Here is a 115,343-nt window from a genome sequence, read left to right as displayed (position 1 = left end):
TCGACATGACAGGTTGCTCCTAAATATAGTGTCTTACTGCTTCTTATCTTCCCCTTTACAAGGCGGTAGTCTTATTCTTGTCATCAAATTTTCTTTAAATGCAAAAAAAGGACCGAACATTTTAACAAAAGTGTTAAAACTGTTCGATCCCTTTCAGGATTTCAATTAAATATAAATGTCAACCAACATATCTTCATAATTGCCCAAACGTACCGTAATTCCTGACTTTGCGAGACTTTCTCGACATAAATCTTCGTCTACGTTAATGGACATTAAGTAAAGATATTTCTTATCAGGTTTCCTTACTTTTCTGCAATTGCAGCCTGTGCTGCAGCCAACCTAGCAACAGGAACTCTAAATGGTGAACATGATACATAATCAAGACCAATCTTGTGGCAGAACTCAACTGATGAAGGATCTCCACCGTGCTCACCACAGATACCGCAGTGAAGTGCTGAGTTAACTGGCTTACCAAGTTTGATAGCTGTATCCATAAGCTTACCAACACCTGCCTGGTCAAGCTTAGCAAATGGATCGTTCTCGAAGATCTTAGCATCATAGTAAGCGTCAAGGAACTTACCTGCGTCATCACGAGAGAATCCGAATGTCATCTGTGTAAGGTCGTTAGTACCGAAGCAGAAGAAGTCAGCTTCTTTTGCAATCTCATCAGCTGTAAGAGCAGCACGTGGGATCTCGATCATTGTACCAACTTCATACTTAAGATCTACGCCAGCAGCAGCGATCTCAGCATCAGCTGTCTCTACTACGAACTGCTTAACGTACTTAAGCTCTTTAACTTCACATGTAAGTGGAATCATGATCTCTGGCTTAACATTCCAATCAGGATGAGCTTTCTGAACCTCAATTGCAGCGCGGATAACCGCTTTAGTCTGCATCTTAGCGATTTCAGGGTATGTTACAGCAAGACGACATCCACGGTGACCCATCATAGGGTTGAACTCGTGAAGTGATGCGATAAGAGCCTTGATATCCTCTACGCTCTTGCCCTGTGAATCAGCAAGCTTCTTGATGTCAGCTTCCTCAGTAGGAACGAACTCATGAAGAGGTGGATCAAGGAATCTGATTGTAACTGGGTTACCCTCAAGTGCCTCATAGAGAGCCTTGAAGTCACTCTGCTGATAAGGAAGAATCTTATCAAGTGCAGCTTCTCTCTCCTCTACTGTATCAGAACAGATCATCTCACGGAAAGCAGCAATTCTGTCTTCCTCGAAGAACATATGCTCTGTACGGCAAAGTCCGATACCCTCTGCTCCAAGCTCGCGAGCTTTCTTAGCATCCGCTGGAGTATCTGCATTTGTACGAACCTTAAGAGTTCTGAACTCATCAGCCCAAGCCATGATACGTCCGAACTCACCAGCGATCTTAGCGTCAACTGTTGGGATAAGTCCCTGATAGATGTTACCTGTTGTACCATCGATAGAGATCTCTGATCCCTCTACAAACTCAACACCAGCGAGTGTGAACTTCTTGTTCTCCTCGTCCATGTTGATGTCTCCACAACCAGATACACAGCATGTTCCCATACCACGTGCAACTACGGCTGCGTGACTTGTCATACCACCACGAACTGTGAGGATACCCTGAGCACTCTTCATACCTGTGATATCTTCTGGAGATGTCTCAAGTCTTACAAGAACAACCTTCTCGCCTCTGTTAGCCCACTCTACAGCATCGTCAGCTGTAAATACGACTTTACCACAAGCAGCTCCTGGAGAAGCTCCAAGACCCTTACCAAGTGGTGATGCAGCCTTAAGTGCAGCAGCATCGAACTGTGGGTGAAGAAGTGTATCCAAGTTACGTGGATCGATCATTGCTACAGCCTCTTCTGGAGTCTTATGTCCCTCATCAACGAGGTCACAAGCGATCTTAAGAGCAGCAGGAGCTGTTCTCTTACCATTACGACACTGAAGCATGTAAAGCTTTTTATTCTCAACTGTAAATTCCATATCCTGCATATCATGATAGTGATTCTCAAGAGTATCACATACCTTGAGGAACTCTGCATATGCTTCTGGGAATTTCTCTTCCATCTGTGCAATTGGCATTGGTGTACGAACACCAGCAACTACGTCCTCTCCCTGTGCATTGATGAGGAACTCACCCATGAGCTTGTTCTCACCTGTAGCTGGGTCACGAGTAAATGCAACACCTGTACCTGACTCATTGTTAAGGTTACCAAATACCATAGGCATTACGTTTACAGCTGTACCCCATGAATAAGGGATATCATTGTCACGACGATATACATTAGCACGAGGGTTATCCCATGAACGGAATACTGCCTCGATAGCAAGCTTAAGCTGCTCTACAGGATCTGAAGGGAAGTCCTGTCCTAACTGATTCTTGTACTCAGCCTTGAACTGCTCAGCAAGAGTCTTAAGATCTTCTGCTGTAAGATCTACGTCAAACTCAACGCCCTTCTCTTCCTTCATCTTGTCGATCAACTGCTCAAAATACTTCTTACCAACTTCCATTACTACGTCTGAGAACATCTGAATGAAACGTCTGTAAGAGTCATATACGAAACGCTCGAAAGCTGGATCTGGATTTCCTTCAATCATAGCTTTAACAACCTCGTCATTAAGACCAAGGTTAAGAATTGTGTCCATCATACCAGGCATAGAAGCTCTAGCTCCTGAACGAACTGAAACGAGAAGTGGATTCTTAAGATCTCCAAATTTCTTACCGTTTACTTCCTCCATCCATTTTACGCCTTCCATGGTCTGAGCCATGATCTCATCGTTGATCTTGCGACCATCTTCATAATACTGCGTACAAGCCTCTGTACTAATAGTAAATCCCTGTGGTACTGGAAGACCGATCTCAGTCATCTCAGCAAGGTTAGCACCCTTACCACCGAGCAAGTTACGCATGGTCATGTTACCCTCTTGGAAGTTATAGACCCATTTGTTTGCCATCTTTAATATTCCTCCTAAAATTTGATTTTATTTGCCTGTCAACTCTCTGTCGACAAGTCGCTGTGAATATTATAACATAATAAGACTCAAAAATAAACGACTTTTTTTCCATATTTCAATATTTTTGTTCTTTTTGCAATATTTTTCTTGTTTTAATCTGTGGCTTGTATTAGAATTTACTTGTAAAATACTGCAGATAGGAGGATTTTATGACAAAGATTGATTTGATTACTGGTTTCCTGGGTTCCGGGAAAACTACATTTATAAAAAGATACGTCCACCATTTGCTTTCAAATGGCGAGAAAGTGGGCATAATCGAAAATGATTTTGGCGCCATCAGCGTAGATCTTCTGCTTCTCCACGAAGAATTTGGAGATGACATCGGCCTGGAGATGATAGTCGCCGCCGACAAAGATTGCTACCGCAGGCGCTTCAAGACAAAGCTGATTTCCATGGGAATGCTTGGCTATGACCGCATCATAGTGGAACCGTCGGGGATATATGATGTGGATGAATTCTTTGATATTCTATTCGAATCTCCCCTTGACCGATGGTACCAGCGTGGAAACGTGATCTCAGTTGTCGACAGTAACCTCGGTGATTTGTCGGAAACCAGCAAATACATCCTGGCAGCTCAGCTCTCGGCCTCGGGAATTGTAGTTTTAAGTAAGCTTGACGCCGCTGATTCGGACCTGGCAACCGCCACTAGAGAGCGCATGAACCAAGTCCTGGCCGACTACCACTGCAGGCGCAAGTTAGAAGACAAGGACATCCTGGCGAAGCCATGGAGCGAGCTTGATGACAATGATTATGCCAAGATTCAATCCGCGGGCTACTACTCCGAAAGCTATCAAAAAGAGGACATTTATGACAATAATCACTACGCTTCTCTCTTCTATTACAATGTCCATCTGACCGAAGAGGATATGAGAAAAATGCTCCTCGACCTATTCGCCGACACCGCCGTGGGAAACATCCACAGAATCAAGGGATTCGTTCCCAATGCCGATGGCAGCTGGCTCCAAGTGAACGCAACCTCCACCAATCTGGACATAGCAACAGTCAGCGCCGGTCAGGAAGTCCTGATGGTTATCGGCGAAAATCTGGATGAGACAGAAATCGGTAAAATAGTCGAAGGTCGGAGCACAACCAAGGATATTACAAAGGGAAAAACTGCTCATAGAGAGCATAAATTGTCTTACGACCGTAGGGAGTAAGACCAGCAATATGCGTTTCCAAAAATTGTCTTACGAACGACGTGAGTAAGACCAGCAATATGCGTTTCCAACTAAAAATGTCCGACAAGGGTAACCCTGTCGGACTATTTTACTATACTATAATAATATTAATCTATATGGAAAGATTCAACTGTCTTGCGAAGTGCTTCTACTCTGTTGAGAACGTCCTCCACCTCTTTGGCGGTTTTCTCGGAGTTTACTGAGAACTCCTTGATGTCCTTATTCACAGAGCGAACAGCTTTATCAAGTTCCAATTGGCTTCCCTTGAGAGTGTGAATGTGAGAATTGATATCCACAATCGAGCTGGTGAGCTCCTCAGAACTTGCACCAACTATGTTACTCTCCGTCGCATAGAATCCTGCATCATCCTTGTAGGACTGCGCAAGATTTGCGAGCGTCTCATAATCACGCATGACATCGCTTCCAAGGAAGTCGATAATTCGTGAACTCTCCTCTGCCAGCTTGTGAACACTCTTCATTACCTTGGCGGTGAGAGCATTTACCTTCTCAATCTCATCGCTTGTGGTTGAAGATAAGTTCTTAATCTGATCGGCAACAACGGCAAATCCTCGTCCAGCCTCGCCGGCACGCGCCGATTCGATAGAAGCATTGAGCGCCAGCAGATTGGTCTCATCGGCAATATTCATAATTGTCTCGGAAACCTCCACAATCTTCTCGATAACTCTTGTCTCCTCGATAATTGCCTCGAGTCTGTCTTTGCTCTTCTCTACAATTTCTACTGTCCTATCTCTATTTTCCATGATTTCAGGAAGTGTGCGTTCAATCTCATTGATGATACTCTCTGCCTTTTCCGCCATCTCATGAGTCTCGGCACTGAGGGAGTTCATCGCCTGCTCAATCTCACCGCTCATCTCTGAAATACTTGATATACTCTCTGACTGATTAACAGCATTTTCACTGGTAATCTCCATAGCATTGTTAATATTGCTGATGCTCTCTCCCATTTTGTTGACATTTTTCTGGGCAATCTCCATATTCTTATGAATTTGCTCAGATTCATCCTTGGTTTCTTTGATAGTTGAGAGAAGCCTGCCTTCGAGCTCGTCCAAGAGATAGCCAATTTCCTGACTTTCTGACTTCATCGGCTTGATATTTTCACTGCCGATAACTCTATCTCTTACAAATACTCTCAGCTGTCTAATCTTGCCAAGCTGATTCTTGATAACAAAGCTAATAATGATTGCAGCAATGATCATGATGATAATAGCTATAACAGCATTCTTAACACTTATAAGCAATACAATTTCTCTGATGACTTTCTTGCTCTTAACAACACCGAGTTTCCAGCCTGTCGTCTTAACCTCGCTGGCAGCAACAAACTTATCTTCTCCATCGTAATCCTTGATTGTCTGAACACCATCTTCTCCGAGGTTAATCTTTACTTTATCACTTAAAACTGTATTCGCGTCCTCCGTAGGCATGAACTTTTCGTTCTTATGAGTGATAACCTGTCCTTCTGAGTTGAGCAAGAATCCATATGAATCCTCAGTCTCACTGATTGCTTTCACTTTATTCAGAACCTCTTTGAGGGAGATGTCTGCGAGAATAGCCGCTTTACCATCTTTACACTTAAATGGTATTGCAACAGATATAACCATGCTGCCCGTAGTATAATCTTTATATGGATCTGTATATATCAAATCCCCATTTTCCTGAGCTAATTTCCACCAATCTCTCGACGTCGGATCAAGGTCAGTCGGCTCATGATCTGCTTTATATGCCCTAGTGTCCTTTTCATATGCTGCATAGTACATCATGGCACTCGGATTATCTTTCAGACACTTTTCCAAGTAGTCCTCTATCTCCTTTTTGTTGTTGATATCTTCTTTCTCGAGATAATTTCTCATAAATCTCAGTTGATTTCCCTGACCCTCTAACCATGAATTAATGATTTGGGCATTGTTAAAAGAATCAACCCTGACTTTATCAACAATATTATCAGTCATGTTGGTATTGCCTTCAACAACATTAATAACATCAAGAATGATCACCAATATTGCCATGAGAATCATCGTGAACATCAGCAGTCTATTCCTTATGTACCATAAAAAACCTACTTTTTTTACCTTTTTCATAACCCTGTCTCCTTTGACGTATATTACTCTAGTCTACAAAAACACCTCTACTATTATTTTATAATGATTGACGGCAAATTGCAAGTATATAAGAAAAATGGTCCGCCAATTTTTTTCTTTTTATTATGAAAAAGGGGCTGTCGCACTTACAATTAAAAAATTGTTAGTGCTCAGCTCCTTTTTGTGGCTAAATTAGGGAGATTTTATTAATATTTTTTGTAAGATTAGGTTTTTGGTCATACTTAATTTTACCACAAATCTCAGGTTTTTCGAAGCCTGAGATTTTATTGGAAACATCGGAATCGCATGGCGCTGGTCTTACTCACGTCGTTCGTAAGACAATAAGCGGAATCGCATGGCGCTGGTCTTACTCACGTCGTTCGTAAGACAATAAACGCATATTGCTTGTAAGACAATTATTTTTTGGGAGGAATGTCCGCACTAGATAAGTATAATAATTGTCTTACGAACGACGTGAGTAAGACCAGCAATATGCGATCCCGATAAAAAACAGGAAGAGGCCAACCAGAGAGAGACTTCAATGCGCATACACCTAGTCTCGAGTCGGTTGGACTCTTCCTGTTTTTAGACTGTCTTAGTGCGACAGCTCCTTATTACTCTACTAATCAATAAGATTACTTATAATTTACAACTTTACCGAAGTCAGCCTTGAGTGATGCACCACCGATAAGACCACCATCGATATTAGGCTTAGAAAGAAGTTCTGCAGCATTTCCAGCATTCATAGATCCGCCGTACTGAATTCTTACTGCCTCAGCAGTTGCATCATCATACATCTCTGCGATGCACTCGCGAATTCCCTTGCATACTTCCTCTGCCTGATCAGCTGTAGCTGTCTTTCCGGTTCCGATAGCCCAGATTGGCTCATAAGCGATTACAATTGTCTTAACCTGATCAGCTGTAACGCCCTCGAGATCTGACTTGATCTGAAGTCTAATCCAGTCCATTGTTACGCCGAGTTCTCTCTGCTCAAGAGACTCACCACAGCACAAGATTGGAGTAATACCAGCTTCCAACGCCTTCTTCACTTTCTTGTTTAGAAGTGCATCGTCCTCTTTGAAGTAATCACGTCTCTCTGAATGTCCGATGATTACATACTTAACACCGGCATCAACAAGCATTGCTGCTGAAATCTCACCAGTATAAGCTCCGCTCTCCTCAAAGTACATATTCTCAGCTCCAACTGCCACATTAGTTCCCTTTGTTGCCTCAACTACAGGAACAATATCAATAGCCGGAACACAATATACTACATCAACTTCGTCATTAACAACGAGGTCCTTTAATTCATTAACCAATGCAACTGCCTCACTAGGAGTTTTGTTCATCTTCCAGTTGCCAGCAATTATCTTTTTTCTTGCCATTGTAAAACTTTCCTTTCCAGATTATATAGTTTCAAATACCATTCAAAAATATTCCGACGAATAAAATCGCCTACAAGGCCATCTTACTTGTCATCAGCTGCAGCTACACCTGGCAACTCCTTACCTTCAAGGAACTCAAGTGAAGCTCCACCACCAGTTGAGATGTGAGTCATCTTGTCGCCAAATCCGAGCTGGTTACAAGCTGCTGCACTGTCTCCACCACCGATAATAGTAGTTGCATCTTTAAGATCAGCCATAGCCTTAGCTACTGCAATTGTACCATGTGCGAAGTTTGGCATCTCGAAGCATCCCATAGGTCCGTTCCAAACAACAGTCTTAGCACCTGCAACAGCATCTGCAAAGAGTTCTCTTGTCTTAGGTCCGATATCAAGACCTTCCATATCTGCAGGAATTCCGCCTCTTTCAACAACCTTGTAATTGCAGTCATTAGAAAAGTCATCACCTACTACTGTATCGATTGGGATAAGAAGCTTAACGCCCTTCTCCTCAGCCTTCTTCTCCATATCAAGAGCATACTGCTTGTAATCCTCTTCGAGAAGTGACTTTCCAACTTCCTCACCGTGTGCAGCCATGAATGTATAAGCCATACCACCACCGATGATAAGTGTATCAACTTTGTCAAGCAAGTTCTCGATTACCGGAATCTTAGAAGAAACCTTAGCACCACCAAGGATAGCTACAAATGGTCTCTCAGGATTATTTACTGCATTTCCAAGGAAATCGATTTCCTTCTGCATAAGATATCCAACTACGTTTGTATCTACAAACTCAGTAACACCAACATTAGAGCAGTGTGCTCTGTGTGCTGTACCGAATGCGTCATTTACGAAAACATCACAGAGAGAAGCAAGATCCTTAGAGAAAGCCTCTTCATTCTTAGTCTCCTCTGCACGGTAACGTGTATTCTCAAGGAGTACAACATCTCCGTCCTTCATAGCGGCTACTGCTGCCTTAGCATTCTCGCCAACTACATTAGCATCAGCTGCAAACTTAACTTCCTGTCCGAGAAGTTCAGCAAGTCTCACTGCAACAGGTGCAAGTGAAAGCTCTGGCTTTGGCTCTCCCTTAGGCTTACCAAGGTGTGAGCAAAGGATAACCTTTCCACCGTCAGCGATAAGCTTTTTGATTGTAGGAAGTGCAGCGATAAGACGATTCTCGTCAGTTATTTTTCCATCTATCAATGGAACATTAAAATCACAGCGAACAAGGACTTTCTGTCCTTTTACATTAATATCATCTACAGATTTCTTATTAAGCATTTGATATACCTCATTTCATTTTATTTGATTTTATTTAAAGGAAGGGTCCGGTCCTCTTAAGACCGGACCCTTCCTGGGTTATAGCAGTATCACCTACTACTGATTGATCATTAAATTATGCAAGCTCGCTGAAGTACTTGATTGTACGAACCATCTGGCTTGTGTATGAGTTCTCGTTGTCATACCATGAAACAACCTGAACTTCGTAAAGATCATCTGCTACCTTGTTAACCATTGTCTGAGTAGCATCGAAGAGTGAACCATATCTCATTCCTACGATATCTGAAGATACGATCTCATCCTCATTGTAACCGAATGACTCATTAGCTGCTGCCTTCATAGCTGCGTTAACACCCTCAACAGTTACATCACCCTTACATACAGCTGTAAGAATTGTTGTAGAACCTGTAGGAGTAGGAACACGCTGAGCAGATCCGATGAGCTTACCATTCAACTCAGGGATAACAAGTCCGATTGCCTTAGCAGCACCTGTTGAGTTAGGTACGATATTAACTGCTGCAGCACGTGATCTTCTGAGGTCACCCTTTCTCTGAGGACCATCAAGAGTCATCTGGTCTCCTGTGTAAGCATGAATTGTTACCATGATACCTGACTGAATTGCAGCATACTTGTTAAGAGCGTCTGCCATAGGTGCAAGACAGTTTGTTGTACATGAAGCAGCTGAAATGATGTTATCCTCTGGCTTCAATGTCTCATGGTTTGTATTGTAAACGATAGTTGGGAGATCATTACCAGCTGGAGCTGAGATAACAACCTTACGAGCACCTGCGTTGATGTGTGCCTGTGCTTTTTCTTTAGATGTGTAGAATCCTGAACACTCAAGAACTACATCTACTCCAAGATCACCCCATGGACAATTATTTGCATCTGGTTCTTTATAAATCTTGATAGTCTTACCATCAACTGTGATTGAATCTTCACCAGCTGAAACTGTATCAGCCTTCTCATACTTACCCTGTGAAGAATCATACTTAAGAAGGTGAGCTAGCATCTTAGGGCTTGTCAAGTCGTTGATTGCAACAACCTCATATCCCTCTGCACCAAACATCTGTCTGAATGCAAGTCTACCAATACGTCCAAAACCGTTAATCGCTACTTTTACTGACATTTTAAATATTCCTCCTAAAGAATTATTATTTGTTTGTTAAATCTTAAACAAACATTGCTAGTATCTATATTACATTGATTATCAAAAAAATTCAAGTGCTATACTTAAATTTTTTAATTTTTTATATTTTCATGCCTAGTTCGCCACAACATTTTATAGCAATTGGCACAAATGACCATTTTCGAAATGTTAAATTCTATTATACAACTCAACGTACTTTCTGGCCGAATTGTTCCATGAGAAATCCATGGCCATGCCTCGGTCTATGATCTTGTTCCAATCTCTCTTCTTCTCATAGTATACATACTTTGCATACCTGATTGTGTTGAGCATCTCATGAGCATTGTAATTGGCAAAGGAAAATCCCGTTCCCTTGTTCTCATATTCATTATATGGTTCAACTGTATCTTTGAGACCGCCTGTCTCTCTTACAATCGGAACAGTTCCATACCTCAAACTCATCAGCTGGCTCAGTCCACATGGCTCAAATAGAGATGGCATGAGAAAAGCGTCGCAAGCCGCATAAATCTTATGTGAACGCTCGTTAGAATAATATATGCTGGCCGAAACTCTCTCAGGGTACTTCCATGCAAAGTGCCTGAACAAATGCTCATACTTTTCTTCGCCGGTTCCAAGTACCACAAGCTGTGTATCTTCAGAACAAATCTCCTCAATCACATAGTCGATGAGATCAAAGCCCTTCTGGTCTGTTAGTCTTGATACAACTCCTATCATAAACTTCTTCTCATCTTGTGCAAGTCCCAATTCCTTCTGTAAAGCCTTCTTGTTCTTAACTTTTTCCTTGCGGAACGTCCTTGCATCGTAATTGAACTCTATGAGGGGATCTGTTGAAGGATTGTACTCGTCATAGTCTAAACCATTGACTATTCCCGTAAGGCAACCAGACCTGGCATTAATCAAACCATCTAACTTTTCTCCATAAAATGGAGTCTTGATTTCCTCTGCATAGGTCTCACTTACGGTAGTAATCTGGTCTGCATATACCAATCCACCCTTGAGATAGTTGGCATCTCCATATGCCTCTAACTTATCAGGTGTAAAGTAGTAAGCATCCAATCCCGCTGTATCCATCACTGTCTTCTTGTCCCATATTCCCTGGAACTTGAGATTGTGGATTGTCATAATAGTCTTGATTCCTCGGAAAAACTCATTCTGCTGAAAGGAATCCTTCAGATAAACCGGAACCAACCCGGTCTGCCAATCGTGACAGTGAATGATATCCGGTCTAAAATCAATTATAGGCAAACTGGACAAAGCTGCCTTGTCAAAAAAAGCAAACTTCTCTATATCCTGAAATATCTCCCCATATGGCTTATCACCTGAAAAATAATATTCATTATCTAAGAAATAGTAGGTGATTCCCTGGTATTCCATCTTAAAGATGCCCACATACTGCTTACGCCATGCTAATTCAAGATAGAAGTTTGTAACATACTCCATTTTCTCTTTATACTCTTCTGGAATCGATGTATACTTTGGAATCATAACTCTCACATCGAATTCCTTCTTGTCAAAGTACTTTGGCAGCGATCCCACTACATCTGCCAATCCGCCTGTCTTGATAAAAGGCACTGACTCTGATGCCACAAATAGCACTTTCTTCATTTACGCCTTACCTCCATTCTGTCGAAGGATAAACCTCCATGTTTCCTTGCCTGCTGCTCTCACACAGCACACCCAATTTCTTCTCCAAACATCTCCCTAATATTAACCCGATTCTTCGCACCTATCACCTTTAAGTATACACTATTTTTTCTATATATTAAAGTCTTTTTTCATAAGCCCATCCAAAAAGGATTTACTCTGAAATTCCTTACCTGTGACCCTGTGAAAATATTCCGACACTATACTTTCAAGCTCTTCTCTCACTTCCTCAGTCACAGTAAAGCTAAACAGCTTTTCTACTCTCGTAGTCGATATGTATTGAAGTGTATAAATTGCTGTTGGAGATATCACTCTACAGTCGTAGACTGGGTTCGAATTCTGTCCTCCATGCCCACTCTTCAATTTGTTAAAACATGATTTACATATGGCGCAGTTCCTCTGTCTACTCAAGTAGATAAGTTCTTTATTGTCCCCACAATTGCCACAGCGCATCACGTTCATACCCTCGCCATTTAGCACCACCATCTTATATTCAAAGATGATTTCAACTAAGGTTCTTTCTATCCCCGGGGCATGTAACGCTCGAAGACTTTGATACAAGAGTTTCAGCATATCTCTCGCCTCTAGGTTCTCCCTGGTAAAGAAATCCGCCACCTCGCAGAAGTACATACCGGTGTATATGTCCTCTATATTCTCTCTCAGCTCCGTAAAGTAGTTCTGTACTTCAACTGTAGAAAGAGTGTAGGAGTCCCGCCCGGTGTATAGCCTAAACACGCCAAAAGTAAAGGGTTCCGTGCAAGCCAGAAGTGGGCTCTTGGGGCGTCTGGCTCCTCTGGCAAATGCGGATATCTTACCCCGGTCGAGAGTCAGTATTACCACTCTCTTGTCATTTTCACCTACAGGTGTAGAAGACAGGACAAGTCCCGTAACAACCTCCTGCAAACCCATCACTCCTTGTTATATCCATAATTCTTGAGGAGAAAATCACTATCTCTCCAGTCCTTCTTGACTTTAACCCAGATATTCAAGTTGACCTTTTTGCCTAGGAAATCCTCTATTTCCTTTCTAGACATGGAGCCAATCTTTCGGAGCATTTTTCCTTCTTTTCCGATAATAATACCCTTGTGACTTGACTTTTCACAGATGATGGTGGCCTCAATGTCATACATTCTCTTATTATTGTGACGAAGCTTCATCTGGTCTATCGTAACGGCTATTCCATGTGGAATTTCATCGGACAAGAGACGTAGGGCCTTCTCGCGGATGAGTTCAGCTACAATCTGACGTTCCGGCTGATCGGTAATAGTATCATCATCATAGAATGCAGGTCCCTCCTGAAGGTATTCGAACATACTTGTAATCAAATCCTCCACTCCATCGCCCGTTCTGGCTGAAAGAGGGATAATCTCGGCATACTCGAGTTCGTCCTTGTAAGTATCTATGCATTCCAAAAGCTCATCCTTCTTGATATTGTCAATCTTATTCATAACCAAAATCACTGGAATATCGGCTTTCTTCAGCTGCTCGACGATATGCTTCTCGCCTTTTCCGATATATGTAGTCGCCTCTACTACCCAGAGAATCAAGTCAACTTCCTTGATTGTGCGTTCCGCCATGTCCACCATGTATTCCCCAAGTCTGTTCTTGGCCTTGTGAATTCCCGGTGTGTCAAGAAATATGATTTGTCCGCGCTCATCATGATATACGGTTTGAATCTGATTTCTCGTGGTCTGAGGCTTGTTACTGGTAATGGCAATCTTCTGGCCGATAATTCGATTCATAAGAGTGCTCTTTCCCACATTAGGTCTTCCCACTATAGATACAAATCCTGATTTAAACATCTCTCTCTCCATCAAATACTCCTCACACAGTCAAAAAACTCACTGTTATCATTGATTATTTGCTCTCCTCCAAAAACACACTTGCTCTGGTCTTTGAGCATAGCTTCCACTACATCGGCAGTCTTCCTGATATCTTCTATGGTCACATCTAGGAGCTCTGCTCTTCTCTGGTTTCTGCGCTCATCCGTTTCTCCTGAGATATACACTCGCATGGCCCTTTCTCCCATTTCTGAAGCTGGCTCAGGTGTGTCTATGCCGCTCATAGTTCCGATCACAAACTTTGTCAGCTCTCTCTCATCTACATCAAATGTTCTCAGATACTCCGGTACCGACTCATAAACTTCATCAGTTTCCGTGAGCTTTGGATCTCTATAAGAGCTAAATCTACCATATCCATCCTGGCTGAATCCACATGAAACTCCGTAAGCGCCACCCTTGACTCTAACCTCGTTCCACAGATATCCATATCGAAGAATAGTCTCAAGAACGAATAGATATCCCTTGCTCTCTAGCCCCTTATCGTAGAACTTGCCAACTCTCGCAACATATTGCACCTGGCTTGGGAACTTAATTCCCTCAGTGTAACCTTTTTCACATGGGACAAACGACTCCGAAGGTAGAATGGCATCTAAATCTTGCTCACTCGTCTCACCTGTTTGGGCCTCATAATCTGATACCATGTCAATGAACTTGTCAAAGTCCTTCTCAAAAGAATTATAATCCTCTTTGGAGCATGTAAGGTTCACAGACATATTCTCCACGCGAAATACCTTTTTGATAAATGCTTTAAAAAATGCAATCAAATCATCAATTTTCTCATCAAAATGGTCATTTAGGTCACATATAAAGTCATAATAAGCCACTCCGCGATAGCAATCCTTAATATTTGACAACTCATTAAACTGAGCCTCTGCTCTCAAAGTTGCATATATAGAGCTGGCCGAATTGAGGGCCATGTATACATATGACTTCTCTTCTGCGACTATTTCTCTTATGCGCTCTTTATCAAATACTGTTTTGGAAATCGCCTCCCAGATAAGCGCTAACACCTTCTCTGTATTTCGCGGAAATACCTTAGTTGAAAGCCTAAAGTATGCCACATAGTCCTCCGGCTCATTAATCTTCCTGTATGTCCAACTTGAAAAGTTTACAGAGCCGGCGTTTTTGTGAACTTCATTGAAGTACTCGAGTCTTGTCTTATCCTCTGTATCGAGACGTCCAAGCAACTCCGCAAAAAGTGATATTTGAGCAGGATACTTGGGCAATATATCCCTGATATCAAACATGATAGATATATACTGAATACCACTGGAGAAATAGTCGTGATATAATACCTTAGTATTTCTCACTTCTTTTTCAATATTTGAGAGTTTTATACACTCTCTCCTTATGTCCTCACGGGAAAGCATAGGGATTTTGGCCAAATCCTCCGGTGAAGATGGTTCATCCTGATATTTTTTGAGCTCCTTAGTCTCTTCAATTATCTTTTCAAGTGCCTCCCTTGACAAAGACTTCTTATAAGATGCCAATTTTTCTCTTTCCTTGGCATTCATAACTCCCACAAGCCCCGGCTCCGGAATTGCAAGAACCACAGATGAGTGAGTATTGTCTATAAAGTATTTCTGCAAGATTTCCTCAAAGTATCCCTTGTCCATCTTGCTTCTGATACTCTCAAATACAGCATTATATGCGATATAGATAAATGGTTTTGAATCATCATAAATCCAGCTGTCCATCATGTTCAGCCCGAACATAAGCCCCTTAGGATATGAGCCAAAATTCGCCTCTCTCTTGGAGAATTCCTTGGCATTTAACGTTGCTATAACTGAATCTAGATTTATACCATCTTTGATTATTTTCTTTATCTCTTCCTCGATTATACTTATGAATCTGCCCTTATCTTCCGGATTGGCATTCTTGGCAACTATAGAAAAATATGGTTGCTTCACTGACTCCTCATAAGAAGATAGTATCTCTGTACCTATTCCCGCCTTGATTAGTGCATCCTTTATAGGAGCGCCCTCGCTGTTAATAAGAACACTACTGAGCACGGTAAAGGCTAGCGAGAGCTCTGGATCTAGATCTCCCGGCATACTAAAGTTGAGGCTGAGGTATGTCTTATCTTCTGTTGACTCATCTTCTGCCACTGAATACTTGATTTCTTCCTCCACTCTCTTTTCAAATGCCTGCTGCACCTTAAGCTCTGAGTCCACCTCAAGATAGTCGTAGTTACTTAAATAATTTTCGTCGATAAACTTAAGTTTCTCCTCCATATCCATGTCGCCATATAGATAAATATAGCTGTTAGATGGATGATAGTACTTGCTGTGGAAGTCCAAAAACTCCTGATATGTAAGATCCGGGATGCACTCTGGATCTCCACCTGACTCTAGGGCATATGAAGTATCCGGATACAAGCTCGACATAATCTTTCTCTCCAGGATTTGCTCAGGTGATGAGAATACTCCCTTCATCTCATTGAAGACCACTCCGTTGTAGGTCAGCTCTCCATCCATGTCATCCAATTCATAGTGCCATCCCTCTTGTTGGAATATTTTCTCTTCTTTGTAAATGTTCGGATGAAATACAGCATCGAGATAGACGTGCATCAAGTTCTGGAAATCCTTATCATTACAACTGGCAACAGGATATACAGTCTTATCTGGGTATGTCATCGCATTGAGGAAAGTATTTAGGCTTCCCTTGACAAGTTCCACAAAGGGATCCTTCACCGGAAAAGCATCTGAACCGCAGAGAACAGTATGCTCTACAATATGGGCGATTCCCTTGGAATCCTGTGATGGTGTCCTAAATCCAATTGAAAACACCTTATTTTCATCCTCGCACTCCACTGCCACGATTCTAGCCCTGGTCTTTTCATGCTCTAGGATATAGCCGTCCGCATTTATCTCATCTAATCTTCTCTTCTTAATTATCTCATAACCTTTTACTTCGTTCATATATGAATTGGCTTCTCTAAAGCCTCCCCCTTTCTAGTTACTAAACTCAAATATCTGAATAGCCATAGGTGCCACAGTGATGTCTATTGACTGCTCCATTCCGTCAGCCTTATCTTCCTTGGAATTCTTCACTCTTGGATTCACATTTCCACGTCCTCCGAAGAATATCTCATCACTGTTCCAAATCTCCTTGTATTTTCCCTTATAAGGAACTCCCAACACAAAATTCTCATAACATACAGGCGTAAAGTTGCATACGACTAACAACTTCTCCTTATCGGCTTCTCTCATAAATGCAATTATGCTATGATCTGCATCGAGCATACTCACCCACTTGAATCCCTCCGGATCATAGTCGAGTTCGTGGAGTGCCGGGTGCTTTTTATAGAATCCCCAAAGCTCTTTGGTATAATCTAATAGCAATTTATGATTTGACTTAATCGCCGCAACCTCACCTGTTGTGAGCGTTGCAATTCCGTCCTCGAGAAGCGACCAGTCGAGTTCGCCCTCCTCGTTCCACTCTCTCTGCTGTCCAAAATCCTGTCCCATGAACAAAAGAATCTTTCCTGGGTGCGCTGCCATATATCCATAAGTCAATCTCAGCCCTGCCAGCTTTACATCCGCATTTCCTGGCATCTTGCTGTACATCGAACCCTTGCCGTGCACCACCTCATCATGTGAGAATACCAAAGAAAAATGTTCCGAGTAGTTGTATACCATACTAAATGTAAGCATGCCATGGCGTCCCTTCCTATACAGCGGATCCGTACAGATATACTCTGTATAGTCATTCATCCATCCCATGTTCCACTTCAAGTCAAATCCGAGACTTCCCTCGTTCACATCACCTGTAACCATAGGCCATGCTGTTGACTCCTCTGCAATCATCAAGATGCTCGGATCATTTTCCTTGACTACAGTATTACACTTCTTTAAAAATTCCACGGCTTCTAGGTTTTCCTTGCCACCGAACTCATTGGTAACCCACTCGCCATCTTTGCGTCCGTAGTCCAGGTAAAGCATGGATGCCACCGCGTCAAATCTAAATCCATCCACATGGAATTCCTTCATCCAATACAATAGGTTTGCATATAGGAAGTTCGACACCTGAGGGCGTCCATAATTATAGATAAGTGTTCCCCAATCCGGATGCTCACCCTTGCGCTTGTCGAGGTGCTCATAGAGGCATGTTCCATCGAATCGTCCGAGTCCATGCTCATCCTTAGGAAAATGTGCCGGTACCCAGTCGAGAATTACACCAATTCCCTTGCCATGCAGAATATTTATGAACTCCTTAAATTCCTCTGGCGTTCCATATCTGGAGGTTGGCGCATAGTATCCAGTCACCTGATATCCCCAGGACTTATCATATGGATGCTCCATAATCGGCATGAGCTCGATATGAGTATAACCCATATTGGCACAGTACTCACTGAGTCTCTCCCCCATCTCTCTGTAGGTATAGAATTCTCTGCCATCTCTAGGTCGCATAAATGATCCCATGTGAACCTCTAAAACTACCATAGGATCCTTGGCCTTATCTATCTTCTTTCTCTTGTCCATCCACTTCTTGTCTTTCCACTCAAACTCACCTGATGGACTCCATACCTTGCTGGCCCCAGCCGGTCTCAATTCTGCATGTCTGGCATATGGATCTGCCTTGCAAACCACCTTGCCATCTGCACCGTGAATCTCGTATTTGTATATATCGCCGGGTCTAACACCTGGCACAAAAAGTTCAAATATTCCGGTATTGAGTCTCTTCATCTGATTGTACTTTCCATCCCAATTGTTGAAATCTCCAACTACAGAGACAGATCTCGCTTCAGGCGCCCATACAGCAAAAAAAGCGCCAACAACCCCATTTACTTCAGCCACATGACAACCCAACTTTTCATAGATAGAATCATGTCTTCCCTCTTCGAAAAGCACTTCGTCCATGGCATCCACAAAAGGATCGATGGCATAGGCATCCACCGCCATAACCTTCTTGTCTTCATATTCAACCATATATGTGTATTCCGGAATTTTGCGGCAGTCAAGAAATATTGCAAAGTAGCCGCTTTCATCCATCATTTTCATCTCGACTTCTCTGTGGCCACTTTTTTGATCATAGTGAACCTCAACCCTCTTGGCATCAGGGAAAAAGCATCTGACCAAAACCTTATTGCCTACTTTTACCGCTCCGAGAATCGCAGATGTGTCCTCGCACTCTGCATATTCCAAATCCTCAATCTGCGGCCACTCCATAAAATCGTCCAATACATACTTCATAATTACTCCAAATGCTGTCATCCCACCCACGGTGACGACAGCATTATCCTCCTTTCTATGCGCACTTATCTCTTACTCTTCATACCACTCTAAAATCTCCACACCATTCTCATCAAACTTTCGCTCTTCCTTCTCCGGCAAATACTTCTTCAGTATATGCTCCATTGGGAAAGTATATAAGAATCCCGCTGTTCCGGGAACAAATACAAGAAAAACAGGCATTGCGCCAGTGAATCCAACAAACACACCGAGTCCTGCGGCCACAAGAATGACCAAAAGCGCCAATGTGTGAAGGAAATGTCTAAATGACATATAAAGCGAGAACCTAAGAATCTTCATAGGTTTCATGTCATATCTTGAGAGCAACGGAAAAACATAAGTCATGACAATAAAAGCCAAAACGGCAATTGCAATATATGCACCCGCAAGGTATCCGCCGTACTGGGAAGATTTATCGGTTATTCCCACCATGTTGAGATTAAACCAAAGCAATCCATATAGTGCAGCGTAAAGCAACCAAAGAATTGTTGCAGGTTTAAAGTTGGTCTTAAAGCATGACCAAAACTCGCGCCACACATAACTCCTATTTCTCCTGAGTACCTTGGCACTAACATAATAAAGCGATGTGGTAGCCGCTCCAATCGTCACAACAGGAATACAAAATACCACATAAATAATACTTAGCCATCCAATATCAAATATCTTCGACAAGGCTCTCATAACACCATTGTCAGAATTCAAAAAACGCTCCATATCTACTACCTTTCTTTTTTTTATTTATATCCTATGGATAAATAGTCCGCTTCGAAGCTTAGGCTCGAACCAAGTTGACTTTGGCGGCATGAGAAGCTCATTGTCTGCAACATCAAACAACTCCGTAATAGATGTTGGATACATGGAAAATGAAATCTTCATATCTCCATCAGCTCTCTTCTCTAGCTCTGAAAGTCCTCTGATTCCGCCGATAAAGTCGATTCTGCTATCTGTTCTTGGATCACCAATTCCTAGAATTGGTCCGAGTAAGTTGTCCTGAAGCACTGATACATCAAGACTTCCCACTGCATCTTTCCCTGCAAAAAGCTCATCCTTTGCTCTGAGAAGATACCACTGGCCCTCCACATACATTCCAAAGGTTCCCTTCTCCTGTGGTGAAACCTGAGAATCACTCTTCTCCACTGAAAACTTCTCGCCGACTTTATCAAGAAACTCATCCAAAGTGAGACCATTTAAATCCTTGACTGTTCGATTATAATCCATAATCATTAGCTCGTCATGTGGGAAGAGAACGGACAAGAAGTAATTAAACTCTTCGTCTCCTGTATATCCGGGATTTTCTTCTCTTCTCTTGAGGCCCACCTTAACTGCACTGGCAGCTCTGTGGTGGCCGTCTGCGATGTAGATCTTGTCAATATTTTCGAATGCTTTTTTGATTTTTTCTACATCTGTAGAGTCGTCTATTTTCCACACTCTATGTGTTATTCCATCAACGGCAACAAAATCATATAGTGGGTCTTTCTCCATATTTCTTGCCACTACTTCGTTGATGGTTTCATCCGATCTGTACGCAAGAAAGATCGGACCCGTCTGAGCTGACAATGTGTCTACATGGGTAATTCTATCGATTTCTTTGTCTTCTCTAGTATTCTCATGCTTTTTGATTCTATTGTTGATATAATCATCAACCGATGCACAAGCCACAAGTCCTGTCTGGCTTCTTCCATCCATCACGAGCTGATAAATATAATATGCATTGTCATTATCCTCGACATATATTCCAGCCTCAATGTCCTGCTCAAGAAGTTCCTTGGCCTTCTGATAAACCTCCGGAGCATATGTATCTACCGAATCGTCAAAACTCGTCTCTGCTCGGTCGATCTTGAGGAAGCTGAGGGGTTCTCTCTCAACTTCAACCTTGGCTTCCTGTCTGTTATAGACATCATATGGAAGCGCCGCTACCTGCTTAACATATTTTACATCTGGTCTGATGCAGTTAAATGGTCTGATACTTGACATAATTCTAACCTCACATTGAATCTTCGCAAAGTCAAGCTCTGCGAGTTATTTGTATATCTTTGAGTCTGCCGGCACTGATTCAGTGATAAACGCATTACCACCTATTACCGAATTTGCTCCTATTACCGTCTCTCCACCGAGAATAGAGGCATTGGAGTAAATAGTAACATTGTCCTCAATCGTAGGATGTCTCTTAGTTCCCGAGAGCTTCTGACCACCTCTTGTGGAAAGTCCTCCAAGAGTGACACCCTGATATATCTTTACATTATTTCCAATCACGGTTGTCTCACCAATAACAATTCCCGTTCCGTGATCGATGAAGAAACTCTCGCCTATCTTGGCTCCGGCATGAATGTCGATTCCCGTCTTGGCATGAGCATACTCCGTCATGATTCTCGGAATAAACGGAACATTTCTTATCTGGAACTCATGGGCGATTCTATATACATAGATTGCAAATAGTCCGGGATATGAAAATATAACTTCATCCATGCTATTTGCCGCAGGATCCCCATCATATGCCGCCTTCACGTCTTTGAGTAGCATCCTTTGAACGTTGGGCAATTCCGCAAAAACTTCACTACATATGGTCTCCGCCTTTTCAGAGTATATGCAGTCGCCAAGTCTATTGTCCTCTCTTGCAGGTGCATCGTCTGCATACTCAAGAGCCATGGCAATCTGGCAGCAAAGCGTCTTGTAAATTGTAAATAACTTGTCTCCAACATAGTAGTTGGGAAGTGTTCTGGCTTCCTCCTGGTCGCCAAAATATCCAGGAAATAGAATCAATCTCAAATCCTTAATTGAGTCGATAATATGCTTTCTCTCAGGCATACTCTTGCCCATTCTGGCAGAAAATACCGGCTCTTCTTCATAATTTATCACTATATTTTTAACAACATTTTCTAAGTTATCTCTAATCTTCTGATTCATTTATCTTCAACTCTTTCACAAAATAATCTATGTACTCCCATATTTCCTCTTTGCCCTCTTTTTTCAAAGCTGAGAAAGGAATAATAGGAGTTCCCTCTACGAGTCCAAGTTTCTTTCTGATTGCCTGCATGCTTGCATTTCTCTGGTTCTTGCTGACCTTGTCAGACTTTGTGGCAATAATCAACGGATTAAATCCCTTGCTACATAACAGCTTATATGTCTCCACATCCTTGGCAGACGGATCGTGCCTTATGTCAATCAGCAAAAATACAACTCTCAATGCTTCCGAATTATCGAGATATTTCTCAATCATCTTCATCCACTTAGCTGCAATTTCCTTGGAAACCTTGGCATATCCATATCCAGGTAGGTCTACAAAATAACAAGCATTATTGATATTATAATAATTTATCGTCTGCGTTTTGCCCGGCTGTGATGATATCCTGGCAAAGCTCTTGCGGTTGAGCAATGTGTTAATCAAGGATGATTTTCCCACATTGGAACGTCCCCAAAATGCAAGTTCTATCTTGTCATTCTTAGGAAGTTTGCTCGTTATACCACATACCGTTTCTAACTCCAGTGATTTTATAATCATCTTATCAACGCACCTTCTAATATTGTTTTCACATCTGAGACATAAATGATTTCAAGTCCTTCCTTGATCTCATCTTCAATTTCTGACACCTCCGGAATATTTTCCTCAGGGACAAAAACTTTCTTGATTCCGGCCATCTTGGCTGCCAGGAGCTTTTCCTTTAATCCACCTATGGCGAGAACATTTCCGCGAAGTGTAACTTCTCCCGTCATGGCAACCTTAGGATCCACTTTGATTCCCTCAATAGCTGAGTAAAGTGCCGTTGTCATTGTCACTCCTGCCGATGGACCATCCTTTGGAACTGCTCCTTCCGGCACATGGATGTGAATGTCATTCTTGGCAAAAAACTCAGAATCACGAGATGATATGCTTCTCACATAGCTGAGAGCTATTCTGGCTGACTCCTTCATGACATCTCCAAGTTGGCCTGTAATGATGAGTTCTCCGTCACCTGGCATGATATTTACCTCAATCTCCAGAGTGTCGCCACCCACCTGAGTCCACGCAAGTCCTCTTACTATACCTACATCCGCCTTTTTGTTGGCCTTCTGGTTGGTATACTTTCTCACTCCGAGAATATCCTCAAGGTTTTTGGATGTAACAGTCATCTTGCCCTCATCTTTAATTCTCTTGAGTGCAGCCTTTCGGCAAACCTTGGAAATAGTCCTATCGAGTTCTCTGACACCTGACTCCCTTGTGTAGTATGAGATGATGTCCTTGAGAGCCTTGCTATTTATGGACAAGTCCTTCTTGGTCAGACCATTTTTCTCCAATTGCTTAGAAATCAAGTAGTCCTTTCCAATGTGATACTTTTCATTCTCTGTATAACCAGAAAGATCTATAATTTCCATTCTGTCCAAAAGTGGACCGTCTATGGTATCTGTTGTATTGGCAGTACAAATAAACAATACCTCTGATAGATCAACCGGGAGCTCGACATAGTGGTCGCTGAAAGTCTTGTTCTGCTCCGGATCAAGAACCTCAAGCAGTGATGCACTGGCATCCCCCTTGTAATCAGCTCCAACTTTATCTATCTCGTCGAGAAGAATCAGCGGATTACTTACCTTGGCTTCTTTTAGAGCTTTGATAATTCGTCCCGGCATCGCGCCAATATATGTTCTTCTATGACCTCTGATCTCTGCTTCGTCTCTAACTCCGCCGAGACCTATTCTCACGTACTTCTTGTTGATTGCCGTGGCAACTGATCTGGCAATAGACGTTTTTCCTGTTCCCGGTGGACCAACAAGACATATGATAGGTGCTTCCGCCCCACCGTTTAGCGAGCGCACAGCTATGAATTCGATGATTCTCTCCTTCACCTTCTCAAGGCCATAGTGATCCTTGTCGAGCTGCTTCTTCACCTTGTCCACATCATAGTGGTCTTCTGTCTTGGCATTCCATGGAAGACTGAGCAAAGTCTCTATATAGTCCCTTGATACCCTCTCCTCAGAAGAGCTACTTGGGATTGACTCAAGTCTGTCTATCTCTTCTCGGATAGCATCTTTTATCTCATCGCTTGCATCAAGTTTTTGGAGCCTTGTCTCATAGTCATTCTTGTCATTTGTCTCATCGAGCATTTCCATGATGGTATTCAACTGCATCCGGAGGAACTTTTCTTTGTGGGCATTCTCCACATCCCTCTGGACACTTGATTTGAAGTCATCTCTGTATCCGAATACGGCAATCATAGTCTCGATTTCTGTATCGAGAATCTTTGCTCGAGTTTCCAAATCATGCTCATCAAGTATCGAGATGGTGGTCTCTCTGTCCATAGGAATTACCATAGACAATCTGTCGACAATTTCTTCCAAGCTCTTTCTGTAAATCTCCTGATAAACAGGCTGGTTGTCCGTTGCCACCTCTCTGATATAATTCTTGAAAGTATCCAAGATTTCCATTCTGACAGCTCGCTCAGCGATTTCCGTAAAACCTTTCTTCCTAGTGGTTTCAAACGGCAGAATCTTCGCTCCGATCACTTCGTCATCTTCTGTTTGCCAACTCTCCACAGAAACTCTGGAAATAGTCTGCATGAGAGCTCGCTCGATTCCCCTATTACCCTTGACATATTGCTTGATTTCCGCAATCACTGCGACATCCATTAACTCCGGTTTGGCCCCAAGCAGAGACTCTTCCGGTTCCGTGACAAATGCAAGAACTACCTTGCGCATGCCTCCGTCAACTGCTTCTCTCACTGCTCTTAACATTAACTCATCTGTAATTGTGAGATTAATATATGTCGAAGGAAAGATACACTGTTCCGGGAAAACCACCACTGGATATATTATATTTTCATATTCCATAAGATGTACCTTTCTGTTCCCTTTCTTTTATCCTTTTTAGTTTGCTTTTTTCTCTAAAAACAAATCCAACTCATCACCGGATTCGCTGATCAGGATTGGCTCCTTCTTGTCCGTGATAACATCTCTAGTAATATGACATTCCTTGACATCTTCTCTCGATGGTATCTCGAACATAACATCTGTCATAGCGCCCTCAATAATAGCTCTAAGTCCTCTTGCACCTGTCTTTCTCTCAAGAGACTGCTTTGCTATCTCGCGAACAGAATCCTCTTCAAATACAAGATCTACTCCATCCATCTCCATCAACTTAGCATACTGCTTTGTAATAGCATTTTTTGGCACTGTGAGTATGTCCACCAAGTCGTCCTCGTTCAACAAATCAAGGCTGACTGTCACCGGAACTCTACCAACAAACTCAGGTATGATACCATATTTAATCAAATCCTGAGGCAGTACCTGTGAGAACAACTCACCGATATCTGAATCATTCTTATCTACTATTTCAGCATTAAATCCGATAGATTTTTTGTCTATTCTCGATCCAATAATCTTGTCCAAACCGTCGAATGCTCCGCCACAAATGAACAAGATATTAGTTGTATTAATATGATAAAATTCCTGCTGTGGATGCTTTCTTCCTCCCTGTGGTGGAACACTTGCATCTGTTCCCTCAAGTATCTTGAGGAGAGCCTGCTGTACACCTTCACCGGAAACATCACGAGTGATAGATGTATTCTCGCTCTTCTTGGTAATCTTATCAATTTCGTCAATATATATTATTCCATGCTCTGCCTTGGAGATGTCAAAATCTGCTGCCTGAATTATCTTCAACAGAATATTTTCAACGTCTTCACCCACATATCCTGCCTCTGTTAGTGTGGTGGCATCTGCAATTGCAAATGGCACATTCAAAACCTTGGCAAGGGTCTGAGCAAGGTAAGTCTTTCCTGATCCTGTTGGACCAATCATAAGGATATTGCTCTTCTGAAGCTCGACATCAGAATCATCCTGAACATCTCCCCTCAAAACACGTTTGTAGTGATTATAAACAGCTACAGACAGTGCTCTCTTGGCATTGTCCTGACCAATAACATATTCGTCCAAAACCTCCTTGATTTCCTTTGGTTTAAGGAGGTTGATTTCCTCTTCAATATCACTTTCTACATATCCATCATCGTAGCTTTCCATGAGAATCTCGTCACATAAATCTACGCACTCGTCACAGATAAATATTCCGCTAGGTCCGCCAATAAGCTTTCTAACCTGTCTCTCTGACTTTCCACAAAAAGAACATCTTGGTGCTACTCTCTTGTCATCATCTTTTTTATTTGCCATTTTATTTACCATTTTGCAGGTGTGTTGCCACGAGAACATGTGCACCCGCACACACATTTTCCCGATTTGGAATCAAATCCAACTGATTTTTATTGTCATTATTAGTGTGCAAATCCCCACCTTGGGCAGGTGGGGTTGCATCTTAATTATTCAACTGAATCGTGGTTAACAATAACACGATCGATAAGTCCATATTCCATTGCCTCATCAGCTGACATGAAGTTATCGCGCTCTGTATCTGCAGCAATCTTCTCCACATCCTGTCCTGTGTTGGCAGCCAAAATCTCGTTCAACTTCTTCTTAGTTTTCAAGATATTCTCAGCAACAATCTGAATCTCTGTTGCCTGACCTCTGGCACCGCCTGATGGCTGATGAATCATTATCTCAGAATTAGGAAGAGCAAGTCTCTTTCCCTTAGTTCCGCTTGAGAGCAAGAAAGCTCCCATGCTCGCTGCAAGTCCCATACAAATTGTAGAGACGTCACACTTAATATAATTCATTGTATCATAGATAGCCATTCCCGCTGTGACAGAACCACCCGGACTATTAATATACAAATTAATATCCTTACTTGGATCCTCTGACTCGAGGAAAAGTAACTGAGCGACAACTAGACTCGCTGTCTGATCATTTACCTCGTCTCCAAGAAATACGATTCTCTCGCGCAACAATCTAGAATAGATATCATGCTGACGCTCGCCACCACGGCTTGTCTGCTCTATGACGTAAGGTACTAATGCCATTCTCCAATTTCCTCCATTTCGCTAATTATCAAGTCAAGATAACTGCTGTAATTACTCAGCGTCCTCTTCCTTTACTGGAATCTCCTTAGCTGACTCAACGAGGAGAGCTGCTGCCTTCTTAACCTTAGTATCAGACTCAAGCTGCTTCTTCTCATCCTCACCGAAGAGCTCCTTGATCTTCTCAAGAGTCATATTGTACATTTCTCCGATTGACTCCATCTCTTTGTCAAGCTCTTCCTCTGTTACCTCAAACTTCTCAGCATCTGCTACAGCTTCAAGTACAAGACGACTCTTAATGCGCATCTCAGCATCCGGACGCATCTGAGCCATAAGTGCCTTAGGCTGCATGCCTGTCATCTTGAAATACTGATCAATTGACAATCCCTGCTGTGAAAGTCTTCCGGCAAAATCATTCATCATCTGGTTAACCTGCTCGTCGATCATAGCATCCGGAATTTCCATCTCAGATGTCTCGATAAGCTTCTCGATTGCCTTATTTTCCTTCTCGGCATTGATCTGAGCCTGTTTTCTCTCTTCTATAGACTTCTTAATGCTGTCTTTATACTCAGCCAATGTCTCAAACTCTGATACTTCGCTTGCAAACTCGTCATCGAGTTCAGGAAGCTCCTTAGCTTTAATCTCATTGATTTTTACTTTAAACAAAGCTGGCTTACCCTTCAAAGACTCTTCGTGATACTCTTCTGGGAAAGTTACATTAACATCAACCTCATCTCCTACATTCTTGCCAACAAGCTGGTCTTCGAATGTATCGATGAATGAGTGACTACCAATCTCAAGTGAGTGATTCTCAGCTTTTCCACCTGCAAAAGCCTCACCGTCTACAAATCCCTCAAAGTCGATAATAGCTGTATCACCTACTTCGATTCCGCGGTCTTCTACAGTAAATATTCTAGCATTCTGCTCCAAAGCCTTATTAATCTCAGCATCTACTTCCTCATCAGTTACTACAAGCTCTCTTGTCTCAACTTCCAAGCCTTTGTACTCGCCAAGCTTAACTTCCGGCTTAACAGCAAAAGTTGCTGTGAAGATAAATGTCTTGCCATTTCCAATCTGCTCTACATCTACCTCTGGTCTTGAAACGATATCAAGTCCACTCTCGTCAGCAGCCTTCTCATACGCATCTGGGATGATAAAGTTTGCAGCGTCTTCGTAGAAAATTTCCTCACCGTAAAGCTTCTCGATCATCTTACGAGGTGCCTTACCTTTTCTAAATCCCTGAACGCTGATCTGCTTTTTGTTCTTGTTATAAGACTTAACCATAGCAGCCTCAAACTCTTCTGCACTTACCTCGATAGTAAGCTTTGCCATATTCTTCTCAAGATTCTCAACTTTAAAACTCATTTTTAATTTTCCTCCAAATTATTGATTTACATCTATCTTACCAAACTCTATACTTTCCGCTAAGCGCAAGCAACGCGAATAGATAGAGGCAGTTATCATAGTATCTTCTTCCGCCCTTTCTAAGTGGTGTATTCCAAAATCTCTCAACACACTCCTTAGCATAAGGACCGTCTGCCGCAAGACTAGCCTGGGCGTTTGTAGCGATGATTGCAACCGGATGAAGCGCTGGCTCATCGATTACTGTTCCATCAATCTCATATATCTTAAAATCTTCATCTCGATGTGTCTCCATGAAGAATTTTTGAACTTTGTTATTGTTCTCAACCTGCCACTGATCTTTGCCAAACCACTCATGATCCAAACCGATGTTGGCAATAACTCTATAAGAATCACTGTAATACCAGTCATGACGTCCACCAAATATATCTCTTTCATGAGCATAAGGTGTTCCATCGTAGTTAGCATACTCTGCTGCCAATCCTGTCTCAGGGTGACATGCTTTCTTCAAGTACTCACGACTTGCATCTGCAGCCTTCTTCCAGAATTCCCTGTCCTCTTCATTGGCCCAAAGAGCAAAGAGGTCATAGAAATGTGGGCAGTGATATGAAGGATCACTGAACTTCCTACTTGGAATAAAGCGAATAAGATAATTCTCAGGCTCCATAATAGGTTCTCCCGGCTCATTCTCTCCGTTGTGAATACAAGCACTTAAGATATTCTTAGCTTCCTGTGAGTAGTTAAATATTCCTTCACCATCTCCCCATCTGTGTGATGCAAAGAATAGTGACATTGCGAAGAATTCCTCTCCATCCGGAGCCGGACCCGGATACTCGTCGATTCTTGATCCATCAGTTCTTCTGTGCCAATCAAAATATCCCGCATTGTATCCTTCTTCGATATACATGAATGTTCTCGCCCATTTCCAGACGCGATCAAACTCATTCTTCATATCCATCTGAACGCACATCATCATTGCATATGACATGCCCTCTGTTCTGGCATCAAAGTTTCCAGTGTCCTCAAAGTATCCCATATCATCACCGAACTCGAAGTAGAACTTCTCATCGTCCGGACCGTAGAATACTGTCTGGAAAGCATCTTTGACCTTCTTCTCAATTTCCTCTTCCGAGTATCCGCATTCAGCAAAAACATTGCGGTACTCGTTAGTGTAATATGCACCCTTTTTAGCACCATTCTGCAAATCTGCCATATTTCTTTCCTTTCATTCTTCGTGCCCCTTCGCCTTTAGGACATCAATAATCTTGTATACATTTTCACTACACAATTCGTCCGTCTCAGCCTCGACCATAACTCTTATAAGTGGCTCTGTACCACTCTCCCTAAGCAAGAGTCTTCCCGAGTCGCCCAAACGCTCTGAAACTTCCTCTGCAGCCTTCAGCACATCAGGATCTTCCATAGCGGCAACTTTGTCCTTAACTCTTATATTAACAAGAAGTTGTGGAAAAATTGTGAGCCCCTTAGTTAATTCTGAAAGCTTTTTATCTTCCTCAAGCATAGCCTCCATGATCATGAGTGACGTGAGAACTCCATCTCCGGTCACAGCATTTTCCATGAAAATCACATGTCCTGACTGCTCTCCGCCGAGTGTATATCCGTTTTCCATCATATTGGCACAAACATACTTATCGCCGACAGCCGTCTGTTCATACTTGATACCGGCTTCATCAAATGCCTTGTAAAGTCCCATATTGGACATTACAGTTGTAACAACGACATCATCTTTGAGTCTTCCCTTTTGCTTGAGATATTTACCACAGACATACATAATGTGGTCGCCAGTTATGATATCCCCGTTTTCATCCACTGCCAAGCATCTGTCTGCGTCTCCATCATAAGCAAATCCCACGTCTGCGCCGACTTCCTTGACAAAACTCTGGATCTTTTCTATGTGTGTTGAACCACAATGTCTATTGATATTCATTCCATCCGGCTTATCATATATCTCATGAACTTCAGCACCAAGTCTTCTGAATATGTCTCCAGCAATTCTCGATGCAGATCCATTGGCGAGATCTAATGCCACAACTTTTCCATCAAATGGATGTGTCACCAAATTCTTGAGATAAGCCTTATATATTACTTTACCATCTGTATAATCATAACATCTTCCGAGTTTTTCGCCTGTAGCATATGGGAGCTCACCGATCTTTCCATCGATGTAATCCTCTATCTGCTGTTCTATCTCCTCCTCAAGCTTCTGACCCTGTCCGTTGATTACCTTAATTCCATTGTCCGTATAAGGATTATGGCTGGCTGTAATCATAATACCAAAGTCAAATCTCTCCTGGCGAATCAAGTAAGAGATACTTGGTGTAGATGTGACATGAATCTCATATACATCTACTCCACTGGCAGTAAGGCCCGCCGCCAAGGCTGTTTCATACATATATCCTGACAATCTAGTGTCCTTACCTATGATAACTCGTGTTTTCTTTTTTTCATCGTAAAAATAGTTTCCAAGAAATCTTCCAACTTGGAATGCGTGCTTTGCTGTTAAATCTACATTGGCCTCGCCGCGAAAGCCATCTGTTCCGAAGTACTTCATTCCTTCATCTCATCCTTTCTCTCGTTTTCAGGGCGCACTTCTCCCCCAAAAAACAATGTATCTAATATATACTATCACATCAAGCATATTATTTCAAGGGAAAAATAGTTCCACCACCAAGAACAATTCCATCCTCCGAGTATATAACTGCTGCCTGCCCCGGGGTAGCTGCTCTCTGAGGTTTGTCAAAAGTGATTTCTATCTCATCTTCCCCAATTCTCTTAATTCTACAAGTGTCGCCCGAATGGTTATATCTAATCTTTGCAACCCCTCTAATCTCATCAGATATATCTTCAATCCCCATAAAATTTATATTATTTGCATAAACTTTTTTTCCAAATAAATCTTCATTATCACCGAGAACAACCTCATTGGTCCCGGTCCTTATCTCCGTGACAAATGTTCTCTTCCCAAGACTAATTCCAAGTCCCTTTCTCTGTCCAATGGTATAATGAGAAATTCCCTGATGCTCTCCCAGAACATTTCCATCTAAATCCACAAAGTTTCCCTTTTTCTCCTTCTCACCGGTCTCTCTCTCGATAAATCCGGCATAATTATTATCGGGAACAAAGCATATTTCCTGTGAATCCGGCTTTGCCGCCACCGGAAGCCCCGCTTTCTTGGCAATTTCTCTTATCTCGTCTTTGGAAAACTCTCCGACCGGCATCAAAGTCCTCGTAAGCTGATCCTGAGTCAAGTTGTAAAGGGCATAAGTCTGATCTTTGGCAGCTGTAACAGAATTCTTGATTGCATATCTGCCATTTGGCAGCTGTACAATCCTGGCATAATGACCCGTGGCAATATAATCAGCTCCAATCTCCAAACTCCTCTGAAGAAGAGATTCCCACTTTACATATCTATTGCATGCAATGCATGGATTGGGTGTCCGACCATTTTTATACTCTCTAATAAAATAGTCTATGACATTCTCTCTGAATTCTTTCTTGAAATTCATAACATAATATCTGATTCCAAGGGCATCCGCCACTCGCCTTGCATCATCAACTGCGCTTATACCGCAACATCCGTCTGGGTTCTCCTGGGCGTCGTCCTGCCAAATCTGCATAGTCACGCCGATAACTTCATACCCCTGCTCCTTCAAGAGATATGCAGCCACAGAGGAATCCACACCTCCGGACATACCTACTACTACTTTTTTTGCCATTTAGCATCTCCTATTTAACATTCATAAACCCCTGCCAAGCGAGGCTTGTCACCTGTGGCAGGGGCAATTAATTGCATTATAAATAATTATTTCTTGATGAGAAGTGACTCACCTGTCATCTCGGCCGGCTTCTCATATCCCATCATCTCGATAAGAGTTGGAGCGATATCCGCAAGACATCCGCCCTCTCTAAGTGTATAAGAATCATCGTAGTTTACAAGGATGAATGGAACAGGATTTGTTGTATGAGCTGTATATGGCTCGCCTGTCTCATAATCCATGAGCTGCTCTGCATTTCCGTGGTCTGCACAGATAAACATCTGTCCGTCAACTTCCAAAAGGGCATCTACAGCCTTTCCTACACACTCATCAACTGCCTCAACTGCCTTGATTGCAGCACTCTCAACACCTGTATGACCAACCATATCAGGGTTTGCAAAGTTGATAATAATAACGTCATATTTGTCTGACTTGATTGCATCAACAAGTCCATCACAAACCTTGTAAGCGCTCATCTCCGGCTGCAAGTCGTAAGTTGCAACCTTCGGAGAGTTTACAAGAAGTCTGTCCTCGCCTTCATTTGGCTCCTCAACTCCTGCATTGAAGAAAAATGTTACGTGAGCATACTTCTCAGTCTCAGCAGTACGGAGCTGCTTGAGACCATTTTTAGCCAAAAACTCGCCAAATGTGTTGTTGATTTCTACCTTGTGGAAAGCAACAATCTTGTTAGGAATTGTCACGTCGTACTCAGTAAATACAACATATGTAAGTGGGAAGAATCCCTTTGCTCTCTCAAATCCATCAAACTTGTCATCACAGAAAGCTCTTGTGATCTCTCTTGCACGGTCTGGTCTGAAGTTATAGAAAATAACTGAATCATTTTCCTTAACTGTCGCACGTGGCTTGCCATCTTCAACTACAACAGTTGGAAGAACGAACTCATCTGTATCTCCTCTGTCATATGACTTCACAACTGCATCAACACCTGACTCTGCCACTTCACCTTCACCGAGAACAAGGGCATCATAGGCCTTCTGCACGCGCTCCCAACGATTATCTCGGTCCATTACATAGTAACGACCCATAACTGTTGCAACTTTTCCAACACCGATTTCCTTCATCTTATCTTCTGCTTCCTGGACAAAATCCTTTCCTGAAGCAGGTGGAGTATCACGTCCATCGAGGAAGGCATGAAGGTATACATTTTCAATACCATTTCTCTTGGCAAGCTCCAAAAGTGCATACATATGTGTGTTGTGACTGTGCACACCACCATCTGAAAGAAGTCCGAAGAGATGCAAATCTCCTCCCTTCTCCTGGCAATTCTTGATTGCCTCAAGCAAAGCCTCGTTCTCGAAAAATACTCCGTCTTCGATTTCCTTAGTGATTCTTGTAAGCTCCTGATAAACAATTCTTCCGGCGCCCATATTAATGTGACCAACCTCTGAATTTCCCATCTGACCATCAGGAAGACCAACTGCAAGACCTGAAGCATTACCCTTTACAAAAGGATAATCCGCCATCAACTTGTCCATAACCGGTGTGTTACCAAGGGCAACTGCATTGGCTTCAGTCCTGTCATTGAGACCATAGCCATCCAAAATCATCAATACTGTAGGTTTCTTACTCATTTTTGTTTTCTCCTTAAAATATTCTCTATGCGGCATAATTGCCAAAGTCGTAAAAACGACAAACTAAACTTATCCAACTCCCAAGTCCCCTAGTTCAAGGTACTTAAGATATGCTCCATATGTCATGGTCACGGCATCCTCACCACTTCCAATCACAACGCGAACTTCCTCAAGGTCCTTCTCGGTTGCCTTAACTGCGCTCGCTTGGACATCTTGCTTTTGCGGAACATCAACTTTCTTTTCTTCTGTCACCTCTTTGTGTTCAGGTGCTTCACCCTTTACTATCTTACCACTCAATTTGTTCGGTGTCACCCTAATCTTTTTTGTAGGTGCCTTAACCCCCTGCTCCATATATGCGGCGATCTTCTTTACATAATTCTGAGTTTCTCTGTAAGGCGGAACACCTCCATACTTCTTTACCGCTCCGCTCCCTGCATTGTATGCCGCAGCAGCAAGTGTCTTATCCCCATCAAATTTCTTTAGATGAGCTGCCAATAACTTGGCAGATGCCATGATATTCTGCTCAGGATCATATACATCATCAACCCCTAAGTCTCTGACTTCATAGGGCATAAGTTGCATAACCCCCTTCGCACCTGCGCTTGACACGCACTTGGGATTAAAATCCGACTCCGCCTTCGCCACCGCCACAAGATACTGATAAGACACTCCATACTTCTTCGATGCCCTCTTGAAAATATCATCCATTGTGGTAGTCATCGTCCCATCTTTACCAACATAGACAGTGTCCGATGTAGGCTTCGTCGTATGTGTTTTCTCAACCTTCGGAACATTTTTCTCTATTTTGTTCTCATTCTCTTGAACCTTAGGGCTATAAACCACTTTCTCGAGAACCTCCTTAAATGGAGTCACCGTGGTTTGCGGCTGAGAATTCACGCCGTTCAAAGCCGTCTGAATTTGACTATTGTTTCCATATTCAACTCTCAAACTCATAAACATCATCCTTCTTCAACTTGTTCCACCTGCGGAACCGGTTTCAAATCTAATCTATAATAATAGATAACCGTAACTATAAGTACAATCATAGAGGCAAAACCAAAAAGAATTGTCAAAATCCCTTGGATTTCCTCAGGCAATCCCAACTGATTTCTTATTTGTTCGAATATATAATTGAATGAATTATATGTAATATGCATCACTATACTCGGCAGCACCGAGTTGGTCTTCTCAAACACCAATGCAAGAACAAATCCAAATATCGCCGTATATATCCCCTGCACAAGCTGCTCATGATAGATTCCAAAGAGAATTCCCGATATAATCATTGCTGCCACCGCAGGAAGCCCTTTGCGAAGAGTCCTATAAATCATTCCTCTGAATACCAACTCTTCCCCAATCGGCCCAATAATGCAAACAACAAGAATCAAAATAGCCGGCTGAACATTGTCCATATCCATCCCCTGCATCGTATCATTATAACTCTCGATAACCCCCGGCGAAACCATCACCACCGCCAAAATAATCACAACAGTGGCAAACTGGGCAAGCACACCCATGAGTACATTTATCAGCAAGGGCTTTGCCGCCAAAGACTTGTCATATGAAACCGGCAACATGTCCTTCTTTTTTCTAATATAATAATACCACAGTCCAAATCCAACTACAATTATCAAATCAATCATTCCGGTCAAATAAATGTTGATTGTATAATCGTCAACATACTTGGTAATCATCTGATCGTAAAGGTTCATATTGTGCCTTTGAAAAGAAACCACCAATGCCTGTCCCGCAAAAAGAAATGTAATATATATGCGAAACACATATATGATACCCACATAAATCCCCGCAAACAACAGAGATTTGAATTTTTCCATCCATGCTCACCTACCTCTACAAATCCATATGGTTTATAATACCACAAAACAATGGGGATTGTAAATTTTTTTCTTGCGAATGATTTCTCCCCAGCCATCCCCATCAAATTTTAACTCTACACGCATTTCCCCTTTACTTTGCCCACTCACATATGCTATACTAATAATTTGTGGGGTATGACAATACCCATTCCAAGCAAAAGCAAAGCGCTTTTCAGGCGAGATTTAGAAAGGAAGTTGAAGATGAGAACTACAAGAGACGATATTAGAAATATTGCAATTATCGCGCATGTAGACCACGGTAAGACTACAATTGTTGATGAGCTTCTTAAGCAGAGTGGTGTTTTCCGCGAAAATCAGGAAGTGGCTGAGCGTGTCATGGATTCCAATGACATCGAACGTGAAAGAGGAATAACTATTCTATCCAAAAACACAGCAATTCACTACAATGATATCAAGATTAATATTATTGATACTCCGGGGCATGCCGACTTTGGTGGCGAAGTTGAGCGAGTGCTCAAAATGGTTAATGGTGTTGTTCTTGTGGTGGATGCTTTTGAGGGAGCTATGCCACAGACCAAGTTTGTTTTGAAAAAAGCATTGGAACTTTCGCTTCCTGTAGTTGTTTGTGTCAACAAGATTGACCGTCCAGAAGCTCGACCAGAAGAGGTTGTGGATGAGATTCTCGAGTTATTTATAGATTTGGAGGCTGACGAAGAGCAGCTTGATTGCCCATTTATCTTTGCTTCAGCAAAAGAAGGAAAAGCTTCTAATAGCATGGATGTAGAGGGAACCGATATGAAGCCTCTATTTGATGCTATTATTGATTACATCCCTGCCCCAACAGGTGACCCAGAGGCGGATACACAGGTACTTATTAGTACAATTGACTACAATGAATACGTTGGACGTATCGGTGTTGGAAAAGTGGATAACGGCTCCGTTCGCGTAAACCAGGACGTGGTTATCGTAAACGCACACGATCCTGAGAAAAATGAAAAAGTCAAGATTAGTAAGCTCTATGAGTTCGAGGGACTTGAAAGAGTTGAGGTTGAAGAAGCTAAGATTGGATCAATTGTTGCTATTTCAGGTATTTCGGATATTCACATCGGAGATACGATTTGCTCACCTGAGAATCCTGAGGCAATTCCTTTCCAGAGAATTAGCGAACCTACTATCAGTATGGATTTTATCGTAAATGACAGTCCACTCGCGGGACAGGAAGGAAAATTTGTGACTTCACGTCATTTGCGCGATAGATTGTATAAAATGCTCAACACCGACGTAAGTTTGCGAGTTGAGGATACAGAGAGCACAGAGTGCTATAAGGTTTCAGGTAGAGGTGAACTTCATCTCTCAGTTTTGATTGAAAACATGCGCCGTGAAGGTTACGAGTTCGCAGTTAGTAAGCCGGAAGTTCTCTACAAGACAGATGAGAACGGCAAGAAACTCGAGCCACTTGAGAAGGCATTGGTGGATGTGCCGGATGAATTTACCGGAACAGTAATAGACAAGCTCAGCCAGAGAAAGGGCGAGCTTCAGGCCATGAATCCTCTAAATGCGGGAACTACAAGACTTGAATTCTTAATTCCATCCAGAGGCTTGATTGGATACAGAGGCGAGTTTATGACAGACACCAAGGGAAATGGTGTTATTAATACTGAGTTTTACGGTTATGGACCATATAAGGGAGATATTTCTTATAGAAAACAGGGATCATTGATTGCCTTTGAATCCGGTGAGGCCATTGTCTACGGACTATTTAACGCACAGGAAAGAGGAACGCTCTTCGTTGGACCTGGCGAAAAAGTTTACGGTGGAATGGTAGTTGGGCAGAATGGAAAGACCGATGACATCGAGGTAAATGTCTGCAAGAAGAAGCATTTGACCAACACTCGTTCATCAGGTTCTGATGAAGCTTTGAGGCTTTCACCAAAGGTTGAGCTAAGCCTCGAAGAAGCCATTGACTTCATCGACACAGATGAGCTTCTCGAAGTCACTCCGGAAAATCTCAGAATCCGCAAGAAGATTCTCGACGGAACTGAGAGATATAGAGCAAAGAGAAATGCAGGAAAATAATCCGAAGAAAATTGTCTTACGAACGACGTGAGTAAGACCAGCAATATGCGATTCCACAAAAACAAGCCGGCCCTAGGTTATTCACCTAGGTGCTGGCTTTACTAATCTCTGTAAATATTCATATTCTTCCGGAGTATTACATCCCCGAACCAGTATTTCTTCACCGAAAAAAGGGACTTCTTCATACCCCACCTCTTCTAAAAGTGACATCACTTTTCTCTTATTATCTGTGAGAATTCTCTCGCAGTTTTTCGCCAAGGATTTATCATATATCCCAAGCAAAGGTTGAATTCGCCGTTCACACGAAGCCACTGTCACAAGCCCACTTCTCTCTTCATGAATTTGGCACAATTTCTCCAGAAATTCCACAGGGACCAAGGGCGCATCTTCGGCGATAACTATGACGCTGTCATGCGAAGCTGCTTCTAAGCCTGCGTGGATCCCCGCCAAGGGGCCCTGCCCTTCAAACCTATCCTTGACATATCTCGTTTTTTCGCAGGGTTTCGCAAATCCCGATAGAATTATATCTTCTATGCCAAGTTTAAGCAGCTTATCTCTTATGATCTGGACAAATCCTCTGCCTTCAATTTTCAACAGAGCTTTCTTCTGCCCCATTCGCCTGCTCTTGCCACCTGCAAGAATTATCGCGGAATACTCTGTCATTTCACTTCAATCCTCACCACATTTTTTACTGCTCTCTTAGAATCGGAATCGCCGAACACTATTAGTCTTGCCTTGCCAGATTCTATTTGGATCCAGGCATTTGCAGTATCTGCAGGCTTTACAACGGCATTATATTCGTCGTCGGCCACAACTCTTGCCTCCGTGAAACCTGAATCACCGATGAGCTTATCAATTCTAATGCCCTTTCCGCTTACTTCCTTGGACTGTCCCTTTCCATTGACGACAGTTCCACTGAAGGACTCAAGACTCAGGGTTGAAAAATCAACCACTGTATTTTTCCCTTCTCTTTCTATAACCAGAGAGTTCGGTGGAGTTGACTGTCTCCCCTGCAGGTAGAAGAAAGTAATCCCCGTACTGACCATCACAATTAATGTGAATAATATACAAATTATTATGCTGTTTTTTTTCATTTGATTTCTCCTTTATTCTTTATAATTCCTGTGACAAAACCTGCCATAATACCGCATGTTGCACCTGTAACTGCCGACAGACAAACATATACGAGCAATACCATAATCGGAAGATGAAATACCACAAGATTTGCAAACAAAGCTGCCGCTATTGATGCCAGTGTGTTGGCCAAAAACATACCAATTCGCCTGTCAATTGGCATGAGCATTACGAGGTCAATCACGACACCGGGAATCAGGTAGGCAAAGGACATCAGTGGTCCCATACTTCCCATCATGCCAATAGCTAGTGCTGTAATTCCCTGCGTTAGCCCCATGAAAGTTGCGGACCATTTTTTTTCTGTAACTCCATATGCCGTCACAAGAAACATGAGGGAAACTGATGTCGATATACCGCCGGGAACGTGAAGAATCCCAGTAATTATATTGCACATGGGGTTGATTAAGTGCTTGACAAATATTCCGACGATGCTGCAGGCAACAAGAATGATTATACTAATTGTCATCCGCCTACTATCAACAACATTTACATTCTTTTCATACATAAATCAGACCACCTCTCTATTCATATAAATCATATTTATCCGGATATGCTCTGCAAACGAGCTTCAATTTATACCGCCCCGCTAGCTCTATAGCTTTATCGCTTGGAACAGCCTTGGAAATCAACACAGGAATTCCTGCAAAAAGCACTTTTCTGACTGCTAATTCTGATACTCTTCCCGATGTAAACAGAATCGTATCACTCATCTCTAATCCCTGTAAAACACCGTATCCTATGGCTTTATCAATAGAATTATATCGACTAATATCTTCACATGAAAACAGGATATTTCCGCTTTGGTCAGAAAGGAAACAGCAATGTGTTCCCTGAGTATGGCTGTGAATTGGCAAATCGTATGAAAATACTTTTGCAAGACAAAATACAACTTTATTATCCAGCACAATGTCAGGGAAAACAGTAGGTTCCGGCTTTTTATTAGTTTGAACTTTCACCTCTGCAATTACATGCTTTTCATCAATTTCCAGTGACAATATATCGTCCTTATTTGCTATGAATCCGTCTGTAAACAGTCTTCCAGCAATCAACTCCGGCAAATTGTTATCTGAGCAAGTAAGATTTAACTTAGCTTCCCCATTAACTCGAACTAGTATACTATGCTCTCTTGCCACAAAAGCATCTTCACGCTCTCCGCTTCCGCTAGATGTAACTGTTATTCTTGACTTACTGATCATATACTTCTCCTTATCAGATCTTCGAGATATTTACTGCGCATACTTTATACTCCGGAATCCTGGCAAAATCATCAAGCGCCGCATTAGTCAGAACATTTACAGGCGAATCTTCAAAGTGAAACGGCATCCATGTTTCTCCCTGAGAAACTTTTCTCCCCACTCTCGCCGTAGCTGTTATCTCGCCTCGTCGACTAGAAACTTTGATTCTCTCACCGTTAGAAATCCCGAGTTTATCCGCATCTCTATAATTAATCTCAATAAAGCCCTCTCCGGAAATATCCATTAATCCAGGTGAACGCTTTGTCATAGCCGCCGCATTGTAATGATAGAGAATTCTACCAGTGGTTAGCATATACGGATATTCCTCATCTGGGAGTTCATCCGATGCCTTATACTCCGCTGGATACAGAAGTACTCTTCCCCTAACCGGTCCCCCCACGTGCATTATCGGTGTTCCCGGGTGATTTTCGTCTGGACATGGCCACTGGAGGCTCTCTCCTGAGTCAAGTCTCTTATAACTTATCCCACCAAAGCTTGGTGTTAAGCTCGATATCTCATCCATAATCTCCGAAGGTGTGAGATATTCTTGCTTGTAGCCCATGGCATTCATGAGATCAAAGATTATCTCTGTATCAGGGCGCATATCCCCGTCTAACTCTACGGCCTTTCGTATGCGCTGAACTCTTCTCTCTGTATTGGTAAATGTTCCGTCCTTTTCGGCATATCCAACTCCCGGCAAAACAACATCAGCGTATCTGGCAGTCTTGGTCATAAACAAATCCTGAACTACCAAAAATTCCAAGTTTTTTAGAGCCATCTCTATGTGATGTGTGTCCGGATCGGATACTATAGGATCTTCACCGCAAATATAGAGACCTTTGATAGTACCTTCTATCGCCGCAGGGAAGACTTCCGTAGCCTTTAGTCCCGGTTTGGAGCTTAATTTGACGCCCCAGGCTTTCTCAAACTTTTCCACGACTTCAGGATTATCCACTTTTTGATATCCCGGAAAATCTGTTGGTTGAGCACCCATATCACACGCACCCTGTACATTATTCTGTCCACGGAGCGGATTTACTCCACATCCGCTTTTTCCTATTTTTCCGCAAATAGCGGCCATATTGGACATGCACATAACTCCCTCAGTTCCTGTAGAATGTTCCGTTACTCCAAGGCAATATATGATAGGCGCCTTTTCTGCAGTTGCATACATTCTTGCAGCCTCTCTGAGTTTATCAGGATCTATGTGACATATTTCACCCACCTTTTCAGGTGTATAATCCTCGACAAGCTTTTTTAGTTCTTCATATCCTTCTGTGAAATCCCTTATATAATCGTGATCTACGAGATCCTCTTCTATCATGACATGCATCATTCCATTGGCGAAGGCCACGTTGGTTCCCGGTCGTAATTTCAAGTGAATATCTGCATATTTAGTTAGACCTATTTCGCGGGGATCTACTACTATTAATCTTGTTCCACTCTTTACTGCTCTTCTTATCTGCATTCCCACTACCGGATGTGCTTCCTCCGGATTAGAACCAATTAATAGGATGCAATTAACATCCGAAGTTATATCGGAAATAGGATTAGTCATGGCGCCTGAGCCAAGTGTTTTAGCCAGTCCTGCCACCGTAGCAGAGTGGCAAACTCTGGCACAATTATCCGTATTATTGGTTCCAAAACATGTACGGACCATTTTCTGAACCATATAGATATCCTCATTCGCAGACCTAGAACATGCAAATCCGGCAAGAGAATCACCGCCGTATTTATTCTTAATTTTCATCAGTTGATCCGCAGTGAATTGTATAGCTTCCTCCCAGGAAACCTCTCTAAATTCGCCTGTCTGGCGGTCTTTAATAAGTGGTTTTCTAAGCCTATCCTCAGCATGTACAAAATCAAAACTTCCAGACTTACCCTTAACACATAGCCTGTTCTTATTTGATGGGCCGTCTGCCGGCGCTACATCAACTATTTTATTATCTTTTACCACCAAGTAGAATTGACAGCCGGTTGCACAATGCGGACAAGTAGTTAAAACCTTTTTAATTTCCCAACTCCTATAGGAATTCTGCCTCTTCATGGTAAGCGCACCTGTAGGACATACGTTGGCACAGTTTCCACAGGACTCACAAGAAGTAGTCTTATAATTCTTTCCAAATGGGGCGAGAATCATGGTTTTATTACCGGATCTTCCAAAATCTAGGACGCCGTTTCCAGCCACCTTGTCACAAGCATTTATACATCGCATACATTGGATGCACTTGCTTGGATCAAAGCAAATATATGGATTATCATCAACAAGTTTTATTTCACCGGTTTTGTCCCGACTAAATCCACTATAATCTGAATGTTTAACATCATATTCATTGCATAATTTCTGTAATTCGCATATTCCATTGGCCGGGCAACTCATGCAGTCTTGGTTGTGATTTGCAAGTATTAATTGGAGAATATTTTTTCTATAATTTAATATCTTTTCTCCTTTAGTAACAATCACCATGCCATCTTCACATTTAGTTCTGCAAGCCGGTAAAAAGTTATCGTGACCTTCCACTTCAACCATACATAATCTGCACATTCCCACATCCGATACTCCCTCAAGATAACATAGAGTTGGAATATAAATATTATTTTCTCTCGCTGCCTTGAGAATAGTATAATCAGAGGGCACCAAAATCTCCTTATCGTCAATGGTTATGCCTACATTAATATCTTTATTCATCTCCACTCCCCCCTTTCATAACTCCACAACCATAGTGATCACAACGCAGACATCTCGACGACTCTCGCATCGCCTCCTCATAGGTCATAGGGAGTTCGACAAAATCAAATCCAGCTCTTCTCTCATATGGATCTTTTTCCTCGATTTCCGCTCTTCCTGTAGGAATACACGGGTTTGGAAGTGGATTTGGGATTTCCACATCACATGGAATCTTGTGATGGTACCCCAGATATTCATCTATATTATATGCCGCAACCTGACCTGCATCAATGGCATTAATCGCCGTGGATGGACCAGTCACGCAGTCTCCTCCCGAGAACACACCGGCCATCCCGTCGACTTCGCACATTTCATTCGAAGCAATTCGCCCTCTAATGGTCGGAACGCCCGCCTCCTCAAAACTGGCAACATCACTTCTCTGTCCCACCGCAAGTATCAAGTAGTCGCACTTGAATCGATATGGATAATTGGTAGAATGTTCCGTCGTCATCATGCCATATTCATCATACTCTCCCACTATCTCAGGTTGAAGCCATACTGCTCTAACTTCATTGGTATCATTGTCTGCTTCAATATTCAAAAAACTGAGGAGCGTTCTAAATCTCACACCCTCTTGCATTGCGCCTACTATCTCCTCTTCAAGAGCTGTATAATCATCTCTTTTTCTCGTAAATACGTGAACTGTCTCAGCCTTCAGTCTAACAGCTGTCCTAGCAGCATCCATGGCAACATTTCCGCCGCCGATAAGTGCCACTCTCTTTCCCGTCAAATCCGGCAACTCTCCCTTAGCAGCCAATTGGAGAAAATCTGCCGCCGGAATGACATTCTTTGCATCAGCGCCATCCACAGGCATTCTGTTGCCAAGTTGAGCACCGATACCAATATAAACCGCATCAGACTCACTTCGAATCTCATCAAATGAAATATCAACACCGACCTTGGTATTGCATTTTACATCAATGTCCTCTACATTTAAAATCGCTCTTATATCTTTGTCTAATTCATCTTTTGGAAGACGATACTCCGGAATTCCATATCTCAGCATACCTCCGAGGTTTTCATGCTCTTCATATACAGTGACAGAATGTCCCATTAGTGCAAGAAAATATGCCGCTGTAAGTCCGGATGGTCCAGCACCGATAATTGATATCTTCTTTCCCGTCGGAACATTTTTCCTTGGATTATCTATTGAATCTGCCGGAGTCGTATCAACTGCATACTTTTTTAACCCGCGAATATTGATAGGTGCATCTACCAAACGACGGCGGCACTTGCGTTCGCACGGATGCTCGCAAACCATGGCGCAAGCCGTCGGAAAAGGATTGCGATCACGAATCAGCTTTATCGCTCCTGCATAATCCTCCGCCTTAATCAGAGAAATATATCCGGGAACATTTACATGTGCAGGACACAGACTTACACAAGGTGTTGTCTGCTTATGCCCGGCAATACAGCTGTGATTCCTAATATGACTTTCGTATTCATCTTCAAATTGATTTAAACTATCGAGAATAAGATTAGCTGCAGATATTCCCACTGCACAGTCCGATGTTGCTGCTATCATCTGGCACATCTGCTCTAATTGTTCTAATATATCATCGCCTGCTATCCCTTGCAATATGCTTTGCAACATTTTGTCAACTTCAACAAGACCATCGCGACATGGAACGCATTTTCCACATGATTGGTTCATAGATATTTGGAGAAGGGATCTGTATAAAGAAATAGGACACATCCCCGGTGGATAGGCACTCATCCTTGAACGAAATTTGTGCAATACTGTATCAATTCTTTCGTTCATATCGCCTCTTTTAACTAATTTTCTCAAGTGGAGTCACCTCCGCATCTTCCTTAATTCATACTTTAATCTACATACTTATTCGTAACAAACAATCATAAATACATTATATCATGTCTTAGTGAAAATTCATAGTTCTTAATTGTCGAAAAAAGCCTCACTCCAAGCATCCCTGGAATGAGGCTAACTATATTCACAAAATATATATTTGATTAAAATTCAAACTTCTCTTCAAAGTATGACTTGAGATCTGCAATAGCAATTCTCTCCTGCTCCATTGTATCACGATCTCTGACAGTAACTTTTCCATCTTCTTCTGAGTCAAAGTCATATGTAATACAGAAAGGAGTTCCAATCTCGTCCTGTCTTCTATATCTCTTACCGATATTTCCTCTGTCATCATACTCGCAGTTGTAGTATTTGCTGAGTTCATCGAATACTTTCTCTGCGCCTTCATTAAGCTTCTTTGAAAGTGGAAGTACACCGATTTTAACAGGAGCAAGTGCTGGATGGAAATGCATAACCGTTCTTGTATCGCCGCCCTCAAGCTCTTCCTCGTCATAAGCACTGCAGAGGAATGCAAGTGTAACACGGTCAGCACCGAGCGATGGCTCGATAACATATGGCACGTATTTTTCTTTCTTCTCATCATCGAAGTACTCCATTGACTCTCCGGAAGTCTCCTGATGTCTAGTAAGGTCATAATCTGTTCTATCAGCAATTCCCCAAAGCTCTCCCCAACCAAATGGGAACAAGAACTCAAGGTCTGTAGTCGCCTTACTGTAGAAAGACAATTCCTCTTTATCATGATCGCGGGCTCTGAGCTCATCTTCCTTGATTCCAAGATTCTTGAGCCAATCAAGACAGAACTGTCTCCAGTATTCGAACCACTCAAGGTCTGTATCTGGCTCACAGAAGAACTCAAGCTCCATCTGCTCGAACTCACGAGTTCTAAAGGTAAAGTTACCTGGTGTAATCTCGTTACGGAATGACTTACCAATCTGTCCGATTCCAAATGGAACTTTCTTTCTAGATGTTCTCTGAACATTTTTGAAGTTTACGAAAATTCCCTGTGCTGTCTCTGGACGAAGATAAACTGTATTCTTAGCATCCTCTGTTACACCCTGGAATGTCTTAAACATAAGATTAAATTGACGTATATCCGTAAAGTTGTGCTTACCACAGCTTGGGCACACAATTCCCTTCTCTGCGATGAAATTCTGCATCTGCTCATTGGTCCAACCGTCAACTGAACCTTCGAGCTCTATGCCGTTCTCACCGGCATAATCCTCGATAAGCTGATCGGCACGAAATCTCTCGTGACACTCTTTACAATCCATAAGAGGATCGGAAAAACCACCGAGATGCCCTGATGCAACCCATGTCTGAGGGTTCATAAGAATTGCACAGTCAACTCCTACGTTGTACTTGTTTTCCTGAATAAACTTTTTCCACCAAGCCCTCTTAACATTATTCTTAAGCTCTACTCCGAGATTTCCGTAGTCCCATGTATTAGCAAGACCACCGTAAATCTCAGAACCAGGATAGATAAATCCTCTACCCTTTGCGAGTGCAACAATTTTCTCCATTGTTTTTTCCATAATCATAGCCTCCATAATATTTATCCGTTTTATATGTGACCCTAAAACAAATCACTCATTCTATTGTACTAGTTTTTGGTAAAAAAGTAAAGAAAAAAATGCCCGAACCGCCTAAAAAAGCGAATCGGGCAACCATTATCACTACTTCCCGTCAGGAAAACTTGTGAATACATTTCTTTCCTCTTCCGGAAGTCCATACTTCTCCTTGGCATCTGCAATAGCTCTTATCATAAATGTCATGTTTCTGGCAAGGTTCCTCATAGTCTGAAGTCCCTCAAGATCCTTCTTGACATCCTCTGCCGTAAAGCCATGAACCATGTTCCAATAGGTACTTGGTGCAACCGCCATGCCTGTACCTGCAAGATACTTGTTAAGCACATCATAAGTTGCAGTATTACCACCTCTTCTACAGCTGACAACCGCAGCTCCGACTTTCATATGCTTAGTAAATTTTGTACTGTAGAATACTCTGTCAAGTAGAGCTAGCAAAGTTCCATTTGGTGAGCTATAATAAACTGGACTACCGATTACAAGACCATCAGCTTCTTCAAACTTTTCCGCAACTGAATTGACTAAATCATCATCAAAAACACACTTTCCATGTTCACCGCAATAGCCACATGCCACGCAGCCCCTAACCGCCTTACTTCCAACTTGAATAATTTCGAAGTCGACTTGCTCCTTTTCAAAAATCCTCGCCATCTCTTCTAGTGCTGTCGCCGTGCAACCACTTGCATGAGGGCTTCCGTTGAGCATCAATACTTTCGCCATACTAACATCTCCTAGCTTAATTTTACATCCCACTTATGATAAATATAGCATTTTTATTTACTTGATGCAACAACTTTTACGTTAGATACTTTCTTAAAGTCCTTTTTAGCTTTTGCAACACTGTTCTTCGGAACGTGAATTTTTACTATATACCCTGCCTCAAGCTCTTTTATATTTTGGAACTTAACCTTGGAATATTTTGCTACATAAATATCCTCCAAATAAGATCCTGAAACCACTGAGCCAAATGGCAAATATTTACAGTTAACTTTCTTAATATTCTTGTTGAGACGAAGTGTGTTTACACCGCTTCTCCAACTTGTCTTCTTGGTTATTTTTTTGATGACATTAGGAAGTTTATAATCTCCTTTAAAGCCGGCGTAATAGAGCATTTCACCTGTCTTTTTAAGATAAATGTTCTGATTCTTACATCCAAACACCTTGTTTTTCTTGCTGACCTTGACATTTCTATCACCAACTAATTCCCCGAGGAAATTAATCTTCTTCTTGTTATCAACATCGACAATTCTTTTGACTTTTTTGTCAATTGTAAAACTGCCACTTTCTTTTCCAAGAATGAAATGCTTGTGATATGCTTGGACAAGAACCGATTGCTCCAGCCAAAACTCCTATTGATAAAAATGTTGCACAAATTTTCTTTACTCTCATAATTAGTCTCCTCTCTTAATAATCAGCCGCCATTCGCTTTGCTTCCTCCTCCATCAGTTTCTTGCTATCAATAATCTCTCCCGCACTTTCACCTAGCGCTTCCATATTCATATCACCGACCAATGAATCATCTGCATAATTCTGAAATAGCATTGCTTTTTCCTTTAATATATCCATAATTCTTTCATCTATTGATGATCTAATTAATAGGCGGTGGACCATTACAGTCTCCGTCTGTCCCATTCGATATGCCCTCGCAATTGCCTGGGTTTCGATAGATGGTTTGAGCTGTGGCTCGCAGAATACTATCACACTTGCCGCCTGTATATTTAGTCCCACACCGGCAGCCTGCACTTGGCACACAAGCACGTCTCCGGTCTCATCGGAGGAATATTTATCTATAATTTTCTGTCTATCTTCACTTGATACACTTCCATCAATTATACCTGCGCATCTTTCTCCAAGCATTTCTGCCACAGTATTAAGTGTATTTTTGAAGAAAGAAAATACAATTATCTTTCTGCCTGACGAGATCATCTCATCGCATATTTCCATCAATCTTTCAGCTTTGGTAGATTGACTCATATCTCCTATATGCCAAGAAAGCTGCCTCGCAGCCATAAAATTATTCTCCAGAATAGCCGCTTTATAAAATTCCAATTCTTTGGAGTTCATATTTCCCCATTCCTCTTTTTCGATAAGAGGAGGAAGCTCCTTTAGCACATCTTCCTTTACTCGCCTGAGATAAACAGGCGCAATTGTCTTCTTGTATTGCTTCGTATCTTCAGTCAGTCTGTCAGCCACATCTTGTTGCAACAAACTAACCAGAAAAACCATCTCAGATACCTTATTTTCGAGAGGGGTACCTGTCATAAACAACACTCTCTCTGCATTAGAAATCGCACCCATTACAGACTGTGTTCTCTGAGCCTTGGGATTTTTAACATAATGCGCCTCATCTACAACCATCATATCTATAGCTGTTCCCTCAGGAACAGGCACCTTATTGAGCGTTTCAAAAGTCGTAATTCCAACGCCACCTTCCCTGACCCATTGCTGCATTTCCTCGTCTCTTCCCTTGCTATAAATTTCTATAACATTCAGGTCAGTAAACTTCTCTATTTCTCTCGTCCAGTTGACCACAACGCTCAATGGACATACAACAAGAAAATGGTCCGCGCCTTCACTCGCTAGGTGTGTAAATGCTGCAAGTGCTTGCATGGTCTTGCCAAGTCCCATCTCATCCCCAAGCAGAACATTTTTCTGGTGTATTATATACTGAGTTCCAAAGAACTGATAGCGTCTCAAATTGGCATGAAGTCCCTCAAGATGAAGTTCTACCGACTCGATACTTGTCATCAATTCGTCAGAAATATATGTAGTCTTCGTGTTTTTCGCACTGACATCAGCCTTATCTTCCTTGATGCTATCAAGTAGGGAATAGTATGCAGCCGAATTAGCTCTGAAGTCCTCCCATGGGCTTCCGGCAGAAAAAGAATGCTTTCTCTTATATTCCGCCAACAACTCTTCTGCTTCGCTTGCATAGTCACCCTGCTCTAATTGCGATAATTTTTCATATGCTTCTGCTGCTAATTCTTTATCTTTTGCACTTGAAAATAAAGAACTTAGCCCTCCCATAAGTGCCTTAGTTCTCGGAACATTTTCCTCTATAATAGAATGTGATTCTTCATATATCCTCGCCACATTCACAAGCAATTCCTGCTCTTTTCTATATGTATTTAACTGGCGAACAAGCAGAGTTGCATCTAATGTCTCATCTGTAATTGGTATCGTGACCTTAGATGCAGTGTTTCTTATATCCTGCTCCGCCTTCTTTTTTCCTGCCACAAGCCTACTCAACTCATTGTCTAGACTTGAAAGCTTATTAACCATCTTCTTGACTTTACTTGAATCAATCTTTCCCATGCTTAATACCTTCTATTATCTTCTGTCTGGCCCAGAGGACCTTCTCCTTATCAAACGGTTCCAAATCTCCTAGAGGATACGATATGCCCATTTCTTCGTATTTTTTTATACCCATTTTGTGATATGGTAGTACCTCAAGTTCCTTGAGGGTTCTGAACTGACTTATTAGTTTCCCCACAGCCATCAAGCTCTCCTCAGAATCAGTGATTCCAGGAACAACCACATGTCTAATTCTCAGTGGAGTGCCCATCTCACTAACTAGCTTAGCAAACTCAACCACCGCCCCCATATCCTGCCCTGTAAGCTCCTTATGCCCATCAGCATAAGGGGATTTGATATCAAGCATGACGAGGTCCACTGATTTCAGTAGACGCTCAAATTCAGCTCTTTTCTCGCTTGTATAGCATATACCGGATGTATCGAGACATGTGTTGACACCATTGGCCTTAAAGCATTCAAAGAGTTCCGTCAAGAACTCAAGCTGGACAAGTGGCTCTCCTCCTGTCGCGGTTATGCCACCATTTTTGTAAAATGCTCTGTTACGATCAAACTTTTCATATATTTCTTCCACAGACATCTCTGTTCCGCCATCATACTTCCATGTGTCCGGATTGTGACAGAACTTGCATCTCATAGGACATCCCTGAAAAAATACCACAAATCTTACGCCTGGTCCATCCACTGTTCCAAAAGTTTCTATTGAATGAATTTTACCCATAATAATCACCATTACCCATTTATTCGTTTCTTCTAAAATTTAAATATTTAAAAAGGGCACCTCAATACAAGGTGCCCAAAATTGTTACCTTAAATTAGAATGATTCATGGAATGTTCTTGAAATAACCTCATCCTGCTGCTCCTTTGTGAGCTTATTAAAATTAACTGCATATCCTGAAACTCTAATTGTGAGCTGTGGATACTTCTCTGGATGCTTCTGTGCATCAAGCAAAGTCTCCTTTGTAAAAACGTTAACATTGAGATGATGTCCACCCTTTTCAGCGTATCCATCAAGCAAGTCAACCATGTTATCTATTTGTGCTTCTGTAGCCATATTAATTACCTCCTTAAATCATTAATTGATTCTGAGTGCCAAGTTTATATTAGCACTCTGCACATCCTGGGTCAAGTTCTACTGCCAAGTCACCCATAACAACACCATTTGACAAATCGCCCTTACCAAGTGCATCAGGGATGATAGAGAATGTATTAGAAATACCATCCTGTGAGTACTTGAATGGAAGCTTTGATACTGAGCTAAGGCTGGCAACTGCTCCAGACTTATCTCTGTTGTGCATTGGGTTTGCACCTGGTGCAAATGGCTCACCCTTCTTTCTTCCGTCAGGTGTAGCTCCTGTAGCACGACCATATACAACATTTGATGTAATTGTAAGAATAGAAGTTGTTGCAATACTTCCACGATATGTATGATTTCCTCTTACATATCTCATGAAAGTCTTAACAAGCTTGTAAGCAATCTCATCTACTCTATCATCATCATTACCATATTTAGGGAAATCACCCTCAACTTCATAGTCTACAACGATTCCCTGCTCATTACGTATTGTCTTAACCTTTGCATATTTAATAGCAGAAAGAGAATCTACAACTACTGAAAGTCCAGCAATACCGGTAGCAAACCATCTTGTTACCTTTCTATCATGAAGTGCCATCTGAAGGCTTTCATAACTATATTTATCGTGCATATAATGAATGATATTAAGTGCATTTACATATACACCTGCAAGCCATTTCATCATATCTTTGTATTTATCTACAACTTCATCATAGTCAAGGTACTCAGATGTGATTGGTCTGTACTTAGGTCCAACCTGCTTGAATGATACCTCGTCAACACCACCATTGATAGCGTAAAGAAGACACTTAGCAAGGTTTGCTCTAGCTCCGAAGAACTGCATCTCTTTACCAACGCGCATTGAAGATACGCAACATGCGATAGCATAGTCATCACCATGTGTTACTCTCATGAGATCATCGTTCTCATACTGAACTGATGAAGACTCTATACTTGTCTTAGCACAGAATTTCTTAAAGTTACGTGGAAGCCTTGTTGACCAAAGAACTGTAAGGTTTGGCTCTGGTGCAGTACCAAGGTTTGATAATGTATGAAGATAACGGAATGACATCTTTGTAACAAGTGTTCTGCCGTCGATACCCATACCACCGATTGACTCAGTAACCCATGTAGGATCTCCTGAGAAAATATCGTTGTATTCAGGTGTTCTAGCAAATCTAACAAGACGAAGCTTCATAACGAAGTGGTCTACGAACTCCTGAATCTGCTCCTCTGTAAATGTTCCATCTGCCAAGTCTCTCTCAGCATAGATATCAATAAATGTTGAAGTTCTACCAAGTGACATAGCAGCACCATTCTGCTGTTTAACAGCAGCAAGATAACCAAAGTATGTCCACTGAATAGCTTCCTGAACATTTTCAGCTGGCTTAGAAATATCAATTCCATAAATCTCAGCCATCTTTTTGAGATCATGAAGCGCTCTAATCTGCTCAGATAACTCCTCACGCTCTCTAATTACATCAGAGTACATAGTTGTTCTTGTTGACTCTTTCTGATGCTCCTTATCCTCAATAAGTCTGTCAACTCCATAAAGAGCTACTCTACGGTAGTCTCCAATGATACGTCCTCTTCCATAAGCATCTGGCAATCCTGTAATAACATGGCTTGAACGACATCTTCTGATCTCAGGTGTATATGCGTCAAATACTCCTGCATTGTGTGTCTTTCTGTGAATTGTAAAAAACTCTTCTACTTCAGGATCAAGCTCATATCCATTATCAGCACATGCCTGCTTTGCCATTCTGATTCCACCATATGGCTGAAGTGATCTCTTAAATGGCTTATCTGTCTGCATTCCAACAATCTTCTCAAGGCTTTTGTCAAAATATCCCGCTCCATGGCTTGTAAGGGTAGAAATAACCTTTGTGTCCATGTCGAGAACTCCGCCTGCTTCTCTCTCCTTCTGATAGAGATCCATAAACATATCCCAGAGTTTTGTAGTATTCTCTGTAGGACCTGCCAAGAAACTATCATCACCTTCATATGGTGTATAGTTCTTCTGGATGAAGTCTCTTACATTAATCTCCTTGTTCCATGCTCCTTTTTTGAAGCCTTTCCATGCTTTTGAATTGTCCATTTGTAACCTCTTTTCCGTGTAAAATTTAATAGTTTCATATATTTAGACAAGGAAAGCCGCTTAAATTAAGCAGCCATCCATAATCTTCTTAAATATTAATGTGTGTGTATTACTCTACACCTTTGCTCTTAAGGAACTCAATCACATCGCCTACTGTGTTAATGCTCTCAAGATCATCTGTAGGAATCTCTACTCCGTACTCATCCTCCAAAGCCATAATGAGTTCATAAAGATCCAATGAATCTGCTCCAAGGTCATCTTTGAATGAAGCACTTTCTGTGATGCTATCTGCATCTACACTCAACTGATCAGCAATAAGTTCTTGCATTTTCTCTAACATATTTCATTTCTCCTTTTTTGTATCTCTTGTCATATTATCCACAAGATATTGTATTCAATTCCTCACACCCACTAGACACATTTTACATTATATGCATATGTTTGTCAACACCAAATGGAGTAATTTTTTTTAAAATATTGATAAACTTTTCTTTACATAAAAAAGAATTGCGGAGGCAGTCAAAACCGCCCCCACAACATACATTGCAAATAATCTTTAATACTCACCTGTTCTATATGGAATCTGGGCCTCATAAATCGCCTTATTGTTGATTCCAGAAGGAGTAGTTTCATAGTCAAAAAGTGTTGTATGAAGATCTGAAATCTTGAAGTCAGGTACATCCTGTCCAAGATACTTCTCTTTGTAATACTTAGCAAGTACATCAACATCCGCTGGGACTACGGCATGGCTCATAGATGTATCGTGCAAGAATATAATCAAGTTATCACTAAGTCCAAGCATATCAAAAGTTGGCTTAGCTTTCTGGAATACATACCAAAGACCTGGTGCGTTCTGCCATATATCCCAGTTAAATCCGGTCACAAGCATAAGCGTACGACCTTCCTGCGCAAACAGCGATGCAAGCATATACTGATCAAATACTGTATTTTCTATACGAATTCGCTTAAAGTTCTCATTGAACCAACCAGATTCATCGCCTACGTGAAGAGCTCCAATCTTCTCACATCCACCTTTGCTGAATGTAGCTGTATCCTCAAAACCGAGACTTGATACATCATAGGTCTGTGTCACATCTCCACCCGGATTGTAAAGGAATGATCCCATTCCACCGGCTCCGGAGCAAGCAGGAATAGTAATTTTAAATCTCTTGTCAAATGCTCCGGCCACAGCTGTTGCCTTACCATATCTAGACACACCTGCTACCATAGGGAAGTTCTTATTAAGCTTATATTGCTCACCGGCACCCTGCTCAATAACATCGACAATCTTACTTGCGCCCCATGCCCATGAAATCAAGGCTCCACTTTGCTCTTCCCAGTCTTCCTTATTATATGGATATAAGTCATAGAACTTTCCTTCATGCTTAGCATTATCACTGCCGAGTTCTCCACAGCTAAAGTTTACTATGGCAAATCCATTGTCGAGAGCATTTTGCTCATCCTGAAGACTGCTGATGCAAACGAAGAATGGCCAACCACCTTCAGGTGCCTCTCCATTAGGAACTTTTACAGATGCGCTGAATGAGATATCGCCATCACTCACCTGGCCTTTGACAGAACCATCAGTCTTAACATTGATATTAATGTTATTGCCACTATTATCATATGTTACTGTCTCGCCCTTTCCATCGCGCCACATTCCATACATATAGTACTGATACATCTGTCTGATTTCCTCTGCTCTGTAATTCCACTTTTCAAATGTTACAGGGGATCCGTCTAGGAATGTCATTATCTCTGGCACGCCTACAACTTCATCGCTCAACTTATTAGGACTCACAAATGTTTGAAATGGATAGTTTGTTGGTAATGGCTCTGGAGTAGGAGCTACTGTCGGTGCATCCGTTGGTGCTACTGTCGGAGCTTCTGTTGGCGCTTTTGTAGCAACCTCTGTCGCCGCTACAGTTGATACCGCAGTTGCCGCCGGTGCTGCTGTCGCCTTGCTTGTTTCCTTGTTGTTGTCACTGCTCTTCACAACATCCTTAACTGTTACCTTGAGAGTCAACTTAGTCTTCTTCCCCTTCACTTTACATGTCAGCTTAATGGTGGCTTTTCCGGCCTTTTTTCCTTTTACCTTGAGATAGCCCTTGGTGCCCTTGAACTTCTTGGTTACGCTTACCACCTTCTTGCTGCTTACCTTGACTGCAACTTTACCACTCTTAGTTCCATTCTTAAGCGATACCTTTGCCGTCTTTCCTACTTTAACTTCTACCTTTTTCGTAGATAGTTTCAACTTCTTTGCCGCATCAGCCTGTCCCCCGGACATAGCAGACACAGCCACCGCACTGACAACCGCCATTGCGATAAACTTCTTACTTCTTTGCAACATATTATCCTCCTCGTCTCGTGGCAATCTTTGTCCCACGTGCCACTTTTATAATTCTTTACTATGTGAAAACACACAGCTTTTCCATAAAATATTGTATCATACTTGTGCATTTTCCACAATAATAATAACCTATTTTACTATTAGAATTAATAATAAAATAAGACCCTAACTATTATATAATAGTTATATGGGCCTTGTCTAAATCTCACATAATTCTTTTATCACTTCAGATGCTATGATAAGCCCTGCAACCGATGGTGTGAAAGCATTGGATCCCGGGGCACCTATATCAACCTTCGGCTTTTTTACTTCTTCCTTGGAGTACAGGCACTTCAAACGCCTAACTCCCCTTTTCTTCAACTCTCTTCTCATTACCTTTGCAAGGGGACACATGCTAGTCTTGTATATGTCTGCAACCTCAAATTCCATGGGATTCCACTTGTTTCCGGTTCCCATAGAGCTTATTATCGGCACACCGGCCTTATTTGCCGTCATGACTATTTCAATCTTAGCAGTGACAGTATCCACTGCATCTACTACATAATCATACTGACTAAAGTCAAATTCATGACTGTTTTCAGGCAAGAAAAATGTTCGCCTCTTAACAACTATACAATCAGGATTGATATCCTTTATTCGCTCTTCCATGACATCAACTTTATCTCGCCCGATAGTAGAATGAAGTGCTACTATCTGACGATTGATATTGGTTATATCTACCTTGTCATGATCGACTATTTCGATATAACCCACTCCGGATCGAGCCAAAGCTTCTACCACATGACCGCCGACGCCGCCAATGCCAAACACAATCACTCTCTTGGACTCCAACTTCTTAAAATTCTCTTCTCCGAAGAGAATCTCCGTTCTCATAAACTCTTTCATAAGTTCACCTACTTTGAAAAACCGGCTTTAGCATCAAGCCACTCACTTCCATATTTAACTACAATCTGGTATTTATCACTCTTCAAGCCACTGAGCGGTATAGCTATATTGTAAGTCTGATTAGCTTTTGACTTCATGCCTTTTCCCGCCTTGGAGTAATCCACCACATAGTTGTACTTATCACCCTGAAATCTCACTTTTGAAATCGCATGGTCACTTGTATGCATATAGAGGATTTCCCCTATGATTTTGAAGCTTACATTGGCATCACTCAACTTACCATCTGCCTTCTTAATTGATTCTACTTTTGTAGGCGCTTGAAGGGTACCCTTGAGGATGTTATCTCCAATTTTCGCTGTTCTACTTAAGTCGTCCCAGTCGATAACCATTTCATATCCGCGATAAAAATACTTGGAAGTGGAATATTGGTTTATCACGGCTCCCGTCTTGTAATCAAACTCATAAATCATACCCTTGCGATTGTCTATCAAAGGATATAGATAACCACCAAATGAAAACATATGCCTTGACTTCTTATCATACATACAATTGGACGTTATAATAGACCTAACCCCCGGGAACACCTTGTCTTGGCGAACTACACCTGTAGACTCATTCACAGTATAAACCATGACATAACTCTGCTCTCTTCCATCAAAGAAATCAACTTTGCGCTTGGTCTGCCAGTGATTATCATAGAGCATTATATGAATTGTATCCTTATCCCCATCAAGATCATAAGGAATCTCATACACGCTATGCTGCTGAAAATGCCATATTATATTCCCCTGTGGCTTTAACACTTTGCTCTCCTGCTTTGTCCCTTTAAACATCTGAGGATTGGCTATAATCCACTTGATTTCATCGGTCTTCCAATCCACCTTTACTGCTGCGTGAACATTTCTCGGAGACAGAAGAATCGAGTTGTCCTTCTCATTATATGACACGGTATTTAGGTGGGCCCAGTCCGTTTTGTCTACGTATGTAGAATCAAAGATTTTACGCATGTCCAGCTCTTTGACTGTCTTGCCGGTTTCTCTATCAATCTCCAAGACAACATCCTCTATATGACCATCTATAGAACTTGAGAGCACTAGTAAATTTCCGCCCTTTGTTTTCTCAATCACCTCGTGGTGAATTCCATTTTTTACAAAGTATATTTGGTATATTCTACCCATGTAGTCCATTTCCCACATCTCAGTAGCCTGTGCCTTTTCCTCTGTCGGCGTTAGACTCGCATCAGTTTGATAGATCAATCTGTTGTTGCTTAACGGGAAGATTCCATATGAACCGGTTGTTTCAGATACAAACCATCTTATATCCCCGTTGCAATCATAGGCAAAAGGATACTTGGTATTCTGTCCTGATACTATCGTCAAGTTGTATGCCGAGCTCTTTCCACCTTTTTCAAGTCTAATAGCATTATCCAAGCACTTTGGAAGCGCTTCTGTCTTCACATCAACTACTGTCGACTTTACCTTTTTCTTCTTGGAATCTGTGATTTCCAACTTGACTTTATTAGTCTTTCCGGGATATAAACCAACTACGGGCACGCGAAAATAGTCCTTTCCGCTTATCTCACCCTTAACATCCGCATTCTCTGTCTTCCCGGGCACAGTGATTTTTACCTTATACTCACCCTTAAGACTAAACATAATATACGCACTTAGAGGAGCGTCACCATATGGATTTACAACCACATATGGCTTACTCACGGAATATTTTCCTTCTTCAAGTTTTTTTACGTATTTTTCTTCAAATTTCTTGATTTTCTGAGGCTTGTAATCTTCTATCTTGATATTGTCGGAAGTTATCTTTGGCGCCTCTCCGATCGCGCCATAACTGATAACTTCTGTGGCATTCTCAGTAACCTCTGTATCTGCGTCCTTTTCACCAGTATTTCCACAAGCTGTCAGCGCAATTCCAAGACAAGTAGCAATCGCGCACAGCATAATTCTCTTTTTCATAGCATGCTCCCTTACTTTATAAAATAAAGGGTGCCAAGAGACACCCTCATAGTTTCAGCTCTCTATCGGACTTGAACCGACGACCTTCTCATTACGAGTGAGACGCACTACCAACTGTGCTAAGAGAGCTAATCAACAAACATTATTATATCGAAAATCCGCCTATTTGTAAAGGAGAAAATCCGCCATCATAACTTTTTTTTGATTTTTCTGAGCCAAAATGGCATATAAATCACCCCTAAAAATGTTCCGATGCCATAGCTTAGGTGAAGGAAAAAGAACATAAAAGGCAAAAGCAGGTCTCTGAACCCACCGCCTTCATTCTTTATAGCCATTGCCGCCATAAGGATTGCCAATAGCCAATATGCTGCCCACATAATAACAGCCAGCACCGGGAATCCAACTGCTGCCAGAATGCTTGTCAAGATAATCCCCAGTACGAAGACAAATGGCACAAAATGATAAATCTTCAAGCAGCCCGGGCAATATCCAAGTGTCAGACCTACCCAATAACCGTTGCCATACTTCTGTTTGCACATCTTCCCAAAACTCGGACGAATCTTCTGATAAGATGATATGGTCGGAAATTTGCAAATCTTATATCCTGCCTGTCTCACTCTGTAGTGAAACTCATTGTCCTCTGTTCTTCCCAGTTCTTCGTTAAAAAATCCAACCTCGTCTAAAACCTTTTTCCTATAGCACCCATGAAACAGTGAACTTACATATTCCTTGGCACTGTCTCTGCGATATCCAGCTATACTACTTCCGAACATGGAATTCTCGGCTCGAAGAAGAACCTCCTGCCACTTGGTCTGATCATATGCCACTGTAGGACGAACTCCTCCCACTACATCTTCACCGCTCTCGAGTGCCAGAACATTTTCCTTCACAAAGTCAGCTGGAATCCTGGCATGGGCATCTACCCTAATCAGAGCTTCCGTTGAAAATGTTCCGATTACTAGGTTCCATCCCGCACTCTGGATCTTCTTGGTATTATCTAAAATCCGGATTCGAAGATACTTGTCCTTCTCCGCTTCCATAAATTCATTCATTATCTTCAATGTTGCATCCGTCGATCCACCGTCCACAAGGATAATCTCCGTCTTTTCTTTGGGATAATCCTGTTTGCGTATGTCATCTAACAATTCCGGGAGATTCCCCTCCTCATTATATGCAACGACACCTACTGTAATATTCAAAAAATCTTCCTTTCCTGTTGATATTCCCCTATAATTATAATACGTTTTTGGGGGTATGACAATCTTTTTTGTCGATTTGGCCGCAATCGCCCTATAAAAGGTATTTTTCATCAGGTTATACTTTTTTTATAGTTTTTTCATTATATTAACATTTCTTTTTTCATAATATTAGTATATAATAAACAAAGTGAAATAAGAAAAAGTTATAGAATTGACGTTTCAATGACCATAGAAAGCCATTGTTAAAGCGTATTCAAAAGGAGGCTTTCCTTTATGGGAAAAAATGATATGACACAACCGGGAAAATATTCCCTTAAGTATGGTTTTAGTCAGATGAGTATGTGGGAAAAGATTTCATACTTTCTTCGACTTATATTACCTATTCTGATATTAGCAAGTGTTTTTATGGGTATATACGGCGTTATCCCCAGTAAAGCATCTAATATAATTTCATTGGTGTTACTTTTTGTCACACTTATACTTTTTGGAATCAACTTGCTGAAGAGTAAATTCTTGTTTGCGGTAGTTTACTTTGGCGCATCCGTGGTTGTACTGATTATTTTGGCAATGATTTGTTTTTTTAGATAGCACAAAAGTCCTTAACTCAGTGAGTTAAGGACTTTTGTGTTGAATTGGAAACGCATATTGCTGGTCTTACTCACGTCGTTCGTAAGACAATAAACGCATACTGTTGGTCTTATTTATTTCATTACTGTATAATATCATTATCATCAAATGGATCTGCACACTCTGGACAGAACTTAGGTGGATTATGAGGATCCTCTGGTTCCCATCCACACTTGTCACATCTGTAAAGTGGTGCTCCTGCTGGCTTTGGCTTTCCACACTCCATACAGAACTTTCCTTTGTTAATTGCTCCACATGAACATGTCCATCCAACTGTATCTGTAGGTCTTGGTTTACCACATTCTTCACAGAATTTACCTGAATTAACTTTGCCACATGAGCATGTCCAACCTGCTGCCGCAGCTGCCGGCTGACTAGCTGGCTGTGCAGCTCCCTGCTGTCCCTGTTGATTCTGCTGATTCTGAGCCATCTGGAAAAGTCCCTGGGCATTCATACCACCTGCCTGAGCAGCCATACCCATTCCCATGAATCCCATCATAGCACCATTTTCATTAGAAGCCGCTGCACGCATCGCATCTGCCTGAGCACCTGTTAGAGTAGCTGCTGCCATAGATGGATCGCGATAAATAGAAGTTCTCTGAGCTTCCTTGAGAAGTTCTGCATCCTCATCTGAAAGAGTGATAGGATTGAGGGCAATTGATACGATTGCAAGACCTCTGAGCTCTTTCCACTGCGCAGTAAGCTTCTCATTCATCGCTGCACACAAATCATCTACATGTGATGGCAATGCTGTAGGTCTAACTCCCTCTTCTGAAATCTTTCCAATTGCAGGCTGCAAAGCATTGATAAACTCTGTCTTCAGCTGATTGTCAATCTCATCTCTCTTATAAATTGACTCAACATTCGCACATACATTGGTATAGAAAAGAAGTGGATCAACAATCTTATATGAATAGATACCATTACATCTGATTGACAAGTCAATGTCAAGATTGATATTCCTATCAACTACTCTAAATGGAATAGGTGTAGGTGTTCCAAACTTGTTGTCCATAAGCTCTTTGGTATTGAAATAGTATACGCGCTGATCCTTTGCTGTATCACCGCCATATGTAAATCTCTTACCTATAGTCTTAAATGTGTTTTTAATTCCCTCTCCAAGTCCACCTGCAAAGATACTTGGCTCTGTTGAGGAATCATATGTAAACTCTCCTGGTTCAGCACAAACCTCAACAATTTTGCCCTGCTCCACGATAATCATACACTGTCCATCTGCAACCGCAATACCAGATCCATTGGAAATAATATTGTCATTGCCATGTGTGTTGGATGATCTTCCACCAACTCTCTTCTGACCTTTGACTACCAAAACGTCCTTCTCAAGGGAGTCGCAGTAGAAAAACTCCTTCCACTGGTCTGCCATTGTGCCACCGGCAGCTCCAACTAATGCTTTTATAAGTCCCATAAATATTCTCCTTTCAGTTTTGATCTCTAGATAATCCTTGTCATACAAAAAGAGATCATTGTATACATTACTATTATACACAATAATCTCTCTAAATGCACTATATTTTTTCTTTTTTTGTCGCTAAGTGTTTTTTATATTTTTTTCTTAACAACCTCTTTTTTCTGATATACGGAAAAAATTTTTAAAATCAGAATTTTTGCCGTATGTTGATCGCATCGTCATTAGTTCGTACAAGCATTTTTATAACAAATACGGAAATATTGATTATAATCCATAAATTAGCCGTACTATGGTAACTAATCTCCAAACAAGTTATACATTATTCGATGGCAAGTACGGCTAATATTCTTGTTTTCTCAATTCTAGCCGTATTCCCCTCCAAATTACCGTAACAAAACTCCATCCACCTTCTAACAATACGGCTAGAATTCCAATTTATGCCAATCTAGCCGTATTCCCGCCCAAAAAAGCTGGACACAAACTAATAATATCATATTTTAATAAATTCCAATCACAAAAGCAGTATTTGTCTCTTCAGAAACAAATACTGCTTAATTCTCTATATCTCACACTATTACTTCTTTGCTAACATTGACATAATCTCATTACTTCTCAGGATAAACTCGCTCATTTTCTCTGGAGCAAGTGGTCTGTTGCTGATAAGTGCCAAGTCATACAATTGCTTGCAGAACAAATCTGCGTTTTCTGACTTCTTATTGTCTAGCAAATACTTAACCAACTCATTGTTCAAGTTGAGGACAAGTGTCTCTCCGCCCATGTCAGGCATCTCTCCCATTCCACCTACAGAATACATTCTCATCATATCCTGCATTCTTCTGGTCTCCTCTGACATGGTAATCATTGATGCGATCTTCTCATCTTTGAGCTTCTCAACCTTAACTTCTAATTTGTCATTGTCAAGAGCCTTTTTGAAGAGTTTGGAGAGGCTTTCTCCGTCTTTCTTGATCTCTTCTTCATCGACTTCTTCTTTGAAATCCTCAGTAACCTCAGCATCAATTCTCATAAACTTGATTGGGTCGTCTCCCATTTCAAGGCTTGAGATAAACGGCTGGTCTATGCTACTTGTCATGACAAATGCATTCTTGCCCTGTTCACGGAACATCTTTACATATTGTCCTTGCTGAACCATATCAGTTACATAGTAGATTGTAGCTTTTGGTGGTTCTGCTGCCTCAGCATTTTCCGCATTGTCGTCCTTGCTCTCCTCTGCCTTTTCTGGCTCAGGGAGATCGATAGTCTCGAGGTACTCTTTCATTGTCATATACTTGTCATCAAGGTCCTTGAAAAGTACATACTCACGTACTTTCTCTCTGAACTTATCATCCTTTAGACAACCATATTTGATAAATGGGCTGATGTCATCCCAGTATTTCTCGAAATTTTCACGCTCAACTTTGCACATACCGGTAAGCTTATCTGCCACTTTCTTTGTGATGTAATCAGAAATTTTTGTGACAAATCCATCATTCTGCAAAGCACTACGTGACACGTTAAGTGGCAAATCCGGACAATCAATAACACCCTTCAAGAGCATCAAGAATTCAGGAATTACCTCCTTGATATTGTCGGCAATAAATACCTGATTATTGTAGAGCTTAATCACGCCCTCAGCGTTTTCATACTCAAGATTTACCTTAGGGAAATAGAGAATTCCCTTCAGATTGAATGGATAGTCCATATTGAGGTGAATCCAGAAAAGAGGCTCCTTGTAGTCATTGAAGACTTTTCTGTAGAACTCCTTGTACTCATCTTCGGTACACTCATTGGGATGCTTCGCCCACAGAGGATTGGTATCATTAATTGCTTCAGGCTCCTTAACCTCTTTTTCCTCGCCTTCTTTTGGCTCCTCTGGTTTTTGATTCTCATTGATGAGATAAATCTCGATAGGCATGAATGAGCAATACTTATTGAGTACCTCTCTAACTCTGTACTCATTGGAAAACTCATAGCTATCTTCATTTAGGTGAAGGATAATCTGAGTTCCATTGTCCTCTTTGTCACATTCGTCCATCTCAAACTCTGTACCACTCTCAGATTCCCAGTGAACTGCCGCCTCGTCTTCTTTGTAGGATTTTGTATTAATCTCAACGCGATCAGCCACCATAAATGCCGAGTAGAATCCCAAACCAAAATGTCCGATAATCTGATCTTCACTTGACTTATCCTTGTACTTCTCTATAAAGTCAGTCGCTCCGGAAAATGCAATCTGGTTGATGTACTCCTTAACTTCATCCTTGGTCATTCCAAGTCCATTGTCTGTAAATGTTATAGTCTTCTTTTCCGCATTTATTGACACATCAACTCGCGCCTTATAATCATCTGGGAAGTCATACTCTCCCATAATATCTAGTTTTTTTAGCTTAGTAATTGCATCACATGCGTTACTTACAAGCTCTCTGATAAAAATGTCGTGGTCAGAATACAACCACTTTTTTATTATCGGAAATATATTATCCGAATCAATTGCTAAGTTTCCCTGTTCTTTAGCCACAATAATCACTCTCCTAAATTTTCTCTTTTCTTTTGGGCATTTTTACACCCTGATATCATCATAATACTTCTTTTTTGACTTGTCAAGAATTTTTTAGCACTCAAGGAGATTGAGTGCTAATAATCTTCTTTATGAAATTTTCTACATTTTCATCCCAAAGTCTCTCAGCCGTCTTATCAAGCGAAAATTCTCTTGGAGTATACGTGCTCATGACGCTGAGATTGCCATCCTCAAACTGGATTCGCAGTCCTCTCGAGCCCCCGGCACTGTCGTGACTTACAAACTGGATTCGCAACAATTCCGGAGTATTTTCCCCTTTTATAAGCGAGAATATAACTTGTCTTATATCTCTCCAGTATACAAACTCCTCTTCAGCATAGGCCTCTTTTGCCACGTCATCCAGCCATCCTGCGTTGACTTTACCATTTATTGAATACGAAATCAAAGTCTTTATATCAATGTCGGCAACGCAAAACTTGTCAAAAGTCTCCGCCCAAAACAGGTTTTTCATGAAAACTCTGACTTCATCAACTTCTATCAATTTCATAGCTAAATGCTCCTAATCTTAATCATGCTCAAATACCACTATAGACCGTGGCTCCACATCATATGTCTTCTTGGCGGAAATCGAGCCTTTTTTCTCCTCAGTGCTCATAAGCACCTTCCAATCGCCCTTTCCAATCTCCGGCAAGTAGAATTCATGGCTGTCCCAGTGGAAATTAAACAAGATATATATGCTCTTGCCCTCGTAGTAACTTCCGTAAAAAAGCACCCCCAACTCTCTGCTGTAATACGAAAAATCTGTAACCCAAGGCTCTCGTCCGTGATTTGATATCCCCGGCAAACCAACGCCCTTTGAATCAAGGGTTGTCAGCTCATCACAGTAAAATACTCCGCACTGCTTCCTAAAGGCAATCAACTTCTTTACAAACTCAAATGTCTCCACATTCTTCTCAAGACCACTCCAGTCAACCCAAGTCGTGGTATTGTCAAGGCAGTATGCATTATTATTTCCTTTTTGCGTTCTACCAAACTCATCTCCCGCCAAAATCATAGGTGTTGCTAGTCCAAGCAATAACATTGAAAAAGCATTCTTTGTCTGCTTAAAGCGCATCTTCTGCACAACTTTCTTGCGGCTCGGTCCTTCCTGACCACAGTTCCAACTGTAATTATACTCTGTTCCATCGTAGTTTTTCTCACCGTTGGAATCATTGTGCTTAACATCATAGGAAACCAAATCTCTTAGGGTAAATCCACTCTTCTGTGTGATATAGTGAACAATTGATACATCTCCTGCCTTTTGCTTAAACTCATTGAAAAAGTCGTAGACCTGCCCCTCATCACTCTTCAAAAATCTTCTAGATATCGTGAGAAACTCATCATTGTAATTTGCAAATATCTCACTGCTCGCCTTTCCACCTGACGTATTCCAGTAGTTCCCCAAAAACTTGCAATGCCTGAGTATCGGATCATTTTCAACTAAATCCGCTTTAATAATATTGGTATCAACCAAAAAGCCATCTATGTGATATTCGATGGCATAAAATCTAAGACATTCCGTGATAAACTCCACAGTCTTGTCGGCCAGATGCATATCGAGGATAACATTAAAACCATTCATATGGAGTGCTTTTATCATCTCTTTGCACTCTGTTACAGCCTCCTCAGGATTCGAAGCATAGGAGGCCTTAGGTGCAAAGTAGCATGCATCTTTCGTATATCCCCAAAAATTAATCTTTTTTTCTTTGCTCTTTGCTTCTTCAGCCGTCATAATCTCATTGAAATCGTAGATTGGGAGAAATATAATTGTATTCACCCCAAGCTCTTTGAGATATGAGATTTTTTCTTTGAAGCCCAAAAATGTTCCGGGGTGCTTTACTCCCGAACTGGAGTGCTTGGTAAATCCTCTCAGGTGACACTGGTACATGATCATTTCCTTGAAGGGAATATGCTTCCTTCTCTCGCCAGACCAATTGAAATCGTCAAACACAAAGCATCCCCTGATATCTTTGCCCTTCTTGCCGAACTTCTGGCGACCACTTATGAGCCTTGGATATTGATCCACAAAATGCACTCTGTCAGATTCAAAATTATAGGTCACGCCCTCTAGTTCTCCTCGAATGTCACTAGCTTCAAGTCGCACACTAAAAAAATCTGTCGCGCCGAAGCTCTTCCCAGAAAACATCTTTATCTTCTCTATGCACTTGTTGTCCTTGTACAGGCAAAGATTGCAACGCTTTGCATCTTTTCTCCAAACTGCGAACTGAACATATCCGAATTTTTCTGACAAATCTATGCCTTCCCGCATCATATCTGATTCAGAAATTTTAAAGTTTTTTAGATTCATTAGTTATCCTCCAAGCTACTAAAATTGTGCTATCCTTACCCATTTTACCATAAATTTTCAATCCTCTCAACAAAAAGAATTCATATTTATTTACAAAAACACTTGCAAAATCCCGTATTTTTAGTAAAATAGTAGGAGAATTCAAAATTATGTGAGGAGATAAAAATGATTCAAGCAAGTAACGTTACACTTAGATTTGGTAAAAAAGCACTTTTTGAAGAAGTGAATATTAAATTTACAGAAGGTAACTGCTATGGCATCATCGGTGCCAACGGTGCAGGAAAATCCACATTTCTCAAGATTTTATCAGGAGAATTGGAGCCTACACAGGGTGAAATCTCTATGACACCCGGGCAGAGATTGTCTGTATTGGAACAGGATCACTTTAAATACGATGACAATATTGTCCTCGATACAGTAATCATGGGAAACCAGAGACTCTACGACATCATGAAGGAAAAGGATGCCATCTATGCCAAGGAAGATTTTAGCGAGGAAGACGGTATCCGCGCCAGTGAATTAGAGGCAGAGTTTGCTACCATGAACGGATGGGAAGCAGAGTCAGATGCTGCAACTCTTCTCAATGGTCTTAATATCGAGACCGAGTTGCACTACAAAAAGATGAGTGAATTAGCCGATCCCGATAAGGTAAAGGTTCTTCTCGCAAGAGCGCTTTTCGGAAATCCAGATATTCTTCTTCTCGACGAGCCAACTAACCACCTCGACCTTGACGCTATCAGATGGTTAGAAGAGTTCCTCATAGACTTCGACAATACCATCATCGTCGTATCCCATGACAGATACTTCCTGAATAAGGTATGTACACATACTGTTGATATCGACTATGCTAAGATGCAGCTCTATGCCGGAAACTATGACTTCTGGTATGAGTCAAGTCAGCTGATGATCAAGCAGATGAAGGAAGCAAACAAGAAAAAGGAAGAAAAAATCAAGGAACTCCAGGAGTTTATCCAGAGGTTTAGCGCCAATGCTTCCAAGTCAAAACAGGCTACATCTAGAAAGAGAGCTCTCGAAAAAATCGAGCTTGATGAGCTCAGACCTTCTAGTAGAAAGTATCCTTATGTGGACTTTAAGCCTGATCGTGAGATCGGAAACGAGGTACTCACAGTTACAAATCTTTCAAAGACAATTGATGGCGAGAAAGTACTTGATAACATATCATTTACTGTTGGCCATGACGATAAAATCGCATTTGTTGGTTCCTATGGGATTGCAGCAACTACACTCTTCCAGATTCTCTCAGGAGAGATGGAGCCGGATGAAGGCGATTACAAATGGGGAATCACAACTAGCCAGGCATATTTTCCTAAGGACAACACCAAGGACTTTGACAGCACAGATACAATTGTAGATTGGCTTATGCCATACTCACCTGAAAAGGATGCCACATATGTACGTGGTTTCCTCGGAAGAATGCTCTTCAGAGGTGAAGATGGACTCAAGAAGGTAAATGTTCTCTCAGGAGGAGAGAAAGTTCGTGTAATGCTTTCAAAGATGATGATGCTTGGGGCAAACTGCCTCATGTTGGATGAGCCTACAAACCACTTGGACATGGAGTCAATCACTTCTGTCAACAATGGTTTGATTAAGTTCCCTGGTATTGTACTTTTCACATCCCAGGACCACCAGTTCATCCAGACAATTGCTAACCGAATTATCGAGATTACTCCTAACGGGATGATTGACAAGGTTTCCACCTATGATGAGTACCTTGACAGCGATGAGATGGCTAGAAAGCGTCAGGCATTGAACTAATTTTTGTTGTAATATATTTATTATTTTGATTGGAGTGATAATTTTTGGGGCCCAGTGACACGATAACTGCAATAATTATAGTTTTGTTACTTGTATTATCGGGATTCTTTTCATCGGCAGAAACTGCCTTGACAACAGCAAACAGCCTAAAACTTAGGTCGCTTGCTGACAACGGCAATAAATCTGCCAAAACCGTATTGAAACTCAGGGAAAAATCGGCGAAGATGTTGAGCGCAATACTTATTTGCAATAATATTGTAAACCTCAGCGCTTCATCTCTCGTGACATCTTTTGCATATAGAATATGCAATAACCTGGGTATTGAACGCAATACAAGTCTTGTAGTCGGAATCTCTACCGGAGTTCTTACGCTGCTTGTTCTCATCTTTGGGGAAATAACTCCAAAGACAACTGCCGCACTATATCCGGAGAAGTTATCCTTGCGCTACGGGAGAGTCATATTATTTATAACCAGAGTTTTAACTCCTATTATTTTTATAGTCAATACGCTGACAAAGGCAGTTCTCTTTATCTTGAGAATAGATCCTAATAATTCTCATCAAAAGATAACAGAGGACGAGTTGAAAACCTTTGTGGATGTCAGTCACGAGGAAGGTGTAATCGAAAGCGAAGAGCGCGAGATGATTACAAATATCGTGGAATTCGGTGATACAATTGCCAAGGATGTCATGATTCCTCGACTGGACATCAACATGGTCGAAGCATCCATCACATATCAGGATTTGGAGGAGGAATTCAACGAGTGCAAATTTGCTCGAATGCCTGTTTACTCTGAATCAATTGATAATATTATCGGAATTATCAATCTCAAGGACTTCTTCTTCTACGACGGAGACCAAGATAGCTTTGATATAAATAGTCTCATCAGAGAGGCAAACTTTACATACGAGTACAAGAACGTATCAGAATTGTTTATGGAGATGAGAAAAGACTCTATCCCTATGACAATCGTTCTCGATGAGTATGGTGCTCTTTCAGGTCTTATAACCATGGAAGATCTCGTAGAAGAGATCGTCGGAGAAATTCGAGATGAGTATGATGAGGACGAGGAAGACGAGATTCAAAAGATAAACGAAAACGAGTATATCGTGCTCGGATCCGCGCCTACAGACGATCTCAATGAAACTCTCGGCCTTCCAATCGACTCAGATGAATACGATTCTATCTCCGGTCATGTCATAAAGCTTCTCGAGCATTTTCCTGATCCGGGAGAAAGTGCCGAGGATGAATATGCAACATATACGGTTATCGAAGCTGAGAAAAATCGTATTGATAAGGTGCATATATTGCTAAAATCACCGGAGACTAGCGAAGATGATTAATAAATCTTTAGAACCACTGTCTATTGCGCAGTGGTTCTTGTTTTACGAGAAACACATACTGCTGGCTCCCATATCCGATAAACTCAACTTGACAGTATAATATTTCCCAAAACATGTCCAATAATTAACATATTCACTTACCTCCAATACCATCCCCTTTCCCTGCTCTTTCTCAAGCAGCCTGATCTTAATGTGAGACTCCTCCGCACTTAGAAGGTATTCTTCCATGAAAAAAGCCATAAACTCATTGCTGCCATCCAGCACATCTTTTCCAATCTTTTCCAGCTCAACCAGTGCATAGGCACTTGCTCTATTAACTCTCCCCTCCACTTCTCTCTGAACCCTGTAATAGCCATAACAAGCGCAAACTAGCATAGATGAGCTCATAAGCAGCGCCAATACTAGACAAACCTTACCATGCATCTTCTATATTTTCCCTTCATAGTACATTTCCTCACCTAAAATATTCTTTCCCGCATCAAGAGATACTACATAGCTCTCTGCCCCCGAGACTCTCTGTATATGCACTTCATATCCCTTTTCTCTGGATTTACTGATACAGGACTCAATCACTCCCTCTTCCGCCCCTTTTAGGCAGAGATTTTCCTGAATTTTATAGAGTTCCAGCCTGGCATTTTCCTTCTGTATCTGACTATAATTAGTCACTAAAACGATCCCCATAGTCCCGGAGAATATCAAGACAAATATTCCAACAAGAATCTTAGACACAAGCCTTTTTACCACGCTTTGTCGACTTGAATTACCTGTCTTTTTATATCTTAACAAATTGTTAATTTCATTTTCCAATTCGCTTGTCGAAACCACTATTCTTTTATCAACAGAATACAACCACATGACCATGTCTTTGATATAATTTTTCCACCCGCTGCTTTCCAGATACTTTCTCTGAATATTTGACAGAAAATTATCATAGGGTAGAAATTCATCCGGGAAATCACAAATATCATCTATAAAACACTCTATATCTCGCTTCACTAGACTCTCCTGGTCAGCTATCAATCCACATCTAAAGGCATCCAGCTTTCTATAACCAAGACCAAGATAATAGATAGTTCTAAGATACCAGCGAAGAAGATATCTCTCTTCTTCATTTCCCTCTTTCAACATTCTCTCCATCTCATCATAACTCTCTGACAAAGTGACAAATAACTCAAAGCAGGTATCGTATTTACATACATATCGCTGACAATCTGTAAGGACCTGGTGAATATCCGTCACAATCGGCGAGTTAAAGAGCTTTTCCACCCATTCAAGCACCTCTTCTTCACACGATATATCATGACAATTTTCATCCTGATATCTGGCAAATATTCCGGCTATACGAATCCCTGTATTCTCTCTGTCAACATACGTATAATATGCTTCTATGGCTTTCATTATACTCTTATGAACTCTAAAAAACCTTGTTATACTGGCAATATATAACGAAACATTCACTTTGTGGTTCCCACCACTATTCATAATAGTTCACCTTCCCTTCATTCTCACTGTGATAATCTCTGATAACTTTAATCCTGGCATCATATATATCATCCATGCTATATTCCTTATCGACAGCCCTTTGATTTGACGGATTAATTGGCTTTTTAATTGGCTTTATTGATGGCTTTATATTTTCGCTGATTGATGGTGTCGGTGCGCTTGAAACCTTTACTATTTTCTTACTCGGTCTAACAGTTGGACGTACTGTAGGTCGTACTGTAGGTCGTACTGTGGGCATTATTGTCGTTTTTGCCGCAGGTTCCCTCGTTGGCGCAATCGTAGGTAGCGTCTTTGTCCTTATCCTAGGAGTCGGCACTATTCGTTCCCTTGCCTTGGGTGTAGATGTTGGTATTGCTCTGGCCTTCTTCTTCTTAAAACCTCTGATTTCCACACCAACATCCAAATCATTTTTGGGACCATGAGAGATAAATATACTATCTTTTTCACAAAAAATATTGTTGGTATGAACGGATCTTGAAGCCTTAGAGCCAATCATCCTGATAATATTCTTCTCAATTTTCCCGGAATTATATACTAGTTTCCCCTTAGAATATATGCCTCCCCCGCGACGTTTTTTCGAAGATAATATGGCATTATCTGTCACAAAACATCTGTCTAATATTGCCACTCCACCTGAATTAATCTTAAGACCAGCTCCATTTTCAGATGACATATTATCCTTGATAATTCCGGAAGTAATTATGAGTTTTCCTCCTCTCATAACTTCAATTCCACCACCACCGGATGTAAGGTTATAACAATAATTCTCCTTTATTGTAGAATTATCTGTCAAAGATAATACACCTGACATAACTCTAATAACCCTTGATATCCTTCCTCGGTATCCATCCAGCTTCTTCCCCGCTCCGTTCAATGTAAGACGACGAAGACCTAAGTATTCTCCGGAAGCAACAATGCAATTTCCGGTAAAACCCTTTCCCCCGTCAATCTTTCTTATAAGCGAATATCTTCCATCGCCGTCTACAACCTTCTTTCCCCTAGCTGTAAGTGTTCTGCCTATATAAATATTTGACCCAAGAGATATAGATATAGTTTTCTCGGAAGCAAGAGCACTGTGAAGTTCCTCTTCAGTATAAACCGTACAGGAATTGGTACTAGTAAGCGAGCTGTGCTGCACTTGGGAAAAAACCGTTATAGCTATTAATGCCAATGCCAATGTCCATCTCTTCACTATTGTCATATTCCTCCATTCCACTGAGTTTTAACTCCACGCTGTTGGCATACTTCCAAACAGCCTCCGCAGAGGCCTTGATACTCCTATAAAACTTGGTATTTTCATTGATATTAAGTAAAAAATCGCGCAATTCACCCTCTGAATATGCGTCCATAAACCTTGCATTATAGGGTACCACACCGATTCTGTTGGAATCAATGGAATATTTTTTCTTGATATATTCTTTTGTAAATTTGGATCTATCATCGTATTTTCCGATGAGTATAAAAGACTTCTTCTGTATCTCCGAGAAGTTTTTAATAAATTGTGAGATTGCCAGATTGTTCTGATATAGATTAACTACTACCATGTCCGCTCTTTGTAGTATAATCCTCGAACTCTCCAAATTTGTAGAGGAGAGATCAATATATATGTTTGAAAAATAGTCTTCCAGTTCATTTAACAGAGTATTGGCGAGCCCCTTAAGTCTATACTCAAGGAGTTCATAATTATTGCCCCCCATGGGCAGGTAAAATAGTTTGTCCTCATATATCTCAATACATGAGTTCTTTACAATTGGTTGGCTCAACCTGCTTGTCTGGTTGAACTTACTGAGCATACAACTAAGTCCATTCTCAGCGAAGTACTTCCACTTTCTGTTGTAACTCAGCGATAGTTCCGGCGAAATTGCCGAGTTGCCTATGTTGTTAATATTGGGATGATTCTCCATCAATAAAACTCTTTCGTTTCTCGATATGGCATTCAACAATCCCAAAGAAATAGTATTACTTGTAACTCCGGCCTTACCCGGAGCATTCCCCCAAAACGCTATTATCAAATTCATATTCCCCCTTATTATAAATAATCGCCCCTTGTAATTATCCTATGGCATCCTGCCATTCCCTCTTGGGAACAATAATTACTAGGAACGATTTTAATATTATCATCTTTTGGAGACAATGTAAATTGTCATTATTTCACAAATAATAATTTTGAATTTTATAACGTATTACATAGTTGTTTTTTCATCAGCTCCGCCAATCCAACCATTTTTATCACGAAGTTTGCGCTCTTTGAACTTGATGATTTCACTCTGCCCTATGTATTCTCTCGTCTTAATTAGATTATAAGCAACGATAATTGCTATCCCAATTAAGAAACCTTTGTAAATATATGCCACGGTAAAATGGCCTACAAATGTCAATAAAACAATAAATACTCTAGCTCCGACTCCTATCCACCAACAGAAGAGAATTCTAGTATTAGTTCCTCTATTTACATGAACATCTGTGCTAATTATGGTCGAATAAAGAATGATATACTCCAATAACACCTTTGCCGCAAATAAGCCAAAGTATGACAGGAAAATCCATATAACAAGCCAAGGCCCCTGCTCAAAGTATCCGGAAAACCTCAGGCATACAAGAGCTGCAACTGCCGCAATCCACACAGGAATGGCATAAAAGTATTGCTTGTTATGCTTAATAACAAGAATAACTCCTACGAGCAACAGCGCCAGTCCAATCACATCGGAGAATATATCGAATCTAATAGATGTTCCGAGAATATTTTCCACTGTATACTTTTGTATAGATGGACTGAGTGCAAATTTTCCAACATCACCATTGACATTAAAAGCCGGGTAAGCTACGGTCGATGCCACATTGATGTCCACCATCGTTAATATTAATCCAACAGCTATTAATATTATTCCCATATTGATTCCACATTATCCTTTCTAAAAATGGTTACTGAATAACCAACTTGATTTTCTTTTTTGTATATTTATTCTTAGCGGTAATAGTGCAAACACCCGCTTTTTTCGCCACTACAATACCCTTCTTGGTAACCTTTGCAACAGATTTATTACTTGATTTCCAAGTAACTCTCTGCGTCAGAACGTATGGCCAAACTGAAGCTTTAAATGCTCGTCTGGTTCCCGCTTTGAATCCTATAGGATTGCAGATAAGCGATATCTTGGCAATTGCCTTGAGCATGTTCTTGACTTCCTTTTTTGACGACTTCAAGAACAAATTATCAAAGGCAAACAGTGAGTATCCGTTAAGCTTAGCTTTTCTTGTTTTCTTGATTTGATTGGCAATATTCTTACTCGACTTCTTCCAACCGCGGTCAAGAGAATCATAGATTCCGGTTTTATATACACCAAGACCTATCACAAGTTTTACATTTGGAGTCTTGCGAAGTTTCTTCCACTGCTTTAGCCTTTTGCTGAACATTTTCACATTCTTCTTGCCAACTCTATAGGTGTCAGACCAATAGATCTGAGGAATGATATAATCAACATATCCATCATTTGCCATCCAGGTCTTCACGTCAGCACCTATGGATTCACACAATTCTACATTTCCCGCAGGACTTATTCCAAACTTTATGTTTGAATCAAAGTTTTTGATAACGCCCCTAACCCTCTTAACCATGTTGTTGACATAGATCTTTTTAACTGTTTTGGAAATACCTTTGTACTTTTTGTACTGCTTGTGAGAAGAATATGGGAAAAAATAGTCATCAAACTGAATTCCGTCAACATCGTATTCCTGTATCACTTCATTAACTGCCTTCACAATTCTATCCTGAGTTGACTGAAGTGTGGGATTCAATATCTTCTTTTGAGTAACTCTATACGGATTGAACCACGCATGAAAAGCGAGCTTGTACTTATGAGCACGCTCTACCAATATTGACAGTGGGTCATATGATAGTCGCTTTGTCGCAATATAGGAACTCATCTTAAAAGTATCCGATTGCCATACAGCATCATCAAAAGACCTTACGTGAAAGAATACAGTATTGCATCCGTTATTACGTATTTTTTTCATCATCTTGTCTGCATTCAGACGAAACTGAGTCTCTGATTTATTCTTGAGATGATATTTGTCAAAATCATAAAAACAAACCCAAACTCCCCTCATCTCTCCTGTGGGATTATAGTATGTTCTTCCCGGTCTATTATTACTCCCGGAGAATGCATCAGAATCAAATATAGTCAAAGCCTTTGCTTCTCTATAACCTATACTTTCGCCGCTATATAACGATATTACAAGAGCAAATATCATTACATAACATATCATTTTTTTCATTTATTTTCTACCTCGATTTACTAAAATATCATTGCTTAATAGTCTTTTAAATGTCTAATATATGTGAATGTCTTGCGCTCACCTTTCTCCTTTAACATCTTGAGTAATTTCTCCAACAATGCCGCAGTCTCAGGGTGAATCTTCCTGCAATACTTACCCTTCTCAAAGTAGGCCAGAGGCATATCCTCTGTATACTTATCTCCGTAGTAAATCTTGCTGGCCGCCAGACGGTCGCAGAACATTTCCTTGACATACTTAAGAGGCATCTTCACCGGCTCCTTAAACCTAGTCTTGGGATCATAATCCTGCCAATATTCAAAATGATGTTTGTTGCGTCCTTGATGGTGCAACCAAGCTTTAGAATAGCCATTGGCTCTTCGCTCGCCCACGTTGGGACTCTTATCACCAGCATAATAAATTGCGCCGGGAATAAACTCTGTAGGCGTGTACTTCGAAAGATCGTGAAGCAAGCCTTGCCAGAGAATTCCAGCGTAAAAACAATGCTTAATTACATAGTGACGGTGTTTTGTAATTGTACAAAAATGTTTTATGGGATGCATTTATAACTCCTTTAATATACGATATCTGATTTTATCTTTGCAGCGACGTCACTTGAAACTAGCTGTCCTATAATTGCAAGGGCAAAGTCAATAGCTGTTCCAACGCCGCGACTTGTAATAACATTGCCATCAATTACAACCTTATCAGTGAGATATTCCGCACATTGAATGTCATCACCGGTTCCGGGATAAGAAGTAACTTTCTTGTCCTTAACGATTCCCAGATAACCAAATACAGTAGGTGCTGCACATATGGCGGCAACAATCTTGCCGGCAGCATACATGTCTTTGATAAATGTTCCGACAAACTCACTTGCCTTGAGATTTGGAGTTCCCGGAATACCACCCGGCAGAAGCGCCGCATCCATGTCTTTCACGCTTACGTCGCCCATCTTGGCATTCATCTGAACACCTATTCCATGTGACCCCTTTACAATCTCAGAATCCGCAATTGAAACTAGTTGCACATCAACTCCGGCTCTTATTAACAAATCAACTGTCGTGAGAGCCTCAACTTCCTCAAAACCCTCAGCAAAAAACATAACTGCTTTCTTCATCAATAGTCCTCCTTTGAAAAGTCTATCGCCTATCCCATAATCTTCATATCTTGCGGAATCTCCGCATAAAACACCTTTTCAGAAAGAGCTGCAAATTCTCCATCCATCTCAGGAAATTTGAGTGAATATGAATGTAACAACTGCCTTCTGGCCCCACCGTTTCCATACTTAACATCCCCAACCACAGGATGTCCGATACTAGCCATATGACTCCTGATTTGGTGTGTTCTACCGGTATATAGGTGAATCTTAAGCATGGTATATCTATCACTTACTTTAAGGGGCTCATACCCTGTTCTCGAGTACTTACTCCCCTTTACTTCACTGTCATAAAGGACAACTTTGTTATTCTCTCGGTCCTTAATCATCCACTTTTCAACTTCTCCCGGTTCGCGGATTTTCCCCTCGACAATCGCAATATAATCCTTCTCCAGTCTCCTCTCCTTGATGAGCTCAGACATTGTCTGAAGCCCGAGAAGACTCTTCCCTGCCACAACAAGACCACTTGTATTTCTATCAAGTCTGTTGCATATGGAGGGCGTAAATCCAACTTCCGTTCTACCGATGTAGTCCGCAACAAAACCATTTAAGGAATATTCTCCCTTTTTACTTGCCTGAGAGAGCATACCCGCTGGTTTGTCGAGCACCAATATGTGCTCATCTTCATATACAATATCTATTTTGATACATTCTTTTTGCAATTTTGTGTCATTTTGAATATTTTTTTCTCTAGATCTCATGCTTGAAAACTTGTCAAAAGTCTCATCCGCCAGATATATCTTGATATTATCGTTTTTTTCAAGCATTTCTCTGCCTTCAGCTTTTTTGTCATTGAGCTTAATATTTTTCTTTCTAAGCATCTTGTAGATAAAGCTGTTTGGCGCCTTGTCCAATACTTTTTTCAGCAATTTATCAAGCCTTTGGCCGGCCTGATTACCTGTGATATTTATCTCTACCATCTTTATACCGCCAAGATTTTGAGTTGCTCTACCACCTTTTCTTGATCAGCTTCCGCCTTTTTCCCTGTCGCCTTTTGGTAGAAATTCTCAAATTTCTCATCATTTTCAAATATTTTAACGCTATAGCTGTCAGATATTTTACTAACAGTTTCCGACAGATATTGCTTCATATATGCCTCGTCGCATCCGCGTTGGCTCTTTACTCCCATAATTTGCTTTCCTGAAACAACCACATAGTCCAAGCTCAACAGCTTGTCTCGCGATGAAAATACATAGTCAAGTAACAATACATCTTCACTTCCAAGTAAAGCAGACAAATGTTCCGCTCTATCCTTAGAAACTGATTTATTCGGAACCATTACAACCAGAGAGACAACTCTCTTGGCTGCCGGCAAAACCGTGAGGATACTTATAACTGTATAGATATTAGCGCGGGTGTGTGTGATCATGAGACCTGCAAAGAAAACCAATAATGCAAATACCACAAACAAAACCAGCACAATTGCATGAAATTTCTTCTGCTTATTTATGTAATTGAATTCACACTTTTTACCGCTGTATTTTTCTAGATTAATCACAACATCCTCCTTGAATTCCGAATCAATAAGATTCTATATCTATGATCTTTGCCCCTTTTACCGGACAAGTTAGAACATCGTTGGCAAATGAGATGAATTTCTCATCTCCGTCGCTGACATAATAGTCATATGTTGGCTCAGCCTCCTGATCATTGAGCAGATCATGGGAAGCAAGCATAGCTTTCAGCGCTTTGGCCGTCTCATATGCCGGATTGACGAGAGTCACACCCTCCCCCATTTCTCTTGCAATAGTTCTGCGAAGCATTGGATAGTGGGTACATCCCAAGATAAGGGAGTCTATCTCATACTCCTTTAATTCATGCAAATACCGTCCGGCGATATCCTCTGTCACTCTATCTTCCCAGAGCCCTTCTTCCACGAGCGGGCAAAAGAGAGGACAAGCCTTACTTACCACAGTTATATCTGGGTCAATCTTTCTCAAAAACTTGTCGTAGATACCACTCTTTATAGTACTCTCTGTTCCTATGATTCCTATACTCTTGGTCTTTGTTGTATTGGCAGCCATAATGGCTCCGGGTTCCACAACACCAATTATCGGAATATCGATAAGACTCTTGAGCTCATCTAGTGCCAAAGCACTTGCTGTATTACATGCAACCACAATCGCCTTCACGTTTTTCGTCTGCAAAAATCTCACAATCTGTCGACTGTACTTGCATATTGTGCTCTTAGATTTACTTCCATATGGGACTCTGGCTGTATCACCAAAGTAGACGAGGCTCTCCCTAGGGAGTTGCCTCATCACTTCGCGTACTACAGTCAATCCGCCGACACCAGAGTCAAAAATTCCTATCGGAGCTTTAGTTTCCTGCATCATTTGGATTTTCTCTCCTTATTGTACTTTTTCCTGTTGATTGCAGCATAGATACATGGCACTACAAACAAAGTCAAAAGTGTTCCGTATATCAATCCACCAATTGTAACTATAGCCATTGGTCTAACCATATCTGAACCATTTTGCTGACTTACAACCATTGGTACAAGTCCAAGGATTGTAGTGATCGCCGTCATAAGAATTGGGCGAAGACGTGTCACTCCGGCTTCTACGATGGCATCGATCTTTGATTTTCCGGCTTCTCTCAACTGATTGATGTAATCTACCAACACGATACCATTATTAACTATGATACCTGATAGCATTACAAAACCAATCATGGCGATTACGCTGACCTCGCTTCCTGATATCCATAATCCCATAAATCCACCAGTAAAGGCAAGTGGTATGGTGAAGAGGATGATAAATGGCGAGAGCAATGACTGGAATTGAGCAACCATGATCAAATACATGAATAACACTCCACAGACCATCATGAGTCCCACCTGTTCCATAGACTCATTAATTGTCTTATCCTCTCCTGTAAACTCGTACTTATATCCATCAGGAGCCTTGTAGTCTTCAAGCGCCTTCTTAAGATCTGCACTTACAAGACCTATATTACTATCTTCATCAAGTTTTACTGTCACTTCCATATATCTCGTCTGATCTTTACGATTGATTGAAGACGGTGCATCAACAACCTCAAAAGTAGCAATCTTACTTAGCTTAACTTTCTTGGTCTTCTGCGTCATTGTATCTGTATACTCGATCTTCATGTTCTTGAGATCCTTCTGAGACATAGATGAATCTGACGCATGACTTACATATACATCCAAGTCATCAAGATCTGTGGAAATAGTCGTAGCAGACGTAGCTTCCTTGATCTTTTCATTAATCTTTTGGAATACCTGGGCAACTGTGAGCGTATGCTCCATAGCCTTAGCCTTATTAACAGTGATGCGGTACTCCTTTTGTCCTATTTCAAGGCCGTTAGAAACCTCTGCAACACCCTTTACGCCTTGGATTTTATCCATGATTTCTTCAGTCATCAGCTTTAGTTTGTCAAGGTCCTTACCTTTGACCTCTATAGTAACTCCGCTTCCGAATGCTGAACCCATGCTAATAGCTGAATCCTGAACATCAACCTTACACTTAAAATTCTTGGTCTTGTCATCGATTTCGCTCTTTATCTCCTTAGTAGTTCTCTTGGTAGTTTCATCCAACAAGATATACATTGATACAGATGCACCACCACTACTTGACATGGACATTACACTTGCACCACCGGAGAAAGCTCCAACAGTCTGAACGCCGTTAATATCCTCAACTACCTTGATAACTTCTTTAGATATCTTGTTCAATTCGTCTGAATCCATTCCCTTGTTGTCATCAGGTGGTGAGATTGTGGCTGTCATCTGTGTTCCGCCCATCTCAGGCATAAATGCAGTACCATTGGCAACTGCAAGCGCAATAAACAATACCAACAAACCAATAGAAACGATAAATACTATCGGCTTAAATCTAATCATCGGTCTGAGAAGCTTAGCATATACTTTCTGAAGCTTGTCGATAAAGAATACTCTTCCCTCTTTCTTCTTTCTGAGCATTCCCTGTGACATAGCCGGCACCAAAGTTAAACTTACAATCAGGCTGGCAAGCAATGAATATGCAAGCGTCAATGCCAAGTCTGCAAAAAGCTGCCTTGTTATACCCTCTGTAAACACGATAGGGGCAAATACACAAACTGTTGTAAGAGTTGATGCCAAGATAGCTCCTGCCACCTGTCTCGCTCCCTCGATAGACGCTTGCTTCATACTATATCCTTCCTCATTTCTGAGTCGGAAAATATTCTCTATAACAACTACCGAGTTATCCACCAACATTCCTACACCTAGGGCGAGTCCTGAAAGTGAGATGATATTCAGTGTTACTCCTGAGAAATACATTGCCACAATCGCTGCAACCACACTCAAAGGAATGGAGCATGCTACAATGATTGTCGGTCTGATATCCCAGAGGAACAAAAGCAATATGATAATTGCAAGTCCACCACCGATGAGAAGGTTTTCCATGACAGAGTCAACAACCATGTCAATGTACACACCCTGATCCATAAGTGGAGTGAATGAAAGCCCTTTGTTAGCTTTCTCCAATTCATCAAATTTCTTCTTAATGTTCTTAGATACGTCACCTGTAGAATATCCTGTGGACTTCTCTGCAACAATAGCAATACCAGGGTTTCCGTTGATAATTGTAAATACATCTTTTGAGTTGTCTGATACAACAACATCAGCCACATCCGACAACTTGATTGGATCTAGATCATCGAGACCCATATCCACAATTACCATATCTCCAAGATCTTTGTCTGACTCAACTTTTTCTCCAACCTTGACAAGATAAGATGTCTTGTCCTCCGTGATGGTTCCCGCTGGCATCTCAAAGTTCTCAGCAGTAAGGATTCCCTCAACCATTGACTTAGTAATAATCTTACCTAGGTCAGATTTCTCCTTGGTTGTCTTCTTTGTATCTTTGAATGTCTTGAGAGCATCGTTAATCTTTGCTTCTCCGGACTTAATATCTGATTCTGCAACACTGAGCTTAATAGTAGCTAAGACTTTCTGCTTTCTGAGAGTATTATTGGCATCATTAATGCTAATCTGACCCTGCTCGAGCTTTTTCTTAGTCATATACAGCTTGTTCTTGCCGGCAATTATCTTCTTCTTACCTGTCTCAATCTGAGTCAAAGTCTTGTTGAGCTTTGTCTCCTGAGTCTCGATTGCCTTCTTACCTTTGTTGGCCTGCGCCAATCCCTTGGTCACTTCTGTGAGCTTAGCTCCAAGATCAGCAACGCTCATTCCCTGCTCCTTGAGCTTTCCTTCGATCACTCCGATCTGAGCATTTACTGTATTGAGCTGATTTCTGATATCAGTTGTCTCGCCTGTGGCATCTCTCTGTGCCTCAAGACCTTCCTTGAGCTTGACGAGCTTATCATAGGAGTCCTTGGTTGACTTCAAGGTCGCCTGAGTAGTCGTCAGAGTCTTGATTGTTGCAAGCAACTTTGTCTTCTCAGTCTTGATCTTAACCAATCCCGCTTTGACCTTCTTTTCAGAATCCAATACTTTCTTTTCCTGGTCCTTAACCTGAGTAATTCCAGCATTGATTTTCTCCAAAGTATCTTTAATCTTAGCGGATGATTTTTCTAACTTTTCCTCTCCTTGGGCAAACTTCTCGGCAGTTTTTTCCTGCTGCTCCGAGATGGTATCCTTTCCATCTTTTATCTTCTCTTTACCCTTATCGAGTTTCTTGCCGGCTTTCTCCATCTTTCCTTCGATGGCATCCTCAACCTTCTTGTTGATGGCATCGATTTTGTCCTGTTGGATAATAACCTTGATTTCCTTGTCAACCTGACCTGATACGTTGAGACTGGCTACACCTTCCACGCTTTCAAGCTCCGGAATAATGTCCTTCTTAGCCTTGTCTGTCAACTGCACTCGATCCATTCCCTCGATATCAAGTGCCGCAACCATGATTGGCATCATGTCCGGGCTAATCTTCATAATCGTAGGATTTCCGATGGCATCGTCCCACTGTGCACTTACCTGATCAAGTTTCTCTCGCATATCGATTGTGGCTGTGTCCATATCAGCTCCGTCATTAAACTCCATAATAACGACAGAGTAATTGCTATTGGACATAGACCTGACTTGCTTAACATTGGTAATACTTGCCATTCCCTGTTCCACAGGTCTGGTAACTGAATTTTCTATTTCCTCCGGACTGGCACCTGGATAAGTTGTCATAACTATCGCATACGGCAAATCCATATCAGGCAATAAATCAGTACTCATATTCCTGAACGACAAGTATCCTAGAGTGATAATTAGTACAACCGCAACTAAGACAGTATACGGTTTCTTAACACTTAGTTTAGATAACATTTCTACCTCCTGTAATCTTATGCTCTTCTCTTACGAAAAGTTTTCCTCTTGCTTCTCTTAAACTGATAGTCTCCTTCAATCAGTCTGTAATCTCTTTTTCATCCTAAACTATTCCTTTTTTCAATGCTTTCTCTTTACTTCACATTCTCCTTCCTGCTTGTTTCGTAAAAACGCACCATATTCTGGCTCATTTTCACATCATCTTTCTTGCTTTTTTTATAGTGATATGTTGGGACGATTTTCGCCACTATCTCCTTCATGTCACAAACCTCATTGTATGCTGCCTTGTACAGATCATCTAGACCATCGAAAAATGCTTCCTCATCAAATTCAATCGGTCTTCCAATATGTATAAGCTCATTTTCTGTCTGCTTGAGGTTTTCCTCGTCCATCAACATTTCCTCATATAGTTTCTCTCCTGGCCTAAGTCCAGTGTAAACTATCTCGATATCCTCATCCGGAACATAACCTGACAATCTGATAAGATTTCTTGCCAAATCATCAATCTTAACAGGTTCTCCCATATCTAGGACAAATATTTCGCCACCCTTGGCATACACGCCCGCTTGGAGCACTAGTGAAACCGCCTCCGGGATGGTCATAAAATATCTTATAATTCTCTTGTCAGTAACAGTCACAGGGCCTCCCGCTTCAATCTGCTTTTTGAAAAGCGGAATTACACTTCCGTTACTTCCAAGCACATTACCAAATCTAACTGCCACATAATCTGTGTTTGATCTCTTGTCGAGCCCCTGAATAATCATCTCGCATATTCTCTTTGAAGCTCCCATGATATTAGTCGGATTAACCGCCTTATCAGTGGATATGAGAACAAACTTGCTAGCATTGTACTTTCCTGCTGCAAGAGCAACTTTATATGTTCCAAAGACATTGTTCTTGATAGCTTCGTTGGGACTGTCCTCCATGAGAGGCACGTGTTTGTGCGCTGCCGCATGGTAAACTATCTCCGGCTTAAATGTCTTGAATACATCATCAATTCTACTTGTATTTCTAACTGATCCTATGAGAACCTCAAGGTGCATGTTAGGATACTTTGAAAGTAGCTCCTGCTGGATATCATAGGCATTATTCTCATAAATATCGAAAATAATCAGAAGTTTTGGCTTGTTAGCTGCTATCTGCCTACACAACTCACTTCCGATAGAACCACCACCACCGGTTACGAGAACTACTTTATTCTTAACATATGACATGACTGACTCGAGATTGGTCTTAACCGGCTCTCTTCCAAGCAAATCTTCGATTTCTACGTGGCGGAGCTTCTCCACTACAGCTTCTCCGGTTACAAACTGATATACTCCCGGAAGAATCTTGATCTGAGCTACAGAGACCTCTTGGCATATCTCAATAATCTCCTTGATATCTTTCTTAGGAGCACTTGGCATGGCAATGATAATCTCGTTGATATTATACTTTTTCACAGCATCAGCTATGCACTCACGTCCTCCTATAACCTTGACGCCCTTAATGTATGTCTTATGCTTTGCCTTGTTATCATCGATGATACAGCAAATATTGCTATCTAGGTTGGTGCTCATCTTGAGCTCGTTGATCACCACATTGCCGGCCTCGCCGGCACCGATAATCATAGTATTTCTCATACCCACACCGTGTACCCTGGAATTGTACAGCTGCCTCAAAAACCGGTATGAAAAACGAGATGCCACCGTAAAACACAATAGCAAAAATGCATAAATAACAAAATAAGATCTAGGGAGCCTTCTATAGGTTCCGAAAATCAGAAGAAAGTATGCAGCCGTGGACAAAAACACCGATATCATGATATTGATAAACTCGTTGATACTTGCATATCTCCACAAACTGTTATACATTCTAAATAGCGCAAAAATCGCTAGCGCAATAATGGTATTGAACAATGCAATCTCCTTGATTGTAGCAACATAACCCATTGTATAGTCCGCAGCGATTCCACTCTTGAGAAACCTCTCCCAGTTTAATTCATATCTTATAAATAATGCCAAAAAGGCGCACAGATTCACACAGCAAGCATCTAGAACCACCAAAAATATTCTATATACTGCTGACATCCTGCCCTTTTCAATTGATTTTTTCAACCAATTCATATCGTTTTTCTCCTTGAATATGCCCACTTTCTATTATTATTCATAGAATGTATAATAACGTATTTTAACTAATATGTCAATCACGGAAAGAAAATTCCTTCATATTCTTTGTAGCCTTTCTCCACATCGACACAAAGTCCGTCATGACTTGGAACTCTCTTATCTTCCGGAGGCATTTCCATATAATCTCCAAATGCCATCTTCAAGTACTCATCGTACCCCACCGGTATAGGTAATTCCGTATTCTCAAACTTTCTCATCACGGCACTCTCAAAGGCTTCCTTGGGATATTCATTGACCATATAATTATATCGTACGCAAAGCTCCGTAATCTTACTGCACTCAGCAATAGGATACTTCGTCATCTGCCTCTCGCAAAGCATGGCCATCCTATATCGCATCCTCCATCCCGGCGCCAAAGCCAACATAACCTTTCCTATAAAAAGCAATATCGGTCCCTTGCTTGTAGGGGGCTCTTGATTAATGTAAATCTGATATGCCAGTCCCCACAAAAGCTGGATTTTCCTCTTTAATCTCGAGTCCGGGCACCCATCTAGCGGAAGAACTTCTAGCCTTATTCCATGAGCCACTCTCAAGTTTTTCTGTCTCTCCTTGACAAAAGTGGTCTCCTCATCGGTGATAGCTGTCAACTGAGATTTTTCAAAATGTTCCGCATCAGTTCTACTTAACTTGTACTTTTTCTCATCCATCTCCTTGTGCCAGAGTTCGCACATTTTTTCATAATCATCCCTAGGCATAAATACATCTATATCATCATCCCAAGGTATGAAACCACCATGCCTCAAAGCCCCTATACATCCGCCACCACACAAGTAGAATAAAAGTCCGTGTCTCTCACAAAACTCCTTAAATACCTCCGTGATTTCGAGGCACTTCATCTGAACTTTCCTGAGTTCCTCTCCGTCCAATACACATGGCTTATCCAGGTCCAGATAGAGACAATCGTGGTGAGCAACTCTCTTCTCCACCGGAGGAAGCTCCATATAATCGCCAAATGCCTCTCTCAAATATCCGTCATATCCCACAGGAATCGGCATCTTCCTGTCTTCAAACTCCACAAAGCTGGCCTTTGCAAACCATTCACTCTTATACTTTTTCTTCATATAAAATGGTCCGCTACAGAGCTCTGTAATATAATCGCAATCCGAGATGGCATACTTTGTCATTCTCGCCTTGGCCTTTTTCCAGATTTTTTCTCTTCTCTTCTTGCTTCTGACAATTCCTAACAAAATCTTACTTCCAAGCGCCAAGATTCCCCCGTGTTTCTCAGGGACTGTCTGCGCTCTAAAAAGAGAATAGATAAGCGCATTCACGCATTGTATCTTCCTCTGAAACTTGCCCTTAGGATAACCATCTAGTGGAATGACATCCAGTGCAACGCCATGCGGCACCATTATATCCTTCTGATAAGGCTTCACCTGAGTCGTCTTTGAATCTCTCAGGGTTGCAAAATTATTTCTATCATTGTAGTCTCCATCAGAGTCGGACAATATATATCTTTTCCCTTTTTCGTAGGAATTCCAGCGTTCTACAAATGTCTCATAATCTTTTCTGGGCATGAAAAAATCGAGGTCATCATCCCAAGGAATGAACCCCTTATGCCTTATCGCTCCAATACAACCACCGCCGCATAGGTAGCACAACAGATTATTTTCATTGCAAAAATCCACGAACACACTTGCCATCTCTAGGCTGATTTCGTGGAGCCTTGCCAATTCGACATCGGAATATTTTTCTGGTACTTTTTGAATATTGTCCATGTTAATCATCTCTCCAATGATACTTTTTGTTCTTATTTAAACAACACAACCTAAATTATAATTCAATATAATCAAAAATTCAACATTTACTTGCTTAAATTTCCAAGAAATATTATACTATATAATGTATTAAAATTTTGAAGAGGAGTCAGCAATGGCGAGTTATCTAAAACATATTTCCATTGTCATTCCAGCCCTCAATCCCGACGAGAGGCTAGTTAAGCTTGTCAAGGAACTAAGGCAGGCTGGTTTTGAGAGCATAATTCTTGTAGACGATGGAAGTGAGATTAAGAACAGAAAATATTTTAAGACTTGCAAGAAAGAATACGGGTGCAAGTTAATTAGGCATACCGTTAACTTCGGCAAGGGCATGGCTTTGAAGTCGGCATTTAATCATATTTTGAAGAACTGTGATGACATAATCGGCACAGTTACCGTTGACTGCGACGGCCAGCATGTTGTAAAGGATATTATAACATGTGCCAAGCTTGTGGAGGTACACCAAGACAGCCTTATCCTCGGTTGCAGAACATTTGACGACAAGAAGATTCCACTCAGAAGTCGCTTTGGAAATGTGCTAACCAGAAAGCTCATCAATCTCCTTTGCGGCATCAAGGTGTCAGATACCCAGACAGGACTTCGCGGCATTCCAAGGAGTCTTCTCAAGGAACACTTTGCCAATACCAAGGGCGAGCGCTTTGAGTACGAGATGAACATGCTGATTTGCGCCAACGAACAGAATATCCCGATAATCGAATTTGGAATAGAGACTATATATCTGGCCAATAACGAGAGTTCCCACTTCAATCCTTTTCTTGATTCCATAAGGATTTACAAGACTTTTTTGAAGTTTATGCTAAGCTCTCTGTCGAGTTTTATAATCGACATTATCCTTTTCTACATCATGGGAGCGATATTTAGATTCTTTATTGGAGATAAGGCATCCCTCCTCCTGCTGGGAATTCAGATTCCTTGGGTAACCTTCCTGAGAAGTGTTACTTCGAGATTGGGTTCGTCGCTGTTTAATTTTACCATGAATAAGAGGCGAGTATTTACCAATGAATCAAGTGATAGGAGCATCATTGTAAAGTACTATATTCTTTGCATCACACAGCTTCTCATATCAACTGTGTTGGTGGAATACGCATTTACATTCATATTTGCCAGAACCATCAGAAAGTGTATTATAGACACAATTCTCTTTGTTGTAAGTTTCCAGATACAGAGAGAATGGGTTTTCAAAAAAAAATAATCGTAGGACAATCCGTAATATATCAAAAAACATGGCACAAAGCATTGCTCTGTGCCATGTTTTTCTATATAATAGATGTTTACTTTTCCAAAATCTTCTCTATTGCATACTTAGGCCTTCCCTTGGTCTCCATATATACCTTGCCTATGTATTCTCCGATTATCCCGATTGCGAGGAGCTGCAATCCCCCCAAAGCCCAGACAGATACAATCAGACTACTCCATCCGGGAACAGTATATCCAACTAAGTACTGCACAACTGAGTAGAGAAGCATAATCAAGCTTATGATAAATATTATGAAACCGAGCCATACAATAAACCTAATGGGCTTAATGCTAAAAGAGGATATTCCATCAAAGGCGAATGCCAACATCTTCTTCAGCGGATACTTGCTCTCACCGGCAAACCTCTCGTTCCTCTCATAGTAAACAACATCTGACGGATAGCCTATCAGCGGAATCATGCCGCGCAAAAACAAGTGAACCTCCTTGTACTCCCCTAACTGTTCCAGCACTCTCCTACTCATCAAGCGATAGTCTGCGTGGTTAAATACGATATCAACCCCCATCCACTTCATGAGCTTGTAGAAGCCCTCGGCTGTTGTCTTCTTGAAGAAAGTGTCCTTCTTTCTCGAACTTCTCACTCCATAGACAACATCATTACCCGCATAATATTTATCTACCATCTCATCTATTGCATTAATATCATCTTGCAAGTCTGCATCCATGGAAATTGCAAAATCAGCTTTTTCCTTGGCATACATAAGCCCTGCCAAAACAGCATTCTGGTGCCCTCTATTTCTCGAAAGATTAATGCCGCAAACCAGAGGATTATCTTGAAATAGTCTGTTAATAATCATCCAAGTCTGATCCTTGGAGCCGTCATTTACATACAGGACGCGACTTTTCCCATCAATCTTACCACTGGCTATAAGCGTATTTAATTTCTCACAAACGCGTTTTGTAGTCTCATCCAGCACCTCTTCTTCATTGTAACAAGGCACCACAAGATACAAAATCTCTGGTTTATTCATCTATTGCTAACCTCCAATTATCTTGCTTTTTACACACTTTATAATTTTATCATTTTGTAGCACATGCTGTCAATACTTGCAACTCTAGCATTAAATGTGGTATACTTACTACGTATGCATTCTTGCGTCAGTCATGGTCTATACCATATCTGAATGGCAGATGTGCAATTAATGGATAGAGAGGGCCTCGTTGATAACCATGAAAGAACGAACAAAGTATAGGATTATGCAGGATTTGTCCTGCGGAAAAAACCGAATAAAGTTCAAGTTGTGTCGCTTTATATATACAACACAGGACAAGATGATTATGTTCGAATCATACCACGGCAAACGCTACGCTGACAGCGTGAGAGCTATATATGAGTACATGGTCAATGATGATTATTATAGAGATTATATATTTATCTGGGCATTTGTCGAACCCGAGGACTACAAGTTCTTAGCCGACAATCCCCACACAATCCTGGTAAAAAAGGGTAGTTTTGACTACTTTAAGTACTATTCCGCAGCTAGGTTTTGGATTAACAATGTCAGCATTCCTGACTTTCTCATCCCTAGCAAGGATCAGATATATATCGAGACCTGGCATGGCACACCGCTAAAAAAGCTGGGCTGCGACATAGAAAATGACGAGGATCCAAGGCAGTCACGCGAACGAATGCACAAGCGTTACAAGATTAAGGGCAAGAGAATTACCTATCTCATCACCCCATCCGACTACTTTATGGAAAAGATGAAATCCGCGTTTGCCATTCCCGACAAGGACAGCCACAAATTCTTTGAGTGCGGCTATCCCCGCAACGATCAGCTCTTCCATTACACCGATGAACAGATTCTGGACATCAAGAAGTCATTTGGTATCACTGAGGAACAGAAGGTCATCCTCTATACTCCAACTTGGAGAGATAATGACTTCAATCCCAAGGAAGGATTTCAATACAACAAAAATGTGGATTTGAAAGCTATCGCGGACTATTTACCTGATAACTATGTGATGCTGTTCCGAGCACATCACCAGATAGGAACTAAGCAAATCATCAAGGACCACGCCAAGATAATCGATGTGACATATGTTGATAATATCAACGACTTGTTTATCATTAGCGATCTGATGATTACCGATTACTCTTCCACCATGTTTGATTATAGCATATTAAAAAGGCCTATGATCTTTCATATGTATGATTTGGAAGAATATATGAATAATATTCGTGGTTTTTACTTTGATATCAGCGAGCTTCCGGGGCCTATAACCCGCACAGAGAAGGAACTTTCAGATGCTATTATCAATGAAATAGAACATTTTAACTATGATAATAACAGTGCATATAAGGCTTTTTGTGAAAAATTCAATTCCAACGATAACGGGTTTGCCAGCAAAACTTTGGCGGATAATATCATCAATATACCGCCTCACAAAAAACACCCATTGGAACTCCTTGTGCTGACATCCAAAAAAATGTTCAACCGCGCAAAGATTGTGTCCTCTATAATTAATTACAATCTAGAGGGCATCCTCAGTAAACACGGTTTGCTTGTCAACAATAACACAAGAAGACTTATTGCCATGAAGGATATACACAAGGGGGAAAGATGTTTTCTAATCGGAAATGGTCCGAGCCTGAGCCCGGATGACCTAAATATGCTAAAAGACGAGTATACATTTGGAACAAATATGGTCTATAAGATTTTTGATAGAACCTCTTGGAGACCTAGTTACCACTGTGTTTCTGATAATATTTATGCCAGAAAGCTCCGTGATGAGCTATATAACAATGTCAAAAGCCCTCTATTTACTGTAGAGGAAACATATAGAAAGATGACCAAGAGAACCCTGGACACCACCTATGTTCACACTATTCCAAGTGAACGCTACAAGGTCAAGGGCAATCTCTATTCCTACTGCATGGTTAAGGCCACCGTGCTCTCCCTTGCCTTTGAATTCGCTTTTCACATGGGGTTCAAGGAAATTTATCTTCTGGGAGTTGACTGCACAAACCCTCATGCAGCTAACGGACATTTTTCCGAAAACTACACAACCAGAGACATCGCCCTGACGGATATTTCCCGTATCAAAGAGCGAATGAATAAGGAAAATGTTACGACAGAGCAGATCGGTGCTCATATCATAGACCGTTCATTGGAAGTATACCAGCTTATCAAGGAATACGCTGATAAGCACGGAATTAAGGTTTACAATGCCACTCGAGGCGGTAATCTAGAGATTTTCCCTAGAGTAAAGCTCGAGGATGTGCTTGCAAATAAAACTGAAGAACAAGAAAGAAGGAAATAATAATGAAGATAATTGGAGTAATACCAGCAAGATACAAATCAAGCCGCTTTCCGGGAAAGCCATTAGTAAATATCTGTGATAAACCTATGATTTGGTGGGTTTATCAGCAGGCGCTCAAAGTTCCTGAGTTAGATGAAGTTTACGTTGCAACAGACGACGATAGAATCAAGGCAGCTTGCGAAGAATATGACATGAATGTTGTCATGACAAGCGACAAGCACGAGACTGGTTCAGACAGAGTTGCAGAAGTGGCAGAAAAGGTTGAAGGAGACTTGTTTATTAATATCCAGGGGGATGAGCCTGTGATTAATCCAGAGATGATCTCCGAAGTAATTAGCATCTTCTTCGAAGATGAGAGTGTATACTTTGGAAGTCTCAAAAAGGAAATCACAGATCCCGATGAAATTGCAGCGACAAGTACAGTAAAAGTAGTTACCGACAGAAAAGGAGATGCTATGTACTTCTCCCGTTCTGTAATTCCATCTAATCTCAAGGACGGAAAATTGGCTAGAGTTTTCCGACACGTTGGAATATATGCCTACAAGAGAGATTTTCTGAAAGAATTCTCGCAGATGACTCAGACAGAACTCGAACTCGGCGAAGGAATAGAGCCACTCAGAGCCATGGAGCGAGGATATACTATGAGACTCAAGGAGACAAAACACTCTTCTATCGGTGTTGATCTTCCTGAACATATCGAGAAGGTTGAAAGAGTAATTAAAGGAATAGACAAATTAGATTAATTATTTGTAAGGAGGCACATATGAAACGAGTACAAATACTAGACTGCACTCTTAGAGATGGCGGTTATCTCGTAGATGCCAAGTTTGGCAACACCGTCATAAAAGGAATTATCAAGGGCCTTGCAGACAGCGGAATCGACGTTATCGAGTGTGGATTCTTAAAAGACGAGCCCCATGAAAATGGCAGTACTATTTTCAACAACGCAGCACAAATTCGTCCATACATGCCAGAGGAGCGCAAGGGTGCTTCTTACGTATGTTTGGCAGATTATAGCAGATATTCCATCGACAACTTGGAGGACTTCGACGGCACAAGTATAGATGGTGTCAGAGCCTGCTTCTTCAAGCACGAGAGATATGATGTCATCGAATTCTGCAAAGAAATAGTCAAAAAAGGCTACAAGCTCTATGTTCAGCCCGTGGATGTCCTTGGTTATACCGATGCCGAGCTCCTAGAGCTCATCGACATGATCAATCCTATTGAGCCATATGCCTTTTCTATTGTTGATACATTTGGTTCCATGTACAAGGAAGACCTACACAGAGTTTTCCACCTTATACATCACAACCTCAACTCTGCATCAAGAATCGGATTCCATTCCCACAACAATCTGCAGATGTCATTTTCTCTATCCCAGGAGTTCATCGACATGACACAGGGATTGAGAAAAGTCACTATCGACGGAACTATGGCAGGTATGGGCCGTGGAGCAGGTAATACCAATACAGAGCTCATCATGCAATATATGAACAGAAAGTATAGTGCAGGATATGATATCGATACAGTCCTAGATCTCATAGATAACTACATCGATAGCATCCGCAATACCTGCACTTGGGGGTATTCAACTCACTACTTCCTGGCAGGTTCATATAGCGCTCATGTCAATAATATATCCTACCTCACCAAGAAGGCCGGAATCTCAAGTCGAGATATCAACTTCATCTTGAATCGAATCGGGCCGGAGGCGAGAAAGAGATACGATTATCCTCTATTGGAGCAGACCTATATCGACTACAACAAGTCTACAAGAGATGACTCCGAGGACATCATGAATTTGAAGAAGATTATGTCAGGTAAAAATATTCTGATGCTTCTTCCCGGACATAGTATCGTAGAATTCAAAGATGATATACTTAAGTATATTAACGAGAACAAGGCCATCGTCATAAGCGTAAACCTTCTCTCCCACGATTATCCAATTAACTATGTTTACTTCAGCAACAAGAAAAGATATAATTACTGGAAAACGGCAAGTCATTTCAACGAGTACAAGAAGATTGTCACTTCAAACGTTGTAAACAATGACATGCCAAACCACTATAATATCAGTTTTGGACGACTGATAAAGTGCGGATGGGACCAGCTTGACAACTCTGGAATTATGCTTTTGAGATTACTTGATGAACTCAATGTAAACTCGATTGCCATCGCCGGATTCGATGGATATAGTCACGAGGCAACTCAGACAAACTATATGCACAAGGAGATGGAAAAACCTAGAAATACTGCCAATGCTGACGAAGCAAACCGCGATGTGCAAAGCATGATTGAAGACTATATGAACACAAGAGTTTCTGATTGTCCAATCAGTATTCTCACACCTTCAAGATTTGACTTTGGCGTTAATAAATAATAAACTTAGGAGATATAAATGTTCGATTTATCAAAGATCAGACTATTTGCCATGGACGTAGACGGAACTCTAACCGATGGCAAAATATACATGGGAAATGACGGTGAAATGATGAAGGCCTTCAATGTAAAGGACGGCCTTGGAATCAAGCTTCTCAGAGATATGGGAATTATCCCGGCAATTATCACCGGAAGAAAGTCGGAAATCGTCAAAAACCGTTGCAAGGAGCTTGGACTCACAGAGCTTCACCAGGGAGTTACAGACAAGGCTTCAAAGCTCACTGAAATCATGGAGAAATACAATCTTTCAAGAGATGAAGTCGCATATATCGGAGATGACATGAATGATCTTAGCGCATTTAAGACGGCTGGCGTAACCTTTGCCCCAGCTGACTGCGCTGTCCAACTTATCCCTTATGCTGACATCATTCTAAAGAAATCCTCCGGGGACGCCCCTGTCAGGGAAGCTATTGATATGATTATAGGTGATCGCTATGATTTTAGTAACTTTCTAGATGTAAAATAAATAAGTCTTTTCTAAGACCAGCAGTATGTCAAAAAGAGGCCGCCTATCATATTTAGGCAACCTCTTTTTTTAATATATGGATTGTTACAGACTATTTTTTTACATTAAATGCTTTGATTCCTGGATAAACAGCCGAATCACCCAACTGCTCCTCAATTCTGAGAAGCTGATTGTATTTTGCGACTCTCTCACTTCTACTTGGAGCACCTGTCTTTATCTGACAAGTATTCAAGGCAACTGCCAAATCTGCAATAGTTGTATCTGCTGTTTCTCCGGAACGATGTGAGGATATTGCTGTATATCCAGCTTTATGAGCCATCTTGATTGCCTCTAAGGTTTCTGAAACAGAACCAATCTGATTCAATTTGATGAGGATAGAGTTACCTGCACCAAGCTCGATACCCTTAGAAAGTCTCTCAGTGTTGGTAACGAAAAGATCATCTCCAACAAGCTGAACTCTGTCACCAATCTTCTCAGTCATCTTCTGCCAACCTTCCCAATCTTCTTCATCGAGACCATCCTCAATTGAGATAATAGGATATTTATCAATAAGGCTCTCCCAGTGAGCAATCAACTCATCAGAAGTAAACTCCTTGCCAGACTTTGGCTGCTTATAAAAGCCTTTGCCCTTTTCACTCTTCCACTCTGATGACGCTGCATCCATAGCAATCATGAAGTCTTTGCCCGGTTCATAACCTGCTGCCTTAACCGCCTCTAATATAGTCTCAATTGTTTCCTCGTCCGATGACAAGTTTGGTGCAAATCCACCTTCGTCACCAACCGAAGTTGCGAGACCTCTTTCTTTTAAAATTTTCGCAAGAGCATGGAATACTTCAGCACACCAGCGAAGCGCTTCTTTGAAAGATGGTGCCCCCACAGGCATAATCATAAACTCCTGTGTATCCACAGTATTTGTAGCATGCGCTCCACCATTTAGAATGTTCATCATAGGTACCGGAAGTCTGTTACCCTGAGCACCACCTAAAAATCTATATAGCGGAATTCCCAGCGACTGCGCTGCTGCTCTTGCCACTGCGATTGAAACTGCCAAAATAGCATTGGCACCTAATTTTGACTTGTCTTTCGTTCCGTCAGCTTTAATCATGGCTGCATCTATGGCATATGTATCAGAAGCATCCATTCCAGTTATAACATTACTTATGGTACTATTTATATTGTCTACAGCCTTTTCTACTCCCTTGCCAAGGTATCTTGAGCTATCTCCATCTCTCAACTCAAGTGCCTCAAATTCGCCAGTTGACGCACCACTTGGCGCAGTTCCATATGCAACTGTACCATCTGCAAGGAAAACCTGCGCTTCAACTGTAGGATTTCCTCTTGAATCAAGAATTTCTCTTCCGACAACTTTTTCGATTTTTAAATTAGACATCTCTTATACTCTCCTTATGATTTTTTAAAATTCTCCCTCATATCAGATTTAACGGATGACACGTGAAATGAGGGAGAACTATATAATTTACTCAATTGTTAGTATATACTAACTGCAGGTAGCTGTCAATAACTTTTTTTAAAAATGATTCGGTACTGTTTTCCATTTCAATAAGTATCAGCGAACAAAAAGCCCCTAAAATAGGGACTTTTCGGTATTAGTTAATTATTCCATATTCCATCTCGACTCTAACAACCTATTATCATCCTACAGGCCTCTTATAATACTTAGATAATCCTTTCTTTGGTCTACAACTGCATATACTTCAAGCCTTCCCCTCCTTAAGAAAACTCCTTAAATCATCAAATGTATTTTTCATAGGTGCAACTCTTCCATACTTAACATCTTCATCAGCTTCTGCGAGAATCTCCAAAAGATCAATCCTTGCTTTCATTCTTTTATACTCTTCATATGCGAGAGTGACCGTATCTCCCCGTCCATTTACCGTAATAATAACAGCTTCATTATCCTCACGGCACTGTCTGGATATTTCGTTATAATGATTTCGTAAATCTGCAGATGGTCTGATTACTTCTTGCAGGGCAAACATAATTATCATCTCCGTTTTAATATAAACATATTGTATCATGATTTGTCTATGCCGGCAATATCTTAATGTACTTTCATTGAATCCAATTATGCTCATCTACTCTTACAGCACCATTGTTCCAAACACAATTCTTTTCATACGTCCTCCTAAGCAAAAAAATTAAGCAGTTTATAGACTTGCTTAGGTCTGTATAACACTAATGGCACTTTGCTTTATGATTAGCTAATGTCGTTCCTGCTTTGCTTTTAGACTGTTTACTTGATAATTTACTAGCAAGAGTCTTTCCAGCTTTGCCGACTTTTCCACCATGGTGTACTGCCATATCACTATACCTTCTTTGCAAAATCACCTTGCGAAAGAAGCTATACTTTGGTATTATTATTTTTCGAGAACAATAAGTCAAAGTTCATCTTTGACAAATGAATCAGCCAGAGTTTAAGCTCTGGCTTTTTCTATGTAAAGATTTTAACCCTATACATTCTTAAACTATTAAATTGTCACTCCCAAGGCTTTATACAAAGGAGCTATCTGTTCTTTAACTGACTCTGATATTTTATCAATATCAAGTTTTTCAACCATCCCATTACTCTTCATCCCTTTGTAATAAACTTTGTTTGCCATCTTATACAGACGCATTAACTTATCGCAACCAGTGCTACCAGTGATTTTTGTTCCTTTTTTTAATCTCAAGAAAGAAACTATGCTATCAGCATCGTACAGAAACCAGTCTTCTATAGAATGTTTAGCCTTAACAGTTATTACTTTTGATGCCCCATTTTGAATCATATCTTTTCTCACCTCATCCCATTTAACAGGTGGTTTTTGAGATAATTCAAAAACATCAGTATCACTACATAACACAACTGTAAAAATACAATCTTCGTCGTATTTTGGCTTGATTTCTTTAACAAATTTTCTTAATGCAATATTCTTAAATCCACCAACCCCATTAACATTCCGACATTCTATAGATGTATCAAATCTTCTATCTGGCCGTTTGTCCCGTGCATTAGCAATTACTTTTTTATAGAATTCAACCTCTGTATCACCTTCTACAAATAAAACAAGGCATTTACTCATAGACATCACACTCCAAGTAATCGCTGACACTATCAACATCATCTGAAAGCAAAGAGAATAAGTAATCACCCATACTCATGTTGAATTGGACGGCATCCTGCTGAAGCTGTTTCTGTCCAGTCTTCTTAAATGAGAAAAACTCTGCTATACCTGGTGTTTTATTTATTCCTACATGAATCCAAGCAGGATCAAGATAACTGATAATATAAGGTGAATGACTTGTTATAATAACTTTACAATCATCCAGCAATTGACTAATTATTCTTATATATGCTTGAAACAAACCTGGATGTACTGAATTCTCTGGTTCCTCAATCGCTATCAACGAAACATTACTTACACTTGATACAATTATCTTCGTGAGGATCATAAACACACGTTTAGCACCATCTGACATGGCTGCAAAATTAATCGGATTTGCTAAATTCTTATCCTTTACAAATAAAACATGGATATGATTTGTAAATACAAAAGGAACATCCTGTGGAAGTTGCTCATTATCAGCAGCATTTATTTTAATCTCCTTTACAATAACATCCTCTATATCAGGAAATAATTGAGCATAAACATCTTTAAGCAACTCAAATTTTGCTTTGTTTTGCTCTTTTAGATTAAAGATAATTCGCGGAAGATTACCAGCATTTATCATTTCATTTTCAAAACCCTTCCTTATAATAGGGTCTGGCTGATAAAAACTCTTAGCATCCAAGTTATTCTCCATATATATTTTCATACTATTTAGTTTTTTTATTAAATCCGCATAGTATAACTCATCATAAGCTCTTAACTTATTTGCTACCAATTCAGTATCTTCCACTTTTATTTTTGATGAACATCTTCCAGTTACAGAGCTCTTGTACAAAGAAGAATCTACTGTTCTATTGATCAGCTGCGTATACTTCTGACCTTTTTCATTAAGTTTAATCTTCAATGATTCTGAAACAATCATCGGTTCTGCATCTTCTGTATTCTTCCAATTGAATTCAAACCCGTATTGAGCAATATACTCTTGTTCATTAAATTCAGTAAGAACTTCCATCTCATACCTATAATTTCTTCCTATCATGTTGCTATTAATAGGAATGAGATTAGAATTAGCCATCATTTCTCTTTTATCTTCAATTGTGGCTTTTATAAACGCCAAACCAAAATCAATTCCAGAAAGAACATTTGATTTTCCAAAATTATTCAAAGCAACAAGTGCTGTGATATTATCAAAGGAGATTCTAACATTTGATAAATTCTTGAAACCATCAATTAAAACAGCTTGAATCTTCATAATGACACATCCTTTCCTTAACTTTGTATTTATAGTATATCATCTTTCACTTTGAAATGCAATCTTTTTTTGCTTATGATTCTATATATATTGTTGTATGGACACATTTCCGTATCTATGTGTTATGAATCTTTGCGCATTTTGCTATCCGGTAGCGTTCGTGTATAATCAAAAATATAGCAACCGATTTTTTGCACATTGTGCACGCTGTGCATATTTTCATAAAAACATCAAAAAACATGCTGACCCTTACACAATTTGCATGATATCAGCATTTATTCTTTCGAGCATTCTTAAAAAACTTATCTGAATGAACAGGATGCAATTTCCCACAAAGAGTATTATTTGCATAATTCATATTATAGAACAATAAAAGTCCAGGACTTTCTTTATGCCATAATATAGACTATCATTTCAAAATATATTTTAGCTCATTCTCATCAATATCGTAGTCCAATATCTCTTTGTATAATATCAAATAAGAGCAGTACTTGAATGTTTTCACAATGCTATACAGCCATAAATAATCCATATCTTTATAATATAAAAATTCACGTTTTCTGCCCTTTACCTCAAACCTATTATCTTGAAAATAATACCCCTCATGTACAAAATAATTTCTCAAACTGTTCAATTCATTTTTGAATGTATCTATATCTGTAAAATCTTCTCCTTCTTTAAAGTACGAAATGTACTTATCTACAAATCCACTTAGTCTTGCGTAGTTACTATTGTTTTTATTCTCTTCCCTGAATTTTTTCCCCATATATAGATCAATAAATCTAAAATAGAATGTATACTGATCTTCCAGAGACGTTGGTCTCTTAAAGTCAAGCAAAATGAATTCGTTTCGACTATTAGTATTTCTATAATTTATTTTTTTATATACATCTTCAATGTATTTTTCAAATTCTACATTTAAGGGTTTGTGATTTGGACGCTTTATCCTTTTATCTTCAGATAAATATCTATGAATCAGTTTAAACTCTCCCCCATCGACAACCTTAACGTATGTCTCATATGAATGTATTTTCACAAATGTATATGAACCTATCATAACATCTAGTTCATTTATATAGGCGATTAGTTCTTGATAATTTACAGGCTCAACTAAATAAAGTCTCGCATAATTTTCAGTATCAATATTAACAGAATAGTAATCGTTTTTATGCGTCCAAGTTGCACTTGTATTAATCTCAATCTTTTCTAAATTGTTAATACCTAGAGGAATTATCTTTGCTTCGGGTTTTCTATTAATCTTATAATTCATCTCATCTTCTTTGAAAGATATTTCAAGTGCTGCATTCTTAAAACAATGGCACAATGCTGCATTATAAGCCTTAATTTCAGTGAATCTCATATCACTGGAGAAATGTTCTATTGCTTCGTGATTGCTTGTCTCAAAAAAGAAATCTGTTTTGTATTTTTCAGATTGAACTAATCCATACAATAGCCCGCAATTATAGAAAAGATTCGAATACATATACCTCTTATTACTAAAATCAAGAATCATTATATTCCTATATGTAACATCCGAGCCAATTGTCATTGAATTAAGCTCCATGCCATTATAATTAAATATTTCTACTATTAAAATATTATCATCTACTTCATATTGGCCTTCGTATTTATCTGAAGTTTCATCGACATATACTTCACATTTTGTCATTACTGGTTTTTCTCCTTTTCTTTAATCTCTGGATAATGTACACAATATGCACATCTTGCCCTAACTAGTTGTAATCATTTGTCGGATATATCTCCTCATCTTTAGGGCTTTTTTGATGAATCGTATACTGCACAATTATTAGTATTCTCTTATGAACGTTGTGCACGATGTGCATGATTTTGCAAAACCCTATAATAGTATTATATCGTCAAAATAAGGCTGACCCTTACACAATTCCAAAAACAAGTATTCCTTCAGAACCTAACTTGCAAAAATACGAAACATGGTCGCCTGCTTACTGTTTACTCTATAACCAACCGATAAAATTGCATCCAAATTGTAAAATTGTGTATTATACTTTTTCCCATTACTGGCAGTATGTTCAATTTTTGCACATACTGAATCTTTTACCAATTCACCACTTTTAAATATATTTCCCAAATGCTTCGTGATAACCGTTCTGTCTACGCCAAAAAGCTGTGCCATCCCGCTCCTGCGTCAGCCACAAAGTTTCATCTTGTACTAGAATTTATATATTTACAGTACCATCTTCCCTTTTATACATAATAATATCGGATAATGGATTTTATACCTCTTCTGCCATTTTTGCTCCCTTCTCTTTGTATTCAAAAAACTCATCTTCACCTATTATCTATTTCAAAATAGAAATATCATTCTCTCCGCCAAACGTCATCTCCATCAGTTCGGCTGCGATTTCCCTACTGCACACCCGCATCAGATTATCCTCCACATCTTCTCTTCCTAAAAAGTTCATGCTTCCATACCAGATAATTTCATCATCAATCACTGCATATCTCTCGCAGAACTCCTCTGCCTGCTGAACCACAAATCCAGCCTGTCTCATTTCTTCCTGCAATGCACACCATACACCGGAATCTCCAAATCCATAAGCATCCGGGCTCCATGTCACGATTGTTACACTCACACCGGCTATCTGCCTGTCTTTCAGCAATCCAGTCATCTCCTTAATCTTGTCTCTGCAGATCACCGGACTGGAAATCACAACACTCTTATCCGCATGAACCAAATCTTTCTCAAAAGCAGCATGATAACTCTCGTAATCATAAATCGCATTACTCTGCCCATTCTCCTTTGAAGATTCTGATTCGGTTCCTTTACCTTCAGAATTAAAATCCTCTATACTCGCTACAAGCTCATAACCGATCTTTTTATATGCTTTCAGCCTTTTGGCATACATAGTATCAAACTCTCTAATATGCCAATCCACATAATCGTAAATGATGACATTTTCCTTGCCCTCATAATCCCTGTGCAGACGCCCGGCATACTGGTCCACAATCTGTTCTCCTGACACTGGCGTTGCCAAAAATAAGGTATCCAACCGGGGCATATCAAACCCTTCCCCGATCAATTGTCCTGTTGCAACAAGAATGATACTCTCTTCTGCCGGAATTTCCAATAGCTCTTTTCGGATCGTCTTATGTTCTTTTTTATTATTCCCCGTCATAATGAAAACATGATCCGCATAACCTTTTAACCTTTCATAAAATCTTTCCGACAAATCCTTATATCTGGATAATATGACTGGTGTTCTCTCCATCTTTACTGCCTTTTCTATATCTGAAATAATCAAGTCTTCCCTGACGGCATTATTCCGAATGATTTCATAAGCCTCATTGATGTGCTTCCGTTCCTCTGCCCCTCTTGTCGCTACTGTCTTGGTAAATCTCGGATAGACCAGATGTCGGATGCCCTGTGCGAGTGCACGCTCCTTAGATGTATAATGGAACCGGACAGGACCTAAAAGCATCTCATTAATCTTCTCCAGACCATCCCCTCTCTTTGGCGTTGCCGTCACGCCATACACATACTTTGCCCTGACTTCACTGAGAACTTTGATAATCGTATCAGAAGCGGCATGGTGACATTCATCCAGAATACAGCATCCGTATTCAGCCAGTCTTTCATGAAATTCTCCCTTTTTGCATAAAGAGCCAACCATAGCAATATCTATAATCCCAGTCGAGGAATCATGTGCTCCATGTATCCTCCCGACCAGGCTTTTCCTTACCCTTACACGACCGGTCTTTGTTTTGTAAGTCGGCATTTCTTCCTCTATGTTTAAAAATTTTTCTATCGCCTCCATCCATTGGTCAATCAGAGCAGAAGATTCCAGTAATATCAGCGTATTCACTTTCTTCTCTGCTATCAAAGCACAGCATACGACCGTTTTTCCAAAAGCTGTCGCTGCATGCAGGATTCCATTGTCATATCCCGACAGGGTTTCTGCCGCCTTTTTTTGTTCTTCCCGCAGTTCTCCCTGAAATTCCACATGAATTTCTGTTCCCGTCTGCCTGTTATCCGATATCTCATATTTGATTCCGGATTCCTTGCACTTTTCTGTCAATGTCCCTAATAGGCCTCTGGGCAGTTTGATATATCCGTCTTCATCTTCGCCAAGATAAATCCTGCTCGGTGTATCAAAGTTTTCCCTTCCCATGTTCCTGTTTTTATAATACTGCGGATTGGATACAAGTGCCAGCCTCCTAATCTGGTTCTGTAGTCTTATCTTTATATTAATCGTATCCACATAAATGCATTCTGAAATCGTAAGAAACAGTTTTCCCGAAGCATCCGATTTTCTATATTTTTTTCCTGTTTTCCATGGTTCTAAACGCTCTCCATTTTCATCAAATAATATCTTGCCAATCTGTGCCTCTCCTGCACCGGCACTCCATTCGCTGATTTTTTCTTCTATCTCTTTCTGAGATAATGCCGGAATACTGAACAAGTGTCGCCACTGATTCGGATAAGCATTCCAGTTCTCATCAACAAAAGCACTGTTCCCTTCTCTCAGAGCTTTCCCTTGTAACGGTAATGCGATCAGATTTCCCACACCGCCCTCCGGCGCATGATTCTGTGCCGGTAGCATCCGGTCATAATACTTGAACGATTTAAGATTGACTTCCTCCGATCCTTTTTCAAGTAGAGCAAAACCAAATCTGCGTGCCAAAGACGCAGGAACAGGTTCCTGAAAGAAAATCCACAGATGTGCCCCTCTTCCAGATCTTGACCGTTCTACCAGAGGGGTAATACCGTTCTTCTCGCAGATCTGGCACATTCCATCCACTTCTTCTCTCCACTCGTCATCCTCATTCGCAAAATCCTTTCCAGATGCCTCCACAGAGTGGTTATCAAAATCAAAGACAAGAAATCGACACATATCATTTTGCAATAAAGGATAGACACCGACCACATCCGAAGCATTATACTTTCTTCCCTGGAGATGTGCCAAAATATGTCCAATTTCTAAACGGATAAAATCCTTGTGCATACATTCCTGGCATTTCTGCTTTTTCCTTTGTTGTTTCGGACAAACCGCATCGTTCCATCTGTTATGACACTGCAAAGCATAGCCGGACTTTCCGGTATTTTTGCTCTCATACCGCAAAGCAAAAACATCTTCCCTGCCCCAGAATCTTGCATAAAAATGGACCGCCATCTTTTCTGTGATGACAGACGGATGAATGATTCTGGCACCCTGGTTTGGATCAAATTGCTCCGATTCCCGGTAAGAGCTTTCAGGGGCATATTCCTTGAAAGAAATGTGATTACGCTTCAGCAGTTCTTTTAATATTCGGTTTTCTTCCCGCAGGTCAGCAATCTGCTGCCTGAGTTCGTCTATTTCTTCCATTCTAATACCTCACTTTTTGATATGGCTTTCATATATCCAACAGAACACCTCATATACTCCATACTCTCCCAGTTCATTATATATACTTTTCCTATTACTTTAATAAGCCTATTACAACTTCTCTTACCTGATTTTGAAGTACTTTTTTTGCGCTCGTGTAGCATAAGCTTTAGCTTACCTTTTTTCTCGGTCTGGCCCGAAAGGCTTTCATTTTGTCATAATCTATAATTACAAATCTATAACAATTTCCTCACTGACAAACCCTGCTTACCTGATGCCCCATACGAAAACGATACTATCTTCATTACAATATGGGCACTCTACTTCGCCATCCTTATCAAAGTCCCCCGTGTGCCATATAGCCGCTTATTAGTTTATTCATTCCTCTTCTTGATCATCGCTTCTATCATTTACAGTTTCAATGAGACCTGTAACTAAATCCTGCAATTGTGCTGCATTTTTACTCGTGATCACAGGTTTTCCGGTTCTCTTTTCCACCGCCAAACGTGCTTCTCCTGCGGCTTCTCCGCCTTCAATTGCGACCATTCGATTTTCCTCAAAGGTTTCCAGTTGTTTTTGCTTAGAGATTTCTGTAGTGGTAGCCTCAGCAAGCATATTTAGCACCAGCTCCAACGTTGACATGTTGTCCCGGAGGTTTTCCTTTTTTAAACCTTTATGATTTTTATACTGCCGTGTTGTCATTCCGGACCAGGCTTTCGTTATCTCATCTGTCAGAATTGCGTATTCTACACCTTTCTTGACGCCACGTTTATCCCACTCATCTGTAAGTTCTTTTCTTACCTGAATTGCCTGCAGGCGCTGATTGATCCATTCTCGTGAATAACCTTTTTTAGCATAGGTCTCAAGAGCCCTCTCGATAGTCAGTTCCGGGTCTATCACTTCCTCTATTCGATCACGACCTACCTGGGCCAGCCACATTTTGAAAGGTTCTGCCTTTTTTGATGGGATTGATTGAATCAAGCGAAGCAACTGCTCGGTGTTGGCTACGTCAGTATTATATCTTTTTCCATCCTTCGGTGATCTCATTTTCAGTTGGTTACAATTTGTAACCAACTGACTACCTTCTTCTTTAAGCCTGTTTTTCAGTACTTTCCAATAATTTCTTGCACCATCAATATCCGGTTGCTCAGTCAGCACGCCAACCACATCCACAATCGAAAAATACCACTCTTCTTCATCCGGGACCCACGCCGTCCTAATTGGCTGGTCTTCAAATAACTGAACTCTATCATTTGCCATCTGCATGTTTCCCCCTTTTCGATTCTTCATCATTTATTTGCACCTCTTCCTCAAGCTGCATAATATACGACATCATTCTGACCAAATATTCCGGAGGAGCGCTTATCCCCTGTTCCCATTGCTGAAGAGTTCTTACAGGTATCCCGAATTTAGCGGAAAACTTGCTTTGTGATAATCCGGTTTTCTTTCGTAATTCTTTTATTCTAGCTGAAATTTCCATATCGTCATCTCCGAATCTTTTTTATACTTTATTAAAGTATAAATCATTCTTTATACGTTGTCAACGTATTATTTCTAGATCGGGTACAATAACATTTCCCAATAATGAAACTGCAGGTAAACACAAGGATTACCTGCAATCTATTAACAATCTATTAACAATCAATTAACACTATATGTACCACACGGACTGTATAAGCTAATGTTATCACGGGAGTGTTATCACACTACCTTTACTTGCCTTTTTCGCTTGCAATTTCTCCCAACATATATTTGGTATAATCCTTTGCAAGATACGTATCATAAAAAATATTTCTATCCTCTGCATATTCTATCAGAGCATCTTGTATCAGACTATGATATCTTTCATGAACATTGTTCAATGCCCATTCGCCGCCCTCTTTCTTGGAAAGCACAAGCCCGTCCTTAATATATGCAAGCACTCTTGCCAGATTCAATATAATATACATTGGATTATCTGTGATTTCCTCTTCCGCTTCAGCAATATCATTCCAGATAGAGTCAATGTAATCCTGTACCGGTATGTCAGCAAAAATATCTTTAATAGAAGCGCCATATAGACACTTGCCCCTATGGTTTATGATTGTAAAATGCGCAGCAAGGTCTTTATCCTCGCCCTTCATTTTCGAAATATAATCATCAGGATTCTTTCCGTACCAATCAAGATGTGCAACAGAAAAATGTAGTTCAAAGGGAGTAGGGTAAACAAATGGCTTACAAGCACTTTGCTTTACAATACTCATTTCAATTCCTTTTGCAGGTCCCTTACTGTTTAATTCCACCACCATGTCCATAAAGGCTCTCTTAACACTATCCTCTATAGAATCCTTCACCACTATGATTAAATCTATATCGCTCTTTGCCGGATTATAACATCCCATGACTGCTGAGCCATGGAGATATACTCCAACCAGATTATCCTTTAGTATTTCTTTTGACTGTTCTACAAAACAGTTTATAACTGTATCCATTTTTCTCACCTCATCCCAACAAACACAATACTCAAAGATATTCTTTCAGCGCTCTCTGTTTTTTACAAACTCATATACCTTTTCTGACCAGCACCAGATATCCTTACAATCATTTTCTAAATAAAATGTCCTACTCTTCAGCCCATATGGAACGATTGCTTCAAACACTTCAATCACCTCTATAATAATTATTAAAATCCGATATATTTCTCTTTATTCTCCTCTATATTGGACATCATATATAGCATATATAATCTTTTATATATACAATATATCGTGTTAATTATACCATTTCATCCATATTTTATAAAAAAATACGAATTTAGGCTAACATCTATTGCTTTGATTACTAGCAATTCCTACGACATCAAGACAAAAAATTTCCACGTCAATCTTTAAATCATTAAAAACAAGACTACTTACGTTAATTAACTCTCACAAGAACACATGTATGTTTTTCTTTCGCCGTTGTCATTATTGTAATCAAGCAATTAAGTACATCTGCAGTTTCATTATACGAAAATGACTGATTTTGGTAAAGCGTTAAATCCTTTAAATACTCTTCTACTTCAACAGCGCATTCAATACAATCATCCTCAAAAGCATTAATGAACTCATTATAATCACGAGTAAATCCTATCCACCCACTTTCTGTTGATTGAGGATTCCCAAAAATATCCTCAAAATAGCCATCCCAAAAATGATACACTATATCAGGTAAAGAAATAACAATCTCTTTTTCACCTTCATATCCTTCATAATATTTATAATCATCTTTATGCTTTCCAATGTCCATAATCTAACATCTCCTTCTGCTTTTTAGTGCATGTACCATGGTTCCGTGCATATATAGCAGCATCCCACACCTTTTTATCGACCCATATATTTCTGCCACGAATACTTTACCTGGTCATATCCTTGCTTTTGTTCTTCCTTTATCGTTGCCGTTTTGGGCATATTCCTGCTGTTCTATAGTAGTTTGTGGAGAACCACTTGTTCCATTTGCTTGTCCGCTATTTAATCCGCGCATTCTAAGCACCACTCTTTCTAGCTAAGCATGGTATCAAGCGATACAATCATATTAGCAGTAGGTTTTCCCTTGCTCATTTCATCTGCTCAACAACATCAAGCGGATTGGTGATTCCTCCGTTCCAGAAACTCTCCCATAAACTATCAATCTTATTACCAAGTTCTCCGCTCATTATCGTTCTCCTTTATTCCTTATCTCTGTTCCAAACGTATTTTGTATATCTACCGCCACCGATCTTTATAATACTTTCCGATGACAGCAATTCAGACAATGCTCTTTCTACCGTTATACGGCTGATGTCAGGGCATTTCTCCATGATCTGCGACTTCGTGATCTCTCCATAAGTGTTCTTAATCAGTTCAGCCACTCGCTCAGGCTTTGAAAGTCCGCTTGTAACCAATGTTTTTACCCTGTCAGAGAAATCTCTGTATGCAGCAACAACAACACCGAGCGTATACTGTACAAACGGAATATAATTATTCTCTTCCTCATGCCAGTTAAGAGAGCTTTCCTGAAGGCACTCATAATATGATGTCTTAGTCTTTTCTATCAGATGTTCAATACTGATATACTTACCTACGATGTATCCAGCTCTGTATAACATCAGCAGCGTAAGCAGTCTGCTCATTCTACCGTTACCATCATTAAAAGGATGGATGCACAGGAAATCCAGTATAAACATCGGTATCAGAAGAAGCGGATCTATTATCCCGGTTCCGAGAGCTTTGTCAAATTCATTACAAAGATTCTCGATTGCCTCGGGCGTTTCCCATGCAGGGACCGGTCTGAATCTTACAAACTTGTTGCCCTGTTCGTCCTCTTCCTCAATGATGTTATCCGCTGCTTTATACTTTCCGCCGATATCATAACCTTCAAACTTATATAAATCTCTGTGAAGCTGAAGGATCATATTCGGTCTTATCGAGATGTAATCATGACTCTCATGGATTGTATTAAGTACATCCCTGTATCCGGCAATCTCTCGCTCGTTCCTCGTCTTAGGCGTGATCTTATCCTTTACAAGTGCCTTCAATCTTGCATCGGAAGTGTAGATGCCTTCAATCTTGTTTGAAGCCTCAGTACTTTGAATCTTGGCAATCTCTACAAGCCTTGTCAATGCATCTGCTTTAGCTTCAACAAACAAAGCCTGCTCTCCTTTATATTCATGAATTTGCGTAAGCAGAGCCACTATATCAGGCGTTAAAAGTTTTTCCCATCCATTACTATAATCAAATGCTCTCATTTTTATATCCTCACTTATACAACAATTTACTCAAAATTATGAATATGATGCAATTAAATGTTATCATTCATTATACTCATTGTCAATGTCAATTGCATCATTCGTCCGAAAATGATGTAATTGGTTCCTCGGTGATGCAATTAAAATCTACATAAACTATCTGTGTACATTTTTTTCTGAATATAAAAAACTGCAAGTAATCACGCGGATTACCTGCAATCATTTATCACTATATGTACCAGATGAACGAGATAACACAAATGTATTATTCAAACTCTACAATTTCATCTTGTTAATGGATATTCTAAGCTATTTTTACTATAAAAATATGCTCTTTTGTATCCAATTTATTTCAAAAATTCTGAGTATCAGATTTTTTTGTATCATACAGGTATCACAGGGGATAGTTCTATATCTACCCAAAATTCTTCATCCTAAGACAATTAAGTTAGCCTGACCATTTCTCTGCTGCACTCAGCTTTCACTCCCTCCTTCCACGAAGAATTAATAAAAGCTTCTACCGAGGAGAAATTATTCTGTAACTCATATCCCTTATGTATTACTATATCCTCAGAAAACCATACAGCTTTTTCAAATGCTATTTGATGATCACCAAGTTCAATGATTATTCCTCTTGTAACCCATACATCATATAATTGCTCTGCATTATTACGCAATCTTTGGTTTTCATTCACTAGAACTATACCTGTTATTTCTTCGTTAACTGGAACGTCAACAAAGCATTTATCTTTAATTAACGGATACTCTTTTTCTTCAATTGACCATACTGCCACATCTTCTTCCGATCCATAATAATCTTGAGGTTCAGAAAAACTATACAAGAAAAATTCTTTTTCTCCCATAGAAATCTTAACAGCTTGCAATGATGTGTTAGTAAACATAAACGGATCATGAGAAATGCTTAACAACCTATCGCCAATCGAATTCTTTAAGAATTCAACTTCATTTTTGTTTAGTCTTAAATCTATCTTTTTCATTACTACGTCACCTCTTTACAAAATGTATTTTTTGAGTTACTAAGTCTCCATGGTCATCGCTAAACTGAACATCAATATCAACGGCAGATGACCTATCGGCTGATGAATCTTCCCCTCGTCTTCTACGCCTAGATATAAACTTCCACCTTTGGTATTTGCCATACCAACAATTTCATCTATTAAGTCATTATCCGGACATCTCTTTAAATCACTTTTAAATTCAGTGATCAAATCCTCTTTATACGGAATTGTTCGCATCTTTAACTCCTCTTTCTTAATATGGGTTTAACTCGATTGTAACTCCGTATAGCATTTTTGTCGAGTTAAAAAAGAAAAAAGGCCTTGCTAAGCTGTTCATTAGCTTAACAAGACCTTTTTTAGTCTTTACTGAAACCTCACCTGCTAACCTTTTGCATTACACATAAATATGACATTATTCGAACCTTGTAAATTACTCAAGTTCGATTAGATATACCGCATTTTGTATCTATTGATTCCAAAATATACAGTATATTGTGTGATAATTACATCTATTCCATGTAATATTATGAGTTTTGTGAATTTTAGTTACAAAGTGGTTACATTGCTTAGAATTCTTCACCATCAAGCTTGAGCGTATCAAAATCAATGCTACTTATATCAAAATCATTTATCCATGAATTGTCTTTCATAGTATCTATAAACTCATCTGGAAGCTTCAGTTTATAGTTTTTCACATAATAAGCTAAATCACCTGACCAAACCCATTTTCCATCTGTGTACAAGCTTGGTGTGCCAGAATTACCCTTTTCAGGATTTATCACATCTTGTACAACTCCAGGACTAACTATAAATGCCTCATTCATAGAAAGATAATTACAGATTTCATCGATATACTCAACCTGTTTACCTATATAATCCTTTATAGATATCTGTGCACCACCATTATGTGGCATTTCTTTGTAAAAACCAACACTTATCAAGTTCATTCAAATCACCTCTTCTTTCCTTGTGGATAATAATCAATCCATTTTCCAGTATTATGTCTCGCATCTGGTCCAATTACCATACGACCATTGGGATATATAAACAAAGTATCTGATGGTGCTCTTACAACAACCCCCATTTTATTTGCTAAATTTTGAGCAAAACTTCCACTTTCACTACCTGTCTTACATGATAACAGCCTTATTTTACCGCCCGAATACCCTTTGTCACTCTTTAGAAACTTTGCAAGATTTCTATGATTAAGGGTTATTTCTCTCTCTCTGTCACCATCCCTTATCATAAATGAAATAGAATTAGGTGATCCATGAACGGCCACATCTGTAAATCCAGGTTCTTTTTTTACAATTTCAGAAGCTTTTTTCAACTCAAATCCTCTGCCATTTCCAACCAATGTGGAATCAGCAGCTACCACATGCGTAGCACCCTTAGTGCTGCCAAAGCCCCCATGCATTCCTGCTCCCATTACACCACCTCCTTGTGAGAAGTGGCAAATGAGCTATCGAATTGATACACTTTAATGCCTTGTTCTTTATATGTACTAAATATATAGTCAGGCGCACTTCCATAAACAATTATAGCTATAGGTTTCAATCTTTTTACAACTACATCTAATCCTGCTGTAAAATATTCCCTATCTTTCTTGTTTTTTATTGTGCCATGTGTTCCAACAGCTATCACACATCCTTTGGCTATGCCATCACAACAATATTTATATGTTCTTGCATCTCCATACCTAAGATTCGGAATAACTTTAATTCCATTTGTCTGTAGCCAACATCCTATCGCTCTACTTCGATAAATATTCCATAACTGCATGACAAATGGCATGTCTCGATATAGACTGAAGTCAGGCAAAATTACACCATTGTATCTTTTTAATACTTCAAGATACTTTTTGGGGCTACGCCATAATCTTTCAAACAGGTAATCATCTTCATAAAAATGCACCCATGCATCATAATTATTTGATGATATACATTTAGAAAAAGCTACTAACTTATTAGGTATATCATACGTAGGCTTGATAACTGGAAATTCAAATATACCTGCGTAGCGGGACAACTCTACCAAGAATGCATTAAATACATCCTTGCATCCCTTTCTAAGTTTATTTAATTTATTACTCATATAAATGCCTCCTTTCGAGGTTACAACTGAAGCCGAGTAAAAGCATCAGAGGTAATTCCTCGGGCACTTCATATGAATTGTTCAGATTCGAGTTGAAGTACTCGATTTGCACTAAAATAATTGCTCCAACAATTGTTTTAGTGCTTTTTTATTTATTCATAACATCACCATCCTTCTTGATAAAATCACATAAACACTCCTGCTATGTTTTTTTACGTTATAATAATATGCTTTGAGATAAAAACGTTTATACGACTCCATTTCCGAATTGATTAGCACAACATCATCTTTGATACATACTTCCATATTCTCGGTTTTCCTAAAAAGCAATTCCCATTCCGTAGATTTGTTCATTTTAAGCATGGTATCAAGCGATACAATCATATAATTGCTAATATCTGCACCCTCTGGAAGATACTGCATCTCCACGGTCGGATTATCCTGCTCATCAACTGGCATATCTTTGAACAGAAAATCCTGAAAGAAAATCTTTTCTTCACTCATTTAGAAAAAGCACCCCACACATGTATTGACTTCGATTGCCCTCAGAACAAGGTTTCGGAACTCCTTCGCCAGTTCAAGAAATTCCTCATTATCCGAATTGTTAATCATACGGTCAGTTATCTCAAGTGTTTTTTGCAAGTTTTCTCCTTCTATCCACTCCTCTTCATACATGTTAATTAACAGATTACATTCTGCATCAATAAAATTAAAAAGGTATTTTTCCATGAGCAAGTAGGTGTCTTCGTGAAATTTCATAAACCAATAACAATCTCGAACATCCCCTTTTTCATCATCCCAAACTTTATAATCACACATTTCATTGTATGCATTCTGATTTTTAGGAACAACCACACAATACCAGCTTGTTAAATCGAGGTATTTTACATACCGAGTACCATCTACAATACGTTCTTCTTTACCCTGAAAAAAATCTGTCATATCACACCGTTCCTTTCTTATAAGTCATTCTGAAGTGTGTCAATCTGAAGTACTCAGCTCTTCTTGCAACTCCTTGAAATATACCCGGTATGCTCGGATCCTTTAAATCAAGTGTAAGATATCTCTTAATCCTGCCATCTGAGCGCACTTCACCGACACGAAAATACTTACCGCCAATCGCTGTTACAATTGCGTACTGCCTTCCATCCTTAAAGAATGTAATTTTACGCATGTTGTTATTAAAGCTGTTTGAGACATTACTAATTCCAAATTTAGATACATACTCATCTAAATTTACAGCTTTCCAGCCACTTGAGAACTTACGATATTCATCCCTGTCATGTAACACACCTCTTATTTTTTCTATATCTTTTGTTATTATGAGTTGATGAATAGTTTTACGCCTTTCATCAGTATAAATAGCTTTTGCTCCCATTATGTTGTCCTCCTTTTCGCTGCGTCTGCATAGAATTCTTTAAAGATTTCATCTTTGGACAAATAATAATGATAGCTACGGCTATTATTTCTTACTCTGTTTCGACGATCCGGAAATGAAATAATCTCAAATCCATGCTGCCTGATTAAGCGTGTAGCTTCCTTCTTAAAGATTGAACCATATACAAATAAAATTGGCGGTTTCTTCTTCTGAAGCACTATATCAAGCTGATATTCGCCATAAGCCTTAAATCCATTATTTGTACATCCAAGGTTGCCGACAATAAACGAACATTCATCCGGAAAAAAATCTGCCGCACATATGGTTCCGAAGTCTCCCGCTCTATAATTGGGAAGTATTCTTATCCCCTTGCTACCCAAATAACACGCATGAATCGCATTCACTAGAATGCTAAGTCTCTGTCTTGGTCTTAACATCCCTATGCTCGGGCTGAGATCAAATCCGCTGACACCTCCATAGTCCTTAAGTATTTCGATATCATCATCAATCTTCACCAATCTTGGCCAAAGTTTATCCTCAAACATAAAATATGTGAGAAGAGCATTCGCTTTTGCCGCCTCAGGAATGTCGTTTCGGTAAGCAAATGTTGAAACAGCACTCGGTGTACCTGTATAGGTATATTCAGTTGGAAGTTGCGGGATTCCCTTCTTAAAAGTTATTCCCTGTTCTTTAAGGTACGATATCTTATCATCGCACCATCTCAAAATATTAAATTTCATCATATTATAGCCTTTCCGAAAGCATATTTTACTTTCTGCCAATGTCTGAAAGTTACATTTTTTGTAGACACCTAAAAGGAAATATGATACAATTATTCTACGAGAAAGGATATGTATCATATCCTGAAAGCACTCTTTTACGCTACGCCAATAGCACAATAATAGAGTGCTTTTCCTTTTAGGGAAATAAATCTTTCAACTTGACCACCTCCCTTTCAAGTAATTTTTATCAGCAAATTATTCTTAACGAATAATATCTAATAATCCATAATATATATATTTCTTATTTCTCTGTTTACCGTCAGTTATAAGAATATTTTCGTTAACCATCATCTTCAAAAGTCTGTTAACACTCGTCATCGGAAGCTTTGTTTTTTCAACAATCTGCTTGGATGTTGTGATTGGATATTGATATAACATGTTAATAACCGGCACCACATTAGACGATTTTGTAAAATTACATGCAATACTCATATGTAAATCATGCAGCTTGTTTATTGCCGTAACAATACTGATATACTTATCACATTGTTTTGTAACTGTAGCAAGAAAGAATTTAATCCACTCGTTCCAATCGTCTTTCTGCCTTATATTGTTTAAGAGGTTATAATATCTCAATTTATCATGTTCGAGTGCCTCACTAATAAAAAAACAAGGAAGTTCTATTTGTTTTGTATAATACAAATACAACGGAATAAGCATTCTTCCAACACGCCCGTTTCCATCCATAAATGGATGTACAGTCTCAAATTGAGCATGTATGACAGCTATTCTTACTAAAGGCTTTAGCACATCAGAGGGCTCATTGATATAAGAGATTAAATTATCCATTAGCTCTGGTACTTTCTCGGGGGCTGGAGGAGTAAATGTAATCGCATGTGTTCCGTCATTTCTCCCTATATAGTTTTGTTCTGTTCTGTATTTTCCAATAACTTCAGGTTTTCTCACATTCCCATTCATCAAAATAGAATGTAGCTCACAAAAGAATTCATTCGAAAAATCTTCTCTCCCCAAAATATTAATGCCTTTTTTCGAAGCATTAAAATAATTGAGAACTTCGTTAATATTCTGATCAGAATCATTCGGTTCTGCCTGATTTGTAAGTACTCCATCAAGTGTTGCCTGGGTTCCTTCTAGCAAAGACGAAGCTAGCGCTTCTTTTTGCTGTAATGTCGGCATGAACCAGTTGCTTTCCAACTTGCTATCAGCAATCTTCTCTTTATACACCTCAAGTTTGGCAGTTGCATCTATCAATTCATCCAAAAAATACGAATAGTGAATACTTCCATTACTTAAAGGTAAAAAACTTGCGTTATAAGCCTGCACCTTACTCATATGTTCACCTCCATAACAAATATAGCACAATTAAAACCAAAAGTCAATAGTTTTGGTTTTAATTGTGCTGTTAATTCCAAAATCCACTGATTTGACAGTCGATTATTTAAGGTTTTTTTCGCTGAATTCTTACTATTCGCTATATCTAGATATATTTCTTTATCAGACAACAACACCTAGCGTTTTGTTGTCTGAAATAGTAAGAATCAATAAAACCATATTTGGTTTTTAGGGCTTCTCTCCATCTTTAGAACAAGTTTTGCAATGCCATAAAAAGAAAAGCCCCAATTTTAAGAGCTTTTCAACATTAATTTATTCAAGTTCTATATTTGATACAGTATTCTGTGTGCGTGATTTATTTCACATACAATATCTAGTATTATTTTTTCAGTTTTCTCTATATTTTTCAAAAAAATCAAGAAAAAAGCTGACATTTTACTGACGAGAGATGTCAGCTTTTTTCTTGTACTTAAAATCAATGTATTCGTTACTTGAGACGAAATAATTCTTGGGAACAGCGTAAGTTGGGAGATATAGCAGATTCCTACTCTGGTGGAACACCTACAGCAGGAAAAGCAGAGTACTATGGAGGTAGTATTCCATTTATCAGATCAGCAGAAGTTAATAGTGATACAACGGAGTTGTATTTAACTGACGAAGGGTTGAAAAACTCTTCTGCAAAGATGGTCAGAAAAGGGGATATTCTATATGCGTTGTACGGAGCTACAAGTGGTGAAGTTGGGCTTGCAAGGCTTGATGGAGCTATAAATCAGGCGATTTTGGATATTAGACCTCACAAGAATTTTGATGCCCCATTTATTATGCAATGGCTTAAAAAAAGTAAGGAAAATATCATTGGTACTTTCCTTCAAGGAGGTCAGGGAAATCTTTCGGGAACTATAGTTACTTCACTCATGGTGGATTGTCCAGATTATAGTGAGCAGAAGAAAATAGGAGAGTTCTTTGTTAATCTCGACAACCTTATCACCCTTCATCAGCGA

The 115,343-nt window shown here is 40.4% G+C and carries 97 protein-coding genes and 1 tRNA gene; 11 read left to right on the top strand and 87 right to left on the bottom strand.

The window, feature by feature from the left end:
* Positions 1–302 precede the first annotated feature (302 nt).
* Positions 303–2,939: a pyruvate, phosphate dikinase gene (ppdK, locus tag L877_RS0102035; protein ID WP_026834673.1), complete on the bottom strand. Its 2,637-nt coding sequence runs from the start codon at positions 2,937–2,939 to the stop codon at positions 303–305.
* A 209-nt stretch (positions 2,940–3,148) separates the two neighbouring features.
* Between ppdK and L877_RS11740 the strand changes: the two genes are divergently transcribed.
* Entirely contained in the window at positions 3,149–4,156 is a 1,008-nt protein-coding gene (locus L877_RS11740; protein WP_084554726.1) for a GTP-binding protein, read from the top strand.
* Between the two features lie 128 nt (positions 4,157–4,284).
* Here the strand turns inward: L877_RS11740 and L877_RS0102025 are convergent, their stop codons facing one another.
* From L877_RS0102025 to L877_RS0101915, 23 genes are all read right to left on the bottom strand, one after another.
* Positions 4,285–6,273, bottom strand: a complete 1,989-nt coding sequence (locus L877_RS0102025; RefSeq protein ID WP_026834672.1) for a methyl-accepting chemotaxis protein — start codon at positions 6,271–6,273, stop codon at positions 4,285–4,287.
* A 635-nt stretch (positions 6,274–6,908) separates the two neighbouring features.
* A complete protein-coding gene (gene tpiA / locus L877_RS0102020; protein ID WP_026834671.1) occupies positions 6,909–7,658 on the bottom strand; it encodes a triose-phosphate isomerase in 750 nt (249 codons plus the stop codon).
* 83 nt (positions 7,659–7,741) lie between these two features.
* Positions 7,742–8,938 carry a phosphoglycerate kinase gene (locus tag L877_RS0102015; protein WP_026834670.1) on the bottom strand — a complete coding sequence of 399 codons (1,197 nt, stop codon included), beginning with the start codon at positions 8,936–8,938 and terminating at the stop codon, positions 7,742–7,744.
* Between the two features lie 115 nt (positions 8,939–9,053).
* Positions 9,054–10,067 carry a type I glyceraldehyde-3-phosphate dehydrogenase gene (gene gap / locus L877_RS0102010; protein WP_026834669.1) on the bottom strand — a complete coding sequence of 338 codons (1,014 nt, stop codon included), beginning with the start codon at positions 10,065–10,067 and terminating at the stop codon, positions 9,054–9,056.
* A gap of 189 nt (positions 10,068–10,256) precedes the next feature.
* Complete coding sequence (gene glgA, locus L877_RS0102005; protein WP_026834668.1) at positions 10,257–11,693, bottom strand: glycogen synthase GlgA; 1,437 nt, start codon at positions 11,691–11,693, stop codon at positions 10,257–10,259.
* A gap of 150 nt (positions 11,694–11,843) precedes the next feature.
* Positions 11,844–12,641 carry a DNA repair protein RecO gene (recO, locus tag L877_RS0102000; protein ID WP_026834667.1) on the bottom strand — a complete coding sequence of 266 codons (798 nt, stop codon included), beginning with the start codon at positions 12,639–12,641 and terminating at the stop codon, positions 11,844–11,846.
* Positions 12,641–13,534 carry a GTPase Era gene (gene era / locus L877_RS0101995; protein ID WP_479723594.1) on the bottom strand — a complete coding sequence of 298 codons (894 nt, stop codon included), beginning with the start codon at positions 13,532–13,534 and terminating at the stop codon, positions 12,641–12,643. Before era ends, recO begins: the two co-directional genes overlap by 1 nt.
* Before the next feature lie 11 nt (positions 13,535–13,545).
* The gene (locus L877_RS0101990; RefSeq protein ID WP_026834665.1) at positions 13,546–16,494 is read right to left on the bottom strand and encodes an insulinase family protein; all 2,949 of its coding nucleotides are present in this window, start codon (positions 16,492–16,494) and stop codon (positions 13,546–13,548) included.
* Positions 16,495–16,527: 33 nt separating this feature from the next.
* Positions 16,528–18,789, bottom strand: coding sequence for a 1,4-alpha-glucan branching protein GlgB (glgB, locus tag L877_RS11735; RefSeq protein WP_051437609.1), 2,262 nt, complete (start codon positions 18,787–18,789; stop codon positions 16,528–16,530).
* A 51-nt stretch (positions 18,790–18,840) separates the two neighbouring features.
* Positions 18,841–19,521, bottom strand: a complete 681-nt coding sequence (locus L877_RS0101980; RefSeq protein WP_026834664.1) for a YesL family protein — start codon at positions 19,519–19,521, stop codon at positions 18,841–18,843.
* 24 nt (positions 19,522–19,545) lie between these two features.
* Entirely contained in the window at positions 19,546–20,781 is a 1,236-nt protein-coding gene (locus L877_RS0101975; protein ID WP_026834663.1) for a DUF1015 domain-containing protein, read from the bottom strand.
* 45 nt (positions 20,782–20,826) lie between these two features.
* The gene (gene epsC / locus L877_RS0101970; protein WP_026834662.1) at positions 20,827–21,711 is read right to left on the bottom strand and encodes a serine O-acetyltransferase EpsC; all 885 of its coding nucleotides are present in this window, start codon (positions 21,709–21,711) and stop codon (positions 20,827–20,829) included.
* Entirely contained in the window at positions 21,695–22,306 is a 612-nt protein-coding gene (yihA, locus tag L877_RS0101965; protein WP_026834661.1) for a ribosome biogenesis GTP-binding protein YihA/YsxC, read from the bottom strand. The genes epsC and yihA overlap by 17 nt, the downstream gene beginning before the upstream one ends.
* A complete protein-coding gene (lon, locus tag L877_RS0101960; RefSeq protein ID WP_026834660.1) occupies positions 22,303–24,606 on the bottom strand; it encodes an endopeptidase La in 2,304 nt (767 codons plus the stop codon). Before lon ends, yihA begins: the two co-directional genes overlap by 4 nt.
* Positions 24,607–24,642: 36 nt before the next feature.
* Positions 24,643–25,941, bottom strand: a complete 1,299-nt coding sequence (clpX, locus tag L877_RS0101955) for an ATP-dependent Clp protease ATP-binding subunit ClpX (protein ID WP_026834659.1) — start codon at positions 25,939–25,941, stop codon at positions 24,643–24,645.
* A 146-nt stretch (positions 25,942–26,087) separates the two neighbouring features.
* Positions 26,088–26,684 (bottom strand): ATP-dependent Clp endopeptidase proteolytic subunit ClpP, encoded by a 597-nt coding sequence (clpP, locus tag L877_RS0101950; RefSeq protein WP_026834658.1) that lies wholly within the window; start codon positions 26,682–26,684, stop codon positions 26,088–26,090.
* Positions 26,685–26,735: 51 nt separating this feature from the next.
* The gene (gene tig / locus L877_RS0101945) at positions 26,736–28,046 is read right to left on the bottom strand and encodes a trigger factor (protein ID WP_026834657.1); all 1,311 of its coding nucleotides are present in this window, start codon (positions 28,044–28,046) and stop codon (positions 26,736–26,738) included.
* Positions 28,047–28,083: 37 nt separating this feature from the next.
* Positions 28,084–29,256: a family 8 glycosyl hydrolase gene (locus L877_RS0101940; RefSeq protein WP_026834656.1), complete on the bottom strand. Its 1,173-nt coding sequence runs from the start codon at positions 29,254–29,256 to the stop codon at positions 28,084–28,086.
* A 12-nt stretch (positions 29,257–29,268) separates the two neighbouring features.
* Positions 29,269–30,612 carry a phosphoglucosamine mutase gene (gene glmM, locus L877_RS0101935; protein ID WP_026834655.1) on the bottom strand — a complete coding sequence of 448 codons (1,344 nt, stop codon included), beginning with the start codon at positions 30,610–30,612 and terminating at the stop codon, positions 29,269–29,271.
* 88 nt (positions 30,613–30,700) lie between these two features.
* Positions 30,701–31,777, bottom strand: a complete 1,077-nt coding sequence (gene mnmA / locus L877_RS0101930; protein WP_026834654.1) for a tRNA 2-thiouridine(34) synthase MnmA — start codon at positions 31,775–31,777, stop codon at positions 30,701–30,703.
* Positions 31,778–31,863: 86 nt separating this feature from the next.
* On the bottom strand, positions 31,864–33,408 hold the full coding sequence (gene gpmI, locus L877_RS0101925) for a 2,3-bisphosphoglycerate-independent phosphoglycerate mutase (RefSeq protein WP_026834653.1): 1,545 nt from the start codon (positions 33,406–33,408) through the stop codon (positions 31,864–31,866).
* 69 nt (positions 33,409–33,477) lie between these two features.
* Positions 33,478–34,362 (bottom strand): lytic transglycosylase domain-containing protein, encoded by an 885-nt coding sequence (locus L877_RS13270; RefSeq protein ID WP_242837103.1) that lies wholly within the window; start codon positions 34,360–34,362, stop codon positions 33,478–33,480.
* A 5-nt stretch (positions 34,363–34,367) separates the two neighbouring features.
* Positions 34,368–35,243: a CPBP family intramembrane glutamic endopeptidase gene (locus L877_RS0101915; protein WP_026834652.1), complete on the bottom strand. Its 876-nt coding sequence runs from the start codon at positions 35,241–35,243 to the stop codon at positions 34,368–34,370.
* Positions 35,244–35,486: 243 nt separating this feature from the next.
* On the opposite strand from L877_RS0101915, the gene typA reads away from it, so the two are divergent.
* Positions 35,487–37,322 carry a translational GTPase TypA gene (typA, locus tag L877_RS0101910; RefSeq protein WP_026834651.1) on the top strand — a complete coding sequence of 612 codons (1,836 nt, stop codon included), beginning with the start codon at positions 35,487–35,489 and terminating at the stop codon, positions 37,320–37,322.
* Positions 37,323–37,403: 81 nt separating this feature from the next.
* On the opposite strand, the gene mobA is transcribed toward typA, so the two are convergent.
* The 20 genes from mobA to L877_RS0101810 all read right to left on the bottom strand — a co-directional run bounded on the left by mobA (position 37,404) and on the right by L877_RS0101810 (position 58,828).
* Positions 37,404–37,985, bottom strand: coding sequence for a molybdenum cofactor guanylyltransferase (mobA, locus tag L877_RS13265; protein ID WP_051437607.1), 582 nt, complete (start codon positions 37,983–37,985; stop codon positions 37,404–37,406).
* Complete coding sequence (locus tag L877_RS0101900; protein WP_026834650.1) at positions 37,982–38,416, bottom strand: hypothetical protein; 435 nt, start codon at positions 38,414–38,416, stop codon at positions 37,982–37,984. Before L877_RS0101900 ends, mobA begins: the two co-directional genes overlap by 4 nt.
* Positions 38,413–38,961, bottom strand: coding sequence for a hypothetical protein (locus tag L877_RS0101895; RefSeq protein WP_026834649.1), 549 nt, complete (start codon positions 38,959–38,961; stop codon positions 38,413–38,415). Before L877_RS0101895 ends, L877_RS0101900 begins: the two co-directional genes overlap by 4 nt.
* A gap of 16 nt (positions 38,962–38,977) precedes the next feature.
* Positions 38,978–39,652 carry a formate dehydrogenase accessory sulfurtransferase FdhD gene (locus L877_RS0101890; protein ID WP_026834648.1) on the bottom strand — a complete coding sequence of 225 codons (675 nt, stop codon included), beginning with the start codon at positions 39,650–39,652 and terminating at the stop codon, positions 38,978–38,980.
* A gap of 13 nt (positions 39,653–39,665) precedes the next feature.
* On the bottom strand, positions 39,666–42,380 hold the full coding sequence (gene fdhF, locus L877_RS0101885; protein WP_034784841.1) for a formate dehydrogenase subunit alpha: 2,715 nt from the start codon (positions 42,378–42,380) through the stop codon (positions 39,666–39,668).
* On the bottom strand, positions 42,373–44,181 hold the full coding sequence (locus L877_RS0101880) for an NAD(P)-binding protein (RefSeq protein WP_051437611.1): 1,809 nt from the start codon (positions 44,179–44,181) through the stop codon (positions 42,373–42,375). The genes fdhF and L877_RS0101880 overlap by 8 nt, the downstream gene beginning before the upstream one ends.
* Before the next feature lie 209 nt (positions 44,182–44,390).
* Positions 44,391–45,779 carry a glycine--tRNA ligase gene (locus L877_RS0101875; protein ID WP_026834645.1) on the bottom strand — a complete coding sequence of 463 codons (1,389 nt, stop codon included), beginning with the start codon at positions 45,777–45,779 and terminating at the stop codon, positions 44,391–44,393.
* A 141-nt stretch (positions 45,780–45,920) separates the two neighbouring features.
* Entirely contained in the window at positions 45,921–46,550 is a 630-nt protein-coding gene (locus L877_RS0101870) for a flavodoxin family protein (RefSeq protein ID WP_026834644.1), read from the bottom strand.
* Positions 46,551–46,603: 53 nt separating this feature from the next.
* Positions 46,604–46,990, bottom strand: coding sequence for a hypothetical protein (locus tag L877_RS0101865; protein ID WP_026834643.1), 387 nt, complete (start codon positions 46,988–46,990; stop codon positions 46,604–46,606).
* Between the two features lie 103 nt (positions 46,991–47,093).
* On the bottom strand, positions 47,094–47,219 hold the full coding sequence (locus L877_RS14475) for a hypothetical protein (RefSeq protein WP_278244177.1): 126 nt from the start codon (positions 47,217–47,219) through the stop codon (positions 47,094–47,096).
* A 15-nt stretch (positions 47,220–47,234) separates the two neighbouring features.
* Positions 47,235–49,145: a DEAD/DEAH box helicase gene (locus L877_RS11720; RefSeq protein ID WP_051437606.1), complete on the bottom strand. Its 1,911-nt coding sequence runs from the start codon at positions 49,143–49,145 to the stop codon at positions 47,235–47,237.
* Positions 49,132–49,863, bottom strand: a complete 732-nt coding sequence (pflA, locus tag L877_RS0101850) for a pyruvate formate-lyase-activating protein (RefSeq protein ID WP_341349118.1) — start codon at positions 49,861–49,863, stop codon at positions 49,132–49,134. The genes L877_RS11720 and pflA overlap by 14 nt, the downstream gene beginning before the upstream one ends.
* A 94-nt stretch (positions 49,864–49,957) precedes the next feature.
* A complete protein-coding gene (grcA3, locus tag L877_RS14470; protein WP_026834641.1) occupies positions 49,958–50,197 on the bottom strand; it encodes an autonomous glycyl radical cofactor GrcA3 in 240 nt (79 codons plus the stop codon).
* Positions 50,198–50,246: 49 nt separating this feature from the next.
* Positions 50,247–52,316: a formate C-acetyltransferase gene (pflB, locus tag L877_RS0101840; RefSeq protein WP_026834640.1), complete on the bottom strand. Its 2,070-nt coding sequence runs from the start codon at positions 52,314–52,316 to the stop codon at positions 50,247–50,249.
* Between the two features lie 109 nt (positions 52,317–52,425).
* Positions 52,426–52,656 carry an acyl carrier protein gene (locus tag L877_RS0101835; RefSeq protein ID WP_026834639.1) on the bottom strand — a complete coding sequence of 77 codons (231 nt, stop codon included), beginning with the start codon at positions 52,654–52,656 and terminating at the stop codon, positions 52,426–52,428.
* A 216-nt stretch (positions 52,657–52,872) separates the two neighbouring features.
* Positions 52,873–54,666, bottom strand: a complete 1,794-nt coding sequence (locus L877_RS0101830) for a PT domain-containing protein (RefSeq protein ID WP_026834638.1) — start codon at positions 54,664–54,666, stop codon at positions 52,873–52,875.
* 198 nt (positions 54,667–54,864) lie between these two features.
* Entirely contained in the window at positions 54,865–55,551 is a 687-nt protein-coding gene (locus L877_RS0101825; RefSeq protein WP_026834637.1) for a tRNA threonylcarbamoyladenosine dehydratase, read from the bottom strand.
* A gap of 8 nt (positions 55,552–55,559) precedes the next feature.
* Positions 55,560–57,518: an aryl-sulfate sulfotransferase gene (locus tag L877_RS0101820; protein ID WP_026834636.1), complete on the bottom strand. Its 1,959-nt coding sequence runs from the start codon at positions 57,516–57,518 to the stop codon at positions 55,560–55,562.
* Between the two features lie 56 nt (positions 57,519–57,574).
* A tRNA-Thr gene (locus L877_RS0101815) sits at positions 57,575–57,647 on the bottom strand.
* Positions 57,648–57,706: 59 nt separating this feature from the next.
* Entirely contained in the window at positions 57,707–58,828 is a 1,122-nt protein-coding gene (locus L877_RS0101810; RefSeq protein WP_341349117.1) for a glycosyltransferase family 2 protein, read from the bottom strand.
* Between the two features lie 162 nt (positions 58,829–58,990).
* On the opposite strand from L877_RS0101810, the gene L877_RS0101805 reads away from it, so the two are divergent.
* A complete protein-coding gene (locus L877_RS0101805) occupies positions 58,991–59,305 on the top strand; it encodes a hypothetical protein (protein WP_026834634.1) in 315 nt (104 codons plus the stop codon).
* 121 nt (positions 59,306–59,426) lie between these two features.
* On the opposite strand, the gene L877_RS0101800 is transcribed toward L877_RS0101805, so the two are convergent.
* The 4 genes from L877_RS0101800 to L877_RS11715 form a co-directional block, all read right to left on the bottom strand.
* Positions 59,427–60,770 (bottom strand): SPFH domain-containing protein, encoded by a 1,344-nt coding sequence (locus L877_RS0101800; RefSeq protein WP_026834633.1) that lies wholly within the window; start codon positions 60,768–60,770, stop codon positions 59,427–59,429.
* Between the two features lie 577 nt (positions 60,771–61,347).
* Positions 61,348–63,285 (bottom strand): molecular chaperone HtpG, encoded by a 1,938-nt coding sequence (htpG, locus tag L877_RS0101795; protein WP_026834632.1) that lies wholly within the window; start codon positions 63,283–63,285, stop codon positions 61,348–61,350.
* Between the two features lie 100 nt (positions 63,286–63,385).
* Positions 63,386–63,832: a DUF5721 family protein gene (locus L877_RS0101790; protein WP_026834631.1), complete on the bottom strand. Its 447-nt coding sequence runs from the start codon at positions 63,830–63,832 to the stop codon at positions 63,386–63,388.
* Between the two features lie 18 nt (positions 63,833–63,850).
* Positions 63,851–65,632, bottom strand: coding sequence for a hypothetical protein (locus L877_RS11715; RefSeq protein ID WP_051437605.1), 1,782 nt, complete (start codon positions 65,630–65,632; stop codon positions 63,851–63,853).
* A 165-nt stretch (positions 65,633–65,797) separates the two neighbouring features.
* Here L877_RS11715 and L877_RS0101780 point away from each other — a divergent pair, with 165 nt between their 5' ends.
* Entirely contained in the window at positions 65,798–67,408 is a 1,611-nt protein-coding gene (locus tag L877_RS0101780; protein ID WP_026834630.1) for an ABC-F family ATP-binding cassette domain-containing protein, read from the top strand.
* A 44-nt stretch (positions 67,409–67,452) separates the two neighbouring features.
* Positions 67,453–68,751: an HlyC/CorC family transporter gene (locus tag L877_RS0101775; protein ID WP_026834629.1), complete on the top strand. Its 1,299-nt coding sequence runs from the start codon at positions 67,453–67,455 to the stop codon at positions 68,749–68,751.
* A gap of 42 nt (positions 68,752–68,793) precedes the next feature.
* On the opposite strand, the gene L877_RS0101770 is transcribed toward L877_RS0101775, so the two are convergent.
* The 14 genes from L877_RS0101770 to L877_RS14350 form a co-directional block, all read right to left on the bottom strand.
* On the bottom strand, positions 68,794–69,174 hold the full coding sequence (locus L877_RS0101770; protein ID WP_026834628.1) for a hypothetical protein: 381 nt from the start codon (positions 69,172–69,174) through the stop codon (positions 68,794–68,796).
* Positions 69,175–69,177: 3 nt separating this feature from the next.
* Positions 69,178–70,233, bottom strand: a complete 1,056-nt coding sequence (locus L877_RS0101765; protein ID WP_026834627.1) for a hypothetical protein — start codon at positions 70,231–70,233, stop codon at positions 69,178–69,180.
* On the bottom strand, positions 70,226–71,455 hold the full coding sequence (locus L877_RS0101760; RefSeq protein WP_026834626.1) for a hypothetical protein: 1,230 nt from the start codon (positions 71,453–71,455) through the stop codon (positions 70,226–70,228). The genes L877_RS0101765 and L877_RS0101760 overlap by 8 nt, the downstream gene beginning before the upstream one ends.
* The gene (locus tag L877_RS0101755; RefSeq protein ID WP_026834625.1) at positions 71,370–72,272 is read right to left on the bottom strand and encodes a hypothetical protein; all 903 of its coding nucleotides are present in this window, start codon (positions 72,270–72,272) and stop codon (positions 71,370–71,372) included. Before L877_RS0101755 ends, L877_RS0101760 begins: the two co-directional genes overlap by 86 nt.
* 165 nt (positions 72,273–72,437) lie before the next feature.
* Positions 72,438–73,145 (bottom strand): hypothetical protein, encoded by a 708-nt coding sequence (locus L877_RS0101750; RefSeq protein ID WP_026834624.1) that lies wholly within the window; start codon positions 73,143–73,145, stop codon positions 72,438–72,440.
* A 31-nt stretch (positions 73,146–73,176) separates the two neighbouring features.
* Positions 73,177–74,526: a family 10 glycosylhydrolase gene (locus L877_RS0101745; RefSeq protein ID WP_026834623.1), complete on the bottom strand. Its 1,350-nt coding sequence runs from the start codon at positions 74,524–74,526 to the stop codon at positions 73,177–73,179.
* A gap of 35 nt (positions 74,527–74,561) precedes the next feature.
* Entirely contained in the window at positions 74,562–75,086 is a 525-nt protein-coding gene (locus L877_RS0101740; protein WP_026834622.1) for a DUF5662 family protein, read from the bottom strand.
* 11 nt (positions 75,087–75,097) lie between these two features.
* Positions 75,098–75,643, bottom strand: coding sequence for a DJ-1 family glyoxalase III (locus L877_RS0101735; RefSeq protein WP_026834621.1), 546 nt, complete (start codon positions 75,641–75,643; stop codon positions 75,098–75,100).
* Between the two features lie 29 nt (positions 75,644–75,672).
* Positions 75,673–76,602, bottom strand: a complete 930-nt coding sequence (locus tag L877_RS0101730) for an RluA family pseudouridine synthase (protein ID WP_026834620.1) — start codon at positions 76,600–76,602, stop codon at positions 75,673–75,675.
* Between the two features lie 2 nt (positions 76,603–76,604).
* Positions 76,605–77,180: a hypothetical protein gene (locus tag L877_RS0101725; protein ID WP_026834619.1), complete on the bottom strand. Its 576-nt coding sequence runs from the start codon at positions 77,178–77,180 to the stop codon at positions 76,605–76,607.
* Positions 77,181–77,202: 22 nt separating this feature from the next.
* Positions 77,203–78,018 (bottom strand): glutamate racemase, encoded by an 816-nt coding sequence (gene murI, locus L877_RS0101720; protein WP_242837102.1) that lies wholly within the window; start codon positions 78,016–78,018, stop codon positions 77,203–77,205.
* The gene (locus tag L877_RS0101715; RefSeq protein ID WP_026834617.1) at positions 78,015–81,959 is read right to left on the bottom strand and encodes an efflux RND transporter permease subunit; all 3,945 of its coding nucleotides are present in this window, start codon (positions 81,957–81,959) and stop codon (positions 78,015–78,017) included. The genes murI and L877_RS0101715 overlap by 4 nt, the downstream gene beginning before the upstream one ends.
* Before the next feature lie 134 nt (positions 81,960–82,093).
* Positions 82,094–84,064: a polysaccharide biosynthesis protein gene (locus L877_RS0101705; protein WP_207637216.1), complete on the bottom strand. Its 1,971-nt coding sequence runs from the start codon at positions 84,062–84,064 to the stop codon at positions 82,094–82,096.
* Positions 84,065–84,144: 80 nt separating this feature from the next.
* On the bottom strand, positions 84,145–85,845 hold the full coding sequence (locus L877_RS14350) for a LicD family protein (RefSeq protein WP_242837101.1): 1,701 nt from the start codon (positions 85,843–85,845) through the stop codon (positions 84,145–84,147).
* 154 nt (positions 85,846–85,999) lie between these two features.
* Here L877_RS14350 and L877_RS0101690 point away from each other — a divergent pair, with 154 nt between their 5' ends.
* Positions 86,000–87,097 carry a glycosyltransferase gene (locus L877_RS0101690; protein WP_026834615.1) on the top strand — a complete coding sequence of 366 codons (1,098 nt, stop codon included), beginning with the start codon at positions 86,000–86,002 and terminating at the stop codon, positions 87,095–87,097.
* 79 nt (positions 87,098–87,176) lie between these two features.
* Here L877_RS0101690 and L877_RS0101685 read toward each other — a convergent pair whose 3' ends face one another.
* Positions 87,177–88,130, bottom strand: a complete 954-nt coding sequence (locus L877_RS0101685; protein WP_026834614.1) for a glycosyltransferase family 2 protein — start codon at positions 88,128–88,130, stop codon at positions 87,177–87,179.
* A 199-nt stretch (positions 88,131–88,329) separates the two neighbouring features.
* On the opposite strand from L877_RS0101685, the gene L877_RS0101680 reads away from it, so the two are divergent.
* From L877_RS0101680 to L877_RS0101665, 4 genes are read left to right on the top strand one after another with little or no spacing between them, the layout of a single operon-like run.
* The gene (locus L877_RS0101680) at positions 88,330–90,423 is read left to right on the top strand and encodes a CDP-glycerol glycerophosphotransferase family protein (protein ID WP_207637215.1); all 2,094 of its coding nucleotides are present in this window, start codon (positions 88,330–88,332) and stop codon (positions 90,421–90,423) included.
* Positions 90,424–90,425: 2 nt separating this feature from the next.
* Positions 90,426–91,166 carry a 3-deoxy-manno-octulosonate cytidylyltransferase gene (gene kdsB / locus L877_RS0101675; protein WP_026834612.1) on the top strand — a complete coding sequence of 247 codons (741 nt, stop codon included), beginning with the start codon at positions 90,426–90,428 and terminating at the stop codon, positions 91,164–91,166.
* A gap of 20 nt (positions 91,167–91,186) precedes the next feature.
* Positions 91,187–92,803 (top strand): aldolase catalytic domain-containing protein, encoded by a 1,617-nt coding sequence (locus tag L877_RS0101670; protein ID WP_026834611.1) that lies wholly within the window; start codon positions 91,187–91,189, stop codon positions 92,801–92,803.
* An 18-nt stretch (positions 92,804–92,821) separates the two neighbouring features.
* Positions 92,822–93,328 carry a KdsC family phosphatase gene (locus L877_RS0101665; protein WP_026834610.1) on the top strand — a complete coding sequence of 169 codons (507 nt, stop codon included), beginning with the start codon at positions 92,822–92,824 and terminating at the stop codon, positions 93,326–93,328.
* Between the two features lie 91 nt (positions 93,329–93,419).
* On the opposite strand, the gene eno is transcribed toward L877_RS0101665, so the two are convergent.
* From eno to L877_RS0101530, 24 genes are all read right to left on the bottom strand, one after another.
* Positions 93,420–94,718, bottom strand: coding sequence for a phosphopyruvate hydratase (gene eno / locus L877_RS0101660; protein WP_026834609.1), 1,299 nt, complete (start codon positions 94,716–94,718; stop codon positions 93,420–93,422).
* 325 nt (positions 94,719–95,043) lie between these two features.
* The gene (locus L877_RS0101655; protein ID WP_026834608.1) at positions 95,044–95,328 is read right to left on the bottom strand and encodes a type II toxin-antitoxin system Phd/YefM family antitoxin; all 285 of its coding nucleotides are present in this window, start codon (positions 95,326–95,328) and stop codon (positions 95,044–95,046) included.
* Between the two features lie 196 nt (positions 95,329–95,524).
* A complete protein-coding gene (locus L877_RS14465; RefSeq protein ID WP_278244176.1) occupies positions 95,525–95,650 on the bottom strand; it encodes a hypothetical protein in 126 nt (41 codons plus the stop codon).
* 167 nt (positions 95,651–95,817) lie between these two features.
* Positions 95,818–96,408, bottom strand: coding sequence for a hypothetical protein (locus L877_RS0101645; protein WP_026834607.1), 591 nt, complete (start codon positions 96,406–96,408; stop codon positions 95,818–95,820).
* Positions 96,401–97,687: an AAA family ATPase gene (locus tag L877_RS0101640; RefSeq protein WP_034784836.1), complete on the bottom strand. Its 1,287-nt coding sequence runs from the start codon at positions 97,685–97,687 to the stop codon at positions 96,401–96,403. The genes L877_RS0101645 and L877_RS0101640 overlap by 8 nt, the downstream gene beginning before the upstream one ends.
* A 409-nt stretch (positions 97,688–98,096) precedes the next feature.
* A complete protein-coding gene (locus L877_RS0101635) occupies positions 98,097–99,356 on the bottom strand; it encodes a hypothetical protein (RefSeq protein ID WP_026834605.1) in 1,260 nt (419 codons plus the stop codon).
* 261 nt (positions 99,357–99,617) lie between these two features.
* Positions 99,618–99,842 carry a RhuM family protein gene (gene rhuM / locus L877_RS0101630; protein ID WP_026834604.1) on the bottom strand — a complete coding sequence of 75 codons (225 nt, stop codon included), beginning with the start codon at positions 99,840–99,842 and terminating at the stop codon, positions 99,618–99,620.
* A 166-nt stretch (positions 99,843–100,008) separates the two neighbouring features.
* Positions 100,009–103,032 (bottom strand): TOTE conflict system archaeo-eukaryotic primase domain-containing protein, encoded by a 3,024-nt coding sequence (locus L877_RS0101625; RefSeq protein ID WP_207637214.1) that lies wholly within the window; start codon positions 103,030–103,032, stop codon positions 100,009–100,011.
* A gap of 378 nt (positions 103,033–103,410) precedes the next feature.
* The gene (locus tag L877_RS0101615) at positions 103,411–104,292 is read right to left on the bottom strand and encodes a BRO family protein (protein WP_156922957.1); all 882 of its coding nucleotides are present in this window, start codon (positions 104,290–104,292) and stop codon (positions 103,411–103,413) included.
* The gene (locus L877_RS0101610; RefSeq protein WP_026834601.1) at positions 104,282–104,512 is read right to left on the bottom strand and encodes a helix-turn-helix domain-containing protein; all 231 of its coding nucleotides are present in this window, start codon (positions 104,510–104,512) and stop codon (positions 104,282–104,284) included. Before L877_RS0101610 ends, L877_RS0101615 begins: the two co-directional genes overlap by 11 nt.
* Positions 104,513–104,744: 232 nt before the next feature.
* Entirely contained in the window at positions 104,745–105,503 is a 759-nt protein-coding gene (locus L877_RS0101605; protein ID WP_034784835.1) for an aminoglycoside adenylyltransferase domain-containing protein, read from the bottom strand.
* 45 nt (positions 105,504–105,548) lie between these two features.
* Positions 105,549–105,680 carry a hypothetical protein gene (locus tag L877_RS14460; RefSeq protein ID WP_278244175.1) on the bottom strand — a complete coding sequence of 44 codons (132 nt, stop codon included), beginning with the start codon at positions 105,678–105,680 and terminating at the stop codon, positions 105,549–105,551.
* 247 nt (positions 105,681–105,927) lie between these two features.
* Positions 105,928–106,299: a hypothetical protein gene (locus L877_RS0101595; protein WP_026834599.1), complete on the bottom strand. Its 372-nt coding sequence runs from the start codon at positions 106,297–106,299 to the stop codon at positions 105,928–105,930.
* Positions 106,300–106,717: 418 nt separating this feature from the next.
* Positions 106,718–107,776 carry a Fic family protein gene (locus L877_RS0101580; RefSeq protein WP_026834598.1) on the bottom strand — a complete coding sequence of 353 codons (1,059 nt, stop codon included), beginning with the start codon at positions 107,774–107,776 and terminating at the stop codon, positions 106,718–106,720.
* A 443-nt stretch (positions 107,777–108,219) separates the two neighbouring features.
* Positions 108,220–108,774 (bottom strand): hypothetical protein, encoded by a 555-nt coding sequence (locus L877_RS0101575; RefSeq protein ID WP_026834597.1) that lies wholly within the window; start codon positions 108,772–108,774, stop codon positions 108,220–108,222.
* Between the two features lie 39 nt (positions 108,775–108,813).
* Positions 108,814–109,032, bottom strand: a complete 219-nt coding sequence (locus L877_RS0101570) for an ATP-binding protein (protein WP_026834596.1) — start codon at positions 109,030–109,032, stop codon at positions 108,814–108,816.
* Positions 109,033–109,361: 329 nt separating this feature from the next.
* Complete coding sequence (locus L877_RS0101565) at positions 109,362–109,742, bottom strand: hypothetical protein (protein WP_026834595.1); 381 nt, start codon at positions 109,740–109,742, stop codon at positions 109,362–109,364.
* Positions 109,743–109,747: 5 nt separating this feature from the next.
* On the bottom strand, positions 109,748–110,224 hold the full coding sequence (locus L877_RS0101560) for a hypothetical protein (protein ID WP_026834594.1): 477 nt from the start codon (positions 110,222–110,224) through the stop codon (positions 109,748–109,750).
* Positions 110,224–110,889, bottom strand: a complete 666-nt coding sequence (locus tag L877_RS0101555; protein ID WP_034784834.1) for a DUF4417 domain-containing protein — start codon at positions 110,887–110,889, stop codon at positions 110,224–110,226. Before L877_RS0101555 ends, L877_RS0101560 begins: the two co-directional genes overlap by 1 nt.
* 156 nt (positions 110,890–111,045) lie before the next feature.
* On the bottom strand, positions 111,046–111,393 hold the full coding sequence (locus L877_RS0101550; RefSeq protein WP_026834592.1) for a hypothetical protein: 348 nt from the start codon (positions 111,391–111,393) through the stop codon (positions 111,046–111,048).
* Positions 111,394–111,831: a hypothetical protein gene (locus L877_RS0101545; RefSeq protein ID WP_026834591.1), complete on the bottom strand. Its 438-nt coding sequence runs from the start codon at positions 111,829–111,831 to the stop codon at positions 111,394–111,396.
* A gap of 1 nt (position 111,832) precedes the next feature.
* Positions 111,833–112,267 carry a hypothetical protein gene (locus tag L877_RS0101540; protein WP_026834590.1) on the bottom strand — a complete coding sequence of 145 codons (435 nt, stop codon included), beginning with the start codon at positions 112,265–112,267 and terminating at the stop codon, positions 111,833–111,835.
* On the bottom strand, positions 112,267–113,010 hold the full coding sequence (locus tag L877_RS0101535; RefSeq protein WP_026834589.1) for a DUF4417 domain-containing protein: 744 nt from the start codon (positions 113,008–113,010) through the stop codon (positions 112,267–112,269). Before L877_RS0101535 ends, L877_RS0101540 begins: the two co-directional genes overlap by 1 nt.
* Positions 113,011–113,250: 240 nt before the next feature.
* On the bottom strand, positions 113,251–114,342 hold the full coding sequence (locus L877_RS0101530) for a Fic family protein (protein ID WP_026834588.1): 1,092 nt from the start codon (positions 114,340–114,342) through the stop codon (positions 113,251–113,253).
* A 491-nt stretch (positions 114,343–114,833) separates the two neighbouring features.
* Between L877_RS0101530 and L877_RS0101525 the strand changes: the two genes are divergently transcribed.
* Positions 114,834–115,343, top strand: a 510-nt coding sequence (locus L877_RS0101525; RefSeq protein WP_278244174.1) for a restriction endonuclease subunit S, incomplete at its 3' end; no start/stop codon positions are given.

It is taken from the genome of Eubacterium xylanophilum ATCC 35991, assembly GCF_000518685.1.
Lineage (GTDB): Bacteria > Bacillota > Clostridia > Lachnospirales > Lachnospiraceae > Eubacterium_F > Eubacterium_F xylanophilum.
Note: the sequence above shows the minus strand (reverse complement) of the source record. Positions and strands in the feature narration are given on the sequence as shown.

Coding starts and splice junctions, on each gene's coding strand:
- L877_RS0101680 (WP_207637215.1), top strand. CDS start 88,330: ATGAAAGAACGAACAAAGTATAGGATTATGCAGGATTTGTCCTGCGGA.
- L877_RS0101875 (WP_026834645.1), bottom strand. CDS start 45,779: ATGGAAAAAACAATGGAGAAAATTGTTGCACTCGCAAAGGGTAGAGGA.
- L877_RS14465 (WP_278244176.1), bottom strand. CDS start 95,650: ATGGCAGTACACCATGGTGGAAAAGTCGGCAAAGCTGGAAAGACTCTT.
- L877_RS11720 (WP_051437606.1), bottom strand. CDS start 49,145: ATGGGAAAGATTGATTCAAGTAAAGTCAAGAAGATGGTTAATAAGCTT.
- gpmI (WP_026834653.1), bottom strand. CDS start 33,408: ATGAGTAAGAAACCTACAGTATTGATGATTTTGGATGGCTATGGTCTC.
- glgB (WP_051437609.1), bottom strand. CDS start 18,789: ATGACAGCATTTGGAGTAATTATGAAGTATGTATTGGACGATTTTATG.
- L877_RS0101715 (WP_026834617.1), bottom strand. CDS start 81,959: ATGTTATCTAAACTAAGTGTTAAGAAACCGTATACTGTCTTAGTTGCG.
- L877_RS0101820 (WP_026834636.1), bottom strand. CDS start 57,518: ATGAAAAAGAGAATTATGCTGTGCGCGATTGCTACTTGTCTTGGAATT.
- L877_RS0101940 (WP_026834656.1), bottom strand. CDS start 29,256: ATGGCAGATTTGCAGAATGGTGCTAAAAAGGGTGCATATTACACTAAC.
- clpP (WP_026834658.1), bottom strand. CDS start 26,684: ATGGCATTAGTACCTTACGTCATAGAGCAGACAAGCCGTGGTGGCGAG.
- L877_RS0101705 (WP_207637216.1), bottom strand. CDS start 84,064: ATGAATTGGTTGAAAAAATCAATTGAAAAGGGCAGGATGTCAGCAGTA.
- L877_RS11740 (WP_084554726.1), top strand. CDS start 3,149: ATGACAAAGATTGATTTGATTACTGGTTTCCTGGGTTCCGGGAAAACT.
- L877_RS0101685 (WP_026834614.1), bottom strand. CDS start 88,130: ATGAATAAACCAGAGATTTTGTATCTTGTGGTGCCTTGTTACAATGAA.
- L877_RS0101560 (WP_026834594.1), bottom strand. CDS start 110,224: ATGGGAGCAGGAATGCATGGGGGCTTTGGCAGCACTAAGGGTGCTACG.
- L877_RS0101755 (WP_026834625.1), bottom strand. CDS start 72,272: ATGAATTTGATAATAGCGTTTTGGGGGAATGCTCCGGGTAAGGCCGGA.
- L877_RS0101780 (WP_026834630.1), top strand. CDS start 65,798: ATGATTCAAGCAAGTAACGTTACACTTAGATTTGGTAAAAAAGCACTT.
- L877_RS0101535 (WP_026834589.1), bottom strand. CDS start 113,010: ATGATGAAATTTAATATTTTGAGATGGTGCGATGATAAGATATCGTAC.
- glgA (WP_026834668.1), bottom strand. CDS start 11,693: ATGAAGAAAGTGCTATTTGTGGCATCAGAGTCAGTGCCTTTTATCAAG.
- typA (WP_026834651.1), top strand. CDS start 35,487: ATGAGAACTACAAGAGACGATATTAGAAATATTGCAATTATCGCGCAT.
- clpX (WP_026834659.1), bottom strand. CDS start 25,941: ATGGCAAATAAAAAAGATGATGACAAGAGAGTAGCACCAAGATGTTCT.
- lon (WP_026834660.1), bottom strand. CDS start 24,606: ATGGAATATGAAAATATAATATATCCAGTGGTGGTTTTCCCGGAACAG.
- L877_RS0101690 (WP_026834615.1), top strand. CDS start 86,000: ATGGCGAGTTATCTAAAACATATTTCCATTGTCATTCCAGCCCTCAAT.
- L877_RS0101895 (WP_026834649.1), bottom strand. CDS start 38,961: ATGTATGAAAAGAATGTAAATGTTGTTGATAGTAGGCGGATGACAATT.
- L877_RS0101625 (WP_207637214.1), bottom strand. CDS start 103,032: ATGGAAGAAATAGACGAACTCAGGCAGCAGATTGCTGACCTGCGGGAA.
- L877_RS0101800 (WP_026834633.1), bottom strand. CDS start 60,770: ATGGGACTTATAAAAGCATTAGTTGGAGCTGCCGGTGGCACAATGGCA.
- L877_RS0101575 (WP_026834597.1), bottom strand. CDS start 108,774: ATGAAAAAGATAGATTTAAGACTAAACAAAAATGAAGTTGAATTCTTA.
- L877_RS0101570 (WP_026834596.1), bottom strand. CDS start 109,032: ATGCGAACAATTCCGTATAAAGAGGATTTGATCACTGAATTTAAAAGT.
- L877_RS0101975 (WP_026834663.1), bottom strand. CDS start 20,781: ATGTCAAGTATCAGACCATTTAACTGCATCAGACCAGATGTAAAATAT.
- pflB (WP_026834640.1), bottom strand. CDS start 52,316: ATGGACAATTCAAAAGCATGGAAAGGCTTCAAAAAAGGAGCATGGAAC.
- L877_RS0101835 (WP_026834639.1), bottom strand. CDS start 52,656: ATGTTAGAGAAAATGCAAGAACTTATTGCTGATCAGTTGAGTGTAGAT.
- L877_RS0101550 (WP_026834592.1), bottom strand. CDS start 111,393: ATGAGTGAAGAAAAGATTTTCTTTCAGGATTTTCTGTTCAAAGATATG.
- L877_RS14475 (WP_278244177.1), bottom strand. CDS start 47,219: ATGAGAGTAAAGAAAATTTGTGCAACATTTTTATCAATAGGAGTTTTG.
- L877_RS0101670 (WP_026834611.1), top strand. CDS start 91,187: ATGAAACGAGTACAAATACTAGACTGCACTCTTAGAGATGGCGGTTAT.
- L877_RS0101555 (WP_034784834.1), bottom strand. CDS start 110,889: ATGAGTAATAAATTAAATAAACTTAGAAAGGGATGCAAGGATGTATTT.
- L877_RS0101740 (WP_026834622.1), bottom strand. CDS start 75,086: ATGCATCCCATAAAACATTTTTGTACAATTACAAAACACCGTCACTAT.
- L877_RS0101640 (WP_034784836.1), bottom strand. CDS start 97,687: ATGAAGATTCAAGCTGTTTTAATTGATGGTTTCAAGAATTTATCAAAT.
- L877_RS0101890 (WP_026834648.1), bottom strand. CDS start 39,652: ATGATCAGTAAGTCAAGAATAACAGTTACATCTAGCGGAAGCGGAGAG.
- eno (WP_026834609.1), bottom strand. CDS start 94,718: ATGTCTAATTTAAAAATCGAAAAAGTTGTCGGAAGAGAAATTCTTGAT.
- L877_RS13270 (WP_242837103.1), bottom strand. CDS start 34,362: ATGAGTTTGAGAGTTGAATATGGAAACAATAGTCAAATTCAGACGGCT.
- L877_RS0101805 (WP_026834634.1), top strand. CDS start 58,991: ATGGGAAAAAATGATATGACACAACCGGGAAAATATTCCCTTAAGTAT.
- L877_RS0101635 (WP_026834605.1), bottom strand. CDS start 99,356: ATGACAAAATGTGAAGTATATGTCGATGAAACTTCAGATAAATACGAA.
- mnmA (WP_026834654.1), bottom strand. CDS start 31,777: ATGGCAAAAAAAGTAGTAGTAGGTATGTCCGGAGGTGTGGATTCCTCT.
- tpiA (WP_026834671.1), bottom strand. CDS start 7,658: ATGGCAAGAAAAAAGATAATTGCTGGCAACTGGAAGATGAACAAAACT.
- L877_RS0101545 (WP_026834591.1), bottom strand. CDS start 111,831: ATGACAGATTTTTTTCAGGGTAAAGAAGAACGTATTGTAGATGGTACT.
- L877_RS0101760 (WP_026834626.1), bottom strand. CDS start 71,455: ATGACAATAGTGAAGAGATGGACATTGGCATTGGCATTAATAGCTATA.
- L877_RS0101830 (WP_026834638.1), bottom strand. CDS start 54,666: ATGTTGCAAAGAAGTAAGAAGTTTATCGCAATGGCGGTTGTCAGTGCG.
- grcA3 (WP_026834641.1), bottom strand. CDS start 50,197: ATGGCTACAGAAGCACAAATAGATAACATGGTTGACTTGCTTGATGGA.
- tig (WP_026834657.1), bottom strand. CDS start 28,046: ATGAGTTTTAAAGTTGAGAATCTTGAGAAGAATATGGCAAAGCTTACT.
- murI (WP_242837102.1), bottom strand. CDS start 78,018: ATGATGCAGGAAACTAAAGCTCCGATAGGAATTTTTGACTCTGGTGTC.
- L877_RS0101765 (WP_026834627.1), bottom strand. CDS start 70,233: ATGAATAGTGGTGGGAACCACAAAGTGAATGTTTCGTTATATATTGCC.
- L877_RS0101730 (WP_026834620.1), bottom strand. CDS start 76,602: ATGGTAGAGATAAATATCACAGGTAATCAGGCCGGCCAAAGGCTTGAT.
- pflA (WP_341349118.1), bottom strand. CDS start 49,863: ATGGGTAAAATTCATTCAATAGAAACTTTTGGAACAGTGGATGGACCA.
- L877_RS0101980 (WP_026834664.1), bottom strand. CDS start 19,521: ATGGAGCGTTTTTTGAATTCTGACAATGGTGTTATGAGAGCCTTGTCG.
- L877_RS0101580 (WP_026834598.1), bottom strand. CDS start 107,776: ATGAGAGCATTTGATTATAGTAATGGATGGGAAAAACTTTTAACGCCT.
- L877_RS0101645 (WP_026834607.1), bottom strand. CDS start 96,408: ATGAGTAAATGCCTTGTTTTATTTGTAGAAGGTGATACAGAGGTTGAA.
- L877_RS14350 (WP_242837101.1), bottom strand. CDS start 85,845: ATGGACAATATTCAAAAAGTACCAGAAAAATATTCCGATGTCGAATTG.
- L877_RS0101750 (WP_026834624.1), bottom strand. CDS start 73,145: ATGGGAATAATATTAATAGCTGTTGGATTAATATTAACGATGGTGGAC.
- L877_RS0101595 (WP_026834599.1), bottom strand. CDS start 106,299: ATGGACATTGGAAAGCATAAAGATGATTATAAATATTATGAAGGATAT.
- L877_RS0101790 (WP_026834631.1), bottom strand. CDS start 63,832: ATGAAATTGATAGAAGTTGATGAAGTCAGAGTTTTCATGAAAAACCTG.
- glmM (WP_026834655.1), bottom strand. CDS start 30,612: ATGAAGTACTTCGGAACAGATGGCTTTCGCGGCGAGGCCAATGTAGAT.
- L877_RS0101810 (WP_341349117.1), bottom strand. CDS start 58,828: ATGAAAAATACCTTTTATAGGGCGATTGCGGCCAAATCGACAAAAAAG.
- L877_RS0101990 (WP_026834665.1), bottom strand. CDS start 16,494: ATGAACGAAGTAAAAGGTTATGAGATAATTAAGAAGAGAAGATTAGAT.
- L877_RS0101530 (WP_026834588.1), bottom strand. CDS start 114,342: ATGAGTAAGGTGCAGGCTTATAACGCAAGTTTTTTACCTTTAAGTAAT.
- era (WP_479723594.1), bottom strand. CDS start 13,534: ATGTTTAAATCAGGATTTGTATCTATAGTGGGAAGACCTAATGTGGGA.
- L877_RS0101655 (WP_026834608.1), bottom strand. CDS start 95,328: ATGTTTGCCCTGCAAGAAGTAATCAGACCATCTGCAGATTTACGAAAT.
- epsC (WP_026834662.1), bottom strand. CDS start 21,711: ATGAATCAGAAGATTAGAGATAACTTAGAAAATGTTGTTAAAAATATA.
- L877_RS0102015 (WP_026834670.1), bottom strand. CDS start 8,938: ATGCTTAATAAGAAATCTGTAGATGATATTAATGTAAAAGGACAGAAA.
- L877_RS0101610 (WP_026834601.1), bottom strand. CDS start 104,512: ATGGAAATTTCAGCTAGAATAAAAGAATTACGAAAGAAAACCGGATTA.
- L877_RS0101615 (WP_156922957.1), bottom strand. CDS start 104,292: ATGGCAAATGATAGAGTTCAGTTATTTGAAGACCAGCCAATTAGGACG.
- L877_RS0101540 (WP_026834590.1), bottom strand. CDS start 112,267: ATGGGAGCAAAAGCTATTTATACTGATGAAAGGCGTAAAACTATTCAT.
- ppdK (WP_026834673.1), bottom strand. CDS start 2,939: ATGGCAAACAAATGGGTCTATAACTTCCAAGAGGGTAACATGACCATG.
- L877_RS0101915 (WP_026834652.1), bottom strand. CDS start 35,243: ATGGAAAAATTCAAATCTCTGTTGTTTGCGGGGATTTATGTGGGTATC.
- yihA (WP_026834661.1), bottom strand. CDS start 22,306: ATGATTATAAAATCACTGGAGTTAGAAACGGTATGTGGTATAACGAGC.
- L877_RS0101880 (WP_051437611.1), bottom strand. CDS start 44,181: ATGAACGAAAGAATTGATACAGTATTGCACAAATTTCGTTCAAGGATG.
- L877_RS0101870 (WP_026834644.1), bottom strand. CDS start 46,550: ATGGCGAAAGTATTGATGCTCAACGGAAGCCCTCATGCAAGTGGTTGC.
- mobA (WP_051437607.1), bottom strand. CDS start 37,985: ATGACAGAGTATTCCGCGATAATTCTTGCAGGTGGCAAGAGCAGGCGA.
- L877_RS0101565 (WP_026834595.1), bottom strand. CDS start 109,742: ATGAACTTGATAAGTGTTGGTTTTTACAAAGAAATGCCACATAATGGT.
- L877_RS0102025 (WP_026834672.1), bottom strand. CDS start 6,273: ATGAAAAAGGTAAAAAAAGTAGGTTTTTTATGGTACATAAGGAATAGA.
- L877_RS11715 (WP_051437605.1), bottom strand. CDS start 65,632: ATGAATCTAAAAAACTTTAAAATTTCTGAATCAGATATGATGCGGGAA.
- L877_RS0101745 (WP_026834623.1), bottom strand. CDS start 74,526: ATGAAAAAAATGATATGTTATGTAATGATATTTGCTCTTGTAATATCG.
- fdhF (WP_034784841.1), bottom strand. CDS start 42,380: ATGAATAAAGATATTAATGTAGGCATAACCATTGACGATAAGGAGATT.
- L877_RS0101825 (WP_026834637.1), bottom strand. CDS start 55,551: ATGAAAGAGTTTATGAGAACGGAGATTCTCTTCGGAGAAGAGAATTTT.
- L877_RS0101605 (WP_034784835.1), bottom strand. CDS start 105,503: ATGGATACAGTTATAAACTGTTTTGTAGAACAGTCAAAAGAAATACTA.
- gap (WP_026834669.1), bottom strand. CDS start 10,067: ATGTCAGTAAAAGTAGCGATTAACGGTTTTGGACGTATTGGTAGACTT.
- L877_RS0101665 (WP_026834610.1), top strand. CDS start 92,822: ATGTTCGATTTATCAAAGATCAGACTATTTGCCATGGACGTAGACGGA.
- recO (WP_026834667.1), bottom strand. CDS start 12,641: ATGGGTTTGCAGGAGGTTGTTACGGGACTTGTCCTGTCTTCTACACCT.
- rhuM (WP_026834604.1), bottom strand. CDS start 99,842: ATGGCACAGCTTTTTGGCGTAGACAGAACGGTTATCACGAAGCATTTG.
- L877_RS0101770 (WP_026834628.1), bottom strand. CDS start 69,174: ATGCATGGTAAGGTTTGTCTAGTATTGGCGCTGCTTATGAGCTCATCT.
- kdsB (WP_026834612.1), top strand. CDS start 90,426: ATGAAGATAATTGGAGTAATACCAGCAAGATACAAATCAAGCCGCTTT.
- L877_RS0101735 (WP_026834621.1), bottom strand. CDS start 75,643: ATGAAGAAAGCAGTTATGTTTTTTGCTGAGGGTTTTGAGGAAGTTGAG.
- L877_RS0101900 (WP_026834650.1), bottom strand. CDS start 38,416: ATGAAAAAAAACAGCATAATAATTTGTATATTATTCACATTAATTGTG.